General features: G+C 52.1%; 119 protein-coding genes, 1 tRNA gene, 1 riboswitch and 1 other annotated feature (1 of these 122 running past the window's edge). Of the genes, 93 read left to right on the forward strand and 27 right to left on the reverse strand.

What is annotated here, in order from left to right:
- Positions 1-922 precede the first annotated feature (922 nt).
- Together NST96_RS09955 and NST96_RS09960 are read left to right on the forward strand one after the other, a co-directional pair.
- Positions 923-1,417, forward strand: a complete 495-nt coding sequence (locus NST96_RS09955; protein WP_003390849.1) for a cation:proton antiporter regulatory subunit — start codon at positions 923-925, stop codon at positions 1,415-1,417.
- Positions 1,418-1,550: 133 nt separating this feature from the next.
- A complete protein-coding gene (locus NST96_RS09960) occupies positions 1,551-2,771 on the forward strand; it encodes a cation:proton antiporter (RefSeq protein WP_003390846.1) in 1,221 nt (406 codons plus the stop codon).
- A gap of 79 nt (positions 2,772-2,850) precedes the next feature.
- Here NST96_RS09960 and NST96_RS09965 read toward each other — a convergent pair whose 3' ends face one another.
- Together NST96_RS09965 and NST96_RS09970 are read right to left on the reverse strand one after the other, a co-directional pair.
- Positions 2,851-3,339, reverse strand: coding sequence for a cation:proton antiporter regulatory subunit (locus NST96_RS09965; protein WP_003390843.1), 489 nt, complete (start codon positions 3,337-3,339; stop codon positions 2,851-2,853).
- A gap of 153 nt (positions 3,340-3,492) precedes the next feature.
- Entirely contained in the window at positions 3,493-4,077 is a 585-nt protein-coding gene (locus NST96_RS09970) for a TIGR00730 family Rossman fold protein (RefSeq protein WP_003390842.1), read from the reverse strand.
- Between the two features lie 92 nt (positions 4,078-4,169).
- Between NST96_RS09970 and NST96_RS09975 the strand changes: the two genes are divergently transcribed.
- Positions 4,170-4,502: a MazG-like family protein gene (locus NST96_RS09975; RefSeq protein WP_003390838.1), complete on the forward strand. Its 333-nt coding sequence runs from the start codon at positions 4,170-4,172 to the stop codon at positions 4,500-4,502.
- Positions 4,503-4,553: 51 nt separating this feature from the next.
- Here NST96_RS09975 and NST96_RS09980 read toward each other — a convergent pair whose 3' ends face one another.
- The 3 genes from NST96_RS09980 to NST96_RS09990 form a co-directional block, all read right to left on the reverse strand.
- Positions 4,554-5,255 (reverse strand): DUF2306 domain-containing protein, encoded by a 702-nt coding sequence (locus NST96_RS09980; RefSeq protein WP_122958944.1) that lies wholly within the window; start codon positions 5,253-5,255, stop codon positions 4,554-4,556.
- A gap of 13 nt (positions 5,256-5,268) precedes the next feature.
- Complete coding sequence (locus tag NST96_RS09985) at positions 5,269-5,865, reverse strand: TetR/AcrR family transcriptional regulator (protein ID WP_024985455.1); 597 nt, start codon at positions 5,863-5,865, stop codon at positions 5,269-5,271.
- A 190-nt stretch (positions 5,866-6,055) separates the two neighbouring features.
- Positions 6,056-7,522 (reverse strand): potassium/proton antiporter, encoded by a 1,467-nt coding sequence (locus tag NST96_RS09990; protein WP_003390831.1) that lies wholly within the window; start codon positions 7,520-7,522, stop codon positions 6,056-6,058.
- A gap of 387 nt (positions 7,523-7,909) precedes the next feature.
- Between NST96_RS09990 and NST96_RS09995 the strand changes: the two genes are divergently transcribed.
- The 4 genes from NST96_RS09995 (at position 7,910) to NST96_RS10010 (ending at position 12,582) form a co-directional block, all read left to right on the forward strand.
- Positions 7,910-9,520, forward strand: a complete 1,611-nt coding sequence (locus NST96_RS09995) for an alkaline phosphatase family protein (protein WP_051925463.1) — start codon at positions 7,910-7,912, stop codon at positions 9,518-9,520.
- A 113-nt stretch (positions 9,521-9,633) separates the two neighbouring features.
- Complete coding sequence (gene murF / locus NST96_RS10000; protein ID WP_003390826.1) at positions 9,634-10,797, forward strand: UDP-N-acetylmuramoyl-tripeptide--D-alanyl-D-alanine ligase; 1,164 nt, start codon at positions 9,634-9,636, stop codon at positions 10,795-10,797.
- Between the two features lie 213 nt (positions 10,798-11,010).
- The gene (locus tag NST96_RS10005) at positions 11,011-12,000 is read left to right on the forward strand and encodes an NlpC/P60 family protein (RefSeq protein ID WP_342406194.1); all 990 of its coding nucleotides are present in this window, start codon (positions 11,011-11,013) and stop codon (positions 11,998-12,000) included.
- 228 nt (positions 12,001-12,228) lie between these two features.
- Positions 12,229-12,582, forward strand: coding sequence for a hypothetical protein (locus tag NST96_RS10010; protein WP_003390822.1), 354 nt, complete (start codon positions 12,229-12,231; stop codon positions 12,580-12,582).
- Positions 12,583-12,732: 150 nt separating this feature from the next.
- Here the strand turns inward: NST96_RS10010 and NST96_RS10015 are convergent, their stop codons facing one another.
- The 5 genes from NST96_RS10015 to NST96_RS10035 form a co-directional block, all read right to left on the reverse strand.
- On the reverse strand, positions 12,733-13,173 hold the full coding sequence (locus tag NST96_RS10015) for a GreA/GreB family elongation factor (RefSeq protein ID WP_003390819.1): 441 nt from the start codon (positions 13,171-13,173) through the stop codon (positions 12,733-12,735).
- Between the two features lie 287 nt (positions 13,174-13,460).
- Positions 13,461-14,732 carry a stalk domain-containing protein gene (locus NST96_RS10020; RefSeq protein ID WP_342406197.1) on the reverse strand — a complete coding sequence of 424 codons (1,272 nt, stop codon included), beginning with the start codon at positions 14,730-14,732 and terminating at the stop codon, positions 13,461-13,463.
- A gap of 188 nt (positions 14,733-14,920) precedes the next feature.
- Positions 14,921-15,721, reverse strand: coding sequence for a FixH family protein (locus tag NST96_RS10025; RefSeq protein WP_342406199.1), 801 nt, complete (start codon positions 15,719-15,721; stop codon positions 14,921-14,923).
- A 274-nt stretch (positions 15,722-15,995) separates the two neighbouring features.
- Complete coding sequence (locus NST96_RS10030; protein WP_003390813.1) at positions 15,996-16,463, reverse strand: thioredoxin family protein; 468 nt, start codon at positions 16,461-16,463, stop codon at positions 15,996-15,998.
- A gap of 3 nt (positions 16,464-16,466) precedes the next feature.
- Positions 16,467-16,895, reverse strand: a complete 429-nt coding sequence (locus NST96_RS10035; protein WP_024985450.1) for a disulfide oxidoreductase — start codon at positions 16,893-16,895, stop codon at positions 16,467-16,469.
- Positions 16,896-17,123: 228 nt separating this feature from the next.
- Here NST96_RS10035 and NST96_RS10040 point away from each other — a divergent pair, with 228 nt between their 5' ends.
- Both NST96_RS10040 and NST96_RS10045 read left to right on the forward strand, forming a co-directional pair.
- Positions 17,124-18,182 carry a DUF4198 domain-containing protein gene (locus NST96_RS10040; protein WP_003390809.1) on the forward strand — a complete coding sequence of 353 codons (1,059 nt, stop codon included), beginning with the start codon at positions 17,124-17,126 and terminating at the stop codon, positions 18,180-18,182.
- Between the two features lie 121 nt (positions 18,183-18,303).
- Positions 18,304-20,136: a copper resistance protein CopC gene (locus NST96_RS10045; protein ID WP_342406204.1), complete on the forward strand. Its 1,833-nt coding sequence runs from the start codon at positions 18,304-18,306 to the stop codon at positions 20,134-20,136.
- On the opposite strand, the gene NST96_RS10050 is transcribed toward NST96_RS10045, so the two are convergent.
- Positions 20,133-20,921 (reverse strand): metallophosphoesterase family protein, encoded by a 789-nt coding sequence (locus NST96_RS10050; RefSeq protein ID WP_003390805.1) that lies wholly within the window; start codon positions 20,919-20,921, stop codon positions 20,133-20,135. The genes NST96_RS10045 and NST96_RS10050 overlap by 4 nt on opposite strands.
- Before the next feature lie 86 nt (positions 20,922-21,007).
- Here NST96_RS10050 and NST96_RS10055 point away from each other — a divergent pair, with 86 nt between their 5' ends.
- From NST96_RS10055 to NST96_RS10070, 4 genes are all read left to right on the forward strand, one after another.
- Positions 21,008-21,733 carry an NAD-dependent deacylase gene (locus NST96_RS10055; protein ID WP_003390802.1) on the forward strand — a complete coding sequence of 242 codons (726 nt, stop codon included), beginning with the start codon at positions 21,008-21,010 and terminating at the stop codon, positions 21,731-21,733.
- 101 nt (positions 21,734-21,834) lie between these two features.
- Positions 21,835-21,905 (forward strand) — tRNA-Thr (locus NST96_RS10060).
- A gap of 1,047 nt (positions 21,906-22,952) precedes the next feature.
- Positions 22,953-23,663, forward strand: coding sequence for a FadR/GntR family transcriptional regulator (locus NST96_RS10065; RefSeq protein ID WP_024983694.1), 711 nt, complete (start codon positions 22,953-22,955; stop codon positions 23,661-23,663).
- On the forward strand, positions 23,660-24,883 hold the full coding sequence (locus NST96_RS10070; protein ID WP_003390795.1) for an MFS transporter: 1,224 nt from the start codon (positions 23,660-23,662) through the stop codon (positions 24,881-24,883). The genes NST96_RS10065 and NST96_RS10070 overlap by 4 nt, the downstream gene beginning before the upstream one ends.
- Before the next feature lie 126 nt (positions 24,884-25,009).
- On the opposite strand, the gene NST96_RS10075 is transcribed toward NST96_RS10070, so the two are convergent.
- From NST96_RS10075 to NST96_RS10100, 6 genes are all read right to left on the reverse strand, one after another.
- Complete coding sequence (locus NST96_RS10075; RefSeq protein WP_161785207.1) at positions 25,010-25,147, reverse strand: hypothetical protein; 138 nt, start codon at positions 25,145-25,147, stop codon at positions 25,010-25,012.
- A gap of 4 nt (positions 25,148-25,151) precedes the next feature.
- Positions 25,152-25,376: a hypothetical protein gene (locus NST96_RS10080; protein ID WP_003390793.1), complete on the reverse strand. Its 225-nt coding sequence runs from the start codon at positions 25,374-25,376 to the stop codon at positions 25,152-25,154.
- 198 nt (positions 25,377-25,574) lie between these two features.
- Positions 25,575-26,078, reverse strand: coding sequence for a Gmad2 immunoglobulin-like domain-containing protein (locus NST96_RS10085; protein WP_003390791.1), 504 nt, complete (start codon positions 26,076-26,078; stop codon positions 25,575-25,577).
- 228 nt (positions 26,079-26,306) lie between these two features.
- Positions 26,307-26,465: a hypothetical protein gene (locus NST96_RS10090; RefSeq protein WP_003390789.1), complete on the reverse strand. Its 159-nt coding sequence runs from the start codon at positions 26,463-26,465 to the stop codon at positions 26,307-26,309.
- 75 nt (positions 26,466-26,540) lie between these two features.
- Positions 26,541-26,948: a zinc ribbon domain-containing protein gene (locus NST96_RS10095; RefSeq protein ID WP_003390787.1), complete on the reverse strand. Its 408-nt coding sequence runs from the start codon at positions 26,946-26,948 to the stop codon at positions 26,541-26,543.
- Positions 26,949-27,035: 87 nt separating this feature from the next.
- A complete protein-coding gene (locus tag NST96_RS10100; RefSeq protein WP_024983697.1) occupies positions 27,036-27,260 on the reverse strand; it encodes a hypothetical protein in 225 nt (74 codons plus the stop codon).
- Between the two features lie 471 nt (positions 27,261-27,731).
- On the opposite strand from NST96_RS10100, the gene NST96_RS10105 reads away from it, so the two are divergent.
- The 5 genes from NST96_RS10105 to NST96_RS10125 all read left to right on the forward strand — a co-directional run bounded on the left by NST96_RS10105 (position 27,732) and on the right by NST96_RS10125 (position 32,878).
- Positions 27,732-28,490: a DUF4931 domain-containing protein gene (locus NST96_RS10105; protein WP_024983698.1), complete on the forward strand. Its 759-nt coding sequence runs from the start codon at positions 27,732-27,734 to the stop codon at positions 28,488-28,490.
- A 20-nt stretch (positions 28,491-28,510) separates the two neighbouring features.
- Positions 28,511-29,422 (forward strand): GNAT family N-acetyltransferase, encoded by a 912-nt coding sequence (locus NST96_RS10110; RefSeq protein ID WP_327969900.1) that lies wholly within the window; start codon positions 28,511-28,513, stop codon positions 29,420-29,422.
- 38 nt (positions 29,423-29,460) lie between these two features.
- Positions 29,461-30,606, forward strand: coding sequence for a virulence factor (locus tag NST96_RS10115; protein ID WP_003390780.1), 1,146 nt, complete (start codon positions 29,461-29,463; stop codon positions 30,604-30,606).
- Between the two features lie 234 nt (positions 30,607-30,840).
- Positions 30,841-32,163, forward strand: a complete 1,323-nt coding sequence (locus NST96_RS10120) for an NAD(P)/FAD-dependent oxidoreductase (RefSeq protein WP_227278458.1) — start codon at positions 30,841-30,843, stop codon at positions 32,161-32,163.
- A gap of 160 nt (positions 32,164-32,323) precedes the next feature.
- Entirely contained in the window at positions 32,324-32,878 is a 555-nt protein-coding gene (locus tag NST96_RS10125; RefSeq protein WP_003390776.1) for an ECF transporter S component, read from the forward strand.
- Between the two features lie 108 nt (positions 32,879-32,986).
- On the opposite strand, the gene NST96_RS10130 is transcribed toward NST96_RS10125, so the two are convergent.
- Complete coding sequence (locus tag NST96_RS10130; protein WP_311067613.1) at positions 32,987-33,796, reverse strand: serine hydrolase; 810 nt, start codon at positions 33,794-33,796, stop codon at positions 32,987-32,989.
- 110 nt (positions 33,797-33,906) lie between these two features.
- On the opposite strand from NST96_RS10130, the gene NST96_RS10135 reads away from it, so the two are divergent.
- The 16 genes from NST96_RS10135 to leuS all read left to right on the forward strand — a co-directional run bounded on the left by NST96_RS10135 (position 33,907) and on the right by leuS (position 47,020).
- A complete protein-coding gene (locus NST96_RS10135) occupies positions 33,907-35,544 on the forward strand; it encodes a peptide ABC transporter substrate-binding protein (protein WP_003390770.1) in 1,638 nt (545 codons plus the stop codon).
- 15 nt (positions 35,545-35,559) lie between these two features.
- Positions 35,560-36,294 (forward strand): gamma-glutamyl-gamma-aminobutyrate hydrolase family protein, encoded by a 735-nt coding sequence (locus tag NST96_RS10140; protein ID WP_003390768.1) that lies wholly within the window; start codon positions 35,560-35,562, stop codon positions 36,292-36,294.
- Positions 36,295-36,364: 70 nt separating this feature from the next.
- On the forward strand, positions 36,365-36,805 hold the full coding sequence (locus NST96_RS10145; protein ID WP_003390766.1) for a peroxiredoxin: 441 nt from the start codon (positions 36,365-36,367) through the stop codon (positions 36,803-36,805).
- A gap of 214 nt (positions 36,806-37,019) precedes the next feature.
- On the forward strand, positions 37,020-38,072 hold the full coding sequence (locus NST96_RS10150) for a DNA polymerase IV (RefSeq protein WP_342406214.1): 1,053 nt from the start codon (positions 37,020-37,022) through the stop codon (positions 38,070-38,072).
- 25 nt (positions 38,073-38,097) lie between these two features.
- On the forward strand, positions 38,098-38,283 hold the full coding sequence (locus tag NST96_RS10155) for a hypothetical protein (protein ID WP_003390762.1): 186 nt from the start codon (positions 38,098-38,100) through the stop codon (positions 38,281-38,283).
- Between the two features lie 102 nt (positions 38,284-38,385).
- Positions 38,386-38,559 carry a hypothetical protein gene (locus NST96_RS10160; RefSeq protein WP_155808003.1) on the forward strand — a complete coding sequence of 58 codons (174 nt, stop codon included), beginning with the start codon at positions 38,386-38,388 and terminating at the stop codon, positions 38,557-38,559.
- Positions 38,560-38,614: 55 nt separating this feature from the next.
- Positions 38,615-38,785 (forward strand): hypothetical protein, encoded by a 171-nt coding sequence (locus NST96_RS10165; protein WP_003390760.1) that lies wholly within the window; start codon positions 38,615-38,617, stop codon positions 38,783-38,785.
- Between the two features lie 127 nt (positions 38,786-38,912).
- Entirely contained in the window at positions 38,913-39,437 is a 525-nt protein-coding gene (locus tag NST96_RS10170) for a YqeG family HAD IIIA-type phosphatase (RefSeq protein WP_003390758.1), read from the forward strand.
- Entirely contained in the window at positions 39,434-40,552 is a 1,119-nt protein-coding gene (gene yqeH / locus NST96_RS10175; RefSeq protein ID WP_003390756.1) for a ribosome biogenesis GTPase YqeH, read from the forward strand. Before NST96_RS10170 ends, yqeH begins: the two co-directional genes overlap by 4 nt.
- 60 nt (positions 40,553-40,612) lie before the next feature.
- The gene (locus NST96_RS10180; RefSeq protein ID WP_003390754.1) at positions 40,613-41,464 is read left to right on the forward strand and encodes a shikimate dehydrogenase; all 852 of its coding nucleotides are present in this window, start codon (positions 40,613-40,615) and stop codon (positions 41,462-41,464) included.
- Between the two features lie 111 nt (positions 41,465-41,575).
- Positions 41,576-41,866, forward strand: a complete 291-nt coding sequence (gene yhbY / locus NST96_RS10185) for a ribosome assembly RNA-binding protein YhbY (RefSeq protein WP_003390752.1) — start codon at positions 41,576-41,578, stop codon at positions 41,864-41,866.
- A gap of 3 nt (positions 41,867-41,869) precedes the next feature.
- Complete coding sequence (locus NST96_RS10190; protein ID WP_122958856.1) at positions 41,870-42,466, forward strand: nicotinate-nucleotide adenylyltransferase; 597 nt, start codon at positions 41,870-41,872, stop codon at positions 42,464-42,466.
- The gene (yqeK, locus tag NST96_RS10195; protein WP_039070556.1) at positions 42,450-43,028 is read left to right on the forward strand and encodes a bis(5'-nucleosyl)-tetraphosphatase (symmetrical) YqeK; all 579 of its coding nucleotides are present in this window, start codon (positions 42,450-42,452) and stop codon (positions 43,026-43,028) included. Before NST96_RS10190 ends, yqeK begins: the two co-directional genes overlap by 17 nt.
- A gap of 11 nt (positions 43,029-43,039) precedes the next feature.
- A complete protein-coding gene (rsfS, locus tag NST96_RS10200; protein ID WP_003390745.1) occupies positions 43,040-43,396 on the forward strand; it encodes a ribosome silencing factor in 357 nt (118 codons plus the stop codon).
- Between the two features lie 5 nt (positions 43,397-43,401).
- The gene (locus NST96_RS10205; RefSeq protein WP_003390743.1) at positions 43,402-44,145 is read left to right on the forward strand and encodes a class I SAM-dependent methyltransferase; all 744 of its coding nucleotides are present in this window, start codon (positions 43,402-43,404) and stop codon (positions 44,143-44,145) included.
- A 46-nt stretch (positions 44,146-44,191) separates the two neighbouring features.
- Positions 44,192-44,491, forward strand: a binding site (T-box leader).
- A gap of 111 nt (positions 44,492-44,602) precedes the next feature.
- Positions 44,603-47,020: a leucine--tRNA ligase gene (leuS, locus tag NST96_RS10210; protein ID WP_003390741.1), complete on the forward strand. Its 2,418-nt coding sequence runs from the start codon at positions 44,603-44,605 to the stop codon at positions 47,018-47,020.
- Positions 47,021-47,079: 59 nt separating this feature from the next.
- Here the strand turns inward: leuS and comER are convergent, their stop codons facing one another.
- The 3 genes from comER to asnB all read right to left on the reverse strand — a co-directional run bounded on the left by comER (position 47,080) and on the right by asnB (position 51,189).
- The gene (gene comER / locus NST96_RS10215; protein ID WP_003390740.1) at positions 47,080-47,940 is read right to left on the reverse strand and encodes a late competence protein ComER; all 861 of its coding nucleotides are present in this window, start codon (positions 47,938-47,940) and stop codon (positions 47,080-47,082) included.
- Positions 47,941-48,007: 67 nt separating this feature from the next.
- Positions 48,008-48,940 carry a helix-hairpin-helix domain-containing protein gene (locus NST96_RS10220; RefSeq protein WP_311067609.1) on the reverse strand — a complete coding sequence of 311 codons (933 nt, stop codon included), beginning with the start codon at positions 48,938-48,940 and terminating at the stop codon, positions 48,008-48,010.
- Between the two features lie 323 nt (positions 48,941-49,263).
- Positions 49,264-51,189 (reverse strand): asparagine synthase (glutamine-hydrolyzing), encoded by a 1,926-nt coding sequence (gene asnB / locus NST96_RS10225; protein ID WP_024984586.1) that lies wholly within the window; start codon positions 51,187-51,189, stop codon positions 49,264-49,266.
- A gap of 239 nt (positions 51,190-51,428) precedes the next feature.
- Here asnB and NST96_RS10230 point away from each other — a divergent pair, with 239 nt between their 5' ends.
- From NST96_RS10230 to holA, 4 genes are all read left to right on the forward strand, one after another.
- On the forward strand, positions 51,429-53,813 hold the full coding sequence (locus NST96_RS10230; RefSeq protein ID WP_342406225.1) for a DNA internalization-related competence protein ComEC/Rec2: 2,385 nt from the start codon (positions 51,429-51,431) through the stop codon (positions 53,811-53,813).
- 52 nt (positions 53,814-53,865) lie between these two features.
- On the forward strand, positions 53,866-54,411 hold the full coding sequence (locus tag NST96_RS10235) for a sigma-70 family RNA polymerase sigma factor (protein WP_003390730.1): 546 nt from the start codon (positions 53,866-53,868) through the stop codon (positions 54,409-54,411).
- Positions 54,411-55,283 carry a hypothetical protein gene (locus NST96_RS10240; RefSeq protein WP_039070547.1) on the forward strand — a complete coding sequence of 291 codons (873 nt, stop codon included), beginning with the start codon at positions 54,411-54,413 and terminating at the stop codon, positions 55,281-55,283. The genes NST96_RS10235 and NST96_RS10240 overlap by 1 nt, the downstream gene beginning before the upstream one ends.
- Before the next feature lie 253 nt (positions 55,284-55,536).
- On the forward strand, positions 55,537-56,583 hold the full coding sequence (gene holA, locus NST96_RS10245; RefSeq protein WP_003390726.1) for a DNA polymerase III subunit delta: 1,047 nt from the start codon (positions 55,537-55,539) through the stop codon (positions 56,581-56,583).
- A gap of 157 nt (positions 56,584-56,740) precedes the next feature.
- On the opposite strand, the gene rpsT is transcribed toward holA, so the two are convergent.
- Positions 56,741-57,016 (reverse strand): 30S ribosomal protein S20, encoded by a 276-nt coding sequence (rpsT, locus tag NST96_RS10250; RefSeq protein ID WP_003390724.1) that lies wholly within the window; start codon positions 57,014-57,016, stop codon positions 56,741-56,743.
- Positions 57,017-57,175: 159 nt separating this feature from the next.
- Here rpsT and gpr point away from each other — a divergent pair, with 159 nt between their 5' ends.
- The 8 genes from gpr to nikC all read left to right on the forward strand — a co-directional run bounded on the left by gpr (position 57,176) and on the right by nikC (position 65,909).
- Positions 57,176-58,282 carry a GPR endopeptidase gene (gpr, locus tag NST96_RS10255; RefSeq protein ID WP_003390721.1) on the forward strand — a complete coding sequence of 369 codons (1,107 nt, stop codon included), beginning with the start codon at positions 57,176-57,178 and terminating at the stop codon, positions 58,280-58,282.
- Positions 58,283-58,477: 195 nt separating this feature from the next.
- Entirely contained in the window at positions 58,478-59,659 is a 1,182-nt protein-coding gene (locus NST96_RS10260) for a stage II sporulation protein P (RefSeq protein WP_243014382.1), read from the forward strand.
- A 6-nt stretch (positions 59,660-59,665) separates the two neighbouring features.
- The gene (locus NST96_RS10265; RefSeq protein ID WP_003390715.1) at positions 59,666-59,971 is read left to right on the forward strand and encodes a DUF3679 domain-containing protein; all 306 of its coding nucleotides are present in this window, start codon (positions 59,666-59,668) and stop codon (positions 59,969-59,971) included.
- Positions 59,972-60,196: 225 nt separating this feature from the next.
- The gene (locus NST96_RS10270; protein ID WP_024984584.1) at positions 60,197-61,162 is read left to right on the forward strand and encodes an ABC transporter ATP-binding protein; all 966 of its coding nucleotides are present in this window, start codon (positions 60,197-60,199) and stop codon (positions 61,160-61,162) included.
- A gap of 24 nt (positions 61,163-61,186) precedes the next feature.
- Positions 61,187-62,158: a dipeptide ABC transporter ATP-binding protein gene (locus NST96_RS10275; RefSeq protein ID WP_311315133.1), complete on the forward strand. Its 972-nt coding sequence runs from the start codon at positions 61,187-61,189 to the stop codon at positions 62,156-62,158.
- Positions 62,159-62,259: 101 nt separating this feature from the next.
- Positions 62,260-63,909 carry an ABC transporter substrate-binding protein gene (locus NST96_RS10280; RefSeq protein WP_339167727.1) on the forward strand — a complete coding sequence of 550 codons (1,650 nt, stop codon included), beginning with the start codon at positions 62,260-62,262 and terminating at the stop codon, positions 63,907-63,909.
- Between the two features lie 83 nt (positions 63,910-63,992).
- Positions 63,993-65,003, forward strand: coding sequence for an ABC transporter permease (locus NST96_RS10285; protein WP_031932405.1), 1,011 nt, complete (start codon positions 63,993-63,995; stop codon positions 65,001-65,003).
- Positions 65,004-65,015: 12 nt separating this feature from the next.
- Positions 65,016-65,909 carry a nickel transporter permease gene (nikC, locus tag NST96_RS10290; RefSeq protein WP_003390704.1) on the forward strand — a complete coding sequence of 298 codons (894 nt, stop codon included), beginning with the start codon at positions 65,016-65,018 and terminating at the stop codon, positions 65,907-65,909.
- 229 nt (positions 65,910-66,138) lie between these two features.
- On the opposite strand, the gene NST96_RS10295 is transcribed toward nikC, so the two are convergent.
- The gene (locus NST96_RS10295) at positions 66,139-66,930 is read right to left on the reverse strand and encodes an alpha/beta hydrolase (RefSeq protein WP_024984583.1); all 792 of its coding nucleotides are present in this window, start codon (positions 66,928-66,930) and stop codon (positions 66,139-66,141) included.
- A 125-nt stretch (positions 66,931-67,055) separates the two neighbouring features.
- On the opposite strand from NST96_RS10295, the gene NST96_RS10300 reads away from it, so the two are divergent.
- The 21 genes from NST96_RS10300 (at position 67,056) to NST96_RS10400 (ending at position 88,002) form a co-directional block, all read left to right on the forward strand.
- Entirely contained in the window at positions 67,056-68,153 is a 1,098-nt protein-coding gene (locus tag NST96_RS10300) for a Xaa-Pro peptidase family protein (RefSeq protein WP_024984582.1), read from the forward strand.
- Between the two features lie 55 nt (positions 68,154-68,208).
- Positions 68,209-68,419: riboswitch (cobalamin riboswitch) on the forward strand.
- 21 nt (positions 68,420-68,440) lie between these two features.
- Positions 68,441-68,566: a hypothetical protein gene (locus NST96_RS10305; RefSeq protein ID WP_264484490.1), complete on the forward strand. Its 126-nt coding sequence runs from the start codon at positions 68,441-68,443 to the stop codon at positions 68,564-68,566.
- Between the two features lie 42 nt (positions 68,567-68,608).
- Positions 68,609-69,658 (forward strand): ABC transporter substrate-binding protein, encoded by a 1,050-nt coding sequence (locus NST96_RS10310; protein WP_024984581.1) that lies wholly within the window; start codon positions 68,609-68,611, stop codon positions 69,656-69,658.
- Between the two features lie 119 nt (positions 69,659-69,777).
- Complete coding sequence (locus tag NST96_RS10315; protein WP_171506873.1) at positions 69,778-70,857, forward strand: iron ABC transporter permease; 1,080 nt, start codon at positions 69,778-69,780, stop codon at positions 70,855-70,857.
- Positions 70,854-71,666: a heme ABC transporter ATP-binding protein gene (locus NST96_RS10320; RefSeq protein WP_024984579.1), complete on the forward strand. Its 813-nt coding sequence runs from the start codon at positions 70,854-70,856 to the stop codon at positions 71,664-71,666. Before NST96_RS10315 ends, NST96_RS10320 begins: the two co-directional genes overlap by 4 nt.
- The gene (locus NST96_RS10325; protein ID WP_039070543.1) at positions 71,663-72,712 is read left to right on the forward strand and encodes a methyltransferase domain-containing protein; all 1,050 of its coding nucleotides are present in this window, start codon (positions 71,663-71,665) and stop codon (positions 72,710-72,712) included. The genes NST96_RS10320 and NST96_RS10325 overlap by 4 nt, the downstream gene beginning before the upstream one ends.
- Before the next feature lie 48 nt (positions 72,713-72,760).
- A complete protein-coding gene (locus tag NST96_RS10330; RefSeq protein ID WP_003390690.1) occupies positions 72,761-73,300 on the forward strand; it encodes a sigma-70 family RNA polymerase sigma factor in 540 nt (179 codons plus the stop codon).
- Entirely contained in the window at positions 73,279-74,301 is a 1,023-nt protein-coding gene (locus NST96_RS10335; protein WP_122958861.1) for a hypothetical protein, read from the forward strand. Before NST96_RS10330 ends, NST96_RS10335 begins: the two co-directional genes overlap by 22 nt.
- Before the next feature lie 193 nt (positions 74,302-74,494).
- Complete coding sequence (lepA, locus tag NST96_RS10340) at positions 74,495-76,312, forward strand: translation elongation factor 4 (protein ID WP_003390686.1); 1,818 nt, start codon at positions 74,495-74,497, stop codon at positions 76,310-76,312.
- 100 nt (positions 76,313-76,412) lie between these two features.
- Positions 76,413-77,558 carry a radical SAM family heme chaperone HemW gene (gene hemW, locus NST96_RS10345; protein ID WP_003390684.1) on the forward strand — a complete coding sequence of 382 codons (1,146 nt, stop codon included), beginning with the start codon at positions 76,413-76,415 and terminating at the stop codon, positions 77,556-77,558.
- Positions 77,559-77,683: 125 nt separating this feature from the next.
- Positions 77,684-78,712, forward strand: coding sequence for a heat-inducible transcriptional repressor HrcA (gene hrcA, locus NST96_RS10350; protein ID WP_003390682.1), 1,029 nt, complete (start codon positions 77,684-77,686; stop codon positions 78,710-78,712).
- A 56-nt stretch (positions 78,713-78,768) separates the two neighbouring features.
- The gene (gene grpE, locus NST96_RS10355) at positions 78,769-79,335 is read left to right on the forward strand and encodes a nucleotide exchange factor GrpE (protein WP_003390680.1); all 567 of its coding nucleotides are present in this window, start codon (positions 78,769-78,771) and stop codon (positions 79,333-79,335) included.
- A gap of 75 nt (positions 79,336-79,410) precedes the next feature.
- Entirely contained in the window at positions 79,411-81,249 is a 1,839-nt protein-coding gene (gene dnaK, locus NST96_RS10360; RefSeq protein WP_003390677.1) for a molecular chaperone DnaK, read from the forward strand.
- Between the two features lie 111 nt (positions 81,250-81,360).
- Positions 81,361-82,497 carry a molecular chaperone DnaJ gene (gene dnaJ, locus NST96_RS10365; RefSeq protein ID WP_003390675.1) on the forward strand — a complete coding sequence of 379 codons (1,137 nt, stop codon included), beginning with the start codon at positions 81,361-81,363 and terminating at the stop codon, positions 82,495-82,497.
- A gap of 40 nt (positions 82,498-82,537) precedes the next feature.
- Complete coding sequence (prmA, locus tag NST96_RS10370) at positions 82,538-83,479, forward strand: 50S ribosomal protein L11 methyltransferase (protein WP_003390673.1); 942 nt, start codon at positions 82,538-82,540, stop codon at positions 83,477-83,479.
- An 18-nt stretch (positions 83,480-83,497) separates the two neighbouring features.
- Positions 83,498-84,247, forward strand: coding sequence for a 16S rRNA (uracil(1498)-N(3))-methyltransferase (locus NST96_RS10375; protein WP_003390671.1), 750 nt, complete (start codon positions 83,498-83,500; stop codon positions 84,245-84,247).
- A 43-nt stretch (positions 84,248-84,290) separates the two neighbouring features.
- Positions 84,291-85,649, forward strand: coding sequence for a tRNA (N(6)-L-threonylcarbamoyladenosine(37)-C(2))-methylthiotransferase MtaB (gene mtaB, locus NST96_RS10380; RefSeq protein WP_003390668.1), 1,359 nt, complete (start codon positions 84,291-84,293; stop codon positions 85,647-85,649).
- Positions 85,646-86,074, forward strand: a complete 429-nt coding sequence (locus tag NST96_RS10385) for an NUDIX domain-containing protein (protein ID WP_031932413.1) — start codon at positions 85,646-85,648, stop codon at positions 86,072-86,074. Before mtaB ends, NST96_RS10385 begins: the two co-directional genes overlap by 4 nt.
- Positions 86,075-86,078: 4 nt before the next feature.
- Positions 86,079-86,744, forward strand: coding sequence for a deoxyribose-phosphate aldolase (gene deoC, locus NST96_RS10390; RefSeq protein WP_003390664.1), 666 nt, complete (start codon positions 86,079-86,081; stop codon positions 86,742-86,744).
- A 198-nt stretch (positions 86,745-86,942) separates the two neighbouring features.
- Entirely contained in the window at positions 86,943-87,344 is a 402-nt protein-coding gene (locus NST96_RS10395; protein WP_311067606.1) for a CidA/LrgA family protein, read from the forward strand.
- Entirely contained in the window at positions 87,337-88,002 is a 666-nt protein-coding gene (locus tag NST96_RS10400; RefSeq protein WP_024984571.1) for an LrgB family protein, read from the forward strand. Before NST96_RS10395 ends, NST96_RS10400 begins: the two co-directional genes overlap by 8 nt.
- 19 nt (positions 88,003-88,021) lie before the next feature.
- On the opposite strand, the gene NST96_RS10405 is transcribed toward NST96_RS10400, so the two are convergent.
- Positions 88,022-88,960: a Na/Pi symporter gene (locus tag NST96_RS10405; RefSeq protein ID WP_003390659.1), complete on the reverse strand. Its 939-nt coding sequence runs from the start codon at positions 88,958-88,960 to the stop codon at positions 88,022-88,024.
- Between the two features lie 78 nt (positions 88,961-89,038).
- On the opposite strand from NST96_RS10405, the gene NST96_RS10410 reads away from it, so the two are divergent.
- Positions 89,039-90,334 (forward strand): class I SAM-dependent rRNA methyltransferase, encoded by a 1,296-nt coding sequence (locus NST96_RS10410; protein WP_003390657.1) that lies wholly within the window; start codon positions 89,039-89,041, stop codon positions 90,332-90,334.
- 68 nt (positions 90,335-90,402) lie between these two features.
- On the opposite strand, the gene NST96_RS10415 is transcribed toward NST96_RS10410, so the two are convergent.
- Both NST96_RS10415 and NST96_RS10420 read right to left on the reverse strand, forming a co-directional pair.
- Positions 90,403-90,597 carry a DUF4177 domain-containing protein gene (locus tag NST96_RS10415; RefSeq protein WP_003390655.1) on the reverse strand — a complete coding sequence of 65 codons (195 nt, stop codon included), beginning with the start codon at positions 90,595-90,597 and terminating at the stop codon, positions 90,403-90,405.
- A 74-nt stretch (positions 90,598-90,671) separates the two neighbouring features.
- Positions 90,672-91,166, reverse strand: a complete 495-nt coding sequence (locus NST96_RS10420) for a hypothetical protein (RefSeq protein ID WP_003390653.1) — start codon at positions 91,164-91,166, stop codon at positions 90,672-90,674.
- Between the two features lie 228 nt (positions 91,167-91,394).
- On the opposite strand from NST96_RS10420, the gene NST96_RS10425 reads away from it, so the two are divergent.
- Both NST96_RS10425 and NST96_RS10430 read left to right on the forward strand, forming a co-directional pair.
- Positions 91,395-92,516, forward strand: coding sequence for a D-alanine--D-alanine ligase (locus tag NST96_RS10425; RefSeq protein WP_003390650.1), 1,122 nt, complete (start codon positions 91,395-91,397; stop codon positions 92,514-92,516).
- 184 nt (positions 92,517-92,700) lie between these two features.
- Positions 92,701-93,837, forward strand: a complete 1,137-nt coding sequence (locus NST96_RS10430; RefSeq protein WP_243014367.1) for a hypothetical protein — start codon at positions 92,701-92,703, stop codon at positions 93,835-93,837.
- Positions 93,838-93,881: 44 nt separating this feature from the next.
- On the opposite strand, the gene murF (NST96_RS10435) is transcribed toward NST96_RS10430, so the two are convergent.
- A complete protein-coding gene (murF, locus tag NST96_RS10435) occupies positions 93,882-95,264 on the reverse strand; it encodes a UDP-N-acetylmuramoyl-tripeptide--D-alanyl-D-alanine ligase (RefSeq protein ID WP_003390645.1) in 1,383 nt (460 codons plus the stop codon).
- Positions 95,265-95,659: 395 nt separating this feature from the next.
- Between murF (NST96_RS10435) and NST96_RS10440 the strand changes: the two genes are divergently transcribed.
- From NST96_RS10440 to rpoD, 23 genes are all read left to right on the forward strand, one after another.
- Positions 95,660-95,983 carry a histidine triad nucleotide-binding protein gene (locus NST96_RS10440; protein ID WP_003390643.1) on the forward strand — a complete coding sequence of 108 codons (324 nt, stop codon included), beginning with the start codon at positions 95,660-95,662 and terminating at the stop codon, positions 95,981-95,983.
- Between the two features lie 105 nt (positions 95,984-96,088).
- Positions 96,089-96,262, forward strand: a complete 174-nt coding sequence (gene rpsU / locus NST96_RS10445; RefSeq protein WP_003390641.1) for a 30S ribosomal protein S21 — start codon at positions 96,089-96,091, stop codon at positions 96,260-96,262.
- Positions 96,263-96,279: 17 nt separating this feature from the next.
- Entirely contained in the window at positions 96,280-96,726 is a 447-nt protein-coding gene (locus NST96_RS10450; protein ID WP_003390639.1) for a GatB/YqeY domain-containing protein, read from the forward strand.
- A gap of 216 nt (positions 96,727-96,942) precedes the next feature.
- Positions 96,943-98,286, forward strand: coding sequence for a nodulation protein NfeD (locus NST96_RS10455; RefSeq protein WP_122958714.1), 1,344 nt, complete (start codon positions 96,943-96,945; stop codon positions 98,284-98,286).
- Positions 98,287-98,293: 7 nt separating this feature from the next.
- A complete protein-coding gene (gene floA, locus NST96_RS10460) occupies positions 98,294-99,301 on the forward strand; it encodes a flotillin-like protein FloA (RefSeq protein WP_003390637.1) in 1,008 nt (335 codons plus the stop codon).
- Positions 99,302-99,312: 11 nt separating this feature from the next.
- Entirely contained in the window at positions 99,313-99,804 is a 492-nt protein-coding gene (locus tag NST96_RS10465; RefSeq protein ID WP_024984567.1) for a hypothetical protein, read from the forward strand.
- Positions 99,805-100,010: 206 nt separating this feature from the next.
- Complete coding sequence (locus tag NST96_RS10470; protein WP_003390632.1) at positions 100,011-100,208, forward strand: sigma-70 family RNA polymerase sigma factor; 198 nt, start codon at positions 100,011-100,013, stop codon at positions 100,206-100,208.
- 229 nt (positions 100,209-100,437) lie between these two features.
- Entirely contained in the window at positions 100,438-100,722 is a 285-nt protein-coding gene (gene yqfC, locus NST96_RS10475; protein ID WP_003390630.1) for a sporulation protein YqfC, read from the forward strand.
- 32 nt (positions 100,723-100,754) lie between these two features.
- The gene (yqfD, locus tag NST96_RS10480) at positions 100,755-102,029 is read left to right on the forward strand and encodes a sporulation protein YqfD (protein WP_051567410.1); all 1,275 of its coding nucleotides are present in this window, start codon (positions 100,755-100,757) and stop codon (positions 102,027-102,029) included.
- A 34-nt stretch (positions 102,030-102,063) separates the two neighbouring features.
- On the forward strand, positions 102,064-103,038 hold the full coding sequence (locus tag NST96_RS10485; protein ID WP_003390627.1) for a PhoH family protein: 975 nt from the start codon (positions 102,064-102,066) through the stop codon (positions 103,036-103,038).
- Positions 103,039-103,053: 15 nt separating this feature from the next.
- Complete coding sequence (gene ybeY, locus NST96_RS10490) at positions 103,054-103,533, forward strand: rRNA maturation RNase YbeY (RefSeq protein ID WP_003390624.1); 480 nt, start codon at positions 103,054-103,056, stop codon at positions 103,531-103,533.
- Between the two features lie 10 nt (positions 103,534-103,543).
- The gene (locus NST96_RS10495) at positions 103,544-103,927 is read left to right on the forward strand and encodes a diacylglycerol kinase family protein (RefSeq protein WP_003390622.1); all 384 of its coding nucleotides are present in this window, start codon (positions 103,544-103,546) and stop codon (positions 103,925-103,927) included.
- Positions 103,928-103,934: 7 nt separating this feature from the next.
- Positions 103,935-104,618 carry a DUF502 domain-containing protein gene (locus tag NST96_RS10500; protein WP_194247095.1) on the forward strand — a complete coding sequence of 228 codons (684 nt, stop codon included), beginning with the start codon at positions 103,935-103,937 and terminating at the stop codon, positions 104,616-104,618.
- 17 nt (positions 104,619-104,635) lie between these two features.
- The gene (locus tag NST96_RS10505) at positions 104,636-105,097 is read left to right on the forward strand and encodes a cytidine deaminase (protein WP_161785208.1); all 462 of its coding nucleotides are present in this window, start codon (positions 104,636-104,638) and stop codon (positions 105,095-105,097) included.
- On the forward strand, positions 105,090-106,007 hold the full coding sequence (gene era, locus NST96_RS10510; protein ID WP_003390614.1) for a GTPase Era: 918 nt from the start codon (positions 105,090-105,092) through the stop codon (positions 106,005-106,007). The genes NST96_RS10505 and era overlap by 8 nt, the downstream gene beginning before the upstream one ends.
- A 125-nt stretch (positions 106,008-106,132) precedes the next feature.
- Positions 106,133-106,288 (forward strand): YqzL family protein, encoded by a 156-nt coding sequence (locus NST96_RS10515; protein WP_003390612.1) that lies wholly within the window; start codon positions 106,133-106,135, stop codon positions 106,286-106,288.
- The gene (recO, locus tag NST96_RS10520) at positions 106,279-107,043 is read left to right on the forward strand and encodes a DNA repair protein RecO (protein WP_003390610.1); all 765 of its coding nucleotides are present in this window, start codon (positions 106,279-106,281) and stop codon (positions 107,041-107,043) included. The genes NST96_RS10515 and recO overlap by 10 nt, the downstream gene beginning before the upstream one ends.
- 345 nt (positions 107,044-107,388) lie before the next feature.
- Complete coding sequence (glyQ, locus tag NST96_RS10525) at positions 107,389-108,300, forward strand: glycine--tRNA ligase subunit alpha (protein ID WP_081607812.1); 912 nt, start codon at positions 107,389-107,391, stop codon at positions 108,298-108,300.
- On the forward strand, positions 108,293-110,365 hold the full coding sequence (gene glyS / locus NST96_RS10530) for a glycine--tRNA ligase subunit beta (RefSeq protein ID WP_122958717.1): 2,073 nt from the start codon (positions 108,293-108,295) through the stop codon (positions 110,363-110,365). Before glyQ ends, glyS begins: the two co-directional genes overlap by 8 nt.
- Before the next feature lie 123 nt (positions 110,366-110,488).
- Positions 110,489-111,136 carry a helix-turn-helix transcriptional regulator gene (locus tag NST96_RS10535; protein ID WP_003390601.1) on the forward strand — a complete coding sequence of 216 codons (648 nt, stop codon included), beginning with the start codon at positions 110,489-110,491 and terminating at the stop codon, positions 111,134-111,136.
- Positions 111,137-111,152: 16 nt separating this feature from the next.
- Positions 111,153-111,986, forward strand: coding sequence for a pyruvate, water dikinase regulatory protein (locus tag NST96_RS10540; protein WP_003390598.1), 834 nt, complete (start codon positions 111,153-111,155; stop codon positions 111,984-111,986).
- A 195-nt stretch (positions 111,987-112,181) separates the two neighbouring features.
- A complete protein-coding gene (gene dnaG / locus NST96_RS10545) occupies positions 112,182-114,038 on the forward strand; it encodes a DNA primase (RefSeq protein ID WP_003390596.1) in 1,857 nt (618 codons plus the stop codon).
- Positions 114,039-114,072: 34 nt separating this feature from the next.
- Positions 114,073-114,761, forward strand: partial view of an RNA polymerase sigma factor RpoD gene (gene rpoD / locus NST96_RS10550; RefSeq protein WP_003390594.1) — the 5' portion only. The gene runs 436 nt beyond the window's last position; 689 of the gene's 1,125 nt are visible here — the first part of the coding sequence; it begins with the start codon at positions 114,073-114,075; the stop codon falls past the right edge of the window.

Raw genomic sequence — 114,761 nt, forward strand, 5'->3', positions numbered from 1 at the left:
AAGAAAATTATTATGCGTTTATTTGTTTTTTAATCCTGGATGATGAGAGCGAGGCAAACGTCGCAAGGACAGGGACACTGAACAAAAATCTGGAAAGGAGGTGCACGCATTGAATAGAAAAGCGAGTCGCAGGGGCATCCCGTTTTTCATTTTTAGCGTGCTAATCCTTATCGTCTTTGCATCCGCTCCCTTGTATAATGCAGACGCTCAGTCCATGGAAGAAGATTCTCCGCAAATTTCCGCGAATCCGTACGAAAAGCATTTCGTTCATTTCCGCAAGGCATCTCCGATCAAGTTTCAATATGCGCCTATCAGAGAAGCATTGTTGATCCTTGTGCTGCCGCTGCTTTTCCTTCGCGCTACCCCTATACCTCGGTTTACGTATCGGACTTTCATTCCCATTAAAATGAAAAGTCTCTTTCTGATGCCTATTAAATTCACCTCGACGTTTTTTCTCCCAAACACCTCCCGATAGCTCGACAGCTATGATTTTTTTAGCCTGTCTGGCACGGACCACACCATTGAATAAAAATTGTATAAAAATCCCTGAATCGTTCGAATAAAGGATGAAAATAAATTTTGCCAAGGTCGTTTAGTAAATAAATTCTCTCGATTGTGAAATAAATCACAATGTAGTTGATAGCAATGTAGTTGACAGGAATGTTGTTGGCAAAAAGGAAGCGACTCCTATTTTTGTTGTGGACAACAATGAGGAACTTACTCGGCAGAACAAAACGATGATACAAGAACTTACTCGGAGGCAGAACACTGCGTTAGCCTGAATGGAAAAACGACGCGAAAGCGCGCACAGTCGGCTTTGTTGTTCACGAAAAACAGATAAGGGAGTTGCGATTGCCAAAATACTAAGTGTACAGATGGGATTTCTTTGTTATGGCTAAAAACGAACTTGGAGGTATTTTTCATGAATGTACGTGAAACTCATTTGCCGGGAATCGGGAAAAAATTTCAACTGGATACCCAAAGCGGAGATAAGCTTGTAGTTGTGATTCACGATAACGGAAGGCGCGAACTGTACCATTTTGACCAGGATGATCCTGAGAGCAGCGTCTCGATGGTGGCGCTCGATGACGAAGAGGCGCGACAGGTTGCCGGCATTATTGGCGGGATGGCGTATAAACCGAAGGCGCTCGAGTCGATTGACATCAGCCTTGACGATCTGGTGATCGAGTGGCACAAAATCGAAGCCAGCGCAAAGTGCATCGGGAAAAAGATCGGAGAACTGGAGATTCGCCAGAAAACGGGAGCCTCCATCATCGCTGTCGTAGAAAAAGACCATACGAAGCATATCAATCCAGGACCCGATTATGTCTTCACTGCCAACTCGACGCTCATCGTCGCAGGGGAGAGGCAGCATCTCAAAGCTTTAAAGGCGTATTTGCTCGGTGGACGCGATTAGCGTACTCCTTTTCCCAGTCTGGAAAGCAATCAAGAGAAATTCCATTTGCATGCATTCCACTGATTTTCGGATGCAAAAAAGATGGAAGCTGTGCATCAGCAACTCATGAAAAAGACTGAAAAAGGAGGAACATATGGATACCGTAATATTTGAGATAGGGCTTGCCCTTGCTTTAATTTCAATCGTCGGCTTGATCTCCACAAAGCTGCGCTTCTCGGTCATACCATTTTACATTTTGATAGGGATGGCGGTAGGACCGCACGCACCTCATTTTGGAATCCTTGATTTGCGATTTATTGAAAGCTCGGAGTTTATCGAGTTCATGGGCCGTCTTGGCGTGCTCTTCCTGTTGTTTTACCTGGGCCTGGAGTTTTCCGTAAGTCGCCTGATCAAGTCGGGAAAATCAATCCTCGTCGGCGGTATTTTTTACGTCGCGCTCAATTTTGTATCTGGCTTGCTGCTTGGATGGATGATGGACTTGCCGTTAAAGGAAACGCTGGTGGTCGCGGGAATCATGACCAGCTCTTCCACAGCGATCGTAGCCAAGGTTCTCGTTGATCTGAAACGGACAGCCAACCCGGAGACGGAGATTATCATGGGCATGATCATGTTTGACGATCTGTTCATCGCCGTACACATGTCCATATTGTCCGGCCTGGTCTTGAGCGGAGCTACCTCATTTACAGGTGTTTTGATGACTTCGTTATCGGCGCTGCTCTTCATTTTGTTCTTCCTGATCGCGGGAAGATACGTTATCAAGTATGTAGATCGCTTGTTCGACATCAAATCGACCGAACTGTTCCTCATCCTCGTGTTTACGGCTCTGTTCCTGGTGGCGGGTTTTTCCGAAACGCTGCACGTGGCAGAGGCGATCGGGGCGCTTTTGGTGGGGCTTGTGCTGGCGGATTCCAAGCATGTCAAGCGAATCGAGCATCTGGTTTTGCCGTTCCGGGATTTTTTCGGTGCGATCTTCTTCTTTGGCTTCGGGCTGACAATTGATCCGATGTCGCTTGGAGGAGCAGTGTGGATCACGATCGTGGCTGTTGTCCTCACGCTTGTGGCAAATATTTTCGCAGGCATGATGGGGGGACGCTCGGCAGGTATATCCAAGCGGGCTTCCTTCAATATCGGGTTTACGCTCGCATCACGCGGCGAGTTTTCCATTATCATGGCAAACATCGGGAAGGCAGGAGGCCTGGACCCGGTCGTTCAATCCTTCGCTGTGCTGTATGTTCTGATCCTGGCTGTTCTGGGACCACTATTGACCAAAGAATCAAAAACCATCTACAACTTCTGGGAAAAAGTGTCGGGGAATTTCAGTAGGCGAAAACAGCAGGGCGATGGAACAGGTTGATCGTACCATTGGGTTGAAAAAAGCAAGGGGCAGGTATCTGTATGATCGATACCTGCCCCTTTTATTTTCGTAAAAAAGCTTAGCCGTGTTGCAGCAATTCCTTCAGTTTTTTCAAATGATCCCGTTCGCCGGCCACAACGAGCTGCGTATCCGCCATGAATACGTGCTCGGGACCCGGGTTGATCTGTTTTTTCTTTTCCCGATCAATGACGGCGATAATCGTGACACCGGTCTTTTGCCGGACATCTACTTCTCCTATCGTTTTGCCGATGCATGCAGCCCCAGAAGGAATTTTGAACCATTCGATAACCAGATCGTTCAGGGAGAGATTCACGGTCTCCAGCGCTTTCGGCTTGTAGCTCATGCCGCCGAGAATTCCCGCTGCCTGCATGGCTTCATCGTCTTCAAGCGTAATGGTTGATGTGCACTCATCCGGATCACCGGCATCGAAGAAGTACAATTCTCTTCTGCCGCTGTCATGGATGACAACAACCAGCTTTTCTCCCATTCGGGTCTCCATTTGAAATTTACGTCCGATTCCTGGCAAATCGGATTCCCAAATGTTCAAAATGGCAACCTCCTTTTTTGTACGTAAGTTGCCCCTATTATACAGGAGGAAGGCCCAAGATGCTAGAAAGTCTGGGAACCGCTTGCAGGATTTTCCTGGCTGGGCTGGGCGAAACGGATTGTCTGTAGAAGCGTGTCAAATGCCCCTGTCTGATTATGACTGATCCGGTTCGTTCCATTTATTTGTCAGATTCGGACGCTTGTACGTAGCGAGCTTGTCAAGAAGTTTTACAGGCTCGCTGTCGACGATCAGCAATTCCTTATGGGTAGCAGGCATGAAGCCGGCTGCGACGGCAGTCTCGACGAGCTGAATCAGCGGGGAGTAGTAATCATCGACGTTCAAGACGCCTACCGGCTTTTCATGAATGCCTATTTGTCCCCAGCAGAGCGCTTCGAACAGCTCCTCAAAGGTTCCATAGCCGCCGGGCAGGGCGATGAACGCATCAGAGAGCTCAGACATTTTTGCCTTACGCTCATGCATATTTTCCACTTGATAAAATTGGGTCAACCCGCTGTGGGCCATTTCTCCGCGGAACAACCCGCGAGGCATGACCCCGATCGCGGCTCCTCCGGCTTCCAGGACGGCGTTTGCTGTGCTTCCCATCAGACCCATGTTGGACCCGCCGTATACGAGCTCCAAACCCCGTTTGGCCAATTCCATTCCCAATTCCTTTGCCTTCTCGGTATAAACGGGTTTGGTGCCGGGATTGGAGCCAGCATAGACACAAATTCGTTTCATTGCTCTTCCTCCTTCGCTAAAGACGGCAGTTGACCGGACTTTTGCCAAGGTATAGTATACAGGTGAATCTTGGAAGAAGGAAGGATAGATCGATGAATCTGGATCATTTTCAAAAATGGGTCAATGATTTTTACGGAGAACGCGGCTGGACAAAGTACGGGCCCTTTATCCGGGTCGGTTTTTTAATGGAAGAAGTGGGCGAACTGGCACGTGCTGTACGGACGACGGAGATCGGAAGAGACCGGCCGGATGAAGGGGATCGTTCTGTTGAAGAAATTCGTGCCGAGCTGATCGAGGAGATGGGTGATGTACTGGGGAATCTGGTGCTGCTTGCCGAGCAGTACGGTGTGGGGCCAGAGGAGATCATGAAAGCGCATCAGGAAAAGCTGGTTAAGCGATTTGGCGAAATGGCTGAGAAAAAGTAGGCTGAAGACGGCAACAGAGGAAGGCATCCCATTCTGCCTTCCTTTGGCTGTTTACTTGCCTGGCGATATCGGTTTTTTCGAGAACTTCTTTTGATAATAGACACTCATGCCGACAATAACCGGGGTTATCACGATTGTAGGGAAAAACCAGATGATCGGATTTACACTCTCCAGATGAAGCAGACGGGGCGCTCCAAACACGGTGAAGGCGGTAATCGTTGCGATACAACAGCCCATCATGCCCGACATGTGCTGAAAAAACCAGTGCATTTTTGTAGCAGGCGGGCGAAGCCAATACTTGAGCTGAGTGCCGCCGAGAAATACGCCGACGAGCGGAAACCAGTTGAGCAGCGGCGAGTCGATCAGATAGCCGTAGCCCCCGATAAAAAAGCTGGAGATGAAAAGCAGGCCGGGAAACAGCAAATCCCACGGGTTGCGGTGAGCAGAAACGCGTTTTTTAAATCGCAGCACCCGCATGCCGTACCAGGCCGTCGCCGAGCTGAGCAGGGAGATATAGATCAAAAACCAGGCAAAAGAGACCGAAGCCAAGGTCCGGTCCGGGTCAAAGCCGATGCGCCACACCCCCATATAGAGGGCGGACACAGCGACGGCGGCCATGGAGATGACGTACACCCAGCCGACGCGGTTATGCGCCTTTCCTCCTTTTTTCGTAACGATCGGAATCCAGAAGACAACTAACGCAAGAAAGCCTGCAATGATATGAATAATCCTGAAAAATTCAAATCCCGCCATAATGAATCCTCCCTTAGGTGTTGGGCTTCGTCAGTTCGCGCTTCATCAGCTCATAGTAGTCCGCAATCGCTTCTTCCATTTCATCCGGACTGATGACGCTTCTGACGCGAAGTCCATACGAATACGTGATAAACCGCCGGACTGCTTTGCGAGCGTCGATGTGTTCAGGGATGACACCAGCCTCTTTTCCAAGCTCGATCCACTTGATCGAGTTCTCCTCTGAATGACGGTACACGTCCTCCAGGATGCTTCTTACAGATGCTTGGTCCTGTTGACTGAGCAAATACAAGAAAATAGGAGTAGTCACGTCATCCGGATTGGCAAAAGGCCGGACACTGGCAGCGATGACTTCCATCGGATGATGCAAATCTTTTTTCGCGTACGCCGTTTGATAAAAGCTGTCGCTCAATGATTCCAGCTTGTTCTTGAGGATGAGACCGAACAGCTCATCCTTGCTTCGCACATAGTGGTAAATGGCTCCCTTGGACAGCCCGGACCGGTTCATAATCTCCTGCAGCGTTGTTTTTTTGCAGCCTTTTTCCCGAATGCACGCTGCGGTCGTTTCCAGCAGGAGACGAAAGCTGGGGGAATCGTTGGCTCGCGATATCATCAACAGATCATCCTTTCGAGGGGAAGAAAAAATTCCCTGGAAGTGTTACATGTTAAAGTATACAAACCGACGGTCGGTCTGTAAAGAGGGAAGTAAAAAAGATCTTCGGACAAAAGGCTTTCATACACCGCTTTCCGAAGATCTCGCGATTGAGTGTGGAGATGGAATTTGGACGGTTCCGCTGACCGTCCTACTGCTCACTTTCTTTGCCCGGCATCTGCTCCAGGAAGACCGATTTCACGCTCTCGCGCATTTTCTTTTCGCAGAGCACGTACAAAATGTCTCCTGCTTTAAGTGTAGTCGAGCCTTGCGGAGTGATCAACTTTGTTTGGCGGATGACGGCTGTGATCAAGGTGTTCTCCGGAAGTGTGAGAGACTGCAGGTCCTGTCCTTCGGCACGGGTACCGGCCTTTACCTCGATTTCCATCATTTCCGAGTTTGTCTTGCCGATCGAGACCAGCTCCAGGCTGTGCGGAATCACCGGCTTTTGTGCACTGGTGAGCCCCCATCTCTGAGCGAGCGGGGAGAGCGTCGCACCCTGAATCAGAGCCGATGTCAACACGACGAAGAAGACGACGTTAAAGAAGAGAATCCCATTGTCCAGTCCAGCGAGCAACGGGTACGTGGCCAGAACGATCGGAACGGCTCCACGCAAGCCCGCCCAGGAAATAAACATCTTTTCTTTTAGCGAATAGCGAGTGAGGGCGGTACTGATGAAAACGCCGATCGGTCTGGCAACAAACATGAGCAGTGCAGAGAGAGCAAGCCCCTGCCACGCGATCACCAGCAGATCGTCCGGGAAGCTGAGTAACCCCAGCAGAATAAACATCAGGATTTGCATCATCCAGGCGAAGCCTTCGTTAAAGCGGAAGATCGAATGGCGATAGGTCAAATCGGAATTGCCCACAACCATAGCCATGACGTACACCGCGAGCAGGCCGCTGCCGTGAAGCAGGGCAGTTCCGCTGTAAGTAAGCACGGCGAGGGATAAGGCGAGCACGGGATAAAGCCCTGACGAATCCAGATTGATCCGGTTGATCGCCCAGACCGAGATTTTTCCCAGGAGCAATCCCATCACGAGGCCAAAGCCCATTTGCCAGATCAGGGAAAGGATCATCGTAAAGAAGCTGGCTTCGGGCTCCTGGATCATTTGGATGAACGAGACGGTCAAAAAAACGGCCATCGGATCGTTTGTTCCCGACTCTGCCTCCAAAAGCGAGGTAATCCGCTCTTTGATGTTCTTGTTTCCAAGCACGGCAAATACGGCGGCGGCGTCCGTAGAACCGACGATAGCGCCAAACAGCAGCCCCTCGAGCCAGGAGAGCTGGAGAATGAATACGGCAAATACGCCAATAACCAGCGTGGTCAAGACAACTCCCAGCGTAGCCAGCGATAAAGACGGAGCAATCACGGGGCGCACTTTGCTCCACTTTGTCTGCATGCCGCCCTCAAAAAGAATGACGATCAGCGCCATTATGCCGAAGAGCTGGGTCAGGGCGGCGTTGTCAAAATAAATGATTTGATTGAGGAACATGCCGACGGCGATAAAGAATACGAGAGAGGGCAAGCCGATCCGGGAGGAAAACTTCGTGGTCAGAACACCGACAACCAAAAGGATGGCAAAGAGCAAAATAATGCTGTCTGTCGTAAATTCCAAAGAGCCACCTACTTTCTGAGAATCTGGAAGACTGTCTATGTAAAAGAGCTGGATTCGTCCTGGGAGGGGCTGGCCTGACGCCTGGCTTGGAGAGTTGCTTTTCGGCGGCAAAGTGGAAAAGCTAACCATCTTTTATTGTAACGCAAACAAGTATTGTTTGTAACAGTTTTCTCAAGCAATGAACATTTACACAGATTTTTGCGCCTCCGCGAACCGGACGGCGTGGCTTCCCCGGCACAAGTTGCGGCTCTGCTTAGCAGGGCTGTTTTGATTTAAAGGGACAGGCGTCGTGGGACAGATGGGATAATGTTGTTTCCGGCTGGGGAGTGTAAATGTTAACCATACACAAATACTGCCTGATCGAAACATCGCGGAGGGGAACACAACGTGCCGGTAAAACGAAAGTCTCTATTGCTAGCGCTCAGCTTCGTACTGATGCTCAGCGCGATAGCTGCATGCGCCAAGCCGCACATCCAACAAGAATTGCCTTTGTCTGGAGAAAATCGGTCTGCTGACAGCCGTCCCAAGGTGATCATGCTGCTCGTCGATTCGCTCCAATCGGCTGCGATAGACCGATTGATGCAAGCAAACAAGCTGCCGGCAATCGGCTTTTTGATCAAGAACGGGGTGTACAAGCGGGATGTAATCAGCTCATTCCCGACGATGTCCGTCACCATAGACAGTTCCATGTTGACCGGAACGTATCCGGATGAGCACAATATCCCTGGCTTGCTGTGGTTTCACCCTTCTGAGAGAAGGATCGTCAACTACGGTGACGGGCAAAGAGCGGTATGGCAGCAGGGGCCAGTTAATTTGCTGACAGACACCTTGATGAACTTAAACCAGGTTCATCTCTCAAAGCGCGTTCGCACTCTCCACGAGGAGCTGCACCAGGCCGGATTTACTTCCGCTTCCATTAACGGCTTGATTTATCGGGGGAATGTTCCCCATCAGCTTGTCTTCCCGAACGAATTGCTTCGCTTGGTGATGGGCAGCAGCCGGGTGAATGTGATGGGACCGAATCTGCTTGGATTTGGCGCCTTGTCAAAGGTGAGTCCGGCACCGTTGCCGACGGGGCCCGCCCATGCTTATGGATTTCATGACGAATACACGCTTCAAAGCCTTCTTCAGCTCATAAAAGAAGGAACACTTCCTGATGTGACTTTTGCCTACTTTCCGGATTTGGACGGAAAACTGCATAAAAAAGGCCCTGCGGATGTATCAGGGGTGCTGGAGGTGGACGAACGGCTGCAGCGGCTGCTGAACGCATTCGGCGATTGGGAACGTGCGCTCCGTGATCACGTATTTATTTTGCTGGGGGACAGCGGCGTTACCGCGACAGTGGCGGAGAAAAAAACGGCAGTTATCGATCTGGACGAGCTGATGCAGGCCCGAGGTTACCGCAACACACCGCTGGGGAGGACAGCCGCTCCTGACGATGATGTGGCAATTGCGGTGAACGGGCGGATGTGCTACGTCTACTCCTTGTCCCAGCGTGCCCCGCTTGCAGCGCTGGTGTCTCTGTTTGCAAGCGATCCGCGGATTGATTTGGTCGCGTGGAAGGAGCAAGGGTGGATTTATGTGAGGCGGGGAGGTTCGGAGCGGTGGCTTCGCTACAGGGAGGGGCAGGCGTACCGGGACGAATTCGGGAAGTTGTGGGATGTGGAGGGCGATTGGTCCGTGCTCGGTCTTGCGGTCCACGGAAAAGAGCGGAGAATCGGGTCGCCAGAATACCCGGATGCGTTTTCCAGACTGAAGGGTTCGCTCGATTCTCACCAGGGAGAATTTCTCGTAGCTACTGCAATGCCGGGAACGGAGCTTCATGTGAACCGGTCCCCGAATCATCCGGGCGGAGGCAATCACGGTTCTTTGCACCGCGAAGACTCTCTGGCCCCGATGATCGTGACGGGGAAGGGCAGGCTTCCCTCGTTGCCGGAGCGCCAAGTAGAAATAAAGTCATTTGTTCTCTCCTTGATCCAGATCCAGAGGAAATGGTAGAGAATAGCCGACTGCGGAACTGCTTGGCTGGTTAGAGGTCTATACGGGCTGTCCCGAACGCTCATAGGATAGTTACGCGGAAGTGGACCTGGAAACCAAAGGAGAGATGCCCATTGAGGCGTTTGGGTGGAAAAAGGGCAAAAGCCAAACAGCCTGTGCAGCTTCATCTGCCAGTCGTCGCGGTTACAGGGAGTGCTGGCAAAACCACGACCAAAGAGATGATCGCATCCATCCTGAGTACGCAATTTACGATCTACAAGTCTAGAGGGAACCGAAATTATTTGGGGAACTTGAAGGCTCATGCCCAGCAGATTGGACCCGAGCATCAGGTCGCAGTTCTCGAATACGGGTTGCTGTACAAAGGCGATCTCACCCGCCATTGCCGAATCATTCAGCCTGGGTACGCTGTGATTACGAACATCGGTTCTGCGCATGTCGGCAATGTCGGGAGCGATATACGCGCGCTGGCGATGGCAAAGTCCGAATTGATACGTGCGATGGATCCAAAGGGAAAAGTGTTTCTCAATGTGGACTGCTCGTATTCTCGCGAATTCACACAGCAGCCTTTTCGTGGAAGGTTCCAGGGGGAATTTTTCACCATCGGTATCAAGCACCAAGCGGATTATCAGGCGAGCGGCCTCAAGCGGGAGGGGGACGGCATCCGCTTTCATTGTTCGATCGATGGAGAGCGATTTCCGTTTTTTGTCCCGGTCAGAGGTGAGCATAATGTCTCCAATGCGCTGCTTGCCATCGCAGTCAGTCATCAACTGGGAGTTCCCGTCTCAGGGATCGAAAAAGGGTTGCGGCAATTCCAGCCGCAGAACCGAAGATTGACAACCATGAATGTCGGACCCAATGTCAATGTGATCGACGACACATACAGTTCCAATCCACAGGCGGTAAAAGCGGCATTGGATGTTTTGGAGGAGCTTGAAACCGGCACCAGGATCGCGATCCTTGGCAGTATGCTGGAAATGGGCAGGTACACAGTTCCAGGACATTCTTTTGTCGGGAAGTATGCTTGCAGAAAACAAGTAGATTATTTGTATGCTTTAGGCAAGCATGCCCGTTATATCGCTGCAGGTGCGATTCGGGCAGGTTTTCCGCCCGAGAGGGTAATCCTTTGCAGAAGCAAAAAACAGCTGCATCGAATGCTGCATGAGCACATTCGTCCGGATACTTCTTTTTTGGTGAAAGGCTCTCACCGCCTGCGAATGAACCGGACGGTCGATTTTTTGTGCAGAAAAGCCTCCGCGATTTCCGAGCAAAACGGATAAGAATAGCTGCGCGAACCACTCCCCCTCGAATGTTGCTCGAGGCTGGTTCGCTTTGTTTTGTGTTGCTATATATACAGGAAAAATAGGGCTATTGTCCTCGGACTATGTAATCAAATCCACTGTTGGAAAGATTTACAGCCTTATCGGCTGCGCCCTTTTTGCTTTAAACTGGTTGCGTACCCAATCTGTTGGGAAAACACAGCTAGGAGGAGAATGCGAGTGACGAAACGAGATTGGATACAGAAGTCTACGGTTGCCGTCATGCTTGGTACATCCCTACTGATGTTCGCAGAAAATGGACAAGCAGCCGAAGCGTCTGATGATTCGCAACTTTCCGGCAAAGCGGAGCAGGTAGCGGCCTTGGCCCAATCGCTTTTGGGAAAGGATTACAAATATGGAGCGGAAGGCCCGACTCAGTTCGGTTCTGCAGGTTTGGCCACGTACATATTTGGAAAAGTAGGCGTAACCATTGAGGACACCATCGCTGAATTGTATCGTTCCGGAAAAACAGTGAGCAAGGATCAGGTAAAAGCGGGCGACCTGCTGTTTTTCTCCAGCAAGGGGACCGGCAATCCCAATTTTATGGGGATCTATGTCGGGAATGACCGGTTCATCTATTCCTCGCAAGGCGAATACGAGGTCGTGGAAAAACGTCTGTCCGCCTATACAGGCAAACTGGTTGGGGTGCGTTCCTTTTTGACGGATGGGACAGGCACAAGTAATCCAGCCCCTGCGAAACCACCAGTGAACAATGATGCCGAGTCCAAAGGAGACAAGGTGATCGAGGCTGGAAAAAAATATTTGGGGACACCGTATCAATACGGCTCTACCCGCTCCAATAAAGATACGATGGACTGCTCAGAATTTACGATGTGGGCGTACCGGGATGGTCTGGGAATCGACATGGGACGAGGCGGTGCCCGTTCGCAAGCGAATTATGTGAAGCAGCACGGTCACTATACCTATGACATGAAACAGTTGAAGAAAGGGGATCTCGTCTTTTTCATGAGCTATCGCGGCTGGAAAGAGTCGGATTACAAAGGAGTCGATCCCCTCAAGCAAAGCATTACCCACGTAGGCATCTACATGGGAGATGACAAGCTGTTGCAAACGTTTTCCAAAGAATCGGGCGGTGTGAAAATAACCAACTTTTCTGATACCCACTGGGAATACCGCTTTATCATGGGCGGGCGTCCGTATTAATCGCACGTCGAGTAAGTCAGAGCAAGCATCAAATGAACATCCGAAATAGCCATCACCAGGGCGGTTGCAGTGCAACCGCTCTTTTTATTTCCCCTTAAAACAGAAAGCAAGGACATGAGCCAGACGGCAGTCGCGGAAAAATGGATGATTGACCAGCGGCATTCGCGCATGCCTTTCTGCCTTTTTCTGCATTTCTATATAGGGAAACTTGTAGGAGGTGTAACGATCATGAGTTTTCCGTTTCCCCCTGGCAGTGGTGGTTTTCCCCCCGGCAGCAGCAGTCAGCCGCCTGGAAGCAGCGCATTCCCTCCCGGAGGCTTCCCGCCCCCGCCATCTGTACCGCCGCCTAGCAGGATACCGAGCGCTCCTCGTTCCTTCGGGCAGCAGTTCCGCGTAGACCGCGGATCGTTCCGAGGATGCTTGTTCCGCTTTACGTTCGTCTGGCTGCGCAACGGCCGGTCGTTCTGGTTTTATCCCGTTTTCGTCAGCCGCACCACAGTTGCAGGCTATCGATGGAACGGCTTCACATGGCAATACTTCGGCTTAGCTTTAAATCGGATTGTATCCTTTACTTGCTTTTAAAATGAGAACATGAGAGCCGCTGCGAAAGCGGCTCTTTTTTTAGGGGAAAACCATAAACCGCGGTCCTTCCCTGTCGGGTGGCCGCGGTTCTGTCGTGTATTGTGAAGGCAATCGCACAGTACGGAAAAGGGATTGCTGTTATTTTCAACGTTACCAGTCGACAAAACGAATCGAGCGGACAATGACCTCCTGCGTCCCCATGGGCATTTCCAGACGAACCGGCTCATTGACAGGATTCATCAGCAGTTGTCGACCTATAGGCGATAGGAACGAGATTCGTCCCAGATCGGGGTCAGTATGTTCCGGAAAGCAGATCGTCAGGGACTCTTCCAACCCGTCATCCACGTATTGCAAAGCAACTTGCGATCCGATCACCACTTTGGGCAATAGGGAAGTCTCTTGATCTTTCGTTTCCTTCAGCAGTGTTTCCACAGTAGAAACATATTGGTCCAGCCACTGATTGGCTTTTTGGCGTTCGTTGTGTTTACCGGCAAAATGAAGATCTAAAAAAGGAATGCGTTGTTCGTCAAAGAAAACCAACTGCTCCACCAAACGGCGGTGCATGGAATTAGGCAGGGTACTACGGTTCATCGTATTCATCTCCTGTTCGTATTGGAATGAACCAACGGTCAGCAAAGTCTGCGAGTCGCCACGGTGTTCGCCTCATTTTCATGCATAATCCCCCCATATAATAAAAGGTGGCCCCTTGCTCCATATGCAGGGGACCATACTTTCATTTTACCTAAATCCTAGAAAAAAACAACATCGTTTCCAGTTGGCACAGGCGCCTTGAAAAAGCAGACACAACAAAATATCCCCCGGTGTCCTTGGCGGATACGGGGGATTCCAATGAGTCTATGGAGCTCGCGTTGCTATCGTCATGAGGATGATTGAAGAAAGGCTGGAGCAGCTTCTTTCATTTCGATGGATTGGGCCAAGCGAGCCTTTTCGGCCTCGGTGATGAGTCCGAGGCGCCATAGAGCGATGCCCTTCAATCCATGGCGTTTGGCCAGACCGACCTTGCTGTCAATTGACTGCTCGTCTTCGCTGGCTGCTGAAATTCCGAGCAGCAGCTTTTCCTTTGGCACGTGTGCCAGTGCCATCGTGATTGCTTCATTTACTTTACCCATCGGCTCGGGACGCTTTTCGTCCTCGTACGCGTAGGCCATCAATACGAGCTCATCGGCCACCTTGCCAAGAGAGGCGTAGTCATACCCCTGATAGGAGCTGTTGAGGGGATGAAGCACGAGCGAAAGCAAAATGCCTGACTCATGCAAAGGTTTCGCCAACAACTGAACGAACTCGGTAAATTGCTGGCGGGCCAATGCGATATCGCCGCTCAGTCCAAGACCTTCGAAGTCTAGTGACACACCGGCAAACCCTTTTTCCTTGGCAAGCGAGACAATTTCAGCTATCGCACGCTCACGCAGACCGGGTTCAGACAGCAGGCGCGTCAGCTCTCCGGTGCCGTCTGTGGCAAACACCATGAGAGAGGGAGCCGTCCCTTGTTCTTTGGTGGCTTCGATGATCTTCTCGGGAGTGATGTCATTTGCCGGCTTCGGCCAATAAAAATCCTTCCCCTCAAGGGTAAGCTGAGCATTGCCGTCGATCCGGGCCCAACCAAACGCGACTGCATCAAACGCCGGGATATACTGCCGCTGCGAATAAGATGAAATCGCGTAAAACGCCGTGGTATGCAGCTTCTGGCGCGGTGAAGCAATCGAAACGGTCCGTGTGGCAGGCTCCCAGTTTACCTGGGCACCGAATTGCGTGCTGAAAAACTGCAGGGGGATCAAGGTGTGCCCGTTTTGCTCAAAGGGGGCGACGGGGAGCTGCGTGGCCACGCCGTTCACCATAACCTGCGGATTATCCAGCTGCATTTGTATGTGCTTCCCGTCCTTGTCCGCCGTAATCGTTCGCGTTTTGCCGTCCCACTGTACGTCAATTCCCAACGCTTGCGCGATTACACGGAAAGGAACCATGGTTCTGCCCTCAACAAGTCTGGGTTCAGCGGCAAAGGTCAGCGGATACCCATCCAGCAATATCGTGGGGGCGGACGGAGCTGTCGCGGCTTCGGCAGAAGGTACCAGTCCGTTCAACATGCCAAAACAGGCGAGTGCAAGCAAAAATGATCGTTTGTTCTTTTTCATCGTATCCTCTCCCAACTTCTCTCTACTCGATTCTTATATCAGTCCATGGACATTTCTGCAAGATGAAAGTTTCTGTGGATATGTAAAAATATTAAGAAAACCGGAAAAGCGGCCGGGCTGCCCAAGCCGTAAAAAACCCCGCTCATACTAGTGGGCGGGGCTTGTCGCAAACATTCGAATGGCAAGGCTTATTGTACGGTTACCGAGAATTCCTTATGGTCATGGATCTCTCCCTTTTCCACATGCACCTTGACGGTGTACGTACCCGAAGCAGGGAAAGTGGCGTTTGCCGTCGTGTATTCGCCAGGCTGTTTTTCGCTGGCATCCACATACTGGTGCTTCTCTTCGCCTTCGCGCCAGATTTCAAATTTGACCGCAGCTTCCGTCAAAGCCTGGTTGTCCTTTTGCACATGAACCGTCAAGGAAGCAGCTTCATTTGCTTTGATTGACTCAGCCGGCTGAAAGTGCATATTGACAACGGCACCGTGATGGTGTTCCTCTGACCCGTGAGAGCTGCCGTGTTCATGCGCAGCCGAATGTTCCGGCTGGGAAGCCTGATCGTGCTCGTGCGCTGCATGAGAGCCGTCAGCTTGATCAGCGGCGCCTTTTACCGTAAAGGTCTGTGTTTGCATATTGTGAAAATCGCGGGCTGTCACGTGGTACATCACGTTGTATGCTCCTGGCTCGGCAAACGTTTTTTGGGCGGTGTAAACTCCTTCTTTTTGGAGTGTCGCCGGGATGGTTTCGTGCTGTTCCTGTTCATCCTTCCAGATTTCGAATTCCGTTTCCCTGGCATCGTCGACAGGAGCACCGTCTTGGGTCACTTTTATCGAGAAGGTTACCGCTTCATTGGCTACGACCTCCTGCGGCTCAATCGTCAAGGCTACCTCAATAGGAGACCCAGAGGGGAGGGCATTCTCTTCTTTGCTGCAGCCCGCGCCCACGATCAGGGCGAGCGAGGCAATCACTGTCCATATATGTCGTTTCACTTGTACATCCTCACTTTCTGTCATCACAATTACGAGAAACCCCTGCTTTTGTCAAATTGCATCAAAAAGCGGACGGTTTCTTTTCGCTGGGGCAAGTATCCTGCCCGGCGGTGTGAAAAGTCTTTTCCTGCTCCCACAACATTATAGGCAAAAAGGGGGAGAAAAAGATGACTCAAACGGGCTATTTCCCTGTTGATTTACAAGAGTGTTCACATAAACGCCACCTTTTTTATGCGAGAACAGGAAAGCCTCCCGTAAATTGGGAGGCTGCAAGTCATTTTTTCTGTTCCTGAAACCATTGTTTCAATTCATCGGCTGTCTGTTCGCCGACCAGACGAGATACTTCTTTTCCATCTTTGTAGTGGACGAGAGTAGGGGTGTACTCAATGGCAAACGCATCCCAGCTGGATGCAAATTCGAGCAGGTTGTGCTTCTTGACATCCACTTTCAGCTCATCGGCAACCGGAACCAGGACGGGTGTCGTTCGCTGGCAGTGTTCGCAAGTCGGACTGTAGTAGTAAATGAACAGCTCTTCTTTCCCTTCCAGCTTTGCTTTCAATTCGTCAGGGAGAATTTGATTTCCATAATTGGGGTCATCCAATTGAGCGATCGTAGCCGGATTCAGATTTGTTTTGCCGAAAGGATTTCCTTCTGCAGCTTGCTTGTTGGCCATATCCGAATACACGACGGCTCCGATCAGAAATACAGCAGCGATGACGGATAGGATAATGATCTTTTTCATGCTTTACTTCTCCTTCCCATTGGTACGAATGAAAATAAGCAGTACGGTAATCAAAAGAAAAGCGATGAGCGCCAGGAACGGAATGGTGATAAAGCCTAGCCAGTTGATGTAGTCCGTGTTGCACGGGATGATTCCGCACGCGTTGCCGAGCTCATGCAGAGCGGGGACCTTCTGTACCAGATAGTGATAGAGTGAAATGGCTCCCCCGATAATAGACAGAGGCAGGGCATATCGCGCAATTCCGTAATCTTTTTTTGCGGAAGCGATCCCGAGCAAAAGGACCAGCGGATACATAAAAATTCGTTGGTACCAGCACAGTTCGCACGGAATGTACTTCAGCACTTCCGAGAAGAACAAGCTGCCCCCGGTTGCGACCAGGGAAACCACCCAGGCTGCAAAGAGCGCTTGCTCCACTATACTCTCTCGTCTCATATCAACACCTCGCCCATTATCTTACCATAATTACATAAAGGAAGTAACTTATGTTAAGTAACAACTTGTGAACGCTGTTTGAACTTGCCTGTTTTCACCCACGTTCACATATCGTTCAACCCTGGCCCCTCAAAGATAGCCCTGTTGAGTCATACTCAATCCAGCGGACGAGCCATATACTGAGACTGGATATCAAAGGAAAAACAATCGATCGGGAGGAACTCAACCATGAAAAAACGAATGACGCTTATTCCTGCTCTCGCTTTGGCGTGCCTGCTCGCTGTACCGGCATCGGCACATGACGGCTGGTCGCAAACCAATACACCGATTGTCTCGGCTGGCGAGGTTTCGTACGTAGAGTTGCTGTTCGGAAACCACTCCAACCATCATGGCAGCTATCGCATCGAGGGCAAGTGGAGTACCGATTCTACCAAAGTATACGTTACCTCTCCGAATGGAAGCAAAGCAGATATTACCACGACTCTCTTTTATACGGGAGAAGAGAAAGAAGTGACAGAGCCGGGGAAAAACAACTATTACGTAGCTTCTTTTTCCGCTTCCACCCCGGGTGCATACATCGTGTCCGTGGAAGGAGACAGTCTCTTTCAAAATGCCGAGGTCTCCAGCCGGACATTGCGCAGTGCTAAATCCTTCGTCGCCGTCAGCGATATCCCTTCTTTGGAAAGAGTAAAAGAGCTGAAGGGCTTCAGCCGTCCGGTCAGCCTGGATCGGGCGGAGCTGGTGCCGCAGTTCAACCCGGCAGCGGTTACACCTGATCAGAAGGTGTCTGTTCAACTGCTGCTAAAAGGGAAGCCGCTTGCAAACTCGGAAATTACCCTGATCCGCCGCAGCACCAGTGATGCGGCCATCTACAAGACAGATGCAAATGGCACGATTGCCTTTACGACTGGCCCGGCTGACTATTATCTGCTCCGGGCGAAACCGGCTACCGATGAAAAAGTGGCAGGTCAATACGATACAACCAATTACGAGGCAACCATGACCTTTTCCGTCCAGAACGGGAAGTTTTCCCTCCCGGCGCAAAAGGCGAAGGGTGCGCAGCCGCTCGTCTATATCAACGGCAAGCTGACTGACGTGTCCGGGCTGACATCGGCTGACGGGAAGACGACTGTACCAGCTACATTCGTGAAAACGGCTTTGAATCCTGCTTATCAGGGAACCGGCCAGGTGGATTTGCGGAAAGCCGCAATGGAAGCAGGAGCGACAGTCGAAGTATTGGCACCGATCGGCACTTTGCCGGAAGCGATTGTCATCACGAAGAAATAAGCAGCGATAGCCAATCGGAAAAAGCCGTCGAAAGTTTTTCGGCGGCTTTCTAGTCGTCTTCTCTGCCGGAAGCTATTTCTCGGCGGCGAAAGGGCTTGGCAAATGGAAAGGGGAACAACGTATGAAAAGATGGCTCCTTTACTTCTGTCTGTGTGTATGCATGGTGTGCAGTGTTCCGTCATTTGTGTACGCTCATGCCAATGTGGATCAATCCTCGCCACAGCAGGAGTCAGAGCTGCAAACCTCGCCGAAGGAGATACGGATATCCTTCACGGAGGAAATCAATGCAAATGTGAGCTCGCTCGTTTTGAAAACAGAGCAGGGAGAGGTCGTACCGGGTACGTTTCGGGCAGAGGGAAAAAAGACGCTCGTGATGCCGGTCTCTTCCTTGAAAAACGGTATATACCGTGTGGAATGGCAAGTGTTGTCGGTAGATACTCATGTTACGGAAGGCTCGTTCCGATTCGCTGTAGGAGTACCGCTGCCCAAACATCGTCCGGCTGATACGGTCTCCCTGGACGGGGACGAGACGACTGAAGCTGCTGTTCCGCCGCCCACTGCTCTTCCGGCGCAGGAACAGGAAGCTTTGAATCAGTCAAAAAACGGACCGGCTAAACAAAACGAGAGCGCTTCGGCAGCGACGGAAAAAACAAAAGGCTCAAAAAGTGAAGAGAAGGCCGCTCCTTACGCCGATCCAAAGGCTGCCAGCCCGCAACAAGAAGTGAAAAAAGCTCCCGTTGACAGCCAAGATGCCAGGCAATCGCAAAATACAGGATCTTCACAGCTTGCAGCCCCGGGTACAGCAGGGCAGTCCTCTTCAGCGGAAGCGGATAAAAACTCCGTAAAAGCGGAACAGACATCTCCCGCCGACGAAGCCGGTCAAGCCCCATCGGTGTCCATTTCGGGGGTTCAGGCAAATAACGGACAGCAGCCTTCCGTAACCGTTGGAAAAGGAAATGGCTCCTCGGATGCCCAGGTTACAAAAGGGGAAAGCGGCGTAGAAATTGTCGCCGACAAGTTTGCCTCCCCGGAAGACCATAACCACGAGGCTCATGAGGTATGGAACAGATGGCTGCGGATGGCAGATGTGCTTGTTGCGGGAGGCTTAGGCATTTTGGTGTTTCTCTCCAGGTGGGAAGGGTTTGTCCGGGCCATCGACACCAAGTGGCTCCACAGCAGAAAGGTCAAGCTGATCATCTGGCTGGCCATGCTCTTTTTTGCGGTGAGCGGTGCCGTAAGAATCTGCCTTTTGGCTGACATGCTTCGCTTGCCGGGAGGCTTTGGGGAAAACATGCTGACGCTGCTTCGTGAAACGATGACAGGCACGATCGGATGGATTCGGCCCCTGCTCTGCTTCCTGCTTCTTCTGGCAGTGCGCTATACGGCTCATTTCCGGTGGGGAAGTACGATAGCAGTCATCGCCCTGTTTTGCACGTTCCCATTGACGGGTCACGCCATGGCAGGACAGGAGAGATTTGCTTCGATGACCTCTGACGTTCTCCATATGGCGGCGGCAGTCATCTGGATGGGGGGCTTGTCTGGATTGACGGTATTGTCATTCCGGCTCGCCATGAATCCCGATGGGCTGATTGCCATGCACAAATTGATGAGCCAATTCGCCCAGTTGGCACTGTATTCGGTCGCAGTCATTTCCGGGACAGGCATTGTCCTCGGGCTGCTCCGCTTCTCACAGCTCCAGCAGCTGGCGACCACTTCGTACGGGCTCATCCTGACCGCCAAGATCGGCGCGTTTTTGCTGGCGCTACTCATCGCCGCATTCCATCGCGGACGGGTAATGCCCAGACTGACCGTGCTTTCCGGATTGCAGGAAAAAGACGCTCTCCGCTTGGCGAAGAAGCTGTCCTGGACGCTGCGCCTTGAGCTCATCATTGTCTTGGCGGCCTTGATATTGGCGGGTCTGCTCTCGGCAACTCCCCCGCCGATCATTCGTTAAGTGAGGCGTACCCGGGGAGCCGATTGCAGACCTCTGAGCGGAACATAAACATACCGGAGGGAAGGCCAGTTGACGAGGAGAATGCCGCCTTGCGGGGACGCCGCTCCGCCGTCGATGCCGATCAGGTTCCCGTGGTGCCAAGGGCCCTGTCCGGTATACCCGGGAAGCCTGGGGACGGGCGTGTGACCGAAGATAACCATTTCTTCTCCCCTGTAATGATCGTAGAACGGCTCTCGAATCCAGAGGAGGTCCTCGGGACGTTGTTTGGAAAGGGGGATGCCCGGCCGAATGCCTGCGTGCACGAGCAGCGGCGGCTGCCCTCCGGTGGATTCATTGGCAGGCAGCATTTGGTAGAGAGGCAGCGATTCGAGAGTGGGGAGCAAGTACGTGTAACGGGCAAGAATATCTTCGCGCGCTGCGTTTTGCGTTTCGACGGGGGGGACTTCGCCAAGAAAGGCGCGGCGCAATGCCTGTCGCCCCAAAAACGAGCGCACGGTGGCATCTCCGCCATTCATCAGCAAATACAAAGTGGGATCCATATTCCCCTTCAGCCAGTCCTCGAACATCTGCTCATGATTTCCCTTGAGCAAGAAAATCTGCTCCGGATAAGCATTCTTCAGACTGAGCAAATACTCCAGTACCTCTTTTGATTGGGGGCCGCGGTCGACCATGTCTCCGATTACGTAGAGGCTGTCTTGGCGTTCCGGGGAAAAGGAAACCCGCTGCAAGGCTTCGCGAAGCGCTTGATACTGACCGTGGATGTCTGAGACGAGATAGATGTTCATCTTGACTGCTCCTCCCCGTGTACTTTGTCGTTGACTTCCTATAAAATATGAACAATTGTATGCATTCGTGAGAGGAGGGGAAGGCTTTGGACGAATTGAACAAGCTGCTCAAGGATGCCCGCCACGCCATCGTTTTCACGGGAGCCGGGATGTCAACGGAAAGCGGACTGCCTGATTTCCGTTCTGCACGGACGGGATGGTGGCAGGGAAAAGACCCGGCAAGACTCGCCAGCACAGATGCTCTTCGCAACAATCGGGAGGAATTTGTCTCCTTTTACCGGATGAGAGTGGAAGGGCTTCTGTCGTGTAAGCCTCACCAGGGGCATGTGATTTTGGCCGAATGGGAACGGCGGGGACAGATCAAGGGGATCATTACGCAAAATGTGGACGGCTTTCATCAGCGTGCCGGCAGCCGGCGTGTTGCGGAGCTCCACGGGACACTAGCCACGCTTACCTGCATGCGCTGTACAAACAAATACGAGTCTGCCCGCTATTTGGATCAGGGGGGGACTGCGTGCGAGTGCGGCGGGTTTTTGCGTCCTTCTGTCGTGCTGTTTGGAGAATCGCTTCCGGAAGCCGCCTTTGCACAAGCGGTGGAATGGACAGAGCGGGCAGACCTGTTCCTTGTACTGGGCTCATCGCTTGCCGTAAGTCCGGCCAACTGGTTTCCAGAGCAGGCGAAAGCAAGAGGGGCGAAGCTGGTCATTATCAATCGGGATGCTACCCATCTCGACGGTATTGCCGATCTGTTGATACAAGATGCGCCGATTGGCGACGTTTTGCGGAAGGCTGAAATCGAGTGGAAACATTAAAATTTCCTCTTGATTTTTAGCCTTCTTTTTACTAGAATAATTTTTGTAAAACGGCTGGGTATTATTTTACCAGGCAGAAAAAGAGAAACTGTCTTGAACCTGCCCCTATAGTTAAACGGTATAACAGATCACTCGTAATGATCAGTTCGTGGTTCGATTCCGCGTGGGGGCATCATTTTTCATCAAATGCTCGCCATATCGACGTTTTTATCCGATACATAATCGCCTCTTTCATTGTCTTTTACGGGCAAATGGAAGGGGCTTTTTCTATTTCGTTTGCAGGGAAACGCAAATAGTGTTAATTTGGCCTCTGATCGAAGGGTTGATCGGCATGTAAAAAAATGCCACAACAGGACAAACGAAAATGAGTTGCTACTGGCATGGAAAATTTTGTCCAATCATAGTGCGATCGTTTGTGAATTGGTCCGCAACGGAAAAGAGGAGTCTCATTTTGTAGGTATTGCAAAGTAAACGGAATATACAGAGCATTGGTGTAAGAAGCTATTCATGAATGAAACAGAGAGCAAAAGTAATACAAAAGTCCCGTCAAAATTATCATGCCTATAGCTCGATATCGCAGCTTTTTTCATATATTCGATGCCCCGGCACTCTCCGATACAGAAATGAAACAAATAAGGAGCGTGTTTGCCCGTGATTCGTCCTTCCTTCTATTTTAAAGTACCGTGGAGAAAGGCCGCTGCTTTTCGGCGCGAGCTGGCCAAGATACCCGATTCCATCCCGCACATCGTCACGTCTTTTCCGAGCGGCGAAATTGCATTTATGTTCCCGGACCTCCCTGTACATCAATATATCCGCGTAGTACGTATTTTTGGGGAGAACGGAATCCCTTTGGTGATATCAGAAAACGAGTGCATGATATAACCGCGAATTGGTTTGTAGCAGGAGCTAAAAGGAATAGGTATAGGCCCCCGGACGAATGCATGGACGGGGGATTTTTTGTGGAACAGAAAAAAAGCCTGACCAATCATTGGTCAGGTGAAAAATGAAAAAGCGTCTACTACCTTTATCGTCAGAAGGGTAGGTCTTTTTTACTGTTTTCCTGTAACTTTTGTAAAAAATTTTAAAAAAGCCCATCTTTAATAACGGGAGCAAGGGTCTATAATCCTATTTTCAAAAGAGTTGATGGGTTGACACACCATTCGCCTATGTTATAATCAAAAACATCCAATCATCCTACGTTTGGTGGTGAGTGAGAATTATGAAATTAAAACAGGCAGGGAGAATGACACTGGTGGAGCAGGTTGTAGCACAGATCTATTCCCTGATCCAGTCAGGGGACTGGCCGGTTGGCACGCGAATTCCGCCAGAGCCGGAGCTGGTCAATCAGTTGGGGGTCAGCCGCAACACGGTACGGGAAGCCGTCAGGGCCTTGGTGCATACAGGTATGCTGGAAACAAGACAGGGAGACGGCACCTATGTTTGCTCTTCCAGTGAACTGGGTGCTGCTCTGCAGCGTCGTTTTCAGCGCTCTGCCTTGACAGAAACGCTGGAGGTGCGTTCTGCACTGGAGCAGGATGCCGCCCGCCTTGCTGCGCTCAGGAGAACGCCGGAAGACGTGGAAGCCATGAAGACCTGGTTGACAGCAAGCGAGGTAGCCGATAACGCCCAGACCTATATTGAAGCAGACGTGCAGCTTCACATGTCTATCGTAAAAGCAGCGCACAACAGCATCCTGTTGGAGCTTTATGAGCACATGACTGAGTCGATCCAGCAGTCCATTGGAGAGACGGTAGACAAAGTGGTTTTCTCGGCTGCGTCCAAGCGACTCGCCCTGCATAAAAAAATCCACAGAGAGCTGATAGATGCGATTGTCGCGGGCAGACCGGAAGAGGCAATACTCGCTGTCCGGGCTCATATTGAAGCAGCGCAGCAGGCTTTCGAGGATCAAGAACGGGGAGATGCAAAATGAATACAGATCAAGCTTTATCCCGTGAAGGAGCACGGGCCGGCATATGGCTGCTCGCCTTCGGGATTATACTTGTTGCCACCAATCTGCGGGCACCGATAACGGCTGTCGGTCCTATCATTGGGGAGATACGCGATCATACCGGCATTAGCAATACAGTCGCCGGTCTGCTGACCACCCTGCCGCTGCTCGCGTTTGCCCTGCTTTCACCGCTCGCCCCGAAAATATCGCGGCGGTTCGGGATGGAACAGACGATTATGTACAGCCTGCTTGTCCTGCTGACAGGAATCGTTCTCCGCTCCCTCCACTCGGTCTGGCTGCTTTTTATCGGGACCGCCTTGCTCGGCTTGGCTATCGCTCTCGGCAATGTGCTGATCCCAAGCTTGATCAAGCGGGATTTTCCGCAAAAGGTAGGAGTGATGACCGGTGCTTACTCCATGGCGATGAATTTGTTCGCTGCCATCGCTTCGGGGGTGAGCATCCCGATTGCTCACGGTCTTTCGTTCGGGTGGCAAGGCTCGCTCATCTGCTGGGCCATTTTGGCTTTTATCGCATTGGCCGTATGGGTGCCACAGCTGCGCAAAAACGCACAAACGGCAGTTTCGGTTAGAGCGGGTTCGACTGCAGGGGCAATTTGGAAATCTCCGCTTGCGTGGAAAGTGACACTGTTTATGGGGCTGCAGTCCTTGGTGTTTTATGTGGGGATAGCATGGATTCCGCAGATTCTTCAGGATCAAGGTGTAAGTCCTTCTGCTGCGGGGTGGATGCTGTTCCTGATGCAATTCGCCAGTCTGCCTGGCAGCTTCCTGATGCCAGTGCTTGCAGGGAGAGTATCCAATCAGCGTCTGCTCGTGGCCATAACGACAGGATGCATGTTCATAGGGTACGCGGGTTTGCTGGCTGGAAATACGGTGCTCATGCCGCTCTGGATTATTCTGATCGGTATCGCTGGCGGCTGCAGCTTCAGCTTGGCAGTCATGTTTTTCTCGCTGCGTACACGCAGTGCGGCCGAAGCGGCTGAGCTGTCCGGGATGGCCCAATCGGTCGGGTACCTGCTGGCTGCGCTCGGCCCGACTCTTTTTGGCTTTATCCATGACGTGACACAAGGCTGGACGATGCCGCTCTTCCTGCTGCTCATCGTAGCCTTCTTGCTATTCCTGGTCGGCTTGGGGGCTGGCAAGAATGTGTATCTCACCTCCGCCGAAAAAAGCGCGGCTTCCTGACCGCAGCAAGAGAAGCGAATGCAAGTAGCAAAGCTGCGCCAATATCAAGAAACAGGAAAGCATGGTCCGCATGCCGTCTGCAAGGACTTCGGTCCGAAGCAGTCTCGTATGTGACCATGCTTTCTGTCATTTGACGGACTTTTCTTCGTTGTCTGCTTGTGTGTCTTGATTGCCCGGGAACACCTCGTTTTCCCATTTGGTCATGAAATAACCGGACAAAAGAAATGAGCCGATGATGCCCGCGGCGATGAGTACACCAGTCATCTTCTTAATCCGGATACCTCTCGCCCTCGCCCTGGAACAGCTCGCGAACCTTGGAATGGGTCCTGGCAGGCAAATGTGGCAAGACAATCGCCAGCTGGCCTTCACTGAGATCGAGCGGGCTGCCGGGAGATTCCACAGCGTGCGGAATATTCATGGCTTCCAATGCCCGTGTATAGACAGCGGCATCATCCCAACTGGTTACGTAGTAGACGGATTTGTTTTCCAACATCATCACACTCCTCAACGCTAGTATATGCCGGAGAGGGGAGCAACTATTAAGTTGCCGTTTCGCGGAAAAACACAACGGTTTCCGTGAGGGACACGGTTTCACGGTGAGCGGGAAAAATAGATAAACGTAAGCGAAAACCCGCCGTTGATTTCGCGGCGGGTTTCATTGGGTCAGATCATGTCGTATCCGGTCATCTCTTTAGGGCAGGGCAATGGGCAATTCCATTCTCCGGCTTCCGTCCTTGGGACTGGACTCAAACAAAACCAGAGTCAAGGTCGAATTGGGTTGGTCTTTTTTTACCTTGACTGTGAATTCAAAATCTCCCCATTCAGGAGCCCCTGCCGAGGTTTGGACGTTTCCTTTGGTCAGCTCGTTGTGACCGTCCTCCACTACATATTGAAAGTTGCCTTCGAACACGCGAGCCTTGCCTTTTATCGTAAAGGTGTCTTCGCCCGTTTTTTCTACAGAGGCCACTTGAAAAATATCGTTTTTGTACGTCTCGTCATTTTTATCTTGATCGTCTGTTGGCTGAGTCGAAGTGCCAGGCTGCGGCGTTTCCGGTTGAACGGAGTCAGAAGGCTGCTGTGCCGGTTGTTCTGTGGCAGGGGGTTGCGCCGGTGTGCCAGTCGAAGGCGTCTCTTTGGAAGAAGTGCAGCCTTGCAGCAACACGGCTATCAGTAGGATTGACAGAAGTTTCTTCATGCTTACCCTCCAGTTGTGTCGTTGAAAAATCTGTTGTCACTATAGGACGAAGAAGACAGGTTATCCGTTACATTATAATTGTTTTGTAAAAGAGAGGAAACCATCCATTCCTCAAAAAAATAGCTCCCTGCGTGAGGGAGCCAAGACTTCGCCGCATCCATTATAGCACAGCAGATCGCGAAGCGAAATCTGATGGGCGAACATGTCGCATTCCAGCATATATCGCATCTATTCATCCGGTGTTCGGTCGAGGAAGAGACGGGTAACAGTGGTAGAGTCGCCGCTGTTTACCTCCTGCTCAGATGCTTTTTCTTCCAACTGATCATGTGTGTTCATTCCCGGAGCGACGGATGGCTCCACTTCCGGACGGGTCTTGTGAGAATCCATGGATGCTCCCTCCTTCTTCCTTAGAATGACAAGAAGGAAGAGGGGTTATTCGGGAATCAGGAAGAGGGCTAAAGATTAACCGGAGGAAGGCATGCTTTTCCCGCATTTGGGACAAAAGCGGTACTCGGCTTCGACTGGTTCTCCGCAGTAGGGGCAAAAACGTCCAGTATTCTGCTCCGATACAGAGGATGTAGAGCTGAAATGGCGGTGTAACGGGTCGCCTTCTTCTCTGGAATCCGTAATGTCAAACAGGGACATTCGCTCTTTGCCTGTCGCGTTTTTGTAATGGTAGACGGCTTGTGCGATTCCCATCCCGATAAATAAAAGGCCAAAGGCAGGGAAGATTATGCCTACTACGGGAAAAGGGGAGTCCTGCGTGATGACAAATGCCATGATGGTCCAAAATATACCGAAGATTACGGCGAAAATGCTTCCAGCTGCCCCCATGGCGGAAGGGCCGCGGCCGGGTTTTATACTTTTCAAAGGATTCACCACCTTTACTGCATACCACTATCATAAAAAAATCAAGGCGGGCTGTCACGCTTCTGTATGGATGCTCAAACCATGCCTTCACGAAAAGTCTGGATAGCGGAGACCATCCCGGTAAAACAATGAGCGTACCCAAACGTAAACCCGCAGAGGAATGGAGGGAAAGACAATTGCCAGTTTGCCTTCCTCGAGCACAGGAAGGTCAAGCGGGGACTGTATCGAGTAGGGAATCCCCTCTTGATCCAGTTGATATTTATACTGCTGGGCTTCGAGCCAACTGACCGGGTAGTAAAACGATTTTTCCATGAACTGCGCTTTCTCCATGAACGGCCAACTCCTTTTTCGAAGTCACTTCCGTAAGTGTAACGGATTAAAATGAGATAAAAAAAGATCACTGCACCCATTTTTGAGGGAAAGTGATCCTTTTTTCTGTTTTGAAGGGGTTGCTCCCTGAATGAGATTGCAAGCTGGTTCGGCTACGGCAAATCAATGAGCATAAAGAAAGTATCCGCAGGTGCTGTGAGTGAAAGCTTGGGCGTCTCGGTTAGTCTGGCTGGATCTCGCTTCTGGAGTGTGGCCTCTTCGTTTAGTTGCAGTTGTCCTTGCCTTTTCATACTATCCGTTGAATGCGCGGTGGTCCTCACCTGGAATACGTATAGAGTAGAGTGAGTTAATTACTTTTGTAGAGTGAGGGCAAGTGTCCGGCAAAGAAGGAATGGACTTTTTCGATAGGGAATTGTTCAGGAAGGACAAATCGTTGAAGGAGGACCCGAGTAAATGTCGCAGACGCATCTGCATTTTGATATGCACATCGGCCGACAAAAGCCGGAGAACATCAGGAACCGGCAGGCGGCTTGTCCCTTCTGCTTTCCGGATGAGCTGGACGGTATTCTGGAGCAAAGAGGAGAAATGATCTGGCTAAAAAACAAATACCCGGTTTTGCAGGATGCCACTCAAACGCTGGTGATCGAGACGAGTCAATGTGACAGCGAACTGTCCGTCTATGAAAAGGACCACCTGTATGACCTGTTTGCATTTGGCGTGGAAAAATGGCTGGAGATGACGGAGAGCGGCTCCTATCGCTCTGTACTGTTTTTTAAAAACCATGGCCCTTATTCCGGGGGGAGCATCCGCCACCCGCATATGCAAATCGTCGGGTTGAAACATTACGATTACCTGAAAGATGTGGAGGGAGAGCATTTCGAGGGGATTGTCATCGATCGGGATGCGGGGGTTACGTGCAATCTCTCGACGAAGCCGCGCGCGGGATTTTTTGAATACAATGTGATTTTGTCTGAGTCGGGAAGCTTAAACAGGATGGCGGACTATATCCAAATTTTGACACATTGGATCCTTCATCACGTAAACCGCATCTGCCAAAGCTACAATTTGTTTTTTTACCAATGGGACGGGCAGATAATCGTCAAGGTTGTCCCGCGCTTTGTCGCTTCGCCGCTCTATGTCGGCTATGGCATTCCTCAGGTGGGAAACAATCTGGAGGAGGTCGTGCAGGAGCTGCGGCGCCACTATTTTTAGGAACGAAAGGGAGAGTATGAATGACAGCCTTTACATATGTCACCAAAGCAAAACCGACAGCCGAGGAATTGGACCATATCCGGGGATTGGCAGCAGTCTGCAATGGCTTCGAACAGATCAATCTGAAGCTGAATTTCGACATGCTGGAAAAGCGTCCGGGTACCGACACCAACGATTTTTTTTGCTATGACCGCGGGAAGCTCGTCGGATACGGAGGGCTGCACGTTTTCCATCAGGGAGAAGCGGAGGCAACCGGCATGGTGCACCCCGATTACCGGGGAAAGGGGATATTCCGGCATTTGCAGCGGCTGATGGAAGAAGAATGCCGGTTGCGCAAAATTCCAGAGCTGTTGTTTATTGTCCAGCGCGGGTCCAAAACAGGAAAAGGGTATATGGAGAAAGTGGCTGCGCGGTATGAGTATTCCGAGTATTGGATGGAGCGGGAGGAGTCAGGCGAAGAATTGCCGAAACAGGATGGGCGAATTCAGCTCAGGGCTTCAACCCCAGACGATAAGGAGATTTTGATTCAACTTAGCATGGCAGGGTTTCAGTTGGAGGAGACACTCGCCAGAGAGATGTTCGAGCATATGGGACAAGACCCTGCCCAGACCAATTATTTGATCACGCATGACCAAAACGAGCCGATTGGCAGGATTAGCGTTTCCCGTCAGCCGAAGCATGCCTTTATCTACGGGTTTGCCGTTCACCCTGATCATCAGCGAAAAGGGTATGGTAAAGAAGCGTTGGCAAAAACAATTGCCCTGTTGTCTGACGAGGGCTTTCCCAAAATGATCCTGGAGGTAGCCACGGAAAACAGCAATGCCCTGTCTCTCTATGAGTCTTGCGGATTCCGGGTCAAATCGGCCAATGATTACTACAGGTTCCCGCTGCACTTCAAAAATGGCATGGACGCCGCGGACATGGTACCATAGCGGTACGAGAGAATAGGCAACAAAAGGAGTGACTCGGCATGAAACTGTTGTCGATAGAACCGACACCCAGTCCAAATGTCATGAAGCTGAATGTGGACGAGCGCTTGCCTGACGGCGTTCAGCGGGTATACAACAAGCAGTCCGGGGCGCAAATGCCGGAATTGGTGAAGCAGCTGCTGGCGATTGAAGGCGTGACCTCTATTTTTCATACGGCTGATTTCTATGCCTTGGAACGAAAATCGCAAGCAGACTGGCAGCAAATTTTGACCCATGCCCGGGAGGTTTTCGGAGCGGGGGCGGAGACCTCCATGCCAGCCTGGACGAATGAAGAGTCCGGGGAAGCGTGGGGAGAAGCGCAGGTGTACATCCAGATGTTCCGCGGCATTCCCATGCAGGTAAAAGTAACGATGGGAACCGAGCAGATACGCGCCGCCTTGCCCGAACGATTCGGAGCGGCGGCCATGAAGGCGGGTTCCGCTTCACCGAATGTAATCATGGAGCGCAAATGGGTAGAGCAAGACGTTCGCTACGGCGATTTGCGCGAGATCGGGGAAGAAGTGGCCAGCGAGGTGGATGCGGCGTATCCGCCAGAACGGGTGGAAGAGCTTGTTCAACAGGCGCTGCAGCTTGGAGTGGGAGAAGCCCCGCCCCAGCCCGAGCGGGTCAAGAAAGTCGTCACGCTGGAGATGCTCGATGATCCTGATTGGCAAAAGCGGTATGCTGCGCTGGATCGCATGGAGCCGACTGCCGAAGATTTGCCTGTTCTGAGAAAGGCGCTTCATGACGAAAAGGGCTCCATCCGTCGGCTGGCAGTCGTCTACCTGGGAATGGTGGGAGGCGATGAGGTGTTTCCTTTGCTCTACGAAGCGCTCCGTGACCCCTCTGTATCTGTTCGCAGGACGGCAGGAGATACTTTGTCCGATCTGGGGGACCCGAGAGCAAGTGAAGCGATGTGCGAAGCCCTGAAGGACCCGAACAAGCTCGTACGCTGGCGTGCAGCCCGTTTCCTGTACGAGGTAGGCGACGACTCGGCGCTGGAAGCTCTGCGGGCGGCCCAGGACGATCCGGAATTTGAGGTTCGTCTGCAAATTCAAATGGCTGTTGAGCGCATCGAGCGCGGAGAAGCGGCGAGCGGTACAGTTTGGCAGCAGATGACGAGAAGAAACGAACAACAAGGCTCCTGAGACGAGAACTTGAATTTTTACCCCTGTCGATCACTACGGAACGATGAGTGCAGGCAGGGGTAATTGTCATGCTTTTATGGTCATAATTAAGATAGGTTGACAGGAAACAGAAGGAAGAGCGAGGGGAAACGGAAAAGCCAAAAAATGGTATCATCAGTATAACAATAGACACAGTTCATTTATGGTTGACTTCTACCTTGTACATCCCTTATCCTATAGGATGATTGAGGTTTCATACATCGTGAGTATGTAAGGGAGATTGTTATGACAACGAACCACTATGACGTCGTCATCGTTGGCGGGGGGCTCGCCGGTCTTTCTGCTGCAGCCTATCTGTCTTCCAAGGGCAAAAAGGTAGCGCTTCTCGAGCGCGGAGCCCTGGGCGGCCGTGCCGTCACGCTGAAGATCAAAGGCTTTAACTTTAACTTCGGTGCACATGCCATTTACGGGCGTGACACATCGGTTTTGAAAACGTTTGAAAAAGAATTGGGTTTGAACATTGATTGGCAGGATTTCAATCCGAATAAAGCCCGTTATGATTTGGGGGACGATTTGACAGCGGTTCCCGCAAATGTGCAGGGATTGTTCCGTACGAAGCTGGTCAAGGGATTTGACAAAGTTCTGTTTACCTTTGAAATCTTGAAAACCATGTTGAAAATGGAGACGGGTCACCCGCACCTGTCGATCCAGAAGTGGATGGAGAAGCAAAATGTAAGTGAGGAAGTAAAGGAAATGATGCTGACATTGGCATCCTCCAACTTCTTTACCCGTGAGCCGGAAAAAATTCCGTCTGATGTGTTCTTCACCTACTATCGTCGGATCTTTACGACGAATAAGCCGGTTGCCTACATCGGAGGCGGGTGGCAGGCGTTGATCGAGGAATTTGTCCGTGTCATCGAAGCCAACAACGGCACGATCATGACCAAAACAAAGGTCGAATCCTTCCGTGTCGAAAATGACAAAGTGGTTGCCGCTGTCACGCCGGAAGCTGAATTTACCGGAGATGAATTCATCAGCTGCATCCCTCCAAAAGAAATGACAAAGGTGTTTAAGGATACAAAGCTGGAGCATGCTATCGCACAGTATGCAACATACGAGCCGACGGTTGTCGTCGTGTATGATATCGGTCTCAAGCAGCGTATCGATGTCCCTTACACCTATATTTATGACAAGCAAAACAACATTTTTATTACGGATATTTCGTATTACGACAAGACCTGCGTCCCAGAGGGCGGACAGCTACTGCAGGCGACCGCCTATCTGCGTCAGTCCGAAGTCGGCGTGAAAGAAGTCGTCGAGCAGCGCAAGCAAGAGATTGAACAACTGTACGACAAGCACTTCCCAGGCTGGCGGGAGGAACTCGTGGTGCCCCGCGTTTCCACCCGTGCCGTCGTCCAGGAAATCAAGTGGACGATGAACCAGGAGGCGCTGCCAATCAGCTTGCCAGATTACCGCAACCTGTTTTTTGCGGGTGACTGGTGTGAAGGCCAAGGACAATTGTCCGAGCTGTCTTTCTCCAGCGCGTACGAAGTAAGCAAGCTGATCCTTTCCAAATAGAGACAGCATCGATGCCCATTAAGGCGTTTTTCCTGCAAAGGAAGGACGCCTTTTCCTTTGTCTATATAGAATAAGCATATCCAGAATATTCCGTTTTGACAGCGGGGCTTTCGGATGCTATGTTGAGGATGTCCAGAGACTACAAAAAGGAGCCACCAAGATGGACATCTGTCCTGCCGCCGCAAGAAAGGGCGAAAAAGTCAGAGTAATCGGAATGGGAGTTGTACTTTACGGCTTCCTCAGTTATATCACCGACTATATTCCGATAGCAGGCAGCAGTTTGCGGCCGGCCATCGTCATTCTTACGATTATAGGAGCCTGCTTTGGCCCGCTGACAGGCTTCCTGTTCGGTGCCTTGGGAACTCTCCTGTCAGATGTTCTCTCCGGGCAATTGTGGATGAGCTGGATTATTGGCAATGGCGTCATCGGGCTGTTCTCGGGCTTTGCCTATTTACATAAGGAATTTGATCTGAGGAATGGAAAAGTTTCGCTTAGCCATTACGTCTGGATGGCATTGTGGGGAATCGCGGGCAATCTGATCGGTCTCGTCGGAGCTGCAGGAATGGACATCCTGACAGGGAAACCGGATGTCTCTATTTTTTACTGGGCAGTTGTACCTGCAGGAGTCAATTCACTTTGGATCGTGTTGATGGGTCTTCCGATCGTCACTGCAATCGTCAAGCGGAAGGCAGCGAACTTCAGTGCAAACGGGTGAATGGAGCTCATAAGGGACCGAATGCATGGACCCTAGGTATGGGACCCGAACGTACAGGACCCGACTGTATGAGCAAGGCCCGTCCAAAACAACGGACAGGCCTTTTTTCTACTTCGTATACAGATCGTATACCATCCGGCCGATTTGCGCCATCACGTCATTGGCTGCGACGGTCTCGATATTTTTGGATAACAAGCAGATCGTCACTGCCCGGTTGCCGATGTACATCACTCCGATGTCATGAGTCGTTCGAGTGACTGTCCCTGTTTTATTGGCCAGCTCCCATTTCGGCAGCATGCCGATCACATCGCCGTCCGGATCAGGCAGGTGATAGGGGATGCGGTCGCGATGCTGCTGTCTTTTCATGATGTTGATCATGTGGAGGCAACTGTTGTACGAGATGATTTTTCCTGTAGCCAAATGGCGAAGGTGGCTGCCAAGATCTGCCGCGGTCACCTCATTGTAGCCTTCCAGCTCCGCAGGGACGATCATCAGCTTGTTGTGAAACTGGCTGTTGACCATTCCTGTTTTGTTCATGACAGAACGGATCGCCTCAGCCCCGACAAGATCGATGAGCATATTGGTTGCCGTGTTGTCACTCTGAATGATCATCAGGGTTGTCAGATCGTAAATGCTCCACTTTGTGCCTGGCGTCATATGCTGCAGAATGCCTGCTCCGCCGACCTGATCCTCTTGTCTGAGAGTCAGTTTGTCTTCGAGAGCAAACTTGCCTGCGTAGGCTTCAGCAAACACAGCGGCCATGATCGGGACTTTGATTACGCTGGCGGCGTAAAAGCGGTCATCATGACCCTTGCCCCAGATTTCGTTTGTCTGTAAATCTTCGAGGTAGATTCCCCACTGCCCGCCACTCTTCTCAAGCAATGTGCTGAGAGCATTTTCCAATGACGCTAACATCATGACCAGCTCCTTTATCACTTTACATAGTTGTAGACAAAATTTTCGTAAGATAATATTATTTAATCATGCATCGTATAATCAAGAAAAAAAGTTTCAAGAGGGGGTTTTCCATGAAAGCGCTTCAAAAGATGTCGCTCTGTTTTGTGATGCTAAGCAGTCTGGCCTTTGCGGGCTGTGGGGGACAAGCGAGTCAGCCTGCAGAACAAAAGCCTGCGGAGACACCGGCAGCACAAGAACAAGCAGCAGCACCACAGGAGATGCGGATCAACCTGAATACGGGAGAACCAAATACAATCGATCCGGGCTTGGCTGAGGACATTCCTTCCATGTCGATTACCCGCGCCGCTTTTGACGGTTTGCTTCGTCTTGACGTAGACGGCAAGATCAAGGAATCGGTCGCGGAAAAATACGAGGTTTCCCCGGATGGCCTGACCTACACCTTCCATCTGCGTGATTCAAAATGGTCCAACGGCGACCCTGTGACGGCCCATGACTTCGAGTACGCCTGGAAGCGCGTTCTCAACCCCGAGACAGCATCCGGTTACGCCTATCAGATGTACTACCTGAAAAACGGCGAGGCGTACAATGCCAAAAAGGCAAAAGCGGAGGATGTTGGCGTCAAAGCTGCGGATGAGAAAACATTGGTAGTCACCCTGGAAAACCCGGCTCCGTTTTTCCCGCAGCTTGTGGCCTCCGTCACCTACTTTCCTGTAAACAAAAAAGTTGTCGAGGGCAACAAGGATTGGGCGGCAAAACCTGAAACCTACATAGGGAATGGGCCGTTCGTCCTCAAGAAGTGGGAGCACAAATCTTTGATCGAATTGGAAAAAAATGAAAACTATTGGGATAAAGATCGTGTGAAGCTGTCCAAGCTGACCGTCAACATGATCGAGGACGCCAATACCGAACTGGCGATGTTTGAAAAGGGCGAGCTCGACTGGGCGGGTTCTCCGCTGGGCGACCTGCCGCTCGACGCGCTCGATTCCTTGAAGGACTCCGGCAAAATGCAGTCGCAGGCGACCGCTGGAACGTACTGGTACATCTTCAACACGACGAAGCCTCCGTTCAACAACAAGCACATTCGTCAGGCGTTCGCTTACGCCGTTAACCGCCAGGAAATTGCCGACAGCGTCGTTCCGTACAAGAGCACGCCTGCCCTGGGCATCCTGCCTCCGACGATGGCCTTCAAACCGGAAGGCTACTTTAAGGACAACGATGTTGAAAAGGCAAAAGAACTGTTGGCACAGGGCATGAAGGAGCTCGGTATCAGCGAGCTGCCTGAGTTGACCCTCGCCTACAATACGACAGAAGTGAACCAACGCATTGCGACGGTTATTCAGGATCAGTGGAGAAAAGCGTTCGGCATCGAAGTGAAGCTGGTAAACAAAGAGAACAAGGTTCACCGTGAACAGATGAAAGCGGGCAACTTCGATATCGGCCGGGCGAGCTGGATTGGCGACTTTAACGATCCGATCAACTTCCTGGAAGTGTTCAAAGGCGGTCTGAACACGTCCAAATGGGAACACAAGGAGTTCCTTGATATGCTGGCTAAGTCCGCCACAGAAGGAGACGAAGCCAAACGCAACGTGAGCCTGAAGAGGGCCGATGCCATTGTAATGGATGAAATGCCCGCCTTGCCGATCTACTACTTCACGTACACATGGGTAAAGCAGGACAGTGTAAAAGATGTCGTCATTGACGCATTGGGCTTCATCGACTTCAAATACGCATCGAATGAAAAGAAATAGCAGGGAGTGACTTTCGTGCAACCGATTATTGGCGTGGCATGTACCAAGATGTTCTTTCCAAACAACAACCTTGATCAGTATTTCTATGTCGGCTCCGGATATGTGGACGGCGTAGCCCGTACTGGCGGCGTTCCGTACATTTTTCCGCTCTTGACAGTGAAGGATGCTCCTTTTCGGGCCATGATTGAATCGCTGGACGGTTTGATCCTGACGGGTGGAGATGATCCGGCACCGCATTTGTACGGGGAAGAGCCGTTGCAAGGTTTGGGTGAGGTAGAGTACGAGAGGGACCTGGCAGAGCTGGAAGTGATCAGACTGGCGCTGGAAATGAAAAAGCCTATCCTCGGTATTTGCCGCGGCATGCAGATTCTCAATGTGGCCGCAGGCGGAACTTTGATACAGGATATTCCGAGTCAGGTGCCGGGCGCGTTCCAGCACGCTCAAAAAGGTTCCCGCCAATACGGAGCGCACAAAGTGACACTGCAACCAGGCGTCGTCGCAGAGGCGCTGGGCAAAACAGAGATTCTCGTCAATACTTCCCACCATCAGGCGGTGAAAGACGTAGCTCCCGGGTTTCGGGCGACAGGAGTCGCGGCTGACGGGGTGATTGAGGCTATCGAGAGCCTCGACGGGCTGCATGTAGGGCTGCAATGGCATCCAGAGCGGATGTGGGCCCATGATGACAATATGCTGAAAATAGCGGAAGCCTTTGTGGGCAAATGCAAGCAATTGAAAATGCAATCGCTGTAAAAAAGGACCGCTCTCCCATTTTATGGGGGGCGGTCCTTTTTGTCTGGTATACTGGAGTGGGGGTGTCGCGATGCTGACAGTCGGAACGAAAGCGCCTTTGTTTGCTGCCGAGAGCACAAAGGGGCGGATCGACCTTCAAACGTTTATCGGAAAGAAAAAAATAGTCCTCATTTTTTATCCGGGAGATGACACGCCTGTCTGCACAAAGCAGCTATGCGCGATCCGCGATCGGTACAGTGATCTGGAAGCGGCTGATGCGGTTGTTATCGGAATCAATCCGGCCGACCTGACGAGCCACCGGGCTTTTTCAGGCAAGTTCGGATACGATTTTCCCTTGATTGCCGACGGGGACCATGCCATACGAAAAGCATACGGGGTAGGAAAGGTTCTCGGATTTTTATTCCAACAACGGATTGTATACATCATTGATAAGCACGGAATGATTGCCTATGCGAGAAAAGGAAATCCTGCAGTAACGGAACTGCTCCAGGTTGTGAACAATATCCCGTAAACGATCACAGCGATAATGAACAACACGAATAGTAGCCAGGATAGAGGGAACGCCGTTCGGATAGAGTAAAAGCCACTCGGATCGAGCAAAGCTACTCCCGTTAACACCGAACCGCTGACAATTAAGGGAGCAAGGCAGGAAGGAACGCATGCTTGCAACCGGTCAAAGAAGCAGCGATAATAGGGATGAGAATGTATGTTTGGTGGTCATATCGATGAAAAAAATTTTACATGTCGATATCGATGCGTTTTTTGCCAGTGTAGAACAGCTCGACAGGCCCGAATATCGCGGCCTGCCGGTTATTGTAGGCGGCATGAGCAATCGGGGAGTTGTCTCGACGTGCAGCTATGAAGCCAGAAAATATGGTGTTCGTTCGGCGATGCCGGTCGCATTGGCGCGGAAAAAATGTCCTCAGGGGATTTTTCTGCCTGTCCGCTACGAGCGGTACGTGGAGAAGTCGGCAGAGATTCGTGCCATCTTTTCCTCCTTTACGGACCGCTATCAGACAGTTGGGCTCGACGAAGCGTATCTCGACGTATCCGGATATGAAAATGCCGTTCCGATCGCCAAGGAGATCAAACGGCGGATTCTCCGGGAAACCGGTCTTACTTGCAGTGTCGGTCTTTCCTATAATATGTCACTCGCCAAAATTGCCAGTGATCTGAAGAAGCCGGATGCATTCGTGGTGATTCGTCCCGAGCAATCGCTTGATGTTCTCCGGAATTTGCCGATCGGAACACTGCACGGTGTCGGTAAAAAAACGCAGGAGCTTCTTGCGAAAAAAGAAATTCGCACGGTTGAGGATTTTTGGCGGCTTTCCTTGGAGGAAGCTGTGAATATGCTGGGGAAACTTGGTCATGCTTTGTATTTTCGAGCACGCGGAGAGGACGACAGGGAAATCGTAACAGAGCGCTCGCCCAAGTCTTTAAGCAGGGAGACGACACTCGCCTATGATTTGTACCAGCGTGACGAGATCGCCTCGGTAGCCTTCTCGCTTTTGCAGGAGGTTGAGCAGGATATACAAGATGAGGGTGTCATCCCCCGGACGATCACGCTGAAAATCAAGTTTGCTGATTTTACGATCAGAAGCAAGCAGCGGAAAAAAGAGTACGGTGCAGCATGGAGAGATCTGTTGGAAGAACTCCTGGATGCCTTTGATTATAGCCCGGGTGTCCGGCTGGTCGGCGTCGGTTTTTCCAATTTTGCATCGCCCGATGAAGAAAGGTACGAGCAACTCAGCCTGTTTTCATGGAATATGCAATGGTGAGGTTCAGTCGAGAGGAGAATACAAAATGACAGGCGTAAACCGGTTTCATTGCTGCGCCACCTGCGTTCACTTTCGCGTGGAAAAGGAAGCAGGCGGCATTGTCTATCGATGCTCTCGACTCACCTACGAGACCAAACCTACCTATCAATTTCAATGCTGGGAGCCGAAAGAGCAGGTACAGCGGTTGATACAAAGAGAAACGAGAGCCTGAGTTTCTAGCAAAATACGCGAATGATAGGGGAGAAACGTGGCTTCGGGTCAGACAGGTTCGCCATAGTATGTACCATCCTTTGATTGAAAGGGGGTACGAGACATGGCAAAAGCGGCATATAACTTCGGAAAGTGGCCGAAAAAAGGGAAAAGCAAGGTTTTCATCGCGCAAGCTGCAAAAGCCAAATCCCAATTCGGAAATGCAGCAGCGATTAACCAGGCGGATGCAAGCATTTTCCACATCAAGGTCAAGGGAGCGGCGAATGGCCCTCTGTAAGGAGTAGGAAGTAGATTCGTACCGGTACATCTATTCCTGAAGGAGGTGCTTACCTATGCAACGGAACAATGTCAGGACGTACTCGTACAAAGTGGGCAAGAATACCGTCATTGTTGTCAAAATCACGCAGGCGGCAACAGCAAAATCACGTACGGGAAATGCTTTGGCGGCGAATCAGGCCGATGTCACCATTCTTGCAAAAAAACGGCGCAACAACCGGGTTTGACCAATTCGCAGCAGCAAAACGAGAAGGGGCCGCGGGCCTCTTCTTTTTCTTTTGCAAGGGAGTGGCTGATTATGGTATAGTAGGTGCCGAAATCGCGGTTCTCGTACACACTGCTTGGAGGTGCCCCGTGTTTCTTGAAAAGCTGATGCCAGATCAGTACGTGGAGTCGATCCACCATATTGATATAGATCAACTGCGGGAGAAGAAAATCAAGGCTGTCATTACGGATCTGGACAACACTCTGGTGGAGTGGGACAGGCCGTATGCAACGCCGGAAGTGGAACAATGGTTGAAGCGTTTGCGCGATGAAGGGATTCAGGTAACCGTTGTATCCAATAATAACCGCGAGAGGGTAGACAAGTTTTGCACGCCTCTGGGTGTGCGATTTATCTCTGCGGCCCGCAAACCGACCAACCGGGCATTTATGCAAGCGATTGCCGAGATGAACGTAAAGATTCAGGAGACGGTCGTCATCGGTGATCAGTTGTTTACCGATGTGCTGGGCGGCAACCGGCTTGGATTTCATACGATCCTCGTCGTTCCGGTAGCCCAGACGGATGGTTTTTGGACGCGGTTCAACCGCAGGATGGAGCGTATGGCTCTTTATTGGATGCGTAGAAAGGGAATGATTTCGTGGAAGACAAAAGCATGATGGAGCAAAGCTTGGGGACATGTGCAGGATGCGGCATCGCGATCCAGACAGAGGATCAAAAGCGGCCGGGATACGCTCCTGCTTCCGCGCTCAAGCGCGAGACAGTGATTTGCCAACGCTGTTTCCGGATTAAACATTATAATGAAGTAGCTCCTGTAGGAATGGGAGATGACGATTTTCTCCGAATCCTGGATGGGATCGGATCGACGCAAAGTCTCGTCGTCATGGTTGTCGACATTTTTGATTTCCATGGCTCCTGGCTGCGGGGATTGCCTCGTTTTGTCGGGAACAACCCGATATTGCTGGTGGGCAACAAAGTGGATCTTTTGCCCCAAAATATCAATTTGAATCGCGTCCGCAACTGGATGCAGCACGAAGCCAAGGAACGCGGACTCAGGCCGGCCGATGTCGTATTGGTAAGTGCCCAAAAAGGATTGCACATCGATGAGCTTTTGGGACGTATCGGGGAACTGCGCAAGGGACGGGACGTCTACATCGTCGGTGTGACGAATGTCGGCAAATCCACGTTGATCAACCGCATTCTGCACGATTACGGATCGGCTGATCTGGAAATTACGACATCACCGTTTCCGGGGACGACACTGGACAAGATTGAGATTCCATTGGAGGACGGCCGTTCTATTTTCGATACGCCAGGAATTATCAACCGGGATCAGATCGGCCATATGGTGACACCGCAAGACTTGCGGAAAATTACGCCGACCTCTCGAATCAATCCAAAAGTGTATCAATTAAACGATGGCCAGTCCCTCTTCCTCGGCGGTTTGGCCCGGATTGATTTTGTACGCGGCACGCGACAGCCGTTTGTTGTGTATGTAACGAACGATATATACATCCACCGCACGAAGCTGGAGAATGCCGATGAAGTGTTTCAGAAGCACCACGGGGAAATGCTCGCTCCGCCGACAGGCCGTGAAGCCGCAGAACAGCTGCCCGCTTTTGTCAAACATTCGTTTAAAATTCGTCCAACGGGCACAACGGACCTGGTCATTTCGGGTTTGGGCTGGGTGAGCCTTCAGGGTAAAGAAGAGGCATCCGTCGTCGTACACGCTCCGAAGGGCGTCAGTGTAGGCATGCGAAAAGCGTTGATCTGACGCGTTTTGGCTGTCTTGCCATAAGCTAGATAGAGAGAGCAGAGGGGAAGGAACGGCTTCATGATAACAAGCAAAACACATCTGGTTGGTTTGTTCGGTCATCCGGTCTCGCATTCGCAATCGCCGCTCATGCACAACGCCGCTTTTGCAGAAGCGGGATTGGACTATGTATACATGGCTTTTGATGTGGCTCCCGAGCGTCTGTCTGAAGCGGTGGCAGGGATTCGATCACTTGGAATAAAGGGTGTAAATGTGACGATCCCGCACAAGGTGGCGATCATGCCCATGCTTGATGAAATCGATCCGCTTGCAGCGCGCATTGGTGCCGTGAACACAGTAGTAAACCGCGATGGCTATTTGGTCGGCTACAACACAGATGGTCTGGGGTACGTACGCTCACTGGTGGAAACGACAGGGATTACGCTGGAACAACAGACAGTGACCATGCTCGGAGCTGGCGGCGCTGCCCGTGCAGTCGCTTTTACGCTGGCGGAGCGAGGGGTGAAGGAGATCCGGATTATCAACCGTTCCCGCGAAAGGGCGACGCTTTTGGCGGAACACGTAGGAACGATTGTCCCTACGGCTGTCATCGACCCGGCCGAAGGCAAGGAAGCCATTGAGGATGCGAGCCTGCTGATCAACACCACGTCCATCGGCATGTATCCGCAAGTGGATGAGATGCCGGTGCAAGAGGAATGGCTCCATGCCGGACTGATCGTAAGCGACCTGATCTACAACCCTCTGGAGACGCGTCTGTTAAAAGCGGCGAGCTCCCGAGGCGCTCAGGTTCATTCCGGTATCGGCATGTTTGTCAATCAGGGCGCACTCGCTTTCGAATTATGGACAGGAGAAGCGGCTCCAACTGAGACGATGCGGGAAATTGTCCTGCAGCAGCTAAGCAAAGCGACCTGAAGCACGCTGCACAGATAAATGATGGAAGAATCAGTCGTGCGTCTGCAAATGAGTTAAAATAAAGAAAGCGCACTTCAAGAACAACAGATATACACAAAAGGAGATATGTACATGCTGACCGGCAAGCAAAAACGGTTTTTACGGGCACAAGCCCATCACCTTACCCCGATTTTTCAGGTGGGCAAAGGCGGCGTCAATGAAAACATGACGAATCAAATCAAAGAGGCGCTGGAGGTCCGCGAACTCATCAAGGTGGCCATTCTGCAAAACAATCTGGACGACAAGCATGAAGTAGCCGAAGCTCTGGCGGCGGGAGCAGAAGCGGAGCTGGTGCAGCTCATTGGCCATACGGTCGTGCTGTACAAGGAGTCCAGGGAGAACAAAACAATCAAACTGCCATAACCGATGGGACAGTCAAAAATCCAAATCGGAATCATGGGAGGCACATTTGATCCCATCCATGCCGGTCACCTTCTGGCCGCTGAGCAAGCAAGGGAACAAGCGGGGCTGGATGAGGTCTGGTTTATGCCGGCACATATTCCGCCGCACAAGGAACGGGCAGGATTGACCCCAGCCGGCGATCGGCTGCGGATGGTAGAGCTTGCTGTGGCGGATCACCCTGCCTTTCGGGCAATCGACATAGAGCTCAAACGTGGCGGTCCATCCTATACCTACGACACGATGCGAAGTCTCGTTGAGATGTATCCGGATTGCCAGTTTTCTTTTATCATTGGCGGAGATATGGTAAAAACACTTCGGCAATGGTATCGGATAGACGACTTGGTCAAAATGGTGCGGTTCATCGGCCTTTCGCGTCCAGGGGCCGAGCTGATAGAAAGTGAATATCGCGATTTTGTGACCTTGGTGGAGATGCCGGCGTGGGATTTGTCTTCGACACTGATCCGGGAAAAAGCAGCCCGGGGCAAGAGCATTCGTTACCTCGTACCCCCGCCTGTCGAGCGTTATATAAAGGAGTACGGACTATATGAGTTGGTTAAATGATCGGGAAGCGCTTCTCAGCCAAGTCCGCGCCCAAATGCACGAGAAGCGGTATCAGCATACGCTGGGCGTGGCCGGAACTGCCAGACAGCTGGCGCTTCAGTATGGGGCAGACCCCGATAAAGCCGAACTGGCGGGTTTTTTGCACGACTACTGCAAATGCTGGCCGGTTGAAAGGATGCGTGACGTTCTCATTCGTCACGATCTCCCCGCCGACCTTTTGAACGGGGACAAGGAGCTGTGGCATTCATTTGCCGGAGCAATCGTCATCCAGACGGAGATGAATGTCTCCGACCCGGACATCATCCAGGCCGTTCGCTACCATACAACGGGCCGGGTCGGGATGACGCTGTTAGAAAAAATCGTTTGTGTGGCAGACTATATAGAACCAAACCGAATCTTTCCCGGTGTTGAAACGATTCGCAGCTTGGCGTCGCAAGATCTGGATAAAGCTTTGGCGCAAGCTCTCGGCAGTACGATTCAACATTTGATCCAGCAGAAAAAAACGGTGTATCCATTGACACTGTTGGCATATAACGATCTCGTATCCGGACTGGATACATAAGGAGGAGTTTCATGGTTAAAACAGTAGAAGCCCTGGCAAGACTGGTGGCAAAGGCGGCAGAGGACAAGAAGGCGGAAAATCTGATCATCATGGACATCAGCAAGCTGTCCGTCATTGCGGATTATTTCATGATTTGCCACGGGAACAATGAACGGCAAGTACAAGCAATCGTTTCCGAGATCCGTGATCAGGCTCACAAGAACGGTTACAAGGTACGCGGCATTGAGGGAGCAGACGAAGGACGCTGGGTGCTTGTCGACCTGGAGGATGTCGTCATCCACGTATTCCATCGCGAAGACCGCGAGTTTTACAATCTCGAGCGGCTGTGGGCCGAAGCCCCTATCGTCCAATTTGGAGAGGAAGGCTGAGGTAAATGGCGTACGGGCAAATGGCGGCTGTCTACGACAGGCTGATGACCGACTCCCCTTACGATCAGTGGCTCGATTGGGCAGAGGGTGTCTGGACCAGGAAAGGGAAGCCGCGTCAAGTCATTGACCTCGGCTGCGGGACCGGAAGCATCGCCATTCCCCTGGCAAAAAGAGGGTATCAGGTGACAGGAGTTGATCTGTCTGCTGACATGCTTGCAGTAGCGTACGACAAGATGAGGCGGGAGCAGGCCCAAGTCAAATGGGTCGAACAGGACATGCGCGAACTGGCATTGCCCAAGACAGACAGTGTCTTGTCCTTTTGCGACTCGCTCAGCTACTTGACGGAAGAAGAGGACGTGAAACGGACATTTTCTCTCGTCTTCGAGCATCTGCATCCAGGCGGGACCTTTTTGTTCGACGTGCACAGTCCATACAAAATCCTGCACGGTTTTGGAGACCAGACCTTTACTCTGGCCGAAGAGGAAGTTTCGTACATTTGGCAATGTTTCTGCGATCCGCTGCGGCTCGAGGTAGCGCATGAACTGACCTTTTTTCTGCGGCAGGAAAACGGCTTGTACGAACGTATCGAGGAAGTGCATGAGCAGAGGGCGTATCAGCCATATGAGCTTGCTCGCTGGCTGATGGAGACCGGCTTTGTCGATGTGGAAATAACGGCCGATTTTAGCGGCCAGCCACCGCAAGAGACGAGTGAGCGTTTGTTTTTCTCGGCTTGCCGTCCGCGAGATTGACAGCATTGGCATTGATTGTCTATAATCGAAAGTACAACCACAAACAAGGAATGCGTTGATGAGGAGTAGTACGAAAGTGAAACGGCAAAAGAGAGTTGACGGCAGGTGAAAGTCAACCCGTCCCTTTCCGAACTCGCCTCGAAGCACTCTGCCTGAAGACCGTCCAGTAGGAGCGGTTGCGTAAGGGGGAGCGTCTATCCACGATACGGATTTTTCAAGCGGGTGAGCTTATGATTGCAAGCATCAGGACTTCTGCTTTCTGTGAAGCAAAGCGATGATCGGTGTGCCGTCTGTTCACCAATGTGGGTGGTACCGCGGGAGCGTATATAATCCTCTCGTCCCTTTTCGTTTCGCGATTGGGGGCGGGAGGTTTTTATTTTTTATTGAAGTGGCCCTCTTCTTCTTAATGGGCGAAGCATTTGTTTGTTTTCATGAATCTACGATAGGAGTGCAAATCATGGCTTACAATCATCAGGAAATCGAAAAGAAATGGCAGACGTATTGGGAAGAGAATAAAACCTTTAAAACGCTGGATGATCCGAGCAAGAAGAAGTTTTATGCTCTCGACATGTTCCCGTATCCATCCGGAGCAGGCCTTCACGTAGGACACCCGGAAGGCTATACCGCGACGGATATTTTGTCCCGGATGAAACGGATGCAAGGCTACAATGTCCTGCACCCGATGGGATGGGATGCGTTCGGGCTGCCTGCTGAGCAATATGCGCTGGACACGGGCAACGACCCGGCAGAGTTTACGGAGCGCAACATCAATACGTTCCGCCGTCAAATTAAATCTCTTGGTTTTTCTTACGATTGGGACCGTGAAATCAATACAACCGATCCTGCTTATTACAAATGGACACAGTGGATTTTTACCAAGCTGTATGAGCATGGCCTGGCGTATATCGACGAAGTTGCCGTGAACTGGTGCCCAGCATTGGGAACAGTTCTGGCCAACGAAGAGGTAATTGACGGGAAAAGTGAGCGCGGAGGACATCCGGTAGAACGCCGTCCGATGAAACAGTGGGTACTGAAAATCACCAAGTATGCTGATCGTCTGCTGGAAGATTTGGAGGAGCTTGATTGGCCGGAAAGCATCAAAGAAATGCAGCGCAACTGGATTGGCCGCTCTGAAGGCGCTGAGGTTGTCTTTTCCGTTGACGGCCACGACGAGACCTTCACTGTCTTCACGACCCGCCCGGACACTTTGTACGGCGCTACCTTCGCAGTGCTTGCTCCGGAGCACAAGCTGGTGGAGAAAATTACAACACCGGAACAAAAGCAGGCAGTTGAAGACTACCTGGAGCAAGCCAAACGGAAAAGCGATTTGGAGCGTACAGACCTGGCCAAGGAAAAAACGGGCGTGTTTACAGGTGCGTACGCAATCAATCCGGTAAATGGAGAAAAACTGCCGATCTGGATTGCCGACTACGTCCTGATCAGTTACGGTACCGGTTCTGTAATGGCTGTTCCCGCTCACGATGAGCGCGACTATGAATTTGCGCAAGCATACAATCTGCCGATCAAGGAAGTAATCCGCGGCGGAGATGTATCCAAGCAAGCGTATACGGGCGATGGGGAGCACATCAACTCCGGCTTCCTGGATGGATTGAACAAGGAACAGGCAATCAGTAAAATGATTGAATGGCTGGAGGAGAACAACAAAGGAAAACGAAAAGTAACCTTCCGCCTGCGCGATTGGCTGTTTAGCCGCCAGCGTTATTGGGGAGAGCCGATTCCGATCATCCACCTGGAGGACGGAACGATGAAGGTAGTGCCGGAAGCAGAGCTGCCGGTCGTCCTGCCGAAGACGAAGGAAATCAAGCCTTCCGGAACAGGCGAGTCGCCGCTGGCCAACATCAGCGAGTGGGTGAACATCGTCGATCCGGAAACGGGGATGAAAGCCCGTCGGGAAACCAATACGATGCCACAGTGGGCAGGAAGCTGCTGGTACTTCCTGCGCTTTATCGACCCACACAACGACAAGGCATTTGCCGATCCGGAAAAGCTGAAGGAATGGCTCCCGATCGACATTTACATCGGCGGTGCGGAACACGCGGTTCTTCATCTGCTGTATGCTCGTTTCTGGCACAAATTCCTCTACGATATCGGCGTTGTACCGACGAAGGAGCCGTTCCAGAAGCTGTTCAACCAGGGCATGATTTTGGGTGAAAACAACGAGAAGATGAGCAAATCCAAAGGCAATGTCGTCAACCCTGACGAAATCGTTCACAGCCACGGTGCCGACACATTGCGCCTGTACGAAATGTTCATGGGTCCGCTCGACGCCTCTATCGCTTGGTCGACAAAAGGGCTCGACGGCGCACGCCGCTTCCTTGACCGCGTCTGGAGATTGTACGTAGATGACAATGGCGCGTTGAACACGAAAATCTCTCCAAAGGCTGACCTGCAACCGCTTGAGCGGGTGTATCATCAGACTGTGAAAAAAGTGACGGAGGATTACGAGAACCTTCGTTTCAATACCGGTATTTCGCAGCTGATGGTCTTCATCAATGAAGCGTACCGCGCTGAAGCTCTGCCAAAAACCTATATGGAAGGCTTCGTGAAGATGTTGGCTCCGATTGCTCCTCACATTTGTGAAGAGCTGTGGGAAAAACTGGGCCACAAGGAAACACTGTCCTACGAGCCATGGCCAGAATATGATGAGTCCAAGCTGGTAGAGGATGAAGTGGAGATCGTCCTGCAAATTAACGGTAAAAACCGGGAAAAACTGCTCATTCCAGCTGATGCGACCAAAGAGCAAATGGAAGAAATGGCTGGAAACAATGAGACGATCAAAGAGCTGATCGAAGGCAAGACAATCGTCAAAGTAATTGCAGTACCAGGAAAACTGGTAAATATCGTCGTTCGTTAAGAAAGTGCCAAGGAAGAGGAACGGAGCCATTCAAAAGGCTTCGTTCCTTTTTCTATGCTTCAAGACGAAGGGAGGCCGTTGCCATTGGCTGGCGGTACCGTTCGCAACTGGATTTTCACCATTTCCACGTCTTCTGCAAATTTGGAATGGGTGCGTCGGAATACCTCGCGAAAAACGCCGGGAATGCCGTTCTGAAGGGCTATAAGACCTTCGCCTGTAATCCCTCCGGGTACACAAACACGCTTTTCGAGAGCCTGGAAGGAGAACATCTCCTTTTTAAACAACTCCCCCATTCCAATGATCATTTGCATGGCCAAATGGGAGGCAGCTTCTTCCGAAATGCCGGTCTCTTCCATAGCGTCATTAATCATATGGCGAAGAATGTAGCTGACAAAAGCCGGGCCGCAGCTGGTAATATCGGAGGCCACCCGCAAAAATGGCTCTGGCACCTCTACCGGTTGACTGATGCTAGAAAAGAGATGAAGGATCTTGTCACGCCACTCGGGGGTAATGCGCATGCCGAATTCGCATAAACTGACGCCGCTGCCTGCGGCATTGGTAATGCTGGGGACCACTCTGGCAACCGGGCAGGGAACGAGCGACTCCAAATGCTCCAATGAAACAGGGCTCGTGATGGTGATTAAAAGATGATCCGAAGTCAACCAATCGCGGAGTTCAACAAGGACCTTGCTGTATTCAGACGGCTTGATGCACAGCAGCAGCACGGCGGCTTCCTTTGCCACTTGGGCATTGCTCGTGGCGACGACCAGACCGGGGTGACGGTCGGCAATTTTTTCTGCTTTGGCGACCGTCCGGTTGTAAGCGATAAATTGGCTGGGAGACAAGGCTTTGGCCGCAATCAGGGCATCGATCAATAGACTGCCCATGCTGCCCGTTCCAACAACGCCGATCCTTTCCATAGGAATTTCCTCCCTCTACTCATTCTCCCCCCATTCTATGAGATGACGAGCCCGTTCATGCTCCTTCTTACTGGATGCGGATCTGATCCTTCATCCGCTCGTAGATTTTCGCCCCGATCCCGCTGATTTGCTTGAGCTCATCCGGAGAGCGGAATCCTCCCTTTTTTGTCCTGTATTCCAAAATGGCCTTTGCGCGAGATTCACCGACACCTGGCAGCGTCATCAATTCCTCCAGGGTGGCCGTATTCACATTGACCCCCTTGCCGGCGGCGGAAGGAGAGGCGCTTCCGGAGCTTGAGCCCGAAGCGGAAGCGGAGGCAGAGGGGGAGACGGCGGAAGCCACATCTTGTTGTGAACAAGCAGAGGCGGCTCCTTTTACAGGAATGAGAATGGCGCTTCCGTCAGTCAATTTTTCCGCAAGATTGATTCGTTCCACGTCTCCGTCGGGAAGTGTTCCTCCTGCTTTTTCGATCGCGTCCGCCACTCTTGCTCCCGGCTCCAAAGCATAAAGCCCGGGGTGCTTTACTTTTCCTTTGACATCTACATAGAGGAGAGGAGGGGAAGCGCCAGTCCTCCCGCTGCCGTTGGAGGAAGCACTGGCTGATGAAGCACTGGCTGAAGGAGCACTGCCAGAAGAAGCACTGCCAGAAGAAGCACCGCCAGAAGAAACGCTCCCTGAAGAGGTGCCGCCTAAAGAGACGCCTTCTGACGAAGCACCAGCACCCGATAACGCCGTGTATGGACTGCCTGCCCGGTGCACCCCCATTTCTGATACAACTCCGCCTTGCTGTTGGGGATTGGAGACGGCAGCAGGCAGTAACGACTCGGATGAAGCAAGCGTTATATCCGATTCGTTGGCCGACGCCACCTCCTGAAACGGACTGCCCGCGTGCACCGTATTTTGTTGTGCTCTGTAGATCCAAAAACTTACTCCTGCAAAGACAACCGCGAGACTTATGAGTATGTACCGGCGGTAGCGCTCCCACAAGTCATACAGCATGTAAACACCTCCGTGATGAGCAGGCATATTTGATGGACTGCCTGCATCTACAGGCATCCTACGAAATGACAGCGGGAGTACGCAAATTTTTCGAAAAATGCAGCCAGTATCGGAAAAATGAAGCGAGTATCGGAAAATTGGAGCGATTATAGGAAAAATGCTGCGAGTATAGGAAAGCTAAGGGAGAATTCCCGGGAAAAAGAAAAAGGCCCGCCCGTCATACGACGAGCGAAGCCTGTAATGATTTTGAATACGCTGCGACTGCAGCAGCGAAAGCGGGTGTTACTTGCAAGCCTTTCGCTTAGCCAATCCGCCTCAGTCTGTTAGCCGATCCTCTCCAGAGAGTCCTTTTTTCGGCGAATCTCCACACTCGGACTGACGTAAGGGCCAAACTGATGCTTTTGCTCAATAAAGATCTGATGCCACAGCATGAAGATCAGGATGGTCCAGATTTTTCGGCTGTAGTCGGCATGGCCCTCGCGATGTTCATCGAGCATATAGAGAACGTACGCCTTGTTGATCAGATGATCTACCTTGGACTCAAAAATAAGCTCCTTGGCCCATTTGTAGAATTCATTTTTCAGCCAGTGACGGGTAGGGACTGGGAAGCCCAGCTTCTTCCTCGTCTTGATTTCCGGAGGCAGGAAGTCTTTCATGGCTTCGCGAAGAACATGCTTCGTCGTGCCGTTGGCAATTTTGTATTTGGTCGGGATGGTAGCCGCAAATTCAAATACTTTTGTATCGATGAAAGGCACGCGCAGCTCCAATGAGTTGGCCATTGTCATCTTGTCTGCCTTCATCAAAATGTTGCCGCGCAGCCAGGTATGGATGTCCAGATACTGCATCTTGGTCACATCGTCAAGTGATTGCGCACGCTTGTAAATTTCCTCCGTGACCGACCATGGGGTCCGATATGACTCCGAGTGCAGGATATCCTGTGTGACCACGCGTTCCTTCATTTCTTCACTGAAGATCAGGGCATTTCCAAAAAAGCGTTCTTCTACCGTTTTGGAGCCGCGGATCAGGAAGTTTTTCCCTTTCACCTGATCAGGCAGTTTCTCTGCCAAAAAACGGACGGAGCTTCTCATCCAGTCGGGCATATGAGAGAACATGCGCAGGGAATGTGGCTCCCGGTAGATGTTGTAACCCCCGAAAAACTCGTCTGCCCCTTCGCCGGAGAGAACGACTGTCACGTGTTCGCTGGCCATTTGAGCTACGAAATAAAGCAGGATCGCCGAAGGATCGGCTACGGGCTCATCCTGATGCCAGACGAGTCTGGGCAACTCGTCCATGTAGCGCTGGGCGTTTACCACCAGCTCGTGGTGTTCGGTTCCCAAAAATTGTGCGGTCCTGCGGGCGTAGTCCAGCTCGCTGTATCCAGGGATGTCGGAACCGACAGAAAAGGTTTTGACATCCTCGAAAGTCCGCAGCATGGCGACGATACTGCTGGAATCCACTCCGCTGGACAAAAACGCGCCGCGGGGTACTTCACTGATCCGGTGTTTGTCAACAGACTCCAGCATGATGCTGCGGGTGCCTTCGACAAAGTAAGAAAAAGGCTTGCTCTCATCTGGCTTGAATTCCACGTCCCAATAACGTTCCAACTGAATCCGGTCGTTCTGGATGATGAAGAAATGAGCAGGCGGGATGCGGTAGATGCCCTGGTACATCGTTTCCGGGTCAGGTACGTATTGGAATGTCAAATAATGGTAAAAGCCGGTTGGATTTACTTCTCTTTTGACACCGGGGAGCTCCAACAGACTTTTGATTTCACTTGCAACAGCAATCGAATCCTCTGTCTCAACATAATAGAGAGGCTTGATCCCGAATTGATCGCGCGCTCCGAACAGGCGTTTATTGCGTGAATCATAAATCGTGAAGCCAAACATGCCCCGCAAATGCTTGGGAGCGTCGGTTCCGACTTCCTCGTACAGATGCAGGATCGTTTCGATGTCGGAATCCGTATGGAATACGTGACCGCACTCCTTCAACCATTGCTGCAATTCTTTGTAGTTGTAGATTTCGCCGTTGCCGATGATCCAAATGTCTCGTGTTTCGTTAAACAGCGGCTGATGGCCGCCTTCCACGTCAATGATGCTTAAACGACGAAAGCCCAGTGCGATGTTGTCTTCCAGATGAAAACCGTCATCGTCTGGACCGCGGTGCAGGATAACACGGGTCATGGCGCCAATCGTCTCTTGCAGGACGGGCGCTTGCCGCTTGTTGTAGAGTGATACGATTCCACACATATGAAATGACTCTTCCTCTCACTCAGATTGCTCTAGCTAACTCTATCACGGATTGACGGTCAAAGCAATCTTTCCAATTGCCCAAGAAGCTGTGCCAGCCGTGGCAACAGACGCTTTTCTATGAAAGGAAGGGCGACAGTCAGGCAGCTTTTGCCCTCACAAAAAGCAGGGTCTTTTTTTTGTCCCGGAGAAGCGGTGTACACTGGTTGCTCCGATGCTTGATCCGGGAGGGGGATATCTTGACTGCTTTTGGGGCTAGTCTATCGTATCTGGCAGGGGTACTTGCCGGAGCTTATTTGTCGATTGCCTGGCTGTTTCTCTTTGCAGGGCTGCTTGCTGCAGTGTGCGTGTTTATTCCCAAGGAGGCTGGAAAGAAGCTGAGCCTCGTCAGTCTGATCTGTATTGGCAGCGGATTTTATTTTCATGTCTATGATAGCATGCATCAATCCTATTTGCGTGTCCCGGCTGCGGAGGAATCGCAGATCCATTTTCGCGGAGAGATTGCGACACCTGTCAAGCGTGACGGCGATTCGGCACGTTTTTTTCTTCTGGTTGAGAGCGTCGGGGTCAGCAGGGAACAAATGGAGGATTTGCCCGGTGCAGAGCGGATTGCGCTTCGGGTTGGATTAGAGCAAGAGCAGGAGGCAATGGCCATCGAGCAATGGCTTCCGGGTGACCGGATTGCGGGCAAGATGCTGTTGAGCTTGCCCGCAGGAGCCCGCAATCCGCACGCATTTGACTACGCGCGCTACCTGAGATGGCAGGGAGTTTACGTCACAGGTGAGGCGGAATATGGGGAGCTCGTCAGGGGAGAGGCCAGGACCGGGGTGATGAGGCTGTTCCATCAATGGCAAAACGATGCCAAGGAACGGCTGGACCGCGTATTCAGAGACGACGAAACGTCCGGCTATATGAGCTCGCTATTGCTGGGGGTAACTGACGGCGTTTCCCCGGAGACGCAGGAAATGTACGCCAATCTGGGGATCAGCCATGTTCTGGCGATTTCCGGCCTGCATGTTACGCTCGTCAGCGGCATGTTCCTGTGGGGGATCGAACGTCTTGGCGTTCCGCGAAAAACAGCGCTTGTTTGCACGATCGGGATGCTCGCAGGGTATGTGCTTCTGGTCGGAGCCAGCGCTTCTGCCGTGCGTGCCGGGATCATGGGAGGCATCGGCCTGTTGTACCAGGCGATGAGCCGGAAAATGGATGGAAAAGAACTGTGGGGCTGGGCCTTGATCGGTATGCTGACTGTCAATCCGTATCAACTGTGGCATATCGGCTTTCAACTTTCCTTTGCCGTCACGCTCGGCTTGCTCGTTTACGTCCCGATCAGCCTGGCATGCATACGGTTTGGACCTTCCTGGCTGCGGGCAAGTCTAGGCGTCACCTTTGCCGCACAGGCTGTTTCGTTTCCTTTCCTGCTCTATCACTTTCATCAGTCACACTCTGTATCCTGGCTGGTCAATCTCGTCGCCGTCCCGATCCTATCCCTCGTAGTGCTTCCCGCAGGGTATGCAGCATTGCTCGTCAGCTTGCTTCATCCTGCTCTGGCCGTGCTGCCATCAGGTTTGGCATCGTGGATACTGGAGTGGCTGCACGATCCCTTATTTCGACTCCATCAGACAAATGTTCCGTTTTCTTATTGGCCGCATCCGGATTTGTGGTGGATGATTGCCTATGCCGTCTTTTTGGTTTTGCTCCCGATATTATGGAAAAACGGCTACCATCGGCGCAGGGATTTTTGGCTCTACGTAGCGGTCTATTTTCTCTTGCTCATCCTAGCCAGGCAGCCGTTTTCAGGGACTGAAGAAGTACGAATTACCTTCCTGGATGTAGGGCAAGGGGATTCTATCGTTGTCGAGATTGGTAAAAAGAAGGTATACTTAATTGATGCGGGAGGGACACCTGTGTACCGGAACAGGGACTCCTGGAGGAAAAAACGCGATCCGTTTGAGGTAGGTAAAGATATCGTAGCCCCGTTTTTACGGGCAAGGGGAATAGAACGGATCGACTATGTGGTGATGACGCACGGGGATCACGACCACATCGGAGGGATGGGAGCACTCGTATCGCGCTTTTCGATTGGTGCCGTACTAGTAAATGGCTCATCTCCCCGTGAAGAAGAAGAGAGCCTGATTGCGCGTTTCCGCGAGCGCCGTATCCCGGTACTGACAGGGAGGCCTGATCTAGCCTGGACGGATGGTCCGGGGGTGGAGTGGGTTTGGCTTCATCCTGATGGGAGCGGCACACAGACGGGCAACGATGCATCTGTTGTGCTCCAGCTTACCGCGTACGGTAAGACCGTACTCTTCACCGGTGATCTGGAGGAAAGAGGGGAAAATCAACTGCTGGCGGGGAAGCTGTCTCCGTCTGTAGATGTTTTGAAAGTAGGCCATCACGGCAGTCGCACATCCACTACTGCCGATTTTCTGGCTGCCATACAACCGAAAAACGCCGTCATTTCTGCCGGACAAAAAAACCGCTACGGGCATCCCTCGCCTGCGGTACTAACAAGATTACATGAAGCGGGTGCAAAGGTATTTCGAACCGATTTGCAGGGAGCGATCACACTCGTGATCCGGAAAGACTCCATCTATTGGGAGACGCAAATTTCCGATACATAAATACTTGCAACCTTTTTTAACAGCGCCCCGTCTGTAGGAGGGAGAGGAGAATATGGGAGAAGCAGAGTTAATCAGGAAAGCGCAATCCGGGGATCATGAAGCGCTTGTAGAGCTCCTCCGCACAATTGAGACCTCTGTCTACCGTAGCGCCTTTTACATCCTTGGCAATGAACAGGATGCTCTCGATGCCGCACAAGAAGCATTGATCAGGATTTATCGTAAAATAGATACGTACCAGGAGAAGGCGAAATTTTCCACATGGGTACAGCGGGTCGTGAGCAATGTCTGCATGGATAAATTTCGCGCGAAGAAAGAGACGGTCTCGATTGACGAGCACGAGTTAATCATTCCTGATCGTAACAACGTGGAAGACGAAATCCTTCTCAACAGTTTGTCGCAAGATATAAAAGCGGCAATTGGAAAATTGCCAAAGCAGTATCGCATGGTAGTCGTCCTGCGCTATCTGGAGGACTTCTCTTATCAGGAGATTGCCGAAGCGCTGGAATTGCCGCTAAACACTGTCAAGTCGTACTTGTTTCGGGCCAGACAACAGCTTCAAGAGCTGTTGCACGACTACGAGAAAGGGGGGATAGGTTGATGACCGACGAAGAAATTTGGGAATGCATGCAGCGGGATCTGGATGGAGATCTCTCACCGGAAGAGAAGCGGCAGCTTCATGACTTACTCCTAAAGAAGCCAAGCATGCAGCTCATGTATGACCGTTTGAAAAAAGTATCCGAGCAGTTGGAACAGCTTCCCCCTGTGACACCGAGGTTTAGTATTGTCGACACGATTTTGCCGCAGCTGGAGTCCGAGAAGGTCCGGCCAGCTGCCGCAGCCGGCTCGGAAAAGGAGATTTTGCCGAAGCTGGAGCCAAAGCAGTTGACAGCGAAAACATCACCCGTGCATGAGCGGCGAAAGTGGAACCGCGTCACCCTGTGGACGGCGCGGATCGGAAGCGGTGTTGTTGCTGCCAGTTTGTTGATCGGCCTTGTAGTAATGGGGAATCCCGCAAGTTCCCCGGATGAAGACGAATACCGGCAAGGAACGTCGGTCCAGCCTCCAGAAGAGGTCCAACCGGCTGTAGTGGGGCCGCCCACTCCCCCTCCCAGCAATAATCCATCTCAACCTATCGTACCTGAGGAGGAGAAGGAGCAGTCCCAGAAAGAACAACCGGTTAAACGACAGACTCCAAAACAAAAGACAACGCCAGTAAAACAACAGCAGCAACAGGTTCCAGCAAAAACGCAAAAGCCTGATCCAAACGTGCCCAAGCCCCCACCGAAGCCGGCCGTGAAAGGTCAGGACGAGAAGCCTGCCTTTCCGTACGGTGTAGCAGTACCGGATGAAGAAGAGAAGAAGAAGGAAAAAGAAAAAAAGGAAAAAGAAAAGGAAAAGCAGGACAAGAAGAAAGATGACGACGATGATCAAGATGATCGTCAAGACAAGGACAAAGACGATGAGGATTGACTAGGAATCCCTCGTGTCGAAAGCAAATGATGACAAGTGTACTGGCACCGATCCGGCAAGGGATGCGTATAGTAAAGTATCAAGCACCCCCTGCTTACCGTTTCGGGAGGAGGTATCCCGGGGCTTCTCCCCAAAACGTTTACATAGAGGTGCCAACGGAAGAAAACCGTGACCTGATGGGTTGCGGTTTTTTCGTTTGCAGGTGCACGTCTATGCTATAATTACACCGAATACGACCTTAGGGGGGGACATCATGCCGCTTCTTTCGGCAATTCGGGAGATCAGACAAAAACAGTTCGCTCCGATTTATGTACTTTACGGACCCGAGTCCTTTCTCGCTGAGGAATTCATGACTCTAGCAAAGCGGGAAATGATCGATCCGGCATACGCGGATTTGAACCTGAGCGTGTACGACTGTACGGAAACCCCGCTGTCTCACATATTGCAGGATGCGGAGACGCTGCCTTTTCTGGGGGAGCATCGCCTGGTTATCGCCAAGCAAGCGTATTTTTTGACAGGCAGCAAGCCGCAGACGAAGCACGAGAGCGATCCGAATGTCCTGATTCCTTATCTGGAGCAACCTCCGTCATACACGACACTGATTCTGTACACGGATGCAGATAAACTGGACGAACGAAAAAAACTGGTGAAAAGCTTGCAGCAAAAAGCGAGGGTAATCCCGTTTCCGCACCTGCGAGATTCGGATTTGTACGCATGGATCGAGCGTCAAGCCCAGAAATACGAAACCAGTATGGAGAGATCGCTCGCAGCCAAGCTGGCGGAGCGGATCGGCGGAGATTTGCGCCTGCTTGACAAAGAGCTGGAAAAAATGTCTTTGTACGTTGGCGGGAAGGGCGGCGTGATTACAGACGAAGTGATCGAGAAGCTGGCCTCTCGGACATTGGAGCAAGACGTTTTTGCCCTGATCGAACAGATCGCCGCAGGCAGGCTGGACAAGGGGCTGCGCATGCTGTACGACTGTTTGAAGACGGGAGAAGAGCCGATTCGTCTGCTCGCGCTGATGGCCAGACAATTTCGTCTGTTGCTGCACGTCCGGCAATGGGCGCCCAAGGGCTATTCGCAACAGCAGTTGGCCGGGATGCTGAAGGTTCATCCATATGCAGTGAAAAAGGCGGGAGAACAGGCCCGCTATTTTTCAGAAGAGGCGCTTCGCAAGCTTCTTGCCATTTTGGCGGAAGAGGATTTCCGGATGAAGTCGGGACAGGTGGACAAGCGGCTGGCTCTGGAGCTGTTTATGACGCGCGTATTTGAGGAAAGGATGAAAGCCAAGCGGTCCTGACCGTTTGGCTTTTTGTCCGTCCAGGACGCTGCCTTTCTGTTTGCTAGAGAAAGGCGTCGCTTCAGAAGAAAAAACGAGCTTCAGAACAGCGATGCGACAAATTTTTTCAAACAAAAAACCCGTGAACGAAATGTTCGCGGGTTTTTCCGGTTCAACGTTACGCTACAGGAGCAGACAGAACGTTGAGCTTTTTCATCAAGCGAGACTTTTGACGGTTTGCTGCGTTTTTATGAATGAGACCTTTCGTAGCGGCCTTGTCCAGCTTTTTCACAGCCACCAGAAGAGTGGATTTCGCCAAATCTACATCTTGAGCAGCTACCGCTTTCTCAAAGTTTTTCACAGCAGTACGCAGATCGGACTTTTGAGAAGCACGTTGTGCGCGGCGCTTTTCGATTTGCTTGGTGCGTTTAATCGCGGATTTAATGTTTGGCATGTGTGTCACCTCCTTAGACGACCATGGGCGTGCAATACATACAACAAAACATATTCTAGCATGCAGTTCACCCATTTGCAAGAAAGGATTCGGAATAAAAAATGATGATTCAAGCAAGCTAGTAGCAGGAACAAAATGGGGAAAGGAAGTGTCACGGTGATGGAACACAATATCGACTTGTCAAGGTACGCTATACGAACAGACCTTGCTCTGGAGGCACATGAGCTGGTACAAGAGCAGCAGAGCGCTTCCGATGTCATGCCGGGAGTGCGGATTGAAACGGATGACAGCGAGCGGGGAATCAAGGTTACCCGTCTGCAGGTGGAAACCGAGGAGGCGGGGAGAACTATCGGGAAACTGCCAGGCCACTATATCACCATCGAAGTGCCAAAGCTGCGGGACAACGATACAGCGGTCGAAGAGCAGGTCGCGCGGCGCTTTACAAAAGAGTTTGCCGCTTTTCTTGAACGCCTGGGGATTACGGAGGACAAAAAGGCGCTCGTCGTCGGTTTGGGAAACTGGAATGTGACGCCGGACGCTCTGGGACCAATGGTCGTGGAGAACCTCCTGGTGACTCGCCATCTGTTTACGCTTGCACCAGAGTCGGTAGAGGAAGGGTATCGGGAGGTAAGCGCCTTGTCCCCAGGGGTACTCGGCATTACCGGCATCGAGACGAGTGAAATTGTTTTCGGCGTGGTGGAAAAGAGCAAGCCTGACTTCGTCATATGCATTGACGCCTTGGCCTCGCGGGCGCTCCATCGGGTAAATACCACGATCCAGATCTCCGATACCGGTATTCATCCGGGATCAGGCGTCGGCAACAAGCGGAAGGCAATCGACAAACAGACGCTTGGTGTTCCGGTAATCGCGATCGGCGTTCCGACAGTTGTTTTTGCCTCGACGATTGTGAACGATGCGATTACGTATCTGCTCGGCCATTTCGGTCAATCCATGAAGGAGAGCAGCCGGGCATTCAACAAGCTGGCGATGAGCTCGCTCCCCGAGCGGAAGGAACCGTACACCGAGGAGGACCTGCCGGACATGGAGTCGAGGAAGACCTTTATGGGATTGGTAGGCTCGCTTCCCGAACAAGAGAAGCAGCAACTGATCCATGAAGTTCTGCGCCCGCTTGGTCAGGATTTGGTAGTTACGCCAAAAGAGGTAGACGATTTTATCGAGGGGGTCGCCAACGTGATCGCGACCGGTTTGAATCGTGCTCTTCACCGTGCTGTGGACGGTCAAAACAGTGCCGCATATACGCATTGAGGGAGCGTAAACGGCGAACACAAGCGGAGCAGACAAGTCCCAACCTCCGCAAAAAAACGCAAGCAAAACACAATTGAGAGAAAAGCTAGGAAGGGGTTCTATCGTCTCTATGACGCTCATAGGCTAAAGCATAGACAAGCGGTCGACGAGCAGGTCGTCTTGGATTGTCAACGCCGCAGCATGAGGAGGAGACAGATGGCACCCCTGATACAACGTCAATTTATTATCCTTTCCATACTTACCGCCTTTCTCTTTGTAGTGACTGGACTGATGTCCCTCGGCGGAAATCGCGTCATGATCGTCTCGACTGCGGTTCAACAGGCAGCCGCCCACGTGTCCAGCTTGCACATGCTGAAATGGATGGGCCAGGAGATTCCTGCCCTGACTGATACTGTACACGCCTCGACAGACAGAGGGGCAAACAGCGTGACTGGCTTCATGTTTCAGCTTGCGACAAGCATCAATCCGGGCGATTTGCGCAGCTTGCTGGGCCGAGAGATCCCCGGATTGTTGACAGGGGAAGCTCCGCGTTTTGGCAATGAGGGAGAGGGAACGGCGCTCGCCGAACATTATGCCGAGTACCCGCCTGCTCCAAAGCAGGTGATCGATGCATCTCCTCCCGCTGCCAACGCGGAGCCGGCCGTAGAAGCGACTGCCCCGGCAGCAGAAGACAATAAAAAAGATCCTGCAGCAAGACCTACGACAGGCAACAAAAAAATCGTCTATGTGTACCACTCCCACAACCGCGAGTCATGGCTGAGCGAGACAAAGCAGGTCGGGACATCCGTCAATCATCCAAAACGAAATATTTCACTGGTAGGAGAGCATCTCGCCGAAAAGCTGAACGACCTCGGGATCGGGGCAGATGTAAATCGGGATGACATTTATCAGCGTTTGCTGGACAAAGGCAGAGACTATACGCATTCTTACGCAGAATCCCTGCAAGCGATACGGACAGCAACCGAAAAAAACCGGGAGCTCCACTATTTCTTCGACCTTCATCGCGATACGCTTCCGCGAAAGGAAACGACCGTCACCATCAAGGGAAAAACGTATGCAAGAACGCTGTTCGTCGTCGGCAAACGCAACAAAAACTACGAGAAAAACGAAGCCTTTGCCGACGCTCTTCATCAGATTATGGAGAAGAAGTATCCGGGATTGTCGCGCGGCAAGCTGGAAAAAGGGGCAAAAACTGATCACGGCGAGTATAATCAGTCCATTTCACCGGGAAGTCTGTTAATAGAGATCGGAGGCACGGAAAATACGCTGCAGGAGTCGCTCAATACGGCAGAAGCGATCGCAGACGTATTCGCGGAGTACTATTGGCAGGCGGAGAAGGTAACGAAGCCCGAAACAGGGCCGCCCGCGAAAGGGTGAGTGGGAATGAATGTGACGGTAAAGCTGACAGGACTTTTATTCGTCCTGCTGATCGGAGTGGTGCTGGGCTTGCAAACGGCGGAGCGCGGCATCCAGAAGGTGAGCGGAATGCCGGAGCAGCCGCCGCAAACCTTTTCCATCAAAAAGATAGATAACGGGAAAATGGAAATCGCCGTGATGGGCAAGCAAGTCCAGACAGCGCCCGGTCAGGTGGTCAACTACATGAGCAATGCAGGGCAATCCTTGGGTCAGATCGTAAAAGACGGCGCCAGGGTCGCAATCGAGTGGCTAGCCAGTATTTTTGACCCATAAGAGTAGTTTACGGACAAACAGATTGGCGAAAAAGCAAGAGGATGCAAACAAGCCCGCCATGCGGGCTTTTCTTCATTTGGTTCCGTTATAGGTAATATTTAATATGTTTAGCCTAATTGTAATTTTCTAAATTTAATATGTTGCCAAAAAATTGGATTAATGGCATAATGTTGACAGTTAGTCATCTTGTCCCATGGAATATAAAGGTTAGAGAGGTGCACCTGCATGTCACAGCCAGTATTGGAAATCGAAAACTTGCAAACGCACTTTTTTACAGACCGCGGGCAAATACCGGCGGTCGATGGTGTCACCATTACCGTAAACAAGGGAGAAGTGCTCGGGATCGTCGGCGAGTCCGGGTGCGGAAAAAGCGTAACCTCCCTGTCTGTCATGAAACTGGTTCCCAACCCCCCGGGAAAGATTGTCGGAGGCTCCATCAAATTTAAAGGGGAGGACCTCGTGTTGGCCAGCGAAAAGCGGATGAGAGAGATTCGCGGAAACGAAATCGCGATGATTTTTCAGGAGCCGATGACCTCGCTCAACCCTGTTTATACGATAGGCGACCAGATCGGGGAAGCCATTCGCTTGCATATGAAAGTGGGCAAAAAAGAAGCGCTCGGGCGCGCTGTAGAGATGCTGAAAAAAGTAGGCATTCCGAGGGCGGAAGGAATTGTCCGCGAATATCCGCACCAGCTTTCGGGCGGGATGCGCCAGAGGGTCATGATCGCGATGGCGATGGCCTGCAATCCGGAGCTTTTGATCGCGGACGAACCAACGACAGCGCTTGACGTGACGATCCAGGCTCAGATCCTCGATTTGATGAGGCATGTGAATAAAGAGTCGGGAACGGCTATTTTGCTGATTACACATGACCTGGGCGTGGTAGCGGAAATGTGTCATCGCGTTGTCGTCATGTACGCGGGCAATGTGGTGGAGGAGGGCGATGTTCGGACGATCCTGAAAGAACCGAAGCATCCATACACCATCGGCCTGCTGAACTCCTTGCCCAAGCTGGAAGTATCGCAGGAACGGCTTTATTCCATCCCCGGAAACGTCCCGATACCCGGCTCGATACAGATGGGGTGCAGGTTCTCGCCGCGGTGCGAACAGGCAGACGACAAGTGCCGGACGCAGATGCCGGAGCTGAAGACAGTGGGAGCCAATCATCGTGCCCGCTGCTGGATGACGTAAATAAATCCCGAAAGGAGCATGCAGGTGGCTGAAGATCTGCTCATCGTCAAGAATCTGAAGAAATACTACCCGATCACAGGCGGCGTATTCGGGAAAGAGGTAGGCGTCGTCAAAGCCGTAGATGACGTCTCGTTTACCGTGAAGAGAGGGGAGACGTTTGGGCTGGTAGGAGAGAGCGGATGCGGGAAATCGACGACGGGCCGTTCCCTTTTGCGGCTGATCGAGCCCACCTCTGGAGAAGTGGTGTTCGACGGGACCGACATCATCGGCTTGCAGGGAGAAGCGCTGCGCAAGATGCGGCGCAATATGCAAATTGTTTTTCAGGATCCGTTCGCTTCTCTCAACCCTCGTCATAATATTGAAAAGATTCTGGAGGAGCCTTTGCGGGTGCACGGGATCGGTTCTCCGGCTGAACGAAAAGAGCGCGTCAGGGAGCTGCTTGAAGTGGTTGGTCTCTCCAGCTACCATGCGACGCGATATCCCCATCAGTTCAGCGGCGGCCAGCGGCAGCGGATCGGCATCGCCCGGGCTCTGATGCTCAATCCCAAGCTGATCGTGGCAGACGAGCCCGTTTCAGCCCTGGATGTTTCGATTCAGTCCCAGGTGCTCAATCTCATGCAAGATTTGCAGAGAGACTTGGGGTTGACCTATTTGTTTATCGCCCACGACCTGAGTGTCGTCCGGCATATCAGCGACCGTGTCGGAGTCATGTATTTGGGCAGGCTGGTAGAGCTTAGCCGGAGCGAGGAGCTTTACCGCCAGCCGCTGCATCCGTACACCCGAGCGCTTCTTTCAGCAGTACCTTCTCCCGATCCGGATGCGGTACGGGAGCGTATCATCCTGCAGGGAGATGTACCCAGTCCGTCCAACCCCCCGACAGGATGCACCTTCCACACGCGATGCCCGCATGTAACAGACGAATGCCGACAGGTTCGTCCGGACTTTCGGGACGTCGGCGGTGGCCGCTTCGTAGCGTGCCATCTGTACAACGCATGACGCTGCCTCGCGAATTCCTTTCAAAGGGGGGATGCAAGACAACGTTGAGTGAGAAAAGCAGAGAAGAGATGTGCGGAAAATGGAAAAGGGGGAATTCATCCATGAAGAAGAAGGTTCTTACTGCAGCGATGAGTAGCCTGCTCGCACTCTCCATGGTCCTTGCAGGGTGCTCAAGCTCGCAACCGGCTCAACAGCCGAGCGACCAGGGACAAGCTCAGCAGCAGACGCCGCCAGCAGAGCCCGCAAAGAACGAGCCGAAGCAGCTGATTATTGGACGTGGGGCTGACACGAAAAGTCTGGATCCGATCCGGGAAACGGATGGCGAAACATTCAGGGTGACTGAAAACATTTATGAAACGCTCGTGAGCTATGAGGATACAAACACGACGGTTATACCCGGACTGGCCGAGAGCTGGGAAATTTCCGAGGACGGCTTGACCTACACCTTCAAGCTTCGCCAGGGCGTAAAGTTCCATGATGGTACGGACTTCAATGCGGAAGCAGTCAAGTTCAACTTCGACCGCTGGATGGACAAGAGCAACAAATACCACAATCCAGAGGGATTCCCCTACTATAATGACATGTTTGGGGGATACAAAGGCGATCCTGATCACGTAATCAAAGAGATCAAGGTTGTGGACGCACACACGATTCAATTCGTTTTGAACAGGACCCAAGCCCCGTTCCTGGCAAACCTGGGCATGTCGCCGTTTGCCATCGCTTCGCCAAAAGCGATTGAAGGAGGCAAGCTGGGAGATGAGCCTGTAGGTACCGGGCCATTCAAGTTTGCGGGTTGGAAGCGCAATGACATCATCACCCTGGAGAAAAACCCGGACTACTGGAACAAGGGGTATCCGAAGCTGGACAAAGTCATCTTCAAGGTCATTCCGGAAAATACAGCGCGTCTGACAGCGCTGACGTCCGGAGAGATCGATCTGATGGATGGACTGAATCCGGACGATGCGGAAGCGGTAAAAGAAAACAAGGACCTGCAGCTGCTCCTGCGTCCATCGATGAACGTCGGTTACCTCGCGTTCAATACGGAGAAAAAGCCGTTTGACAATCCAAAGGTGCGTCAAGCGATCAGCCACGCGATCAACAAGCCCGAGATGGTGAAAGCATTCTACAGCGGCCTTGGCGAACCGGCTACCAACCCAATGCCGCCAAGTCTTTGGGGTTACAACGACCAGATCAAGGACCGCGAATACAACCTGGATCAAGCGAAAAAGCTGTTAGCGGAAGCTGGATACCCGAATGGCTTCAAGGTGCAGTTCATGGCCATGCCTGTTCCTCGTCCGTATATCCCGGACGGCAAAAAGATGGCAGAAGCGATTCAGCAGGATTTAAAGAAAATCGGCATCGAAACGGAAATCGTGACGATGGAGTGGGCTACGTATCTCGAAAAGACAAGGTTAGGCGAGTACGAGATGTGTCTGCTTGGCTGGAACGGCGACAACGGCGACCCGGACAACTTCCTGTACACGCTGCTCGACAAGAATACCATTAACGGAAACAATATTCCTCGCTACTCCAATGAAGAGGTTCATCAGCTTCTTTTGAAAGCGCAGTCCACGTCTGACCAGAAAGAGCGTGAAACCCTGTACAAAAAGGCGCAGGAGCTGATCTTTAACGACGCGCCTCTCGTTCCGATCGCTCACTCTACACCGCCGATTGCGGCCAAAGCGGGTGTTACCGGCTATCAGCCGCATCCAAAAGGCAGCGAGAGCGTAGAAAAAGTAGACATTCAGTAAAGTGTGGCAAGGGTAAGAAGAACCCTTTCTTCTTGCCCTTCTCTTTTATGTTCAACGATGGACGACGCAAGGAAAGCGAGGAGATGGCATTGCTGGCCTACACCATTAGAAGATTGTTGATGCTGATCCCAGTGTTACTAGGAATGTCGCTAATTGTTTTTGCTATTATTCACGCCATCCCGGGGGACCCGGCACTGACGATTTTGGGAGAGAAGGCAAGTCCGCAGGCTCTTGCGGATTTGCGGGAACAGCTGGGGCTGAACAACCCTTGGTATATGCAATACTTTCATTACTTGGGGAATCTTCTAAAAGGGGATTTGGGAGTCTCCTTGCACTCCAAAGCGCCAATTACCGTAGAAATGGGCCCATACTTGGCGGCGACGATTGAGTTGACTTTGGTGAGTATGCTGTTCGCAGTTTTTATCGGAGTGAATGCGGGAATCATCTCTGCCTGGAAACAGAACTCGTGGTTTGACTACACTTGCATGCTGATCGCTTTAATTGGAGTTTCCATGCCGGTATTTTGGCTGGGCTTGATGGAACAATGGGTATTTGCCCAGGAATTGAAGTGGCTGCCTTCTATTGGACGTGACAATCCGCGTGATCCAGTAGCTGAGATTACGCATTTTTATATAATTGATTCGATTCTTGCAGGTCGTTGGGATCATTTTCGAGATGTGGTGGAGCACTTGATTCTTCCGGGAATCGCGCTGGGAACGATTCCGATGGCGATTATTGCACGGATAACCCGTTCCAGCATGCTCGAAGTAATGCGGTCCGACTATATTCGGACGGCAAGGGCAAAAGGGCTTGGCCAGTTTTTTGTCGTGTACAAGCACGCCCTGAAAAATGCGTTGATTCCCGTACTGACGATTGTGGGGGTGCAAGTAGGCCTCCTGATCGGGGGGGCGGTATTAACCGAGACGATTTTCGGGTGGCCGGGTGTTGGGAGATACATCTATACGGCAATCGGAAACCGCGATTATCCCGTTATTCAGTCAGGAATTTTGGTCATCGCAACGATTTTTGTTCTGATTAACCTGGTGGTCGACCTCCTGTACGCTTACGTCGATCCGCGCATCAAATATCGCTGAGGAGGCAGTAAGATGGCAGAAACCCATGTGCAAACGGTACCAGTCAAGCAGATAAATGAGCCGATCTCCTCTCCGTGGCGCGATGCTTGGAGGATCCTGCGCAAGAACAAGATGGCCATTCTCGGATTCTGCATCATTCTTTTCTTCGTCTTGCTCGCAATCCTGGCACCGTTTATCACCCCGTACGAATACGACAAAGGAGAACTGGTTGATAAAAACCTGCCTCCCTCTGCTGAACACTGGTTTGGTACGGACTACAACGGGCGGGACGTCTTTACCCGTGTGATTTACGGCGCGCAGATCTCACTGCGAGTAGGGCTGTTTGCCGTGATCGGGTCCATCGTTGCCGGGACCTTCCTCGGCCTGTTAGCCGGCTACTACGGCAAATGGATCGATACGCTCATTTCGCGGTTGTTTGATATTATGCTTGCGTTTCCCAGCATTCTGTTGGCGATTGCGATTGTAGCTATACTCGGTCCATCTCTGGAGAATGCCTTGCTTGCGATTGCGATCGTGAATGTGCCCACCTATGGACGTCTTGTCCGTTCGCGGGTGCTTAGTCTGAAGGAAGAAGAATACGTGATGGCCGCCAGGGCGATCGGATCAAAGCATTCACATATTATCGTTCAGCATATTCTCCCTAACAGTTTGGCTCCGATCATCGTGACGGGAACACTTGGAATTGCGACCGCGATCATTGAAGCGGCAGCCTTGGGCTTTCTCGGCTTGGGAGCGCAAGCGCCTCAGCCGGAGTGGGGGTTGATGCTCTCCGACTCCCGCCAGTATATTCAAAAAGCGCCGTGGACAGTTATTTTCCCGGGCTTGTCCATCATGCTGACTGTACTTGGCTTTAACCTGATCGGAGACGGGCTGCGCGATGCGCTGGATCCGCGGATGAAAAACTAGGAGCAGCAATCGTTTTTGTGGTTGGCAGACGATGCTACCATGAGCACGGTAACGAAAAACCCCGAAATAAGCGAGGCTTGATTCGGGGTTTTTTCCTATCGGCGAACCTGACGCTTAGGCCCGGATAAGCGTTGACTCAGTATACAGACGCCGGCGACGGTGATAAAGGGCAGGGAGCCATACCGGTTTGTGTAATCCCGTATCGTTGTTATGTTATCCCGTAGGACAATCAGACCGAAGAACCGGGGAGAGAACCGATAAATTCTCTGCAAAGGCGACTCAAAGACGAGGCAGCGCGAGTCACGATCTGGTGCTTTACGCCAGGGACAGCAACCAGTTTGGCTTTGGGCAGATGTTTTTCCAGAAGCTCGCCGTACGGATGCATGTGCTTGTCCTGCTGGCCGTATACGAGCAGCACAGGCTGCTTGATCTCATGCAACCGCTCTGTACAGCGATAGTGATGTCCGATCCTGTACAGGTGATGAAGAGTTTTGGCGTCCGTACGGCTGGCATGCTTTATCCACTGTTCTTTATCTGCCTGCTTGTCCAGGTGTGAGGAAGCCGTCGAGCGGGCTAGCAAGCTCACTCCTCCCAGCTTGGCAATGGCTTCGGCCAAATAAAAGCGGGAGTGCAGGTACAGCTCATTCACCTCGGAAAAACCGCTGATAAGTACAAGGCCCGCGATGGAATCTGGATGGCGCAGGCACCAATCCAGTGCGAGAGAAGCACCTTGGGAATAGCCCATTACGACGACTCGTTTATGTCCAAGAGCATGAATCATCTCCTCCAGCGTCTCGCTAAGATCGGCCATCGTAAAGGGGACAAAGAGCGGTTGACTCGCTCCGTGACCGGGAAGATCAGGCAGGATGAGTTGAAAGTGCTCGGCCAACCCGTGCAAACGGGAAAAGTTGATCATCCCGATGCCAGGTGCATGGATACATACAAGCGGCTGGCCGCTGCCGTAAAGCTGAACAGCCAGCCTGGAGCTATTTGCAGTTGGAACGATTGTATTTTCGCTCATTTTTCATTCACCTCCCCTTTATCCTGTCCTTACCTGTGCATAGTTTTTTCGTCCGTTCGCTTCTTTTTTTGGCAAGGAAATGGTATCCTCGCAGTATGATACCCAAAGAAAGGCGGTTGACCCGTTTGTATCAAGAACGCATTCAGCGCATTCTTGCTTATTTGCAAAAGCAAGGGATAGACGCTGCTTTGATTACACTGCCTAAGCACGTTTACTACCTGACAGGCTTTTTGACCGAGCCGCACGAACGTTTCATGGGCCTGGTTATTCCGGCCGCTGGAGAACCTTCCTTGATCGTTCCGGCACTGGACCGGGAAGCAGCCGCAGAAGCGTCAGGCATCAAACAAATCTTGACCCATACGGATACCGATAACCCGTATGAAGTGTTGAAACAAGCGCTTCCTTCCGGATTAAACAAGCTCGGGCTGGAAAAAAGCCATATGACCCTAGATCGTTTCGAAGCGATGAGTGCACTCGTCTCTGCCGGAAGCTATGTCGATATCGAAGAGCCTCTCAGAGAGATGCGCCTGATCAAGACAGCCGATGAAGTGGCAAGGATCAAACACGCAGTCAAGCTGGTCGAAGACGCTCTTGATGAAACTGTGAAAAAAGTAAAGCCGGGTGTGACCGAGACGGAGTTAGTTGCCGAGCTGGAATACCAGATGAAGCGCCTCGGAGCGGAGGGACCTTCTTTCGCTTCGATGGTGTTGGCCGGTGAAAAGTCGGCGCTTCCTCATGGCAATCCGGGAGACCGGGACGTACGGGAAGGCGAACTGCTGCTGTTTGATATTGGCGTTTCCGCTGATGGCTACGTATCTGATATTACCCGCACTTTTGCGGTTGGAGATATCAGCGATCAGCTTCGGGACATCTACGCGACCGTTCTGGCAGCGAACGAAGCGGCTATCGCAGAGGTCCGTCCGGGCGTAACCTTCGCCCATCTCGATCAAACGGCGCGCGGTGTGATTGAAGCCAAAGGATACGGAGAGTACTTTATGCACCGTCTTGGCCACGGACTCGGCATGGATGTTCATGAGTACCCGTCCGTCCATGGGCAAAACCAGGAGGAGCTGCGTCCAGGCATGGTCTTTACCATCGAACCGGGTGTCTATGTTCCCGGGGTAGGCGGCGTACGCATTGAAGACGACGTGCTCGTCACGGAGGACGGATGCGAAGTGCTGACCCGCTATCCGAAAGAATTAACGGTAATCGGAAAAGGCTGATGCAACGGCGGAATCCCGATACGATCGGGAGGATCTCACGCAATCGCCGATCAACTGAATACATACGCTTTATGGTGTGAACCGGGTAGTCTCTTGTACCCGGCCACTTAAAAGGGAAGTTCGGTGAAAACCCGACGCGGTCCCGCCACTGTAAAGGGGAGTGTCCTTGCTGGTATCCACTGTTTCGCGGTCTAAACGCGAGATGGGAAGGGAGCAAGGCGTGATGATCCCAAGCCAGGAGACCTGCCAGAAAGCATACACGATCGACCCACGAGGATGGGGACAGTGTGACGAAGAAACGGCGCCAGACGCTATTGGTCTATCCTTTTGCCGTGTTTCTTTTGTCCGCTGCCCGCAAAGGCATCCCCCGGCAAGATCGGAGGATGTCTTTTCTTTTTGAAATACAGGGGTAAGCAAGTGCGATGAAACGCGAATGACAAAAGGAGGAAATAAGGATGAGAGCTTTCAACAAACGTCTTGGCTTTTTGTTTTTCGCCGGGGTTGCAGTTGTCCTGGCACTATCCGGATGCGGGGGAGCCGAGTCGAATTCGGCTGCAAACACTGTTGCCCCGACAAATGGCTCAACGCAATCAGCAGGAGGCGGAGAATCTGCAAATGCGGCGAATTCGACAAGTTCCTTGTCTCCTGTAACAATCGAAAACAATGGAAGAACCCTCACCTTTGCTGAAGCGCCGAGGAGAGCCGTATCACTCAGTCAGCATACTACCGAAATCATGCTCGCTCTGGGACTGGAAGACAAAATGGTCGGGACTGCTTATCTTGATGATCAGATTTTGCCTGAGCTTCAGGAGGCATATGCGAAGATTCCGGTGCTGTCCAAGCAGTACCCATCAAAGGAAGTCCTCCTTGCCGCTGAACCGGACTTTGTGTACGCTGGCTGGAAGAGCGCCTTTACCGACAAAGCGGTCGGGACTGTCGAGGATTTGGAGAAAATGGGCGTTCACGCTTATTTGCAGCAATCTTCCAATATGACAGCACCGGGTCTTGAGGATGTGTACGCCGACATCCAAAATATCGGGCGCATTTTCCGAGTCGAACCAAAAGCGAATGAACTGATCGAGAAGATGAAAACGGAGATCAGGCAAATCACCGATCACATCAAAGACGTGGCACGGCCGATTCCTGTGTTTGTCTATGACAGCGGAGAGGACAAGCCGTACACAGCTGCCAATAACTACATGACCAGGTTGATTGCGCTGGCAGGAGGCAAGAACATTTTCGACGATGTCCCGAAAGGATGGACAAGCGTAAGCTGGGAAGAGGTAGTCGCCCGCAAGCCGGAAGTGATCGTCATCGTTGATTACGGAGACAAAACCGTTGAACAAAAACGAAATCTGCTTTTGACAAAAAACGAATTGGCTGATCTGCCGGCCATTAAAAACAAGCGTATCGTCGTGCTGCCGCTCTCCGCAGCGGCTGAAGGAATTCGGGCGCCGTTCGCACTTAAAACTCTCGCGGAAGGACTTTATCCGGAGAAATTTTAACGGCAGGACCAATTCATTCCACGTTGGTTAGACCGGTCGATTTTTCCGAAGGAGTGAGAGTTGTGAAACGTACGATACTGGAGAGCTCGGCCGCCACGGATAGCCCCGGACGAAGGGTGATGAAAATCGCCAAGAGAGATATCAGGAGTTTCAGGGGCTGGTTTGCCTCAGTTCTGTTCGTGTTGATTCTGGTGTTGATCGCCAGTGCGACCCTGGCAGTCATGCTGGGCTCAGTGTCGATTCGGCCCGGCACGATCTGGAAAATTGCTTTTTCCCATATTCCGTTGATAGGAGAATGGATACAGGCGGATTGGTCAAAATCGGAAGAAACGATTATTTGGCAGATTCGCTTTCCGCGTGTCTTGCTTGCGGCAATCGTTGGCGCGGGCTTGTCAGTGGTCGGGGTGACCATACAGGCACTTGTAAGAAATTCGTTGGCGGATCCGTATTTGCTCGGGGTTTCCTCAGGTGCATCGGTAGGAGCGACACTGACAATTCTTTTCGGAGCATTCAGTCTATACGGACAGTATTCCCTGACCATTGGGGCTTTTACCGGATCGCTCCTGGCGATTGTCCTTGTTTTTGCGCTTTCGCGGCTTGGAGGGCAAAACTCGACCGTGCGCTTGTTGATGTCCGGCATTGCTGTTTCGGCTGTACTGTCGGCGATCACCAGCCTGATTATCTTTTCAGCTCCTAACGAGCATGGCATCCGTACAGTTTTGTTCTGGATGCAAGGTAGCCTCGCGGGAGCCAAATGGGAGTACCTGACCATTCCGGGCGTTGTGGTAGTGGCCGGGATGTTCGTGCTGATGACTTATTATCGCTCGCTCAATGCGATCATGATGGGAGAGGAAACCGCGAGGACGCTGGGAGTGAATACCGAACATTTCCGAAAAATGCTGCTCGTTATGACCGCGCTGCTCACAGGGGTCATCGTCTCGATCAGCGGGGCAATCGGCTTTGTCGGACTGATGATGCCGCATATTGTCCGCATCATTGTCGGCACCGATCACCGCCGCGTGCTTCCAGTCAGTGCGCTGCTGGGAGCAAGCTTTCTGATCTGGGCGGATGTCGTGGCCAGACTGGCATTCGCTCCTGAGGAATTGCCCATCGGTATCATTACATCGCTGTGCGGAGGGCCATTCTTTATTTGGCTCATGCTTCGAAGCTCGTATTCGTTTGGGGGTGGCGGAAGATGAATCTCATCGCCGAGCAAGTATCCGTCATGTTGGATGGAAAGGAAATCCTTGATCACGTCGACCTGCAGGCTAAGCCGGGAACATTCGTCGGCCTGATCGGTCCGAATGGAAGCGGAAAGTCGACTTTGCTAAAGAGCATTTACCGGGTCAGGAAGCCGGATGCGGGTCTTGTTACAGTAGATGGAGAAGACATCTATCAACTGTCGCCTCGGCAAACAGCGCAGCGAATGGCAGTTGTTCGTCAGGAAGGCACAGTTGAATTCGATTTCACCGTTAGAGAAATTGTTTTGATGGGCCGTTCTGCACATAAACGATTATTTCAGTCAGATACGGAAGAAGACTTTTCGCTCGTGGAAAGGGCGCTGGCTCGAACGGGTATGCAAGCCTTCGCAGAGCGCAGCTTTTTGTCCTTGTCCGGCGGCGAAAAACAGAGGGTATTAATCGCGCGGGCATTGGTGCAAGAGGCGAAGCTTCTTGTTTTGGACGAGCCGACGAACCATCTCGACATTCGCTACCAGCTGCAAATTATGGACCTCCTGAAATCGCTCCGTCTGACCGTCCTCGCAGCGCTGCATGACCTGAATATTGCGGCGACATACTGCGACCGGATCTATGTGATCCAAGAAGGGCGGATTGCAGCCGCCGGCACACCGGAACAAGTGCTGAATCCCGAAATGCTCCGGGAAGTGTTCGGTGTCGAAACAGAAGTGTATGTTCATCCGAAGACAGGAAAGAAGCACATCGTATTTTTCTCCGGTATGGAAATGAGCGAACAGCGGAAGGATGCGGAGGTGTCAACGGCCCTATGAGTGTTTATTCCTGCAAAGTATGCGGTTTTCGCTATGATGAGTGGCTCGGCGACAGTAAAAATGGCGTGCCGCCGGGGATTCCTTTTCAGCGTTTGACAGGCTCGGTTTGCTCTACCTGCGGCCTGTCGGGCGGAAGGCACGAGCGGCTCCCCAGTCCACCTTACAAAGGGCTGGAAGCAGCGTACTACGACCAGTTTGCGGGAAAGGCGGGCATACTTTTCTACCGCGGCTGGATACAAGCCTTCGACCGTCAGCCCGCAGTTCTGGAGCTGGGAGTAGGAACGGGAAGAATCGCCCTGGAATTGGCCAAGCAGGGTATTTCTGTCTGCGGGATCGATAACAGTCCCGACATGCTCGGGCTAGCGGAAAAGAAGAAGCGGCGGTTGGGGAAAGGCAGAGAACACCTGCTGGAGCTCATGGAACAAGAAGCGCTTCATTTGCAACTGGATCGCACCTTTACTCATGTGCTTTTGACCGAGGGGTTTCTCCAGCACTTTACGCTCCGCTCGGAACAAAGGCGGCTTCTACAGTTGATCAAGGAGCATCTAACCGAGGACGGTCTGGTAGCGATTGACCTCCTCTTGCCCCCTGCAGGTGAAAATTGGCAAACGGAACAGCGAAAATGGGTGTTTCCCGACAAGATGGTCTACCAACAGGTTCGGGGAGAAACGTCTTACGCACGCCAGCGATTCCGCTACTCTCTTGCCTATGAGACCTTTATCGACAGCGTGGAGCAGCCGCGCTACCGGGTGGACCGGGAAATGGCGCTGATGCTCCCGGGGGAGCTGGTCTTGCTGCTGGAGTCGGAGCAATTGGAGGTAACGGCGATGCACGAAAACTACATCATCGACTACCCGGCAGGCTATATCCATTCGGTTGAAGGTCTGTCTCTTGTCCATACTGTTCCATCATCGCCGGCGAGAGGCGACTATGATTTGGAAAAGTGGACGGAGGGCGGGTACCCATTTGCGGGCTTAAACGGGAGGACCAACGCGGATGTCTCGCGAATGACTCTGTTTGCTCGGAAAAAAACCTGTAACAAATAGCGGCTTCTTGCATCTAACAAGGTGAAACAGGAAGGAGGGCGCGTCTTCGTGGATAAGCTTCAGCAGACGCCAGAGGCTTCTTTGGATCGGCTCATGCAGGAATACGGGACGCGTGTCCTGCGACTGGTCACCTTGATGGTGAAGGACCGTGACCTGGCCGAAGACATTACGCAGGACGTATTTTTGAAGGTCTACCGCAACCTTTCCGGCTTTCGCGGAGAGAGCAGCATCCATACCTGGATCTACCGGATCGCCGTCAACGAATGCAAGGGCTATTTGCGGTCGTGGACGTTTCGAAATTTGTTTCCGCAAGCGTGGATACAAAAAAATGGCGAAGCGTCGACCGAAAATATCGTGCTGCAGCGAGCTGCCCGGGATGAGCTGGTCCGGCTTGTCTTGCTGCTTCCGCCACTCTATCGCCAGGCGGTAGCTCTCCACTATTATGGGGAAATGTCCATTGCGGAAGTGGCTGAGGTGCTAGGTGTGACCGAAGGGACTGTTCGGACGAGGCTTCATCGGGCGAGACAGCTGTTGAAAAAGGAAATGAATACCGGGGAGGGATGGGAATGGAACGAGACCAATGGCTGAAAGGATTGAAAGAGCGAGCCGATCGCAGCGTACTCCATGACGTCGTGTTCTCCCCGGAAATGGAAGAGAATATACGGCGAACGATCAAGCAGGAGGCAGGGCGAAAAAAAAGGACCTTTCCCCCGGGGCGATGGGGCCTTTGGGCCTCGGCAGCAGCCGCTGTCCTGCTGCTTGCTCTCGTAGGCACTGCGATAACCGGTGTAGGGCCGGGAGAACAAGCCCGGCAACCCGTTCAAGAGAAGCCTTGGCTACCCGCTACTATTGTGAATCCGCCCGATTTGTGGAAACCGTCGCCACGTTCAGATATACACAGCGAAAATCAGGTTTTCAGCTACCTCGGGGAGAAGCCTGTCCGCATCATGACAGATGAATTTGGGCTGTACGAGGATCAGGCACAGCGGATTTCATTTCTGTTGAACGGTTCATTTGGAAAAGAGGTGGAGCTGGTCGCCTACAGTACGGAGGGCAAGCGCATCAAGCTTGGTTCTTATGAAGTTCTGGGACCCCAGTATGATGCGGATGGCCATTTTTCGTCCAGCATTGCCCTTCCCGATCCGGGTGTCTGGAAGCTGCAGGTGCTCTCGGGCAGCGAGCATTTTGGGCAAGTGTTTGTTCAGGTCGAAAAAGGTGTCTCCCCCGAAAATCGGGAGTTTGTCACTCCGCTGATCACCGCGTATTTGCAAACGGCCCAGGGAAACCTGAGCTGGCTGGGAGCAGATCGCGATGTCCATATTGAACTGATCGGGGTAGAAACGCAAGCTCCGGAAAAGCGGCGTGTCTATGCTTGGGTAAGGATTGAAGGCAAGGCAGAGGAGGGGTCTCCGGGATTAAGCTGCCCGATGGTCCTGGACATCGCCTACGAACAGAAGAACGGCAAAGGCGGCGCCTACCGGGTAATCAGCCACAGTATGCCAGAGGACGGAAGCCGCTATCAACCAAGTCTAAAGAAGCTGTTTCCCGAGAAATATTTGCAGCGGTTAAGTGAAGGGAAGAAGCCTTAGCATTATACGCCGCACCTGCTTCAAATCCTGGTTCGGATCGGTCCTCGAAAAATCGTGGGAACCGCCTTATTCTCAATTGTTGCTCGCATAACCGCGCTTTGATATAATTGACGTTAGTGTATTTTTTCGGAACGCGGTCTGAAGGTGGACCAACAGGCGACGTTCAGATGGCGTGGGAGGGAACTGACAACACATGGATCGCCGTGAAAGACAAAAACGCATTCGCAATTTTTCCATTATCGCCCATATCGACCACGGGAAGTCAACCTTGGCTGACCGCATCCTGGAATTGACAGGAGCATTGTCAGAACGGGAGATGGAAGCGCAGTTTCTGGACTCGATGGATCTGGAAAGAGAGCGCGGCATTACGATCAAGCTGAATGCCGTGCAGTTAAAGTATAAAGCAGACGACGGGGAAGAGTATATTTTGCATTTGATCGACACCCCCGGACACGTCGACTTTACCTATGAAGTATCCCGCAGCCTTGCCGCTTGCGAAGGCGCCCTCTTGGTCGTCGACGCTGCCCAAGGCATCGAAGCGCAGACATTGGCCAACGTCTATCTGGCGCTGGACAACAATCTGGAGATTATTCCGGTAATCAACAAGATTGACCTGCCGAGCGCGGAACCAGAGCGGGTCAAACAGGAAGTAGAGGACGTCATTGGCCTGGATGCAAGCGAAGCCTGTCTGACTTCGGCAAAAGCAGGGATCGGGATCAAAGACGTGCTGGAGGCTGTCGTGCAAAAGGTGCCGGCTCCGGAAGGGGACCCCGACGCACCTCTGCAAGCTTTGATTTTTGACTCTTACTTTGATCCGTACCGCGGCGTAATCGCTTCCGTGAGGGTTGTAAACGGTACGCTGCGCAAAGGCATGAAAATCAAAATGATGGCGACAGGCAAAACCTTCGATGTAACCGAAGTGGGAGCATCGATGCCGCGTCAGACCCCGGTCGACGAACTGACTGTGGGTGATGTAGGGTATGTCGCCGCTTCGATCAAAACGGTAGGAGACACGAGGGTCGGTGATACGATTACCGACGCAGCTCGCCCGACGGCAGAACCGCTGCCAGGCTACCGGAAAATCAATCCAATGGTGTTCTGCGGTCTGTACCCGATCGACACCAGCGATTACAATGACTTGCGCGAGGCTTTGGAAAAGCTTCAGCTAAACGACGCGTCCCTGCAGTTCGAGCCGGAGACATCCCAGGCGCTTGGCTTCGGATTCCGTTGCGGATTCCTCGGTCTCTTGCATATGGAGATCATTCAGGAGCGGATTGAGCGGGAATTCAACATCGATCTGATCACGACCGCACCGAGCGTAATTTACCGGGTGACCATGACCAATGGCGAGGTCATCGAGATCGACAACCCGTCGAAAATGCCGGAAGTGCAGAAGATCGAAATGATCGAAGAGCCGTATGTGTCGGCTACCGTAATGGTGCCGAAGGATTACGTGGGCGATGTCATGCAGTTGTGCCAGGGCAAGCGCGGAGAATTTCTCGACATGCAGTACATGGGAGAAAATCGCGTGCAGCTGAAGTACGACATGCCGCTCTCGGAGATCGTGTACGACTTCTTTGATCTGCTGAAGTCAGGAACCAAAGGCTACGCCTCCTTTGACTATGAATTGGCAGGCTACAAGCCGTCCAAGCTTGTGAAAATGGACATTCTGTTGAACGGAGAAGTCGTGGATGCCCTGTCGTTTATCGTCCACCGCGACAGCGCCTACAACCGTGGCCGCATCATCTGCGAAAAGCTGAAGGAATTGATCCCGAGACAGCAATTCGAGGTGCCGATCCAGGCTGCGATCGGACACAAGGTTGTCGCGCGGGAGACGATCAGCGCCCTGCGCAAAAACGTCCTGGCCAAATGCTACGGCGGGGACATCAGCCGGAAGCGCAAACTCCTGGAAAAGCAAAAAGAAGGGAAAAAGCGCATGAAATCCGTCGGTTCCGTCGAGGTGCCGCAAGAAGCGTTCATGGCTGTTCTCCGGATGGACGACAAGAAATAGGCCGAAACAAACCGGTCTGCAGTTTGCAGATGTTGCAGAATACTAGACCTGACGGTGATGTCAGGTCTTTTGACTTTTCCAATAAAGGAGGGGAAGAATCTTGGCGCCCCAATCTGTTTATATCCACATTCCCTTTTGCACGAATAAATGCTATTACTGCGATTTCAACTCGTTTGTCACCAACAATCCGCAGTTGATTTGGGACTATCTGGACGCACTGGAAAAAGAGATGGAGCTGACCTTTGCCAAATGGCCAGTCCAACAAGTAAAAACGATTTTCGTCGGAGGCGGGACCCCGACGTTTCTCGATCAGGCGCAAATGCGCAGATTCCTCGAGATGGTTGAGAAGCATCTGGGACGGTATGCAGCGCCGGAACTGGAATTTTCGATGGAAGCAAATCCAGGGACGACGGACAAAGAGAAGCTGCGGTTGATGCGGGAGCTGGGAGTGAATCGGCTCAGCTTCGGGGTGCAATCGTTTGATGAAAGCCTGTTGAAGCGTTTGGGACGGATTCACGACGTGGGGCAGGTGTATCAGAGCATCGATAATGCCGTTGCGGCAGGGTTTGACAATTTGACGATTGATCTGATGTTCGGCTTGCCTGATCAAACAGAAGAGATATTCAGGGACACCCTGCAAAAAGCATTTCAATTGCCCACAACCCACTTCTCTGCATATAGTCTGAAAGTGGAGGAGAATACGCTCTTTCATACCTTGTACCAAAAGGATCAGCTGCCGCTTCCATCCGAAGAGACAGAGCTGAATATGTACCTGCTGCTGATCGAGGAAATGGAACGCCACGGCTATCATCAATACGAGATCAGCAACTTTGCCAAGCCAGGATTTGAAAGCAGGCACAACAAGACATACTGGCTTAATGAGGAGTATTACGGTTTGGGAGCGGGCGCGCACGGCTATGTCGATCATGAACGGCATGTCAATGCAGGGCCGCTGGCGATCTATTTGCAAATGTGCCGGGAAGGGTTGCCGCGTGTCGAACAGTTCGCGGTTTCGCCGAAAGAAGCGATGGAGGACCACATGATCATGGGGCTCAGGCTGCGCGAGGGCATCGATGCGGAACAGTTCAGCCGCCGTTTCGGAAAGACCATCATGGAAGAATACGGCCGTATCATAGAAGAAGAAGTAGCAAAAGGAATGCTCGAATGGAGTGACGGGCGGCTGCGCCTGACTCGCACGGCATTGCCGCTTGGGAATGAGGTATTCGCCCGCTTTTTGGGCGATTAGGCAGACAGGAAAAAGGGAAGTCGTTTCTGGGAAAACATTGACAAATTCCTCCCGTATTGATAACTTAATAAATAGATTTAGCACTCGATACATCTGAGTGCTAACAACAGGGAGGCGAAGGCAGCATGTTATCGGACCGCCAACGATTGATTCTCAATGCGATTGTCGATAATTACATTCATTCGGCCGAACCTGTAGGCTCCCGAACCATTTCCAAAAAAGATGGCATCGGCTTTAGTTCGGCGACGATTCGCAACGAAATGGCCGACTTGGAAGAGCTGGGGTATCTGGAACAGCCGCATACCTCGGCGGGAAGGGTGCCCTCCACCAAAGGGTATCGCTTTTACGTAGACAACCTGATCCAGCCGCATTTATTGAACGACCTGGAATTGGGAAAGCTGAAGCAGCTGTTTGCCGAGCGTATTCATCACTTTGAACAGGTGATCGAATACACCGCTCAAATTCTTTCTCATGTGACCAACTACACGGCTATCGTGCTCGGTCCGGAGATCTTTGAGCATCGGCTGAAACATATTCAAATCGTTCCCTTGAACGAAGAACAGGCAGTAGCCATCGTGGTGACCAATACTGGTCGTGTGGAAAACAAGCTGATCGATCTGCCAAAGGGCGTCCGGCCGCAGGAGATTGAAAAGCTGGTCAACATCTTGAACACCAAGCTGTCTGATGTTCCGCTGTGGCAGCTGCGGCAGCGCCTTTATCAGGAAATAGCAGGCGAGATGAGACGTCACGTAGAGCAGTACGAAGAGATGCTGCATATCCTGGAAGACTCTTTGACCCGGGAAGAAAAAGAACGCGTCTATTTGCGCGGAGCGACCAAGATCATGAACCAGCCGGAGTTTCGCGATGTCGATAAGGTGAAGGATATTCTTGAGCTTCTGGAGCGAAATGACCAGCTGATTCATTTGTTCGGAGCGCCCGCGGAAGGGCTGACTGTCCGGATCGGGCAGGAAAATCAGTTGGATGCCATCAAGCAGTGCAGCATCATTACGACATCCTATTCTTTGGGCGGAAAGCCTGTGGGGATGGTTGGAATACTTGGGCCTACCCGAATGGAATACAGCAAAGTCATCACCGTGTTGAATTACCTGGCGGAAGGTCTCTCGCAAATGCTGACATCAGAATTTGAGAAATAGGAATATGGGAACGTCTCGGCCGTAGTGCCTCGGCGGTCACAGGAGGTATTTGAATCTTGAACGATGAAAAAATGACCCAGGATGTTTCACCAGACAACGCAGCAGAAGAGACGACTGACAAAGCGGAGCAAACCGTCGATCCTGCTTCCGAGCAAGCGGAACAGATCGATTGGCAGCAGGAAGCGGAGCGCTGGAGAGCGCAGGCAGAAGAGAACAACAACCGCCTGTTGAGAGCGATGGCAGACATGGAAAACATGCGGCGCCGCCTGAGAAAAGAACAAGAGGATCTGGCGAAGTACGCCTCGCAAAAAGTGGTGGAGGAGCTGCTGCCTGTACTGGACAACTTTGAAAGGGCGCTTTCTGCCGACAAAGAGGCGATGACTGTCGAATCGCTTTTGACTGGTGTCGATATGGTGTACCGCCAGATGGTTCAAGTATTTGAAAAGGAAGGACTTGCACCCATTCCGGCGAAGGGACAGCCTTTTGATCCCCATGTTCACCAGGCGGTCATGCAAACGGAGGATCCTGAGTACGGATCCGGCGTGGTTGTTGAAGAGCTGCAAAAAGGCTATCAATTCAAGGACCGTGTCATTCGTCCTGCCATGGTGAAAGTGAACGCCTAGCCGATTTTCTTTTTTTAGCGTCATACAGCAAGCATGAATAACTAGTGAGTGAAGTCGTGAGGAGGATTTTACAGTATGAGTCGTGTAATCGGTATTGACTTGGGAACAACAAACTCTTGCGTAGCAGTTATGGAGGGCGGCGAGCCTGTCGTTATCCCCAATCCCGAAGGCAACCGTACCACACCTTCCGTAGTTGCTTTCAAAAATGGCGAGCGTATCGTAGGTGAAGCGGCGAAACGCCAGGCGATCACCAATCCAGACAACACCGTCATGTCAGTCAAGCGTTACATGGGGACAAACCACAAGGTGACACTGGAAGGAAAAGAGTATACGCCGCAGGAAGTATCGGCGATGATTTTGCAAAAGCTGAAAGCCGACGCGGAAGCGTACCTCGGTGAAACGGTCACCAAGGCAGTTATTACGGTTCCAGCCTACTTCAACGACAGCCAGCGCCAAGCGACCAAGGACGCCGGCAAAATCGCCGGTTTGGAAGTTCTGCGGATCGTGAACGAGCCGACTGCGGCTGCACTGGCATACGGAATGGAAAAGACGGAAGACCAGACTGTCCTCGTATACGACCTGGGCGGCGGTACGTTTGACGTTTCGATTCTTGAGCTTTCAGAGGGCTTCTTCGAAGTAAAAGCAACTTCCGGCGACAACAAGCTCGGTGGTGACGATTTTGACCAGGTGATTATCGATTACCTCGTGAGCGAGTTCAAGAAGGAGCACGGTATCGATCTGTCCAAAGACCGCATGGCTCTGCAACGTCTGAAGGATGCTGCGGAAAAAGCGAAAAAGGACCTCTCCGGCGTTTTGACGACCACGATCTCTCTGCCGTTCATCACAGCAGACGCAACTGGTCCGAAACACTTGGAACTCAACCTGACCCGTGCGAAATTCGAAGAGCTTTCCGCTCACCTCGTGGAACGCACGATGGGCCCAACCCGTCAGGCGCTGCAGGATGCGGGTCTTTCCGCAAACGAAATTGACCGCGTTATCCTCGTAGGGGGCTCTACCCGGATTCCGGCCGTACAGGAAGCGATCAAGAAGTTTACCGGCAAAGAACCGCACAAAGGTGTCAACCCGGATGAAGTCGTCGCACTGGGTGCTGCCGTGCAAGCGGGCGTTCTGACCGGTGACGTGACAGACGTTGTTCTGCTTGACGTAACCCCGCTGTCTCTCGGTATTGAAACGCTGGGCGGCGTATTTACGAAGCTGATTGAGCGCAATACGACGATTCCGACCAGCAAATCGCAGGTGTTCTCTACGGCTGCCGACAACCAGACATCCGTGGAAATCCACGTGCTGCAAGGGGAGCGCCAAATGGCGGCAGACAACAAAACACTCGGCCGCTTCACGCTCTCCGATATCCCGCCGGCTCCTCGCGGCATCCCGCAAATCGAAGTATCCTTCGATATCGACGCCAACGGCATCGTAAACGTTCGCGCGAAGGATATGGGTACCGGCAAAGAGCAGCGCATTACGATCACCTCCAACTCCGGTCTGTCCGATGAAGAGATTGAACGCATGGTAAAAGAGGCCGAATTGAACGCCGAGGCCGACAAACAGCGCAAAGAAGCAGTAGAAGTCCGCAATGAAGCCGACCAGCTCGTGTTCACTACCGAGAAAACCTTGAAGGAAGTAGAAGGCAAGGTAGATCAGGCTGAAATCGATAAAGCGAATGAAGCCAAGGATAAGGTGAAAAAGGCACTCGAAGGTGGAAACCTGGACGAGATCAAGACAGCCAAGGACGAACTGTCCCAGATCATTCAGCAAATCTCCGTGAAACTGTATGAGCAGGCTGCACAAGCAGCTCAGGCCGCACAGGGAGCCAGTGCCCAGGATGCATCCGGCGATGCGAAAAAAGAGAATGTCGTAGACGCTGACTACGAGGTTGTCGACGACAAGAAGTAAGCGAATGATAGCGAGAAAAGAAGTCAAAGTCACGGAACGCTGACTTTGACTTTTTTTCGAGTCTGTCACATGCTATGATAACAGTTGACTGTCATGGGAGTGATTCAGGAGATGAAACGGGATTATTACGAGGTACTGGGAGTCTCCAAGGATGCGGATACCGAGGAAATCAAGAAGGCGTACCGCAAACTGGCTCGCAAGTACCACCCCGATGTGAATAAAGAGGCGGATGCCGAAGCGAAGTTCAAGGAAGTAAAGGAAGCGTACGACGTTCTGTCCGATTCGCAAGCTCGCGCCCAGTATGACCGCTTTGGCCACCAGGACCCGAATCAGGGCTTCGGCGGCGGTGGATTTGGCGGCTTCGACGCGAACAATATGGGCGGCTTTGGCGACATCTTCGACATGTTCTTTGGCGGCGGCAGACGTGCCAATCCAAATGCTCCGCGCAAAGGCTCGGACCTGCAGTTTGGGCTGTCCATCGACTTTACGGAGGCCGTTTTCGGAAAAGAGACAGATGTTGAGATTCCGAAAGAAGCCGAGTGCGATACTTGTCACGGCTCCGGAGCCAAACCGGGTTCCGGCGTTGAAACCTGCCATACGTGCAAGGGGACGGGTCAGCAGGAAGTGGCCGCGAATACGCCGTTTGGACGGATCGTCAACCGGCGCGTTTGTCCGACCTGCGAGGGCAAAGGGAAGGTCGTCAAAGAGAAATGCACCTCCTGCAAAGGCGCAGGTCGGGTCAAGATTCGCCGCAAAATTCACCTCAACATACCGGCCGGTGTGGATGACGGTGCCCAGCTTCGCGTTTCCGGCGAGGGAGAGCCTGGCTTCAACGGGGGGCCTCCGGGAGACTTGTACGTCGTCTTGCGGGTAAAAGCGCACGAGTTTTTTGAACGTGAAGGGAACGATATTTACTGCGAGGTGCCGATTACCTTTGCCCAAGCGGCACTGGGAGACGAGATCGAGGTACCGACTGTTGACGGTCGTGTCAAGCTGAAGATCCCGGCTGGTACACAATCGGAGACCTTTTTCCGCCTGCGCGGGAAGGGTGTGCCGTTCTTGCGCGGAAACGGCCGCGGGGATCAGCATGTAAAGGCGCGCGTCGTCACGCCGAAAAAGCTGACAGACAGGCAAAAAGAACTGCTCCGGGAGTTTGCGGAGCTGTCGGGCGAGTCGCCTGGACATCCGGCATCGGAAGACAACGAGAGCTTTTTTGAAAGAATGAAACGCGCATTTCGCGGAGAGTAGTTTTGCCCAAGGAAAAGAGTAAATGGGGAGTTGGTAGTTCATGAAATGGTCTGAAGTTAGTATCCATACTACAGCGGAGGCAGTAGATGCAGTGTCCAATCTTCTATACGAGATGGGAGCCAACGGGGTTGTGATCGAAGACCCGGAGGTGCTGCATCGCGATTGGGATACCCCATTTGGTGAGATCTACCAGCTATCCCCGGATGATTTTCCGGCCGAGGGCGTATTCGTCAAAGCGTATCTGGCGGCAGACAGCAGTACGCTCGGAGATATGCTGAGCGAGTTGAAACAGCAGCTGGACGAGTTGACAGGTTATGGCTTGGATATCGGAAAGGGCACGATTGCCGTAAACGATGTTCACGAAGACGAGTGGGCCCACGCCTGGAAAAAGTACTATAAGCCGGTGCATGTTTCCGATCGCATGACGATCAAGCCGGTTTGGGAAGAGTATCAGCAAAAGAGTCCGGATGAAGTCATCATCGAGATGGACCCGGGAATGGCTTTTGGAACGGGTACACACCCTACCACCATTCTTTGCCTGCGGGCCTTGGAAAAATATCTGCAGCCGGGGGACCGCGTATTTGACGTCGGGACCGGTACGGCTATTCTCAGCATCGCAGCGGTCAAATTGGGTGCTGAGCATGTTTTGGCCATGGACTTGGATGAGGTGGCTGTCCGTTCCGCACAGGCCAATACGGAGCTGAACGGAGTCGATGAGAAAATTACGGTCAGACAGAACAACCTGCTGGAAGGCGTCGATGGACCGGTAGACCTCGTCGTCGCCAACATTTTGGCTGAGATCATCGTTCGCTTTACAGATGACGTTTACCGCGTACTCAAGCCGGAGGGAACGTTCATTGCCTCAGGCATCATCGAAGCCAAAGCGCAAGAAGTGAAAAACGCGATGGCTGCATCCGGTTTGGAGATCGTGGAAACCATTTTCATTGATGATTGGGTAGCCATTACAGCAAAAAAAAGATAAAATAGTGAGGTTAGCGGGATGCAAAGATATTTTGTCGAGCCGCACCTGTTCTCCGAACGAGAGGTCACCATTACAGGCGATGACGTTCATCATATCGTAAATGTGATGCGGGCAAAAAGCGGCGAGGAGATCATCGTCAGCGATGGAGCAGGACGTTCCGCGATTGTTCGCATCGATTCCTTGTCCGGCAAGGAAGTAGTGGCAACTGTTGTGGAGCTGCTTCGCGAACAGCGGGAGCTCCCGGTGCAGATCACGATTGGACAGGGTTTGCCAAAAGGTGAAAAGATGGAGTGGGTCCTGCAAAAGGGAACGGAATTGGGAGCGTTCGCTTTTTTTCCTTTTTCCTCCGAGCGGACCATCGTCAAGCTGGACGCCAAGAAAGAGGCGAAGAAGCTGGACCGCTGGCGCAAGATTGTCAAGGAAGCGGCGGAACAGTCGCATCGCAGTATCTTGCCGGAGCTGCTGGCACCAGTCACGTTCAGACAGATCGTGGAGGAATCATCGCGCTACACCCGTGCGGTGATTGCATACGAAAAAGAAGGCGGTACAACACTGCATGAGGTTTTGCCGGCACTGATGCCGGGCGACTCGCTGCTGGTCCTGATCGGACCGGAGGGAGGTTTTTCCCCGGAGGAAGTAGCAGCGGCTGAAGCTGCCGGAATCCGGTCCATTTCCCTTGGTCCCCGTATCTTGCGGACGGAAACAGCTTGCCAATACGTGCTGGCGGCGGCATCTTATCAGTTTGAGCGTACCTTGGGCCAATCATAAAAAATTTCAATCGTTTATGGATAGAGTGAAAGGAGGAGGCGCAATGTCTACGGTTGCTTTCCACACATTGGGTTGTAAAGTGAACAGCTACGAGACGGAAGCGATCTGGCAGCTGTTTAAAAACAGTGGCTACGAGCGGGTTGATTTTGAACAGGATGAGGCAGACGTTTACGTTATCAATACATGTACAGTTACCAACACCGGAGACAAGAAGAGCCGTCAGGTCATTCGCCGTGCGATCCGCCGCAATCCTGACGCCATTGTCGCTGTTACCGGTTGCTATGCGCAAACCTCCCCGAGCGAAATCGCTCAAATTCCGGGAGTAGACATCATTGTCGGAACTCAGGGGCGCGAGAAGCTGATCGAGTATGTGGATCAGATCCGTTCTGAGCGCAAGCCGATCAACGCAGTAGCAAACATCATGAAAGCGCGCGAATTCGAGGAGTTGGACGTACCCAACTTTACCGACCGCACGCGGGCTTCGCTGAAAATTCAGGAGGGCTGCAACAACTTTTGCACCTTCTGCATTATTCCATGGGCGCGGGGCCTGATGCGTTCCCGCAAACCGGAAAGTGTCCTTGAGCAAGCGAGACAGCTGGTTGCGGCGGGGTACCTGGAGATCGTTTTGACCGGTATCCACACAGGCGGCTACGGGGAAGATCTGGAAGATTACAACCTGGCCAAGCTGCTTGTCGACCTGCATCAGGTAGAAGGCTTGAAGCGCATCCGCATCAGTTCGATTGAAGCGAGCCAAATCACGGATGAAGTGATCGACGTAATCAATCATTCAGACCGCGTCGTGCGCCATCTGCACGTACCGCTTCAGGCCGGCGACGATGACGTGTTGAAACGGATGCGCCGGAAATACACCACGGCAGAGTTTTATGAAAAAATGGTCAAGGTTCGCGAGGCGCTGCCTGGCGTTGCTTTGACAACAGACGTGATTGTCGGCTTCCCAGGCGAGACGGACGAGCAATTCCGCAATGGATACGAGTTCATTCAAAAGATCGGCTTTGCCGAGCTGCATGTGTTCCCGTACTCGATGCGGACAGGCACTCCAGCGGCACGGATGACCGATCAAATTCCGGAAGAAATCAAGCACGAGCGCGTAACCCAGCTTCTGGAGCTGAACCGAGAGCTGACGCTTCAATACGCCCAGCAATTTGTCGGAGAGGTCCTGGAGGTTATTCCTGAGCGTCCTTACAAAGAAGCGCCCGAAAGCGGCCTCTTGATGGGGTATTCGGACAATTATCTCAATCTCGTTTTCCCTGGCGATGAATCCATGATCGGCAAGATTTGCAAGGTACGGCTGGATGAAGCAGGCTCTGAATACTGCAAAGGCACGTTTGTCCGCGTTCTGGACACACCGATCCCGATGCAGTTGAAGGAACACGTGGGATGAAGGAAATCTCTGCTGGCGGCGTCGTCTACCAAGCAACAGACAGCAACCTGCTGATCATGCTGATAGAAGATCGCTACGGAAAAGTTACACTCGCCAAAGGGAAGCAGGAACTAGGGGAAACGATTGAGGAAACAGCTCTCCGCGAGGTACTGGAGGAGACTGGGGTGAGAGGGCGTCTGGGAGAAAAGCTGGACACCATCTATTACGACTACCATCATCCTGTCACGGGAGAACTGGTCAATAAAGAGGTCCACTATTATCTGGTAGAAGCGTATTCTACCGAGATCGTTGTTCAGGAGGAAGAGATCAACGCTGTCCATTGGCATTCTCCGGATGAGGCGTGGGCGCTGCAGCAAAAGCGCGGGTACCGGAACAACGATAATGTGCTTCGCCTAGCTTTGCACCATTTCGGGATTGAGGTGTAAGAATATGAAATTGAACAAGTATATCGACCATACCCTGTTAAAGCCTGATGCGACCGCTGCGATGATTGACAAGCTGTGCGCGGAAGCAAGAGAACATGATTTTGCCTCGGTTTGCGTAAATCCTTACTGGGTCAAACGCTCTGCCGAACTGCTGGCGGGAACGGATGTAAAGGTGTGCACGGTCATCGGATTCCCTCTCGGGGCAAACTCGACGGCAGCCAAGGCAGCGGAAACCCGCGATGCGATTGCGAACGGTGCGACGGAAGTTGACATGGTCCTGAATATCGGTGCACTCAAATCAGGTGATCTTGAGGCCGTCAAGCAGGATGTAGCCGCCGTGAAGGAGGCTTGTGGCGATGTACTCCTGAAAGTGATCCTGGAAACGGGGCTTTTGACCGAGGAAGAAAAAGTAACGGCTTGCAAACTGTGCGTCGAAGCAGGAGCAGATTACGTAAAGACTTCTACCGGTTTTGGTCCGGGCGGCGCGACTGTCGAAGATATCGCACTTATGCGGAAAACGGTCGGGCCCGAAGTAGGTGTAAAAGCTTCCGGCGGTGTCCGTGATCGTGCTGCAGCACTTGCCATGATCGAAGCAGGAGCCACTCGCATCGGCGCCAGCTCCGGTATCGCGATTGTAAACGGTGGGGAAGCAGCGGGAAGCGGCTACTAAACAACGGAAAGCCTGACCGTTTGATGGTCAGGCTTTTTTATTCTTTTACGAGGCTGCTGCAGTCTGTTTTCTGTTATACTTTTGCAACAGATGTCACCATCTAACGGAATTTCAGCCCGGCAAGGCGTGTTTGCCCTAAGCCGGGCACAGTTGTTTGTCATAGGGAGATCAGATAAGGAGAGAGGAGAGCGAGTTTTCGTGAAGACCATCAAAGGCATCATTTTGCTGCTCGCCTTTTATGGGATCGGAACGATGGCGAGCCAGTGGCTTCACATTCCACTGCCGGGAAACCTTCTGGGAATGCTCCTGCTGACGCTTGCCCTGATCATCGGGGTTGTCAAGCTGGATTGGGTAGAAGAAGCAAGTCATTTGCTGATTCGCCATATGATGCTGTTTTTTGTGCCGATTCTGGTAGGAGTCGCATCCTATTTACAGACAGTAGCGCAAAATCCGCTGCCGCTGATTTTGGCGATGGTGCTGGGGCCCGCTTTTGTCATGATTGTATCCGGGAAGGTGATCCAATGGTATCTGGATCGGAAACGGGAAAAGACGGCTGCTCCGACCCCGGCAGAAGCAGAGAGGAGGTCGCTGGATGCTTAGTCCATTGCTTGCGATAATCGTAACGCTGGCGGCCTATAAGATGGCGATGTATGCCGCTGCGCGTTTTCCTATTATCCAGCCCGTTTTGGTGGCATCGGTTTGCGCCTGGTTTATCTGGTGGGTCATCAATGGCGACTGGGATGCTTATCGGCTGGGGGGAGACTGGATTTCCTTCTGGGTAGGCCCGGCCACAGTGGCGCTTGCTGTTCCCCTGGCCAAACAGATACGCGAATTTGCCCACATCTGGCGGGGCGTGCTGCTTGGCGTCGGGGCTGGCTGCGCAGTCGCGATACTCACTGTCTTTGGAGTGGGCTTGCTGTTTGGAACGGATGATGTGCTGACAAAAAGCATGCTGACCAAATCGGTCACGACACCGATCGCGGTTGAGCTGAGCAAAAACATCGGCGGAGTCCCCGCATTGGCCGCATTCTTTACAGCGCTGACCGGGATTGTCGGCATCGCTTTTGCCCGTCCGCTGCTTGCGCTTGTCGGGGTGAAAGATGACTGGGCGATCGGTATTGCCGTCGGAACGAGCGCACATGCGATCGGAACGGCAAGTCTGAACCGCGTTTCCCAAGTCCAGACCGCTGCCTCCAGTGTAGCGATGATTATGGCCGGAGTTGTCACCGCCATTTATTTAATTCCTTTCTCACTCTGATTTTACGCCAGAAACGCGTTTACGTCCTTTTTTTGTCAGGGACCATCCACCTGACGAACGCAGCAATTTGACGAGTAAAGGGCAGGGCAGCCAGCGAGCAGATGACATTGAAGATCGTCTGCGAATGAGCGATCTGCATCGAGGGACTGTCCGTTAAAAATGCGCTGACCAGGGCAAGCTGAGAAAGAAACGGCAAAAACAGGAGAGCACCGGCAACGTTGAACAAGGTATGGCACCACGCCACCTGTCTGGACGCAGCATTCGTTCCAAAGCTCGCGATCACGGCGGTAAAGCACGTGCCGATGTTGGCCCCAAGCACAATCGCCAAGGCCGTCTCCATCGAGAGAATGTGATGGGACATCAGCCCCATTGTAATTGCGGTGGTAGCCGAGCTGCTGTGGATCAACGCCGTAAAAATCGTACCCGTGAGTAAACCGAGCCAGATGGAATGGCTGCTTTCCAGAAACAAGGCGCGAAACGTATCGGACTGTTGGAGCGGTCCGGCCATGACCTGCATCGTGTCAATGCCGAGAAAGATCAAGCCAAAGCCCGCTACGACCAGCCCGATACAGCGCGGCAGCCGGCGCGGCAGAAGCCACATGGCGACGCCTACCAGCAGCATCGGCACGGCAAAAGACTCGAGGCGAAGGGCAATCAATTCAGTCGTTACGGTCGTCCCAACGTTTGTTCCGAGAATGATTCCCACCGTCTGGGCGAAGCCGATCATGCCTGCGTGCGTAAGTCCGATGGTCAAGACCGTTACCGCGCTGGAGCTCTGCAGGACAAAGGTGGAGAGCAGCCCCACCCAAAAGCTGTGCACAGGAGTACGGGTAAAACGGGCTAGCCAATCAGCCATGCGTTTGCCGGCCAGATTCTGAAAGCCGGTTCGCATGGCGTACATACCCAATAGAAAAAAGCTCAGTCCAAACGTAAAGGGAGCGAGGACAGCACCGATCACAAGCGATCCTCCTTACCTGTCGGGTTATATATTACGCTATGCCTGTACCGAGACGAGCATGACAAGGAGGATCACCAAGTGGCACAAGTGAAGCTTCATCAACACAGGAAAAAACGGCTGGAAACGGGACATCCGTGGATTTTTCAGTCAGAGGTAATGGAAATTGCAGGAGAGGTCGAACCGGGGGATATAGTAGAAGTGACGAACCACAAAGGTCACTTTTTGGCAAAAGGATATATCAACCCCTCCTCGCAAATGATCGTGCGCATTCTCAGCTACGACCCGCAGGAAACGATCGACTATTCTTTTTTCCTGCGCCGGATCAGACAAGCTGCCGAGTTTCGTACCCGATTTGTGGATAATCCGCGGGCCTGCCGGGTGATTTATGGAGAAGCAGACTTTTTGCCAGGATTGATCGTCGATCGCTACGAAGACATTTTGGTCGTCCAAATTCTTTCGCTCGGGATGGAAATGCGCCGGGAATGGATTCGGGATGCATTGGTTGAGGTATTTGCGCCGACGGGCATCTATTTGCGAAATGACGTGCCTGTCCGTGAGCTGGAGGGCCTGACCCAAAGCAAAGAAGTGATGTATGGCAAATGTCCGCGGGAAGTGACGATCGAAGAGAATGGATTAAAGTATGTAGTCGATATCGTAGAGGGACAAAAAACCGGATTTTTCTACGACCAACGGGAAAATCGTGCGGCAATCGCTCCTCTGATGAAAGGCTGGGGAGAGGCTCACGGAATTACGATGCAGGAAGTGGACGTAGATGGGGAAAAGATGCTTATCCCTGTAGACCGCAGGGGGAAAATCGTCAAAAATCCGTTTTGGGATGGAGCGGAAGTGCTGGAGTGCTTTACCCATACCGGTTCCTTTACGTTGAACGCCTGCAAGCACGGTGCGAAAAAAGTGACGGCCCTCGATATTTCCGAACTTGCGATTGAGACAGCCAGACGGAATGTCGCATTGAACGGTTTCCTGCATCGTGTCGATTTTGTCACAGCCAATGCCTTCGACTATTTGCGGGAGAGCGTAGAGGCCAAGCGTTCATGGGACGTCGTAATTTTGGACCCGCCAGCGTTTGCGAAGTCACGGGGAGCGGTTAAGGGTGCCTGCCGCGGGTACAAAGACATCAATCTGCATGGGATGAAGCTGGTGAGGCCGGGAGGGTTTCTGGTGACCGCATCGTGCTCCTATCACATGTCTCCCGAGCTCTTTTTGGAAACGATTCAAGAAGCGGCGGTGGATGCGAAGAAAATTTTGCGGCTGATCGAATGGCGGGGAGCGGGAAAAGACCATCCGCAAATCAGCGGCGCAGAAGAAGCCCATTACTTGAAATTCGCCATTTTTGAAGTGCGCGATCGAAAATAGCCATGCGGTAGGCAACAAAAAAGAGCGGGAGCGTATGTCCCGCTCTTTTTAGCGTTAAAAGCGGAACCTCAAGACGAGGAAGCTTGCTTTTCAAAGATAAGTTCAAAGTACATGGCGGCACCCTCGCCGCCTGTTGCCGGAGCGAAAATCTGTACTAATCTCCAGCCCTGTCTGGCGTGCTCGGCTACAATCGCCTGATAATCCTGCTTGGGACGGCGGCGGAAAGGGGACAACTCGACGCGGACGAACTTGTATTCAAACATGGCACGACCTCCCTGCGGCTATTTCTCTATCAATCTATACGTATCTCTAGCTGGCAAAGTTGCAAGAAGAGTGCCTACTCCAGTGCCTGTTTTTCCGCCAGCGCGCTCCTGAGAAGCTCGAGGGCGCGTTTCAGACCGAGCTCCCTGCCGAGCAGAACTTGTCCTTCTGCCGGGGTTGAAGCGCGAATCTCCGTGATATTTTCCAGTTCGTGTACGAGCAGATGCTCCAGTATATACAACTGGACCAACCCGATTTCCCGTTCGCTTCGCCGATCTCTCTCCTTGTATTTTTCAAGCGCCAGACTTTCCTCGACGAACTTGTCGATATCGTCCTGCAGAAAATGGGCGGCCGTGCAAATAATCTCCTGGAATTCCTCTGTTTTGGAGGGGATCACTCGCATCACATGCCCGACATGAGCCAGTAAAAATCGATTCAGAACGATGCTGTTGCGGGTGTACTCGTTGTGCAAAAGGGAGTACTCGCCTAAAAACATGCCCGTCTCCCGATTGTAGCTGTGGAGCAGCGTAAACATGCGGCAGTAGTTGCAAAAAAGCAGATAATCCCTCATGGACATACCTCCCGTAAAGGATTCTCCATGTCTGTTTGGTTACAGAATATGAGGAGCAATGTCAGGCGGTGCTTTCGTGACGTCCCTTGTATTTGAGAGGGGGATTGTGTATGCTGGATGATGGATTAGCCTTGTGAGTAGAAGAAAATAGGGCGTTTGCATACCATGGGAGAGAATGAGATACGGGTAGGCTCTCTGCCCGCGCAGAGGCGAAAGGAGCAAAGGTTCATGGGGAACAAAATACGACTTGGAATCATCTACGGAGGAAAGTCCTCGGAACATGAAGTTTCGCTGCGAACCGCCATGTCTATTATGAAGGCGGTTGATGCTGATAAATATGAGATCATGCCGGTCTACGTACAATTGGACGGCAGTTGGGTAAAAGGAGCGACGCTGTCCGGACAATTGCCGGAAGCGGTTGATTCGCTGCGCTTGTCGGACGGAGGCAGTCAGCAGCCAGAAGATTCAGCGGAAGGGCAGCTTGTAGCCGCCGTTCGTCCAGCATCCGTCTTTTCGATCGGGCAGGAAATTGACGTGATTTTTCCCGTCGTACATGGACCAAACGGGGAAGACGGGACGATTCAGGGGTTGCTTGAGCTGGCAAATATCCCTTATGTAGGTGCCGGAGTGATGGCATCTGCGGTAGGGATGGACAAATGGATGATGAAAAACGTGTTTGCCCAGGCCGGTTTGCCTCAAGTAAACTATGTTGGCGTGCTGCGTTCCGAGTGGGAACAAAAGCAGGAAGAGACTATCAGGCAGATCGAAGAGAAGCTGGGCTACCCTTGTTTTGTGAAGCCGGCCAATATGGGTTCCAGTGTGGGAGTCAGCAAAGCGAAGGACCGCGATCAACTGATCGAAGCGATGAACCTGGCAGCCAAGTTTGACCGCCGTCTGGTCGTGGAGGAGGCTGTAAAGGCACGCGAACTGGAGATCGGCGTGCTCGGCAATGAGGAGCTGCTTACCTCTGCGGTAGGTGAAGTCATTGCAGCCAAAGAATTTTACGATTACGAAGCAAAATACAAGGGTGCGGGTACAGAACTTCAGATACCGGCGGAGGTGCCCGCTCATGTGGCCGAGCGGATGGCAGAAATGGCGAAAACGGCATTCCGCGCCTTGGACGGTTCGGGCCTATCCCGGGTTGACTTCTTCTGGGACGAAGCCAATGATCGCCTGTACATCAACGAAGTGAACACAATGCCCGGATTTACGCCATTCAGCATGTATCCGTTGCTGTTCCAGGAGTCCGGTATCAGCTACAGCGAACTGATCGACAGACTGGTCACGCTCGGTCTGGAGCGGCATGCGGACAAACAACGAAATATCGTGGATGCCGAAGAATTGGAATAGCAGGCAGTCACATCAATAGACAAGCATGAAAAAGAGCGCGACAGGCGCTCTTTTTATGTTCTGCCGACCAGAGAAGGCCGTTGCCAGATCTTTTTGCAGTGGAAGTGAAACAAACAGGGAAGTAGGGCGTCTATAAAAGAGCTGGAAAAACGATACACATAACGAGAAAGGAAGTCACTCTGCCATGAAGCGATTATTGCTTACTTATTTGACAATGGCATTACTGCTCGGCGGTTCGATTCCCGCGGCCTCGGCCGTTCAGCCATCCCCCAAACCCCAGGAGCCGCCAACAGAAATTTACAAAATAAGCGGTGACGGCAGAGCAATCAAGGCTGTAGGTCAGATGCCGGCGATGCACAGAGCCGCTATTTCCCCATCGGGCCGCTACGTTTACGGGGAGAAAATCGGCTTTTCGAAACAGGATGCAACCGTCCCGTATCTCTACAACTTGCAGACAAAAAAGCTGGTGAAGCTCCCCGGCTTCGCCAAGTGGTCTCCCCGCAAAGATCTGTTGTATATGCTGGAAAACGAACAGTTGGTGCTGTTCGAGCCTGCAACAGGGCAAAAGAAGGTTCTGGTGCACGCATCCGCTGCGTATCCGATCACAGACTTCCTGGTTGCACCTGATGAAGAATATCTCGCTTTTATCCGAAAGGACCTGAAAGGCACAGATGAGCAGGTGCGGTATCACTTGTATCTGCAGCATGTTCCCACTCTGAAAATGAAAATAAATGACCGGTTTGCGATGACTCCCAGCTACAGCCGGGATGTTCAAAGCCTGTACTGGATGCCGACATCGCGCAAGCTGTTTTATAAAACGAACGCCGCCTACAAGGAGCTCGACCTTCCGACCGGGCTCAAATACGAGCACAAGCTAAGTGCTTTTCCGTCGTATTCCAGTGACATGAAGTACAAGTATGTCAGAACACAGAACGAGGAGTATTTCCTTGATCTTCAAACAGGCAAAAAAGTAATGCAGCAAAAACAGTCCCATCTGCCGATCATGGAGCAATTCATCGACAAGATTGTCTGGTCGCCGAAAGGGCATGCTTTCGCAGCGGAATGGTTTTTCCGCCCCTCCAATGCCCAGGACAGCTACATGATGATCCGCTATCAAAAGGAGCCGAGCAGCTTTCTCTATCCTTTCGGAGGAATCGGAGAGAATAAATGGAGTCCCTACTTGTCTGCCATTGACAATATCCGGGTAATCGGATGGTCGCAAGACGGAAAATCTGTCTATGTTGCTGACCTGGCCTCTATGTATTACTCCGCGTTTTCGCCTGACAAACTCAATGAATACCGACATGTTGTCGAACAGTAGAGTTGTATAGTTGATACAGAAAAAGCCCCATTCCGGGGCTTTTTTTATCCTTGTCGCTTCTCGATTTCCTCCAGGAGCGTCCACAGCTCCATTCCGCGCGAGGCCTTGAACAAAAAGGCATGCGAGCTGTCGCAGAGGGAAGCCAGCAAATCCGCAGCTTCTTCCTTCGCAGCGAAGAAGCGCTTCTCGCCTTCGTATGCCTCGTACAGGGGACGGGCCAGCTCTCCGATGGCTACCAGCAGCGAGAACCGGTCGCGCAGCTTGCTGGCAAAACGGCCAACCTGTGCATGCATCTCTCCGCTGTCCGGACCAAGCTCGTACATTTCCCCCAATACCAATACTTTCGTGCGATCTGGCAGGATGTCAGCAAAGGTGGAGACAGCCGCTTCCATCGATGTGGGGCTGGCATTGTAGGCATCGCTGATATAAACCGCGCCGGTGACGGAATTTTTCCGTTCAAAGCGCATGGCGGACAGCTTTACAGCGGCCAAAGCCCGGATAATCTCCTCGTCGGTCATTCCAAAATGGCGTGCGATCGCTACAGCAGGCAGCGCGTTCAACACATTGTGGCTTCCGAAAAGCGGGAGGAATGCGGAAAAACGGTCTCCTCCCCGAAAACAGACGTCAAATGCCATGCCGTTCTCTTCCGCCGTTATGCGTTCCGCCCAAATATCCGCCGGACCCTCGACCGAGTAGGTGAGAACCTTGCCAGGGTACAAATGAGCGATTTTGCGCAAGTATTCATTGTCGCCGTTTAACAGAACAAAGCCGTCGGGATCCGTATGGGGCAGCAGCTCTGCCTTGGCCAGCGCGATTTTTTCCCGGGAACCGAAAAATTCCAGATGGGATTCACCGATGTACGTGATGACACTGATGCGAGGCTTTACTAAAGAGGCGAGCAGATCAATCTCTCCGGCATGATTCATGCCGAGCTCCAGAACGGCGGCCTGATGGCTGTCCGCAAGCTGCAGCAGGGAATACGGCACACCCAGGTGGTTGTTCAGATTTTTATACGTTTTATGGATCGAGAGCTTGCTTTCCAGAACGTGCGAGACGATATCCTTTGTCGTCGTTTTGCCTATGCTGCCTGTAACGGCAACCATCGGAATCGGAAAGAGCCTGCGATAATTTTTGGCCAGCTTCTGAAAGGCGCGAAGCGTATCGTTGACCAGGATCAGTCCAAAGCCTTCCGGCAGATTCTCCGGGATTTTTTGCTGATTGGAGATGATGGCAGCCTGTGCTCCCCTTTCAACCGCTTGCAGGAGGTAATCGTGTCCGTCTCGTACACCTTGAATCGCTACAAACAGTGCGCCAGCATCCAACTGCCGCGTGTCAAAATGAACAGAGGTCAGAGCGAGGGCGGGATCACCTGACAAAACCAGACCTTCTGCCATGACGGCGATCTGTTCCAGTTTCATTGGCTTCATGTAAACAATCTCCTTTTTGCGTGCATAATGTCCCCATTTCCGCGGGGATCGAAACGCCTCGACATTTTTCCCGTGCTCAACGGCGACCGCACGCTTTGATGATACGTTTGTCTCTGATGAGAAATTCATGGCAGCGCAGCGTTCGCTGTTGACCACGGACGGTATAGAAAAAAGATGCGGACTATACCGGGGAAAACTACGAAGCCATGCTACCATTCCTGTCCTGACACCGCAAGGCTTTTTTGTCCGCATAAACGACCTTTTGGCGGGCGGACATTGCATTTCCCGGAGGAACTCGGCTATCATAATACTAGTTTGGAGGAAGGCCTCGGCATCTTACCAATACATACAGCTTCTGAAATGAGAATATGTGCGGGCAGGAGGAGATTTCCCCGATGGAAAAAAGCATTTTTTCGCGTATCATGGATAAAGAAATTCCAGCCAGGTTTGAATATGAAGATGACAGGGTGATCGTGATTCACGACATCGCACCCAAAGCGAAGGTCCACCTCCTGATCATTCCGAGAAAGCCGATTCCTACGTTGATGGATGCAAAGGAAGAGGATTTGCCGCTGATTGCTCATATTCACAAGGTTGCACAGCATCTTGCGGAAAAATTGAAGCTGGACGGATTCCGTCTCGTAAACAACTGCGGAAAATCAGCCGGACAGGAAGTTTTCCATATTCACTATCACTTTATGGCAGGTTTCCAAGAATAAGTTGGAAAGAAAGGTTGACCTGCCTTGGTTTTCTGTCCTATAATGAAGTGTGACAGTCTGTTGGTAACAGGTGTCCCACGGTTTTAGCGGAGGGAGGGAAGACAGATGGCAGAAATTCGAGTCAAGAAAAACGAGTCTTTGGATAGCGCACTTCGCCGCTTCAAGCGTGAGAGCGCCAAATCTGGGGTGATGGCGGAACTGCGTAAACGTCGCCACTTTGAAAAGCCAAGCATTAAGCGCAAGAAAAAATCCGAAGCAGCTCGTAAGCGCAAGTATTAATTGACGGAGGGCCCATCATGAGTGTAATGGAGCGACTCAATCAAGATATGAAGCAAGCGATGAAGGACAAAGCTGCGCTAAAACTCTCTGTTATTCGCATGGTGAAAGCTGCGTTCCAGAACGAAGAGATTAACAAAGGTAGACAGTTGTCTGAAGACGAAGAGCTGACCATCTTGACCCGTGAGTTAAAACAGCGCCGTGAATCCCTCCATGAGTTTGAAAAAGGCGGCCGTTTGGATCTGGCCGAAAAAACACGAGAAGAAATTGAAGTGCTTTCAGCTTATTTGCCTGTACAACTGAGTGAAAACGAAGTTCGTGAGATTGTCCGGGAAGCGATTGCTTCCACCGGTGCCTCTTCCAAAAAGGAGATGGGCAAGGTAATGGGCGTCATCATGCCAAAAGTAAAGGGAAAAGCTGACGGTACACTCGTGCAAAAGATAGTATCTGAGGAACTACCAACGTAAAAAAGGAACAACCTCATATAGATACGACAGAAAAACTCAGTCTTCAAACGACTGGGTTTTTCTTTTTTTGCAGCGAAAAGCTTCCAGAAGCGGGATATTTTGCGTGAAAATGCCGATCCTGACAATGAACAAAGGAAAAATGAAACGATTAGGGATGTATTCCGTATACCCTTAGTAGCTGACATCTGAGGCAATCGAAGAAAGGAGGTATATGGGATGCGTTCAATGAGGCGTACGGTGAACCCTCTGCGGCTATTACTGTCAGTCATTTGCATTGCTGTAGCGATTTTGGGTTTTACCACCGGACATTTGGCCGATGCCAAAACTTATCACAAGGCTTACTGGATCCCTGTGGAGCATGAGATCGAGCAAGGCTTGGGAAGTTTCCTAAAAAGAGCGTTCGCCGAAGCGGAAAGCCAGCAGGCCGACCTGATTGTCCTGCACATCAACACGCCGGGCGGCGAGATCGGAGCTGCCGATTCGATCGGGCAGCTGATCAGGCAATCCCCGGTTCACGTAGTCGCCTATATCGACAATCAGGCTTTCTCTGCGGGAACCTATATAGCCCTGAATGCAAACGAGATTGTGATGACGCCCGGCAGCAGCATCGGGGCAGCCACTCCAATCGATCTGGCAGGAAATGCGGCGGACGTGAAGCTCATTTCCGGCTGGTCTGAAAAAATGGCCCAAGCAGCAGCGCTGAACGGGCGAAACGAAGAGGTAGCCCGTGCAATGGTAGAGATCGACAAAGAGTATCCCGGGCTGAAAGGCAAGGGGACCGTCCTCTCGCTCGGGGCAGAACGGGCCAAAGAGCTCGGATATGCCGATCAGGTGGTGTCGGGCAAAGCAGAATTGCTTTCGTACCTGGGTGTTCAGGCGGACAGCCTGCAGACCATCGAGCCTACAGTGGGAGAGCGTGTCGCCCGTGTCGTTACAAGTCCGGTCGTCATGAGTCTGCTGCTGATTGTCGGCCTGGTCGGAATCGTCGTTGAATTGTTTGCGCCAGGCTTTGGTGTGGCGGGGACGATATCGCTGTGTGCCTTTGGCCTGTACTTCTTCGGGCATTACGTGGCAGGTTTTGCCACCTGGCTGCACATCGCCCTGTTCGTCCTCGGTATTTTGCTGATGATCATGGAAATCTTTTTGCCGGGCGGAATTGTGGGAGCCATTGGTTTTATCAGTATCGTCACCGGTTTGATCATGGCGGCTTACGACACGCAGCAAGGGCTTGCGTCTTTGGGTATTGCCGTTCTGGTCACGGTTATCGTCATGCTCATTCTCATCAAGAAGTATGGGATAAAAGGCCTTTTCAGCAAGTTTATCCTAGGTGAGGTTCAGCGAAACGAAGCGGGATACGTCGCCCCGAAAGACCAGCGCGATTTGTTGAACAAAAACGGTGTGGCACTGACGCCGCTTCGTCCGGCCGGTGTCGTGAAGATTGATGGCAAGCGGATTGACGCAGTCAGCGCAGGCGGATTTATCGCCGCTGGTTCGCAAATAGTCGTGAGCCAAGTTGAGGGAACTCGGGTAGTCGTTCAGGAAATCGATCAAAAGGAGTAGATTGTACATGTTGGAAAGCGGATTAATTCCTCTTATTTTTATGGTGGCAGTGGCAATTGTTGTCCTGTCCATCTTCTTCTCGTTCGTCCCGGTCATGCTCTGGATATCTGCATTGGCGTCCGGCGTTCGGATCGGGATCATTACACTGGTGGCTATGCGCCTGCGCCGGGTTATCCCGTCGCGGATCGTCAATCCGTTGATCAAGGCAAGAAAAGCAGGGCTTGAGCTGGACACCAATCAACTGGAGAGTCACTATCTCGCCGGCGGTAACGTAGACCGCGTTGTTGATGCCCTGGTTGCCGCGCAGCGTGCGGATATTCCGCTTGGCTTCGAGCGTGCGGCCGCGATTGACCTGGCTGGCCGCGACGTGCTTCAAGCGGTCCAAATGAGCGTCAATCCGAAGGTAATCGAAACGCCAATCGTAGCCGCGATGGCCAAGAACGGTATTGAAGTAAAAGCGAAAGCAAAGGTAACCGTGCGTGCCAATATCGACCGACTCGTCGGGGGTGCAGGCGAAGAGACGATCATTGCTCGTGTAGGAGAAGGAATTGTGACGACAATCGGTTCTTCCGAGGCGCATAAAGACGTGCTGGAGAATCCGGACAGAATTTCCCAAACGGTATTGAACAAAGGGTTGGACGCTGGTACCGCTTTTGAAATCCTGTCCATCGACATTGCAGATGTAGATGTAGGGAAAAACATCGGGGCACAGCTTCAGACCGATCAGGCAGAGGCGGACAAACGCATTGCCCAGGCAAAAGCCGAAGAGCGCCGCGCGATGGCTGTCGCAACCGAACAGGAAATGAAAGCCCGCGTAGAAGAGATGAAAGCAAAAGTAGTGGAAGCGGAGGCGCAAGTGCCACTCGCTTTGTCCGAGGCTTTGAAAAGCGGCAAAATGGGCGTAATGGATTACTACAACCTGCAAAATATTTCAGCGGATACCCAGATGCGTCAATCATTCGGTCATGCGGGTGAAAAACAGAAACCGATTACCCCGCCGGATGACAAGAAGTAGAGGCCGGGATCATGGACGATCTCCTGGAGCTCTTATTTGATCTGCTGGGTTGGGCAATTCCGCTGATCGGCAAGTTCTGGTTTGTCATACTGGGCTACTTGGGCTATAAGCTGTTAGGTCTGAAAGGAAATAAAAAGCCGAATCAAAAACCCGCTCCCCGCCCGGTGCTTACACCAGCGGATGGCGGCGGATGGCCGTGGGAGCAAGAGCAGGAAGAAAGGCGGACCGTCACATCGCTTGAGCCTCGACCTGAAGCGGCACCTGCTATGGAAAGCAGCGTACAGACTGAGGGGTGGCAAGAGTCGGAGCATTTGGTGACACTGGAAACCGCTGTTGAGGCAGAACGTCCGCTGGAGAGAAAAGAGTCTGCAAGCGCTCCTGCAGTTTCGCGTGAGGAAGAGCAGCACGATACGTTCGATCCTCGGGAAGGGATGAAGTGGGCGATGATTTATGGCCCACCTCGAGCGCGCACTCCCCATCTTCCAGCGAGAAGAAGCTTGTAAACCTGTTTTGGCCGCAGGGGCTGTCCTGTAAAGCAGAAGAGACTGCATGCAGGGCAGCTCTTCTTTTTTCCATAGAAGGCTTCCCTTTGGTAGATTTCGCTGTCGAAAGATATCGAATAACACTACTTGTGTCGATTGCATCCATCTCCTATTCTTAAAGAAGGAAAAGAATTACAATATTTAGAAAAGATAAGGGGTAGAAAAGGATGAATCCACAGGCATTGGAAGGGATGAGCCGATTTCGACAGAAAGTGATTCGGCTGGTGATTTATGAAAAAAAATCCATCTACGAGACAGCAATCGCCTGCGGTTGTACGGCTGAAAAAGTAAAGCGTGTACTGAAAAAGTGGAAAGCGGCCTCGCGATCCTCGAAGGGTTCCAAACAACCCGTTCATCAAGGATGATAGAACTAGCCTGCTCCTCCTCGCATGGAGTGACGGGCTTTTTTTATTTTGGCTGCCTTTTGGTCCTCTCGCCTATCGTTTCGTTTGTGACATGAAGTTTTCTGCATGTTCCTCCGGCTATGCCGCATACGGTTATAAGAGAAGAATTGCGGGCACGATGCTGTCTTGTCTTTGACGATTTTCTTTCTCCATACTCCATAGATGCGTCAGCGAAAGGGGGGGCTTACTCATGAGGCGATGGAGCCGCCGGTTGCGTAATCTGGCAGTAGGAGTGCTGGATTTGCCGCAGGATGTGGTTCTCGAAGTCCCGCGCATCACCATGATTGGTCATTTGCAGATGTATATTGAAAACCACCGCGGAGTTCTCCACTTCAGTGAGAAGGAGCTCCGTTTACTGTTAACCAACGGTCAACTGATTGTGACGGGAGAGCAACTGGTCATCCGCGCCATTTTACCCGAAGAAGTGCTATTGGAAGGCAGGATCGGCGGGGTGAAATTTCTCGAGAAAACGTAAGTCGGACTCGCAGGAAGGATGGGGGGCCACCGATGAGCCAGTGGTCTGCCATTCCCGGCGGGGATGAGGGTGAATACGCGAGGAAAGTGGGGACTAGCATGCGCAATGGACTGCAGGAATGGATGAACGGACATATCACGATTACGGTCCGTGGCAAACGTTTTGAAAGGTTCCTCAACATGGCAGTGCGACAGGGAATACAGGTATGGAACATTCGCAGGGTCGGTACAGAGGTCAGCAGTTGTGATATCCTGCTTCAGGATTACTTTCGCTTGCGGCCGCTTTTAAAGGAGACGGGCTGCCGGGTGCATGTGCAAAAGCGGGAGGGATTTCCGTTTTGGCTGTTTCGTTTGCGGAAAAAAGCGGGTTTTATCACGGGTGTCGCTTTGTTTTTCTTCGGATTGTACATGCTCTCCTCATTCGTTTGGCAAATAGAGGTAGTGGGGACCAAAAAGCTCCATCCGGAAATGGTGGCCAAGGCAGCAGAACAAGTAGGGATTAAAGAAGGGGTATGGAAGGCCAAACTAAAAGAACCGCAGGAAATACGGCGGGAGATGATGAAGCTGATTCCGCAAGCCTCCTGGATATGGGTGAACATCCAGGGAACGAAGGCGATCATCCAGGTGGTCGAGAAGGAGGAACAGGAGTTGCCTGATCCGATCGGGCCACGCCATCTGGTGGCAAAGAAGCGGGCGGTCATTTCCACCATTTTGCCAGAGGCAGGCAAGAAAGCGGTGACGGTCAATCAGGTTGTCAATAAAGGACAAATCCTCATTTCAGGGATCATCGGGAATGATCAACGGCAAAAGGCAGTGGCAGCCAAAGGGACTGTAAAAGGAGAAGTCTGGTATATCAGCAACGTCTCCGTTCCGCTAACCCGTTCCCAATACCGCTACACGGGGGAAAAGCAAGAACACCAGTACTTGCTGGTCGGGCCATACGCGCTGCAGATTTGGCCGTGGCAAATCGAGCCATTTGCAAAAGCGGAGTCCTCCGAAGAAAGGTATTCGCCTTCGATAGCCGGGTTCTCGATTCCCATCGGCTGGAAGACCGTTACGCATGCGGAGGTAGAGCCGGTCGCGCAGGAGCTCAGCCAAGAGGAGGCAATCGCTTTGGCCCAACAGATCGCACGCGAGGATATCTTGCAAAAAGCGGGAGCGGATGCGGCCATTCGAGACGAAAAAGTTTTGCACGTCAAGAGAGAGAATGGTAAAGTTTACTTGAGCATTCATTTTTCTGTCATCGAAGATATTGCTGAGGAACAGCCGATTGTGGCCTCGCCGCCCTCGCCTGATCCAGCTCCCTAACATATGATTACTGCTGCAAGGAGATGGAAGCCTGTTGCACGTACAAGAAGAGGTAAAAATCCCGTTTGCTGATGCATCTGAAGCACTACTGTTGTTTGGACCCCACGATGCGTATCTAAAAATCATTGAAGAAAAAACAACTGCAAAAATCATTTCCCGAAGTGGTGAGGTCCTCATCGCTGGTGACAAGGCAGAGGTGGATAAGCTGTCTCGCTTGTTTTCCGTTTTGCTTCAGCTGATCCGCAGAGGCATCCCCCTTTCTGAGCGTGACGTATCGTACGCGCTGCAATTTCTCGAAAATGGAGAGGTTGAACAGCTGCTCCATGTCTACGAGGAGGAAGTGGCTCGGACGCAGAAAGGAAAACTGATTCGCGCCAAGACACTGGGACAGCGCCATTATTTATCCGAAATGAAACGGCATGATATCGTGTTTGGCATCGGACCGGCGGGTACCGGAAAAACGTATCTGGCGGTTGTGATGGCAGTCAGCGCTCTTAAAAATGGACGAGTCAAACGGATCGTCCTGACACGGCCTGCGGTAGAAGCAGGGGAAAGTCTCGGTTTTTTGCCTGGCGACCTGCAGGAAAAGGTAGATCCTTATCTGCGTCCGCTGTACGATGCACTGTACGACATGCTGGGTGTAGAGCAGGTGGCAAAAATGATGGAGCGGGGACTGATCGAGGTGGCGCCTCTTGCGTATATGCGCGGCCGCACGCTGGAGGACAGCTTTGTCATTCTCGATGAGGCCCAGAACACCACTCCGGAGCAGATGAAAATGTTTTTGACCCGTCTTGGATTCGGCTCCAAGATGGTGATTACGGGTGACGTGACACAGATCGACCTGCCGAAGGGCAAAAAGTCCGGATTGCGAGAGGCTGAGCGGATTCTCGGCCCTATCCCGGACGTCGCCTTTATCCGCTTCCAGGAGGCGGATGTCGTACGTCACAGCCTGGTTCAAAAAATTATCGAGGCGTACGCCAAAGACGAAGTAGAACACAGCACCAGGTAAAGGAGACAAGCATTCGTGTTATCTGTAGAAGTCCTTCACGAAGAAATCGAACCGATTGGCGAGCAGCTCGAAGCCCTTATCGTCCGCTGTCTGCAGGAAGCAGCAGAGCGGGAAGAAGTCAGCGGAGAAGTGGTCGTCACATTGGTTAACAATGAACGCATACACGAGCTGAACCGCGAGTACAGGAATGTCGATCGTCCAACAGATGTTCTGTCTTTCGCCATGAACGAGGCGGGAGAAGGCGAAATGGACATTTTTATCGACGAAGAAGAGCTTGACCAATTTCCCAACATGCTTGGCGACATCATTATTTCGTTGCCAAAGGCTGAGGAGCAAGCCCGGGATTACGGTCATTCACTGGAGCGGGAGCTGGGCTTTTTGGCCGTCCATGGCTTTCTCCATCTCCTCGGGTATGACCATCAAACCGAGCAGGAAGAAAAAGAAATGTTTTCCCGTCAAGAGGAAGTACTGCAGAAAATTGGCTTGACGAGGTAGGCGATATACCTTGCGTGCATGGAGCAGCTTTATTCGCAGCTTTTCGTACGCCTTTGCAGGAATTGCCCATACCGTGAAGACTCAGCGAAACATGCGCATTCACGTCGCAGCAGCCATCGTGGCGCTGGTGATGGCGTGGTGGTTGGAGATTTCCCGCAACGATGTTTTGCTGGTCTTTTTTTCTATCGCGCTCGTCTTTTCATTAGAGCTGATGAACACGGCAATCGAGGCAACAGTGGATCTCGCTTCACCCGAGAGACACGAAAAGGCAAAAGCAGCCAAGGATGCGGCTGCCGGATCTGTACTGGTTGCGGCCGTATTGTCTGTCATCGTCGGATTGTACGTCTTTGGTCCTCCTATCCTACAAAAATTGTCCGCATGGCTACCAGCGTGAAAGGAGCATGACTGCAGTGTGGCAACGAGTATTCGCTGGCTTCATGGTATTGCTTCCGTTGTTTGTAACCGTCTACTTGTTGCAGTTGGTTTTTTTCATGGTGGATCGCGCTGTCGGGGGATGGCTGACAGAACTGATGCTGACAACCGGACTGGCCTCCAGGCAGGGGGAGCTCGTCTGGTTTCTTGGCGTCCCTTTTCATGGCCACATCCCGGTCATCGGGGTTTTGCTGCTGCTATTGATCCTGCTATTGATCGGGGGGATTGCCCGTACACCGGTCGGAAGGCATGTCTTTTCCATGGTGGAGCGGCTGTTCGGGTTCATTCCGGTCGCACGAGGCGTGTATTCTACGGTTCAGCAGGTGTCCCAAGCGCTGGTGCATGAACGCTCCAGCTTCAAGCAGGTGGTGCTGGTGGAATATCCGCGTAAAGGAGTGTACACGGTCGGATTTTTAACAGGAGAGTCGCAGGGCGGGGCCTTGGAGTTTACGGGCAAGGAATACGTAAACGTGTTTTTGCCCAAATCGCCCAATCCGACCAATGGCTGGCTTGCCCTGGTTCCGCGAAGTGAGGTAACATTTCTGGACATGTCGATCGAAGATGGGTTAAAATTTGTCATCTCGGGCGGTGTTGTTCCGCCAAAAGAGCGGCTTAGCGAGCCCACCGCATTGATTCAACCAGAGGAGTCGTAAAACGGTGCAAGAAGTATGTGTTTGAAGTTGAAAATAAGAAAAACGCCTCAGCGTTTTTCACAGAACAGAGAGTGATGAATATGGATAAACAAGCGCTTTTGGCGCAGGCAAAAGAAGCTAGACAACGGGCCTATGTACCTTATTCCAAGTTTCCTGTGGGCGCAGCGCTCCTGGCGGAAAGCGGCAAGGTATATCTCGGCTGCAACATTGAAAACGCGGCGTTTCCCCTCTGCAACTGTGCGGAGAGAACAGCTTTGTTCAAGGCTTTTTCCGAGGGAGACAAACAATACAAGGCGATTGCCGTCGTAGCCGATACGCCGGATCCCGTCTCGCCGTGCGGTGCCTGCCGCCAGGTCATGGCCGAATTATGCCCGCCTGACATGCCTGTCATTCTGTCCAATCTGAATGGAGATGTCTTGGAGACAACCGTATCAGCCCTGCTGCCAGGGGCGTTCACCAAGGAGGATTTACGTGGATAACCGCAAGACCAAATCATCGTTCAAATCGGGGTTTGTCTCGATCGTGGGCAGACCAAACGTCGGCAAGTCAACCTTGCTCAATCACATTGTTGGCCAAAAAATTGCCATCATGTCAAACAAGCCGCAAACGACGCGCAATAAAATTACGGCCGTATATACGACAGAAGAAGGCCAAGTCATCTTCCTGGATACCCCGGGCATTCACAAGCCGAAATCAAAGCTGGGCGACTACATGGTCTCGGTGGCGGAAAACACCTTGAATGAAGTCGACCTGGTGCTCTTTGTGATTGACGCGACAGAAAAACGCGGGGCGGGCGACGAGTACATTATCGATCGCCTCAAACAGGTGAAGACACCGGTTTTTTTAGTCATCAACAAAATTGACAAGGTCCATCCGGAAGCCCTGCTGCCGATTATTGACGAGTACCGGCAGTTGTACGAGTTCAAAGCGATCATTCCGATCTCCGCAATGGAGGGGAATAATACGGGATCTCTCGTACAGGCCATCTTTGATGAAATGGAAGAGGGACCGATGTTTTACCCGGCCGACCAGGTGACGGACCATCCTGAGCGATTCGTCATGGCTGAATTGATTCGCGAAAAAGTGCTCCATCTGACGCGCGAAGAGATTCCCCATTCGATTGCCGTCACGATCGAAGAAGTGAAGCGGGGAGAAAACGGCAAAACCCTGTATATCTATGCAGCAATCTATGTAGAGCGCGATTCGCAGAAGGGCATTTTGATCGGCGAAAAAGGCAAGATGCTCAAGGAAATCGGCAAACGCGCACGGGTGGATATCGAGCGGCTGCTGGGTGACAAGGTGTTTTTGGAATTGTGGATCAAGGTCAAAAAGGATTGGCGCAACCAGGAAAGAATGCTGCGAAACTTTGGCTTCTACAACGAGGAATAAGACGTTTTTGCTTGCGGCAAGCGGCTTGGCGATCGAAGGTAATTTTTCCAAGGCATAGAATAACGGGCACAGGTGAATCTAAGTAAGGAAGTGGATTTAGCCGAAAACAGAAAGGATGTTGCTCCATGCTCAACGAGTTTTCTTGGAGTTATTTCGCTTCAACCGGTGATATCCATGCTTATCTCCTCTACAGAGAGCACCTTCAAACGTCAGGAGCCAGTGAGGAGGCCCCGTTTGATCTCGCCCAGGATGAATTGGGTGACACACACGCATGCTTGTAAAATGGGAAGGTATCGTCATCCGAAGCGTGGACTATGGCGAGTCCAGCAAAGTGGTGACCCTGTTTACCCGGGAGCGCGGCAAGGTAGCGATCATGGCTCGAGGCGCCAAGAAGGCCAAGAGCCGGTTGAGCGCCGTCTCCCAGCTCTTTACCCACGGATACTATCTCTGTAAAACGGGACCCGGAAGCGGTATGGCCGATCTCTCGCAGGGAGAGATCGTTGACTCGTTTCGGGATCTGCGGCAGGATTTGATGTCTACGGCTTATGCCGCTTACATAGCAGAACTGTTGGACCGGCTGACAGAAGACGGAGAAGGAAATCCTTTTTTGTTTCAGTTGTTGCACCAGCTCTTTCGCCACCTCGACGAAGGACGGGACCCGGAGATTCTTTGCCGCATATTCGAAACCAAAATGCTTCAGGTAGCCGGAATCACTCCACGCTTGACAGCTTGCGCCAACTGCGGCGAGCAGCGTGAGCCTTATGTCATCAGCGTCTCGCAGGGAGGCTTGCTGTGCCCTGCTTGTGCAGCCGGCGATGCCTATGCGATTGCTGTGACTCCGTCGGTCTGGAAGCTGCTCAGGCTGTTCCAGGTTTTTGATCTGGAGCGTCTGGGGGACATCGAGGTAAAGCCGACGACCAGAAGCCAGCTCAAGCATGTGCTCAGAAGCTTCATGGATGAGCACCTTGATTTGCGGCTCAAGAGCAGAGCCTTCCTGGATCAGATGGAACGAATGCCGCTCGCCGGGAGCGATTGACATTCCGAACACTTTTCGCTATCATAAAAACCAATTCAAATACGTTGCGGTGAAAGAAAGGAGTAGTCGGCCGCTGGTTTTTTCGGATGGACCTGCAAAAGGGATGTGCGGGTGGTCTGACAAAGCGAACCGGGGAGGGTGAAAGCCCGGTAACCAAGCTGACGAAGGGCATTCTGGAGCAACGCTTTTTTCGGAAAGAGGACGATGCGTCGGCGTGTCGTCAAGTAGGGTGGAACCGCGGGAAATCCTCTCGTCCCTACACTGTTGGGCAACAGTGTAGGCGGCGGGAGGTTTTTTATTTTGTCCCTACAGGCTGGCCCGAAAAAAACAGGGAGGTACATGTCCATGAGCATGACGTTTCAAGACATCATTTTGACACTGCAGAATTATTGGGCAAAGCAAAACTGCCTGGTCGTTCAACCGTATGATGTGGAAAAAGGGGCGGGCACACTGAATCCGATGACATTCCTGCGCTCGATCGGCCCGGAGCCGTGGAATGTGGCGTACGTAGAGCCATCCCGTCGCCCGGCTGACGGCCGCTACGGGGAAAACCCGAACCGCTTGTACCAGCATCATCAATTTCAAGTGATTATGAAGCCGTCTCCGGACAACATTCAGGAGCTGTATCTGGAGAGCCTTCGCCAGTTGGGAATCAACCCGCTCGAGCACGACATCCGCTTTGTCGAGGACAACTGGGAGCACCCGGGTCTCGGTGCGTGGGGACTGGGCTGGGAAGTGTGGCTGGACGGTATGGAGATTACCCAGTTCACGTACTTCCAGCAAGTAGGCGGACTGGAGTGCAAGCCAGTCGCAGTCGAGCTTACGTACGGCCTGGAACGCCTTGCCTCCTACATCCAGGAGAAGGAGAACGTCTTTGACCTGGAATGGGTGAACGGCGTTACCTACGGTGACGTGTTCCTGCAGCCGGAGTATGAGCATTCCAAATACACGTTCGAGCTGTCTGACGTGGACATGCTGTTCAACCTGTACAATACGTACGAAGCCGAAGCCAAACGGTTGATGAAAGAACATCTTGTATTCCCTGCGTATGACTACGTGCTGAAATGCTCCCACACCTTTAACCTGCTCGATGCCAGAGGCGCCATCAGCGTGACGGAGAGAACCGGTTACATTGCCAGGGTGCGCAATTTGTCCCGTGAAGTAGCCCAGACCTACCTGGCTGAGCGCGAGCGCCTCGGTTTCCCTATGCTGAAACACGCGGCTGACAGCAAGGAAGGAGTGAGCACAAATGAGTAAACGAGATTTTCTTTTGGAGATTGGTACGGAAGAGATGCCTGCCCGCTTTATTGCCGGAGCAGCGGCGCAATTGCGCGAAAAAGTCGAGAATTGGCTGGAGGGCCAGCGCATCCCGTACGACAAGATCGATTCTTATGAAACGCCTCGCCGCCTCGCTTTGTTGATCCACGGCCTTGCAGAAAAGCAGCTGGATAAAGACGAGGAAGCAAAAGGGCCGGCAAAAAAGATCGCTGTAGATGAAGCGGGTAACTGGACCAAAGCGGCACAGGGCTTCGCACGCAGCAACGGTGTCGATACAGAGCAGCTGTACTTCAAGGAAGTAAACGGTGCAGAGTACGTCCATGCACGGAGATTGGAAGCAGGAAAAGAAACGGTCAGCCTGCTGCCAGCGCTTGCGGATGTCATTACGTCCATGAACTTTCCAAAGAACATGCGCTGGGGTGCCCATGACCTGAAGTTCGTTCGGCCGATCCGCTGGCTCGTTGCCCTTTTTGGTGCAGAGCTGGTTGAGATGGAAATTGCCGGCGTAAAGACAGGCAATGTGACCCGTGGCCATCGTTTCCTGGGCAGCCAGGCAGTGAGCCTGCAAGCGCCTGCCGAATATGCGAGCCGATTGGCGGAGGAGCATGTCATTGTCAGTGCAGAAGAGCGCCGCTCTCTGATCGTCGAACAAATCCGCCGTTTGGAAAAAGAAAACGGCTGGCGGATTCCGATGGACGAAGGACTGCTTGACGAGGTTGTGCATCTCGTCGAATATCCGACAGCTCTGTTCGGTACCTTTGAACGGGATTTTCTCTCTATACCGCGCGAGGTATTGGTTACATCCATGCGGGAGCATCAGCGCTATTTCCCGGTGGAGGATGCCAGCGGCCAGCTGCTGAATCACTTTGTTACGGTTCGCAACGGCGACAGCCATGCGCTGGAGAATGTGGCCAAAGGAAATGAAAAAGTTCTCCGGGCCCGTCTGTCCGATGCGCGCTTCTTTTACGAGGAAGACCAGAAGCTCTCGATTGACAGTTGTCTGAAGCGTTTGGAGACGATTGTTTTCCATGAAGAGCTGGGGACCATCGGCGACAAAGTGCGCCGCGTCCGCAAGACAGCAGCCCTGATCGCTGAAAAGCTGGGCATCACCGCAGAGGAAGCTCGCCAGGTGGACCGTATCGCCGAGATTGCCAAGTTTGACCTCGTCACCAATATGGTCGGCGAATTCCCTGAACTGCAAGGCGTGATGGGTGAGGATTACGCCCGTAAGGCTGGCGAAAGCGAAACGGTAGCGCACGGTGTGTTTGAGCACTATCTCCCGCGTTTCTCCGGAGACCAGCTGCCCGTGTCCGCACCCGGAGCGATTGCGAGTATTGCCGACAAGCTGGATACGATCGTCGGCTGCTTCTCGATCGGCATTGTCCCGACCGGTTCCCAAGACCCGTACGGATTGCGCCGGATGGCTGCCGGTATCGTGGCCATTCTGCTTGATCGGAACTGGACCCTCTCACTCGATGAGCTGTGGGATGCTGCGCTTTCTTCGTACAACGAACAAGGCGTGTCCAAACGCACGAGTGACGAAGTGAAACAGGACCTCAAGGACTTCTTCGCACTGCGCCTGAAAAATGTACTGCAGGAAGAAGGCGTCCGTTACGACGTGATCGATGCTGTTCTGTCCGCAGATTTGAATGTGCTGCCTGTACTTTTGCAAAAAGCAAAAGCACTGATGAACGCCGTGCAGTCCGAAGCGTTCAAGTTTACCGTGGAGCAGTTTAACCGCGTAAACAATCTGGCCCAAAAGGCAGAAGCGGACGCGGTTTCCGAGAGCCTATTTGCAGAAGACGTAGAACGGGCTCTGCATCAAACGTACGTGTCCGTAGCTCAGGAAGTAAGCGGGCTGGATGATCAAAAGCGCGTACTGGAGACACTGTCTACTCTCCGTGAACCGATTCAGGCATTTTTTGACAAGGTGATGGTCATGGCGGAAGATCAGGCGGTTCGCCAAAACCGTTTGGGCCTGTTGCTGCGCCTGTCCCGCCTGATTTACGGGTACGCTGATTTCTCCAAGCTTGTGTTTGCCTGATTATAACCATACAGATTCGCCTCCGCCAGCACTCGCGGGGGCGACCTTTTTTCCCTTGGAAAGAAGGAATATCTCGTCGAATAGAGTAATACTAGGGGTAGTAACCAGACAGAACCGGGGTGATTGGTCATCGAGCTTACCAAACGACAAGAGCACATCATACAGATCGTGAAGGATGAGGGGCCGATTACCGGTGAGCAGATCGCGGAGCGGCTGAATCTGACCCGGGCTACTCTTCGCCCAGACTTATCCATCCTAACGATGTCAGGTTATTTAGAAGCCAGACCTCGCGTCGGTTATTTTTATGCGGGCAGACCGGCTGGCTCGATCATTAGTGAACGGCTTCACAAGCTTCTCGTCAAAGACTACAAGGCGATGCCCATCGTCGTATCTGAATCGGCTTCTGCCTACGATGCAATCGTGACCCTTTTTCTGGAGGACGTAGGCACTCTTTTTGTGGTCAACCAAAAAGGCTTCCTGGCCGGTGTACTCTCGCGCAAGGACCTGCTTCGAGCCTCGCTCGGAAACAAGACCCTTGAGGATGTGCCCGTCGGGATCATCATGACCAGGATGCCCAATATTGTCACCTGCGGGCCTGAAGAGACGCTTTACGCGGCGGCGAAGAAACTGATCGACTTCCAAATCGACTCGCTGCCAGTAGTTCGTCCCGGACAGGGAGAGGACAGCAAGCATTGGGAGCTATTGGGAAGAGTGACGAAAACGACGATTGCCAAGGCATTTGTCGAATTGGGCAGCGAGCCGAAAGTGTAGGAGGAGAAGCGATACAATGGATCAAAGAGGACAGCTTATTTATGTGGTTTCAGACTCTATCGGCGAAACGGCGGAACTGGTCGTGCGCGCAGTAGCCAGCCAGTTTGACCGCTTTTCCATCGATGTACACAAGTATCCATACATAGAGGACAAAGAATCAATCGATGAAATTATCGCCTCTGCAAAAGAGATGAATGCGATGGTCGTGTTTACCCTCGTCGTGCCAGAGCTGAAAACGTATATCGTCGAGCAGGCGCAAAAGCACGGCATCCGTACGATTGATGTAATGGGACCGCTGCTGACAACGCTGCAGGAGATGCTGCATGAACCGCCTACCGGAAAACCGGGTTTGGTCAGGCGGCTGGACGAAGAGTATTTCCGCAAGGTGGACGCTATCGAGTTCGCGGTCAAATACGATGACGGCCGCGATCCCCGCGGGCTGCTGCGTGCGGATGTCGTGCTGATCGGGGTGTCCCGTACGTCCAAGACACCGCTCTCGATGTATTTGGCGAACAAGCGCTTGAAGGTGGCAAATGTGCCGTTGGTTCCAGAAGTGGAACCGCCGGAAGAGCTGTTTCAGCTCCCGCCCGAACGCTGCATCGGACTTACCATCAATCCCGAGCAGTTGAACGGCATCCGCACGGAGAGGCTGAAGGCTCTCGGTCTTACCGCACAAGCCAATTACGCCAACCTGGACAGAATCAACGAAGAACTGGCGTATTCGCAGAAAATCATTCAACGTGTCGGCTGCCCTGTCATCGATGTCTCCAACAAAGCGGTAGAGGAAACAGCCAATATCATTTTGGAAATCATCCGCAAGAATAATCTTCGAAAAGAACATAGGTCTTAAGAAGGGTTTTGACGTTTTTTGTAGAATAAAAGAGAATTGCCTCCTTTTCAAAGGAGCGCTCGGAAGGCGTTTACCGCCTGCGAAAATGTGGAAAAGTAGAAAAGAAGAAAAGAGTAGCGTTTTCAAGAAGGAAAATGACGAATTTTGACGAACTAAATAACCTCATTGCGTAATTTATAAAAAAGGTGGAAAGACATGGCTGGTCCCAATTCAGCTGATTTTGTGAACCAAGTCCGTGCCGCTGTTGACATCGTAGATGTAGTAGGAGAGTATGTACAGCTGCGAAAAAGCGGTCGCGCTTTTCTAGGCTTGTGTCCGTTCCACTCGGAAAAGACACCCTCCTTTAATGTCAATGCGGAGCGACAATTTTTTCATTGCTTTGGTTGTGGGGCAGGCGGAGATGTCTTTTCCTTTTTAATGAAGCTGGAGCAATTGACATTTCCCGAAGCCGTCCACAGGCTTGCTGAACGTGCCGGGATCGCGGTGCCCCAGGCGCAAGAGGAGGAAGAAGCGGCTCCGGAAAAAAAGGCCAAGCAGATTATGCTTGAGGCCCATCAGCTCGTAGCTAAGCTCTACCATTACGTCCTTACGGAAACGCCGTATGGCCATGAGGCGATGAAGTATTTGCAAAAGCGGGGAATATCACGGCAGACGATCGATGAATACGGGATCGGTTTTGCCCCGGACTCTTGGAACTTCGTCACTTCATTTTTGCAAAATCGACGTTTCTCGTTGGACCTGATGGTTGAAGCAGGGTTGCTTGCAAAAAGTGAAGCCGGCAAGATTTTCGACCGGTTTCGCGGGCGCGTTATTTTTCCGATCCACGATTCACAGGGAAAAGTAATCGCTTTTGGTGGGAGAGCATTGGACCCATCAGCGCCTGCCAAGTACCTAAACAGTCCGGAAAGTCCACTCTTCAGCAAGAGTACAACACTATTCAACCTTCATCGCGCTCGCCCATATATCCGGAAGCGAAAACAAGCGTTGCTCTTCGAAGGATATGTGGATGTGATTTCAGTATGGCAAGCAGGCTTTCCCCAAGGGATTGCTACTTTGGGAACGGCTTTGACCGAGCAGCAGGCGAGAATGATCCGGCGCAATGCTGAGTCGGTTGTGCTTCTCTTTGATGGAGACGCTGCCGGTCAAGAGGCGACTGCGAAAGCGATCAACATTCTGCAGGAAGCGGGGGTCGTTGTCCGCATCGCTCCCTTGCCGCCCGGTACAGATCCTGACGATTACATTCGACAGCACGGAGCAGAAGCATTTTCTCAGCAGGTATTACTTCAGGCGATGCCTGTCACGGCTTTTCGTCTGAAACATTTGCGTGACAAGCACGTAATACAGGATGAGACCGATCAGAAGCAATTCATCGAAAAGGCGATTGAACTCGTAAACGAGCTGGACAGTCCGGTTGAACGGGACTTGTATTTGCGGCAATTGGCGGAAGAACACTCCCTGACCCTTGAAGCGATCAAGTGGGAGTCACGAAGGCTTTACAAACAGCAAAAAAGTGACAGACAAAGGGATAAAGTAACGCCAGCATGGAATAATAGTATAAATAATGGCAAAGTTACGCTCGCAAAAACACTGCCCCCCGCTTACCATACAGCCGAACGCATGCTGCTGGGCTATATGATGCGCAATCGGCATATCGCGGATCGGGTTCAGGCTGAGTGTACCGGTTCGTTCCAAGTAGATGAACACGATGCATTGGCAGCCTATTTATACGCATATTTCGCAGAAGGACATCAGGAAGATCCTGGACAGTTTATACATTACCTGCAAGACGAACCGTTAAAGCAATTAGCCTCGGGATTGGCCATGATGGAGTGCAGAGACGACGTATCTGATCAAGAGATCGGGGACTACATCAAGCAAGTAAATCACTACCCGAAGCGCACCGAGCTGGAGCAGCTGCGTGAAGAACTACGAACTCTTCACATGAAGGCATCTGCAGCGGACAGCGAGGAAGCGCGTAGAGAACTGGAAATTCAAGCTGCCGTCGTAGGGATGAAGATTCTTGAATTGGAAAATGCTTTAAAAGAAGGGTAGCATCAGATCATTCCCGGGGAAGGAGGGATAGTAGATGAACAAACAAAACATCACTTCAGACATGGAAGCAGCGTCCATTGAACAAGTGAAGGAACAACTGGTCGAATTAGGCAAGAAACGCGGTGCGCTGTCGTATAAAGAAATCATTGATCGCATTTCGGGATTTGAGCAGGATTCCGACCAGATGGATGAGTTCTTTGAATATCTGGGCGATCAAGGAATCGAGGTCAACAATGACAGCGAGGACGACGAAGAAGTGGACGATATGATCATGAAGGATGAGGAAAACGAGGAGTTCGAATTCGACGATCTCTCCGTGCCGCCCGGTATCAAGATCAACGACCCTGTGCGAATGTATTTGAAGGAAATTGGCCGTGTTCCTCTACTCTCCGCTGAAGAGGAGATTAAGCTGGCAAATCGCATTGAACAGGGTGATGAAGAAGCAAAACGTCGTCTGGCTGAGGCCAACCTGCGTCTGGTGGTATCCATTGCCAAGCGTTATGTTGGAAGAGGCATGCTGTTCCTCGACTTGATCCAGGAAGGCAACATGGGCTTGATCAAAGCCGTGGAAAAGTTTGATTATCGAAAAGGCTTCAAGTTCAGTACGTATGCGACCTGGTGGATTCGTCAAGCGATTACCCGCGCTATTGCCGATCAGGCAAGAACCATTCGCATTCCGGTGCACATGGTAGAAACGATCAACAAACTGATTCGCGTTTCCCG

Origin of the sequence: Brevibacillus sp. FSL K6-2834, from assembly GCF_038592925.1 — a bacterium.
In the GTDB taxonomy this organism is placed as follows: domain Bacteria; phylum Bacillota; class Bacilli; order Brevibacillales; family Brevibacillaceae; genus Brevibacillus; species Brevibacillus borstelensis.

Excerpts from the sequence above, each read along its gene's own strand:
- yqeK (WP_039070556.1), top strand. The coding sequence starts at position 42,450 with ATGAGTTGGTTAAATGATCGGGAAGCGCTTCTCAGCCAAGTCCGCGCC.
- NST96_RS10375 (WP_003390671.1), top strand. The coding sequence starts at position 83,498 with ATGCAAAGATATTTTGTCGAGCCGCACCTGTTCTCCGAACGAGAGGTC.
- rpsT (WP_003390724.1), bottom strand. The coding sequence starts at position 57,016 with ATGCCAAACATTAAATCCGCGATTAAACGCACCAAGCAAATCGAAAAG.
- NST96_RS10040 (WP_003390809.1), top strand. The coding sequence starts at position 17,124 with ATGAAAAAACGAATGACGCTTATTCCTGCTCTCGCTTTGGCGTGCCTG.
- NST96_RS10320 (WP_024984579.1), top strand. The coding sequence starts at position 70,854 with ATGAATCTCATCGCCGAGCAAGTATCCGTCATGTTGGATGGAAAGGAA.
- NST96_RS10115 (WP_003390780.1), top strand. The coding sequence starts at position 29,461 with ATGAAACTGTTGTCGATAGAACCGACACCCAGTCCAAATGTCATGAAG.
- floA (WP_003390637.1), top strand. The coding sequence starts at position 98,294 with ATGTTGGAAAGCGGATTAATTCCTCTTATTTTTATGGTGGCAGTGGCA.
- NST96_RS10310 (WP_024984581.1), top strand. The coding sequence starts at position 68,609 with ATGAGAGCTTTCAACAAACGTCTTGGCTTTTTGTTTTTCGCCGGGGTT.
- yqeH (WP_003390756.1), top strand. The coding sequence starts at position 39,434 with ATGATGGAGCAAAGCTTGGGGACATGTGCAGGATGCGGCATCGCGATC.
- recO (WP_003390610.1), top strand. The coding sequence starts at position 106,279 with ATGCTTGTAAAATGGGAAGGTATCGTCATCCGAAGCGTGGACTATGGC.
- NST96_RS10455 (WP_122958714.1), top strand. The coding sequence starts at position 96,943 with ATGCGTTCAATGAGGCGTACGGTGAACCCTCTGCGGCTATTACTGTCA.
- NST96_RS10205 (WP_003390743.1), top strand. The coding sequence starts at position 43,402 with ATGGCGTACGGGCAAATGGCGGCTGTCTACGACAGGCTGATGACCGAC.
- NST96_RS10190 (WP_122958856.1), top strand. The coding sequence starts at position 41,870 with ATGGGACAGTCAAAAATCCAAATCGGAATCATGGGAGGCACATTTGAT.
- NST96_RS10220 (WP_311067609.1), bottom strand. The coding sequence starts at position 48,940 with ATGCTGTATGACTTGTGGGAGCGCTACCGCCGGTACATACTCATAAGT.
- NST96_RS10045 (WP_342406204.1), top strand. The coding sequence starts at position 18,304 with ATGAAAAGATGGCTCCTTTACTTCTGTCTGTGTGTATGCATGGTGTGC.
- dnaK (WP_003390677.1), top strand. The coding sequence starts at position 79,411 with ATGAGTCGTGTAATCGGTATTGACTTGGGAACAACAAACTCTTGCGTA.
- NST96_RS10280 (WP_339167727.1), top strand. The coding sequence starts at position 62,260 with ATGAAGAAGAAGGTTCTTACTGCAGCGATGAGTAGCCTGCTCGCACTC.
- NST96_RS10050 (WP_003390805.1), bottom strand. The coding sequence starts at position 20,921 with ATGAACATCTATCTCGTCTCAGACATCCACGGTCAGTATCAAGCGCTT.
- yqfC (WP_003390630.1), top strand. The coding sequence starts at position 100,438 with ATGAGGCGATGGAGCCGCCGGTTGCGTAATCTGGCAGTAGGAGTGCTG.
- NST96_RS10265 (WP_003390715.1), top strand. The coding sequence starts at position 59,666 with ATGAATGTGACGGTAAAGCTGACAGGACTTTTATTCGTCCTGCTGATC.
- NST96_RS10295 (WP_024984583.1), bottom strand. The coding sequence starts at position 66,930 with ATGAGCGAAAATACAATCGTTCCAACTGCAAATAGCTCCAGGCTGGCT.
- NST96_RS10035 (WP_024985450.1), bottom strand. The coding sequence starts at position 16,895 with ATGAGACGAGAGAGTATAGTGGAGCAAGCGCTCTTTGCAGCCTGGGTG.
- NST96_RS10090 (WP_003390789.1), bottom strand. The coding sequence starts at position 26,465 with ATGGATTCTCACAAGACCCGTCCGGAAGTGGAGCCATCCGTCGCTCCG.
- NST96_RS09975 (WP_003390838.1), top strand. The coding sequence starts at position 4,170 with ATGAATCTGGATCATTTTCAAAAATGGGTCAATGATTTTTACGGAGAA.
- NST96_RS10100 (WP_024983697.1), bottom strand. The coding sequence starts at position 27,260 with ATGGAAAAATCGTTTTACTACCCGGTCAGTTGGCTCGAAGCCCAGCAG.
- NST96_RS09970 (WP_003390842.1), bottom strand. The coding sequence starts at position 4,077 with ATGAAACGAATTTGTGTCTATGCTGGCTCCAATCCCGGCACCAAACCC.
- lepA (WP_003390686.1), top strand. The coding sequence starts at position 74,495 with ATGGATCGCCGTGAAAGACAAAAACGCATTCGCAATTTTTCCATTATC.
- NST96_RS10075 (WP_161785207.1), bottom strand. The coding sequence starts at position 25,147 with ATGACTGGTGTACTCATCGCCGCGGGCATCATCGGCTCATTTCTTTTG.
- NST96_RS10540 (WP_003390598.1), top strand. The coding sequence starts at position 111,153 with ATGGATCAAAGAGGACAGCTTATTTATGTGGTTTCAGACTCTATCGGC.
- glyS (WP_122958717.1), top strand. The coding sequence starts at position 108,293 with ATGAGTAAACGAGATTTTCTTTTGGAGATTGGTACGGAAGAGATGCCT.
- NST96_RS10440 (WP_003390643.1), top strand. The coding sequence starts at position 95,660 with ATGGAAAAAAGCATTTTTTCGCGTATCATGGATAAAGAAATTCCAGCC.
- NST96_RS10415 (WP_003390655.1), bottom strand. The coding sequence starts at position 90,597 with ATGTTTGAATACAAGTTCGTCCGCGTCGAGTTGTCCCCTTTCCGCCGC.
- NST96_RS10165 (WP_003390760.1), top strand. The coding sequence starts at position 38,615 with ATGCAACGGAACAATGTCAGGACGTACTCGTACAAAGTGGGCAAGAAT.
- leuS (WP_003390741.1), top strand. The coding sequence starts at position 44,603 with ATGGCTTACAATCATCAGGAAATCGAAAAGAAATGGCAGACGTATTGG.
- NST96_RS10285 (WP_031932405.1), top strand. The coding sequence starts at position 63,993 with ATGGCATTGCTGGCCTACACCATTAGAAGATTGTTGATGCTGATCCCA.
- NST96_RS10315 (WP_171506873.1), top strand. The coding sequence starts at position 69,778 with ATGAAAATCGCCAAGAGAGATATCAGGAGTTTCAGGGGCTGGTTTGCC.
- NST96_RS10180 (WP_003390754.1), top strand. The coding sequence starts at position 40,613 with ATGATAACAAGCAAAACACATCTGGTTGGTTTGTTCGGTCATCCGGTC.
- NST96_RS10270 (WP_024984584.1), top strand. The coding sequence starts at position 60,197 with ATGTCACAGCCAGTATTGGAAATCGAAAACTTGCAAACGCACTTTTTT.
- NST96_RS10385 (WP_031932413.1), top strand. The coding sequence starts at position 85,646 with ATGAAGGAAATCTCTGCTGGCGGCGTCGTCTACCAAGCAACAGACAGC.
- NST96_RS10135 (WP_003390770.1), top strand. The coding sequence starts at position 33,907 with ATGAAAGCGCTTCAAAAGATGTCGCTCTGTTTTGTGATGCTAAGCAGT.
- prmA (WP_003390673.1), top strand. The coding sequence starts at position 82,538 with ATGAAATGGTCTGAAGTTAGTATCCATACTACAGCGGAGGCAGTAGAT.
- NST96_RS10015 (WP_003390819.1), bottom strand. The coding sequence starts at position 13,173 with ATGAACCGTAGTACCCTGCCTAATTCCATGCACCGCCGTTTGGTGGAG.
- holA (WP_003390726.1), top strand. The coding sequence starts at position 55,537 with ATGCCGCTTCTTTCGGCAATTCGGGAGATCAGACAAAAACAGTTCGCT.
- NST96_RS10130 (WP_311067613.1), bottom strand. The coding sequence starts at position 33,796 with ATGATGTTAGCGTCATTGGAAAATGCTCTCAGCACATTGCTTGAGAAG.
- NST96_RS10105 (WP_024983698.1), top strand. The coding sequence starts at position 27,732 with ATGTCGCAGACGCATCTGCATTTTGATATGCACATCGGCCGACAAAAG.
- NST96_RS10325 (WP_039070543.1), top strand. The coding sequence starts at position 71,663 with ATGAGTGTTTATTCCTGCAAAGTATGCGGTTTTCGCTATGATGAGTGG.
- NST96_RS10235 (WP_003390730.1), top strand. The coding sequence starts at position 53,866 with ATGGGAGAAGCAGAGTTAATCAGGAAAGCGCAATCCGGGGATCATGAA.
- mtaB (WP_003390668.1), top strand. The coding sequence starts at position 84,291 with ATGTCTACGGTTGCTTTCCACACATTGGGTTGTAAAGTGAACAGCTAC.
- gpr (WP_003390721.1), top strand. The coding sequence starts at position 57,176 with ATGGAACACAATATCGACTTGTCAAGGTACGCTATACGAACAGACCTT.
- NST96_RS10125 (WP_003390776.1), top strand. The coding sequence starts at position 32,324 with ATGGACATCTGTCCTGCCGCCGCAAGAAAGGGCGAAAAAGTCAGAGTA.
- NST96_RS10160 (WP_155808003.1), top strand. The coding sequence starts at position 38,386 with ATGGCAAAAGCGGCATATAACTTCGGAAAGTGGCCGAAAAAAGGGAAA.
- murF (WP_003390645.1), bottom strand. The coding sequence starts at position 95,264 with ATGAAGCCAATGAAACTGGAACAGATCGCCGTCATGGCAGAAGGTCTG.
- NST96_RS09955 (WP_003390849.1), top strand. The coding sequence starts at position 923 with ATGAATGTACGTGAAACTCATTTGCCGGGAATCGGGAAAAAATTTCAA.
- deoC (WP_003390664.1), top strand. The coding sequence starts at position 86,079 with ATGAAATTGAACAAGTATATCGACCATACCCTGTTAAAGCCTGATGCG.
- dnaG (WP_003390596.1), top strand. The coding sequence starts at position 112,182 with ATGGCTGGTCCCAATTCAGCTGATTTTGTGAACCAAGTCCGTGCCGCT.
- glyQ (WP_081607812.1), top strand. The coding sequence starts at position 107,389 with ATGAGCATGACGTTTCAAGACATCATTTTGACACTGCAGAATTATTGG.
- NST96_RS10400 (WP_024984571.1), top strand. The coding sequence starts at position 87,337 with ATGCTTAGTCCATTGCTTGCGATAATCGTAACGCTGGCGGCCTATAAG.
- NST96_RS09960 (WP_003390846.1), top strand. The coding sequence starts at position 1,551 with ATGGATACCGTAATATTTGAGATAGGGCTTGCCCTTGCTTTAATTTCA.
- asnB (WP_024984586.1), bottom strand. The coding sequence starts at position 51,189 with ATGTGTGGAATCGTATCACTCTACAACAAGCGGCAAGCGCCCGTCCTG.
- NST96_RS10155 (WP_003390762.1), top strand. The coding sequence starts at position 38,098 with ATGACAGGCGTAAACCGGTTTCATTGCTGCGCCACCTGCGTTCACTTT.
- rsfS (WP_003390745.1), top strand. The coding sequence starts at position 43,040 with ATGGTTAAAACAGTAGAAGCCCTGGCAAGACTGGTGGCAAAGGCGGCA.
- NST96_RS09980 (WP_122958944.1), bottom strand. The coding sequence starts at position 5,255 with ATGGCGGGATTTGAATTTTTCAGGATTATTCATATCATTGCAGGCTTT.
- nikC (WP_003390704.1), top strand. The coding sequence starts at position 65,016 with ATGGCAGAAACCCATGTGCAAACGGTACCAGTCAAGCAGATAAATGAG.
- yqfD (WP_051567410.1), top strand. The coding sequence starts at position 100,755 with ATGAGCCAGTGGTCTGCCATTCCCGGCGGGGATGAGGGTGAATACGCG.
- NST96_RS10030 (WP_003390813.1), bottom strand. The coding sequence starts at position 16,463 with ATGAAAAAGATCATTATCCTATCCGTCATCGCTGCTGTATTTCTGATC.
- NST96_RS10335 (WP_122958861.1), top strand. The coding sequence starts at position 73,279 with ATGGAACGAGACCAATGGCTGAAAGGATTGAAAGAGCGAGCCGATCGC.
- NST96_RS10065 (WP_024983694.1), top strand. The coding sequence starts at position 22,953 with ATGAAATTAAAACAGGCAGGGAGAATGACACTGGTGGAGCAGGTTGTA.
- NST96_RS10470 (WP_003390632.1), top strand. The coding sequence starts at position 100,011 with ATGAATCCACAGGCATTGGAAGGGATGAGCCGATTTCGACAGAAAGTG.
- NST96_RS09985 (WP_024985455.1), bottom strand. The coding sequence starts at position 5,865 with ATGATATCGCGAGCCAACGATTCCCCCAGCTTTCGTCTCCTGCTGGAA.
- NST96_RS10500 (WP_194247095.1), top strand. The coding sequence starts at position 103,935 with ATGACTGCAGTGTGGCAACGAGTATTCGCTGGCTTCATGGTATTGCTT.
- NST96_RS10465 (WP_024984567.1), top strand. The coding sequence starts at position 99,313 with ATGGACGATCTCCTGGAGCTCTTATTTGATCTGCTGGGTTGGGCAATT.
- NST96_RS10005 (WP_342406194.1), top strand. The coding sequence starts at position 11,011 with ATGCGAGTGACGAAACGAGATTGGATACAGAAGTCTACGGTTGCCGTC.
- NST96_RS10070 (WP_003390795.1), top strand. The coding sequence starts at position 23,660 with ATGAATACAGATCAAGCTTTATCCCGTGAAGGAGCACGGGCCGGCATA.
- NST96_RS10420 (WP_003390653.1), bottom strand. The coding sequence starts at position 91,166 with ATGAGGGATTATCTGCTTTTTTGCAACTACTGCCGCATGTTTACGCTG.
- NST96_RS10260 (WP_243014382.1), top strand. The coding sequence starts at position 58,478 with ATGGCACCCCTGATACAACGTCAATTTATTATCCTTTCCATACTTACC.
- NST96_RS10080 (WP_003390793.1), bottom strand. The coding sequence starts at position 25,376 with ATGTTGGAAAACAAATCCGTCTACTACGTAACCAGTTGGGATGATGCC.
- NST96_RS10020 (WP_342406197.1), bottom strand. The coding sequence starts at position 14,732 with ATGAAAAAGAACAAACGATCATTTTTGCTTGCACTCGCCTGTTTTGGC.
- NST96_RS10110 (WP_327969900.1), top strand. The coding sequence starts at position 28,511 with ATGACAGCCTTTACATATGTCACCAAAGCAAAACCGACAGCCGAGGAA.
- rpsU (WP_003390641.1), top strand. The coding sequence starts at position 96,089 with ATGGCAGAAATTCGAGTCAAGAAAAACGAGTCTTTGGATAGCGCACTT.
- NST96_RS10240 (WP_039070547.1), top strand. The coding sequence starts at position 54,411 with ATGACCGACGAAGAAATTTGGGAATGCATGCAGCGGGATCTGGATGGA.
- yhbY (WP_003390752.1), top strand. The coding sequence starts at position 41,576 with ATGCTGACCGGCAAGCAAAAACGGTTTTTACGGGCACAAGCCCATCAC.
- comER (WP_003390740.1), bottom strand. The coding sequence starts at position 47,940 with ATGGAAAGGATCGGCGTTGTTGGAACGGGCAGCATGGGCAGTCTATTG.
- NST96_RS10010 (WP_003390822.1), top strand. The coding sequence starts at position 12,229 with ATGAGTTTTCCGTTTCCCCCTGGCAGTGGTGGTTTTCCCCCCGGCAGC.
- NST96_RS10425 (WP_003390650.1), top strand. The coding sequence starts at position 91,395 with ATGGGGAACAAAATACGACTTGGAATCATCTACGGAGGAAAGTCCTCG.
- NST96_RS10430 (WP_243014367.1), top strand. The coding sequence starts at position 92,701 with ATGAAGCGATTATTGCTTACTTATTTGACAATGGCATTACTGCTCGGC.
- NST96_RS10145 (WP_003390766.1), top strand. The coding sequence starts at position 36,365 with ATGCTGACAGTCGGAACGAAAGCGCCTTTGTTTGCTGCCGAGAGCACA.
- hrcA (WP_003390682.1), top strand. The coding sequence starts at position 77,684 with ATGTTATCGGACCGCCAACGATTGATTCTCAATGCGATTGTCGATAAT.
- NST96_RS10085 (WP_003390791.1), bottom strand. The coding sequence starts at position 26,078 with ATGAAGAAACTTCTGTCAATCCTACTGATAGCCGTGTTGCTGCAAGGC.
- NST96_RS10515 (WP_003390612.1), top strand. The coding sequence starts at position 106,133 with ATGCTCAACGAGTTTTCTTGGAGTTATTTCGCTTCAACCGGTGATATC.
- dnaJ (WP_003390675.1), top strand. The coding sequence starts at position 81,361 with ATGAAACGGGATTATTACGAGGTACTGGGAGTCTCCAAGGATGCGGAT.
- NST96_RS10450 (WP_003390639.1), top strand. The coding sequence starts at position 96,280 with ATGAGTGTAATGGAGCGACTCAATCAAGATATGAAGCAAGCGATGAAG.
- NST96_RS10150 (WP_342406214.1), top strand. The coding sequence starts at position 37,020 with ATGAAAAAAATTTTACATGTCGATATCGATGCGTTTTTTGCCAGTGTA.